General features: G+C 44.5%; 106 protein-coding genes, 3 tRNA genes, 1 rRNA gene and 2 pseudogenes (1 of these 112 only partly in view). 18 read left to right on the top strand and 94 right to left on the bottom strand.

Going from position 1 to position 115,343, the window contains the following annotated elements; all coding sequences use genetic code 11:
* A protein-coding gene (locus QMA13_RS13975) for a chromate resistance protein ChrB domain-containing protein (RefSeq protein ID WP_282942115.1) crosses the window boundary here: on the top strand, positions 1-341 show its 3' portion. 103 nt of this gene lie to the left of the window's left edge; the window shows 341 of its 444 coding nt (coding positions 104-444); its start codon lies off the left edge, out of view; the stop codon is at positions 339-341.
* Here the strand turns inward: QMA13_RS13975 and QMA13_RS13970 are convergent.
* From QMA13_RS13970 to QMA13_RS13895, 16 genes are all read right to left on the bottom strand, one after another.
* Positions 338-832, bottom strand: a complete 495-nt coding sequence (locus QMA13_RS13970) for a Chromate resistance protein ChrB (protein ID WP_282942114.1) — start codon at positions 830-832, stop codon at positions 338-340. The genes QMA13_RS13975 and QMA13_RS13970 overlap by 4 nt on opposite strands.
* A gap of 96 nt (positions 833-928) precedes the next feature.
* Positions 929-1,138, bottom strand: coding sequence for a hypothetical protein (locus QMA13_RS13965; RefSeq protein WP_282942113.1), 210 nt, complete (start codon positions 1,136-1,138; stop codon positions 929-931).
* Positions 1,098-1,871 carry a COG4280 domain-containing protein gene (locus QMA13_RS13960; RefSeq protein WP_282942112.1) on the bottom strand — a complete coding sequence of 258 codons (774 nt, stop codon included), beginning with the start codon at positions 1,869-1,871 and terminating at the stop codon, positions 1,098-1,100. Before QMA13_RS13960 ends, QMA13_RS13965 begins: the two co-directional genes overlap by 41 nt.
* A gap of 128 nt (positions 1,872-1,999) precedes the next feature.
* Positions 2,000-3,070: a glycosyltransferase family 4 protein gene (locus QMA13_RS13955; protein WP_282942111.1), complete on the bottom strand. Its 1,071-nt coding sequence runs from the start codon at positions 3,068-3,070 to the stop codon at positions 2,000-2,002.
* Positions 3,071-3,198: 128 nt separating this feature from the next.
* Positions 3,199-4,518, bottom strand: coding sequence for an ABC transporter substrate-binding protein (locus QMA13_RS13950; protein ID WP_282942110.1), 1,320 nt, complete (start codon positions 4,516-4,518; stop codon positions 3,199-3,201).
* 235 nt (positions 4,519-4,753) lie between these two features.
* Complete coding sequence (locus QMA13_RS13945) at positions 4,754-5,293, bottom strand: hypothetical protein (RefSeq protein WP_282942109.1); 540 nt, start codon at positions 5,291-5,293, stop codon at positions 4,754-4,756.
* 208 nt (positions 5,294-5,501) lie between these two features.
* Positions 5,502-6,692 carry an oligogalacturonate lyase family protein gene (locus QMA13_RS13940; RefSeq protein ID WP_282942108.1) on the bottom strand — a complete coding sequence of 397 codons (1,191 nt, stop codon included), beginning with the start codon at positions 6,690-6,692 and terminating at the stop codon, positions 5,502-5,504.
* A gap of 191 nt (positions 6,693-6,883) precedes the next feature.
* Complete coding sequence (locus QMA13_RS13935; RefSeq protein WP_282942107.1) at positions 6,884-8,206, bottom strand: ABC transporter substrate-binding protein; 1,323 nt, start codon at positions 8,204-8,206, stop codon at positions 6,884-6,886.
* Positions 8,207-8,288: 82 nt separating this feature from the next.
* On the bottom strand, positions 8,289-9,776 hold the full coding sequence (locus QMA13_RS13930; RefSeq protein ID WP_282942106.1) for a DUF5060 domain-containing protein: 1,488 nt from the start codon (positions 9,774-9,776) through the stop codon (positions 8,289-8,291).
* 360 nt (positions 9,777-10,136) lie between these two features.
* Positions 10,137-11,042: a polysaccharide deacetylase family protein gene (locus QMA13_RS13925; protein WP_282942105.1), complete on the bottom strand. Its 906-nt coding sequence runs from the start codon at positions 11,040-11,042 to the stop codon at positions 10,137-10,139.
* A 329-nt stretch (positions 11,043-11,371) separates the two neighbouring features.
* Positions 11,372-13,033, bottom strand: a complete 1,662-nt coding sequence (locus tag QMA13_RS13920; RefSeq protein WP_282942104.1) for an extracellular solute-binding protein — start codon at positions 13,031-13,033, stop codon at positions 11,372-11,374.
* Positions 13,034-13,170: 137 nt separating this feature from the next.
* Positions 13,171-14,046, bottom strand: coding sequence for a carbohydrate ABC transporter permease (locus tag QMA13_RS13915; RefSeq protein WP_282942103.1), 876 nt, complete (start codon positions 14,044-14,046; stop codon positions 13,171-13,173).
* A 35-nt stretch (positions 14,047-14,081) separates the two neighbouring features.
* Positions 14,082-15,050 carry an ABC transporter permease gene (locus tag QMA13_RS13910; RefSeq protein ID WP_282942102.1) on the bottom strand — a complete coding sequence of 323 codons (969 nt, stop codon included), beginning with the start codon at positions 15,048-15,050 and terminating at the stop codon, positions 14,082-14,084.
* A gap of 249 nt (positions 15,051-15,299) precedes the next feature.
* Positions 15,300-17,606 carry a helix-turn-helix domain-containing protein gene (locus tag QMA13_RS13905; protein WP_282942101.1) on the bottom strand — a complete coding sequence of 769 codons (2,307 nt, stop codon included), beginning with the start codon at positions 17,604-17,606 and terminating at the stop codon, positions 15,300-15,302.
* Between the two features lie 173 nt (positions 17,607-17,779).
* Entirely contained in the window at positions 17,780-19,303 is a 1,524-nt protein-coding gene (locus QMA13_RS13900) for an endonuclease/exonuclease/phosphatase family protein (RefSeq protein ID WP_282942100.1), read from the bottom strand.
* A 226-nt stretch (positions 19,304-19,529) separates the two neighbouring features.
* Positions 19,530-20,738 (bottom strand): MFS transporter, encoded by a 1,209-nt coding sequence (locus tag QMA13_RS13895; RefSeq protein WP_282942099.1) that lies wholly within the window; start codon positions 20,736-20,738, stop codon positions 19,530-19,532.
* A 141-nt stretch (positions 20,739-20,879) separates the two neighbouring features.
* Here QMA13_RS13895 and QMA13_RS13890 point away from each other — a divergent pair, with 141 nt between their 5' ends.
* Together QMA13_RS13890 and QMA13_RS13885 are read left to right on the top strand one after the other, a co-directional pair.
* Positions 20,880-21,761, top strand: a complete 882-nt coding sequence (locus QMA13_RS13890) for a LysR family transcriptional regulator (protein WP_282942098.1) — start codon at positions 20,880-20,882, stop codon at positions 21,759-21,761.
* An 83-nt stretch (positions 21,762-21,844) separates the two neighbouring features.
* The gene (locus QMA13_RS13885; RefSeq protein ID WP_282942097.1) at positions 21,845-22,597 is read left to right on the top strand and encodes a GTP pyrophosphokinase; all 753 of its coding nucleotides are present in this window, start codon (positions 21,845-21,847) and stop codon (positions 22,595-22,597) included.
* A gap of 355 nt (positions 22,598-22,952) precedes the next feature.
* Here QMA13_RS13885 and QMA13_RS13880 read toward each other — a convergent pair whose 3' ends face one another.
* The gene (locus tag QMA13_RS13880) at positions 22,953-23,231 is read right to left on the bottom strand and encodes an NUDIX domain-containing protein (RefSeq protein ID WP_282942096.1); all 279 of its coding nucleotides are present in this window, start codon (positions 23,229-23,231) and stop codon (positions 22,953-22,955) included.
* Between the two features lie 55 nt (positions 23,232-23,286).
* Positions 23,287-24,175: pseudogene (locus QMA13_RS13875) on the bottom strand (aminoglycoside 6-adenylyltransferase).
* A 222-nt stretch (positions 24,176-24,397) separates the two neighbouring features.
* On the opposite strand from QMA13_RS13875, the gene QMA13_RS13870 reads away from it, so the two are divergent.
* On the top strand, positions 24,398-25,264 hold the full coding sequence (locus QMA13_RS13870; protein ID WP_282942095.1) for a pentapeptide repeat-containing protein: 867 nt from the start codon (positions 24,398-24,400) through the stop codon (positions 25,262-25,264).
* Here QMA13_RS13870 and QMA13_RS13865 read toward each other — a convergent pair.
* Both QMA13_RS13865 and QMA13_RS13860 read right to left on the bottom strand, forming a co-directional pair.
* Complete coding sequence (locus QMA13_RS13865) at positions 25,251-26,951, bottom strand: DUF4179 domain-containing protein (protein ID WP_282942094.1); 1,701 nt, start codon at positions 26,949-26,951, stop codon at positions 25,251-25,253. The genes QMA13_RS13870 and QMA13_RS13865 overlap by 14 nt on opposite strands.
* The gene (locus tag QMA13_RS13860) at positions 26,929-27,501 is read right to left on the bottom strand and encodes an RNA polymerase sigma factor (protein WP_282942093.1); all 573 of its coding nucleotides are present in this window, start codon (positions 27,499-27,501) and stop codon (positions 26,929-26,931) included. Before QMA13_RS13860 ends, QMA13_RS13865 begins: the two co-directional genes overlap by 23 nt.
* A 195-nt stretch (positions 27,502-27,696) precedes the next feature.
* Between QMA13_RS13860 and QMA13_RS13855 the strand changes: the two genes are divergently transcribed.
* Positions 27,697-28,800, top strand: coding sequence for a GerAB/ArcD/ProY family transporter (locus QMA13_RS13855; RefSeq protein ID WP_282942092.1), 1,104 nt, complete (start codon positions 27,697-27,699; stop codon positions 28,798-28,800).
* A 27-nt stretch (positions 28,801-28,827) separates the two neighbouring features.
* On the opposite strand, the gene QMA13_RS13850 is transcribed toward QMA13_RS13855, so the two are convergent.
* The 7 genes from QMA13_RS13850 to infC form a co-directional block, all read right to left on the bottom strand.
* Positions 28,828-30,030 carry an MFS transporter gene (locus QMA13_RS13850; protein ID WP_282942091.1) on the bottom strand — a complete coding sequence of 401 codons (1,203 nt, stop codon included), beginning with the start codon at positions 30,028-30,030 and terminating at the stop codon, positions 28,828-28,830.
* 198 nt (positions 30,031-30,228) lie between these two features.
* Positions 30,229-30,387, bottom strand: coding sequence for a hypothetical protein (locus tag QMA13_RS13845; protein WP_282942090.1), 159 nt, complete (start codon positions 30,385-30,387; stop codon positions 30,229-30,231).
* A 158-nt stretch (positions 30,388-30,545) separates the two neighbouring features.
* On the bottom strand, positions 30,546-31,772 hold the full coding sequence (locus QMA13_RS13840) for an MFS transporter (protein WP_282942089.1): 1,227 nt from the start codon (positions 31,770-31,772) through the stop codon (positions 30,546-30,548).
* 102 nt (positions 31,773-31,874) lie between these two features.
* Positions 31,875-32,582 (bottom strand): FadR/GntR family transcriptional regulator, encoded by a 708-nt coding sequence (locus tag QMA13_RS13835; RefSeq protein ID WP_282942088.1) that lies wholly within the window; start codon positions 32,580-32,582, stop codon positions 31,875-31,877.
* 73 nt (positions 32,583-32,655) lie between these two features.
* The gene (lepB, locus tag QMA13_RS13830; protein ID WP_282942087.1) at positions 32,656-33,309 is read right to left on the bottom strand and encodes a signal peptidase I; all 654 of its coding nucleotides are present in this window, start codon (positions 33,307-33,309) and stop codon (positions 32,656-32,658) included.
* Positions 33,310-33,435: 126 nt separating this feature from the next.
* On the bottom strand, positions 33,436-33,783 hold the full coding sequence (locus tag QMA13_RS13825) for a hypothetical protein (RefSeq protein WP_282942086.1): 348 nt from the start codon (positions 33,781-33,783) through the stop codon (positions 33,436-33,438).
* A 93-nt stretch (positions 33,784-33,876) separates the two neighbouring features.
* On the bottom strand, positions 33,877-34,353 hold the full coding sequence (gene infC, locus QMA13_RS13820; protein ID WP_282942085.1) for a translation initiation factor IF-3: 477 nt from the start codon (positions 34,351-34,353) through the stop codon (positions 33,877-33,879).
* A gap of 64 nt (positions 34,354-34,417) precedes the next feature.
* On the opposite strand from infC, the gene QMA13_RS13815 reads away from it, so the two are divergent.
* Positions 34,418-34,714, top strand: coding sequence for a hypothetical protein (locus QMA13_RS13815; protein WP_282942084.1), 297 nt, complete (start codon positions 34,418-34,420; stop codon positions 34,712-34,714).
* A 34-nt stretch (positions 34,715-34,748) separates the two neighbouring features.
* Here QMA13_RS13815 and QMA13_RS13810 read toward each other — a convergent pair whose 3' ends face one another.
* Both QMA13_RS13810 and QMA13_RS13805 read right to left on the bottom strand, forming a co-directional pair.
* Positions 34,749-35,099, bottom strand: a complete 351-nt coding sequence (locus QMA13_RS13810; RefSeq protein WP_282942083.1) for a hypothetical protein — start codon at positions 35,097-35,099, stop codon at positions 34,749-34,751.
* Positions 35,100-35,125: 26 nt separating this feature from the next.
* Positions 35,126-35,377 carry a DUF7667 family protein gene (locus QMA13_RS13805; protein WP_282942082.1) on the bottom strand — a complete coding sequence of 84 codons (252 nt, stop codon included), beginning with the start codon at positions 35,375-35,377 and terminating at the stop codon, positions 35,126-35,128.
* Positions 35,378-35,555: 178 nt separating this feature from the next.
* On the opposite strand from QMA13_RS13805, the gene QMA13_RS13800 reads away from it, so the two are divergent.
* Entirely contained in the window at positions 35,556-36,251 is a 696-nt protein-coding gene (locus tag QMA13_RS13800) for a YjgB family protein (protein WP_282942081.1), read from the top strand.
* Positions 36,252-36,301: 50 nt separating this feature from the next.
* Here the strand turns inward: QMA13_RS13800 and QMA13_RS13795 are convergent, their stop codons facing one another.
* The 4 genes from QMA13_RS13795 to QMA13_RS13780 form a co-directional block, all read right to left on the bottom strand.
* The gene (locus tag QMA13_RS13795) at positions 36,302-36,760 is read right to left on the bottom strand and encodes a c-type cytochrome (protein ID WP_282942080.1); all 459 of its coding nucleotides are present in this window, start codon (positions 36,758-36,760) and stop codon (positions 36,302-36,304) included.
* 159 nt (positions 36,761-36,919) lie between these two features.
* Positions 36,920-37,597, bottom strand: a complete 678-nt coding sequence (locus QMA13_RS13790) for an adenylate kinase (RefSeq protein ID WP_282943393.1) — start codon at positions 37,595-37,597, stop codon at positions 36,920-36,922.
* 64 nt (positions 37,598-37,661) lie between these two features.
* Complete coding sequence (locus QMA13_RS13785) at positions 37,662-38,237, bottom strand: HAD-IA family hydrolase (protein ID WP_282942079.1); 576 nt, start codon at positions 38,235-38,237, stop codon at positions 37,662-37,664.
* Between the two features lie 390 nt (positions 38,238-38,627).
* A complete protein-coding gene (locus QMA13_RS13780; RefSeq protein WP_282942078.1) occupies positions 38,628-38,837 on the bottom strand; it encodes an ROK family protein in 210 nt (69 codons plus the stop codon).
* Positions 38,838-39,030: 193 nt separating this feature from the next.
* Between QMA13_RS13780 and QMA13_RS13775 the strand changes: the two genes are divergently transcribed.
* On the top strand, positions 39,031-39,486 hold the full coding sequence (locus QMA13_RS13775; RefSeq protein WP_282942077.1) for a DinB family protein: 456 nt from the start codon (positions 39,031-39,033) through the stop codon (positions 39,484-39,486).
* A gap of 421 nt (positions 39,487-39,907) precedes the next feature.
* On the opposite strand, the gene QMA13_RS13770 is transcribed toward QMA13_RS13775, so the two are convergent.
* Genes QMA13_RS13770 through QMA13_RS13760 form a run of 3 tightly spaced genes read right to left on the bottom strand, consistent with a single transcriptional unit; the run spans position 39,908 to position 42,485 of the window.
* A complete protein-coding gene (locus tag QMA13_RS13770; RefSeq protein ID WP_282942076.1) occupies positions 39,908-41,323 on the bottom strand; it encodes an ArnT family glycosyltransferase in 1,416 nt (471 codons plus the stop codon).
* A gap of 29 nt (positions 41,324-41,352) precedes the next feature.
* On the bottom strand, positions 41,353-41,715 hold the full coding sequence (locus tag QMA13_RS13765; RefSeq protein ID WP_282942075.1) for an EamA family transporter: 363 nt from the start codon (positions 41,713-41,715) through the stop codon (positions 41,353-41,355).
* Positions 41,712-42,485, bottom strand: a complete 774-nt coding sequence (locus QMA13_RS13760) for a glycosyltransferase (RefSeq protein WP_282942074.1) — start codon at positions 42,483-42,485, stop codon at positions 41,712-41,714. Before QMA13_RS13760 ends, QMA13_RS13765 begins: the two co-directional genes overlap by 4 nt.
* Before the next feature lie 184 nt (positions 42,486-42,669).
* Here QMA13_RS13760 and QMA13_RS13755 point away from each other — a divergent pair, with 184 nt between their 5' ends.
* Positions 42,670-42,837 carry a hypothetical protein gene (locus tag QMA13_RS13755; protein WP_282942073.1) on the top strand — a complete coding sequence of 56 codons (168 nt, stop codon included), beginning with the start codon at positions 42,670-42,672 and terminating at the stop codon, positions 42,835-42,837.
* Between the two features lie 30 nt (positions 42,838-42,867).
* On the opposite strand, the gene QMA13_RS13750 is transcribed toward QMA13_RS13755, so the two are convergent.
* The 5 genes from QMA13_RS13750 to QMA13_RS13730 form a co-directional block, all read right to left on the bottom strand.
* A complete protein-coding gene (locus tag QMA13_RS13750) occupies positions 42,868-43,434 on the bottom strand; it encodes a GNAT family N-acetyltransferase (protein ID WP_282942072.1) in 567 nt (188 codons plus the stop codon).
* A gap of 247 nt (positions 43,435-43,681) precedes the next feature.
* A complete protein-coding gene (locus tag QMA13_RS13745; protein WP_282942071.1) occupies positions 43,682-45,415 on the bottom strand; it encodes a hypothetical protein in 1,734 nt (577 codons plus the stop codon).
* Positions 45,416-45,442: 27 nt separating this feature from the next.
* On the bottom strand, positions 45,443-46,690 hold the full coding sequence (locus QMA13_RS13740) for an efflux RND transporter periplasmic adaptor subunit (RefSeq protein WP_282942070.1): 1,248 nt from the start codon (positions 46,688-46,690) through the stop codon (positions 45,443-45,445).
* Between the two features lie 53 nt (positions 46,691-46,743).
* Positions 46,744-49,860, bottom strand: coding sequence for an efflux RND transporter permease subunit (locus tag QMA13_RS13735; protein WP_282942069.1), 3,117 nt, complete (start codon positions 49,858-49,860; stop codon positions 46,744-46,746).
* A gap of 44 nt (positions 49,861-49,904) precedes the next feature.
* Positions 49,905-50,423, bottom strand: a complete 519-nt coding sequence (locus QMA13_RS13730; protein ID WP_282942068.1) for a GbsR/MarR family transcriptional regulator — start codon at positions 50,421-50,423, stop codon at positions 49,905-49,907.
* A 255-nt stretch (positions 50,424-50,678) separates the two neighbouring features.
* Here QMA13_RS13730 and QMA13_RS13725 point away from each other — a divergent pair, with 255 nt between their 5' ends.
* Positions 50,679-51,563 carry a TetR/AcrR family transcriptional regulator gene (locus QMA13_RS13725; protein ID WP_282942067.1) on the top strand — a complete coding sequence of 295 codons (885 nt, stop codon included), beginning with the start codon at positions 50,679-50,681 and terminating at the stop codon, positions 51,561-51,563.
* A gap of 67 nt (positions 51,564-51,630) precedes the next feature.
* On the opposite strand, the gene QMA13_RS13720 is transcribed toward QMA13_RS13725, so the two are convergent.
* From QMA13_RS13720 to QMA13_RS13690, 7 genes are all read right to left on the bottom strand, one after another.
* A complete protein-coding gene (locus QMA13_RS13720) occupies positions 51,631-52,851 on the bottom strand; it encodes an MFS transporter (RefSeq protein ID WP_282942066.1) in 1,221 nt (406 codons plus the stop codon).
* Positions 52,852-53,004: 153 nt separating this feature from the next.
* Complete coding sequence (locus QMA13_RS13715; RefSeq protein WP_282942065.1) at positions 53,005-53,598, bottom strand: TetR/AcrR family transcriptional regulator; 594 nt, start codon at positions 53,596-53,598, stop codon at positions 53,005-53,007.
* A 118-nt stretch (positions 53,599-53,716) separates the two neighbouring features.
* Positions 53,717-54,565 (bottom strand): alpha/beta hydrolase, encoded by an 849-nt coding sequence (locus tag QMA13_RS13710; protein ID WP_282942064.1) that lies wholly within the window; start codon positions 54,563-54,565, stop codon positions 53,717-53,719.
* A 135-nt stretch (positions 54,566-54,700) separates the two neighbouring features.
* On the bottom strand, positions 54,701-54,955 hold the full coding sequence (locus QMA13_RS13705; RefSeq protein WP_282942063.1) for an HPr family phosphocarrier protein: 255 nt from the start codon (positions 54,953-54,955) through the stop codon (positions 54,701-54,703).
* Between the two features lie 189 nt (positions 54,956-55,144).
* On the bottom strand, positions 55,145-56,587 hold the full coding sequence (locus QMA13_RS13700; RefSeq protein ID WP_282942062.1) for a nicotinate phosphoribosyltransferase: 1,443 nt from the start codon (positions 56,585-56,587) through the stop codon (positions 55,145-55,147).
* A gap of 71 nt (positions 56,588-56,658) precedes the next feature.
* Positions 56,659-57,192 (bottom strand): cysteine hydrolase family protein, encoded by a 534-nt coding sequence (locus QMA13_RS13695; RefSeq protein ID WP_282942061.1) that lies wholly within the window; start codon positions 57,190-57,192, stop codon positions 56,659-56,661.
* Positions 57,193-57,219: 27 nt separating this feature from the next.
* Positions 57,220-57,990 (bottom strand): NUDIX domain-containing protein, encoded by a 771-nt coding sequence (locus QMA13_RS13690; protein ID WP_282942060.1) that lies wholly within the window; start codon positions 57,988-57,990, stop codon positions 57,220-57,222.
* A gap of 192 nt (positions 57,991-58,182) precedes the next feature.
* Here QMA13_RS13690 and QMA13_RS13685 point away from each other — a divergent pair, with 192 nt between their 5' ends.
* Positions 58,183-59,076: an AraC family transcriptional regulator gene (locus QMA13_RS13685; RefSeq protein ID WP_481858170.1), complete on the top strand. Its 894-nt coding sequence runs from the start codon at positions 58,183-58,185 to the stop codon at positions 59,074-59,076.
* 28 nt (positions 59,077-59,104) lie between these two features.
* Here QMA13_RS13685 and QMA13_RS13680 read toward each other — a convergent pair whose 3' ends face one another.
* The 15 genes from QMA13_RS13680 to QMA13_RS13610 form a co-directional block, all read right to left on the bottom strand.
* Positions 59,105-60,349 (bottom strand): serine hydrolase domain-containing protein, encoded by a 1,245-nt coding sequence (locus QMA13_RS13680; RefSeq protein ID WP_282942059.1) that lies wholly within the window; start codon positions 60,347-60,349, stop codon positions 59,105-59,107.
* Positions 60,350-60,356: 7 nt separating this feature from the next.
* Positions 60,357-60,569, bottom strand: coding sequence for a hypothetical protein (locus QMA13_RS13675; RefSeq protein ID WP_282942058.1), 213 nt, complete (start codon positions 60,567-60,569; stop codon positions 60,357-60,359).
* 107 nt (positions 60,570-60,676) lie between these two features.
* Entirely contained in the window at positions 60,677-61,591 is a 915-nt protein-coding gene (locus QMA13_RS13670) for an aminoglycoside phosphotransferase family protein (protein ID WP_282942057.1), read from the bottom strand.
* Between the two features lie 6 nt (positions 61,592-61,597).
* Positions 61,598-62,029 carry an NUDIX hydrolase gene (locus QMA13_RS13665; protein ID WP_282942056.1) on the bottom strand — a complete coding sequence of 144 codons (432 nt, stop codon included), beginning with the start codon at positions 62,027-62,029 and terminating at the stop codon, positions 61,598-61,600.
* A gap of 55 nt (positions 62,030-62,084) precedes the next feature.
* The gene (locus QMA13_RS13660) at positions 62,085-62,435 is read right to left on the bottom strand and encodes a hypothetical protein (RefSeq protein ID WP_282942055.1); all 351 of its coding nucleotides are present in this window, start codon (positions 62,433-62,435) and stop codon (positions 62,085-62,087) included.
* A 57-nt stretch (positions 62,436-62,492) separates the two neighbouring features.
* Entirely contained in the window at positions 62,493-62,702 is a 210-nt protein-coding gene (locus QMA13_RS13655; protein WP_282942054.1) for a hypothetical protein, read from the bottom strand.
* 230 nt (positions 62,703-62,932) lie between these two features.
* Complete coding sequence (gene lplA, locus QMA13_RS13650) at positions 62,933-63,919, bottom strand: lipoate--protein ligase (protein WP_282942053.1); 987 nt, start codon at positions 63,917-63,919, stop codon at positions 62,933-62,935.
* Between the two features lie 358 nt (positions 63,920-64,277).
* Positions 64,278-65,804 (bottom strand): glycoside hydrolase family 43 protein, encoded by a 1,527-nt coding sequence (locus QMA13_RS13645; RefSeq protein ID WP_282942052.1) that lies wholly within the window; start codon positions 65,802-65,804, stop codon positions 64,278-64,280.
* 17 nt (positions 65,805-65,821) lie between these two features.
* Positions 65,822-66,952, bottom strand: a complete 1,131-nt coding sequence (locus QMA13_RS13640; protein WP_282942051.1) for a prenyltransferase/squalene oxidase repeat-containing protein — start codon at positions 66,950-66,952, stop codon at positions 65,822-65,824.
* A 16-nt stretch (positions 66,953-66,968) separates the two neighbouring features.
* Positions 66,969-68,543 (bottom strand): glycoside hydrolase family 43 protein, encoded by a 1,575-nt coding sequence (locus QMA13_RS13635; protein ID WP_282942050.1) that lies wholly within the window; start codon positions 68,541-68,543, stop codon positions 66,969-66,971.
* A 226-nt stretch (positions 68,544-68,769) separates the two neighbouring features.
* Positions 68,770-69,852: a VanZ family protein gene (locus QMA13_RS13630; protein WP_282942049.1), complete on the bottom strand. Its 1,083-nt coding sequence runs from the start codon at positions 69,850-69,852 to the stop codon at positions 68,770-68,772.
* Positions 69,853-70,026: 174 nt separating this feature from the next.
* Positions 70,027-71,208, bottom strand: a complete 1,182-nt coding sequence (locus QMA13_RS13625) for a UxaA family hydrolase (protein ID WP_282942048.1) — start codon at positions 71,206-71,208, stop codon at positions 70,027-70,029.
* The gene (locus QMA13_RS13620) at positions 71,195-71,494 is read right to left on the bottom strand and encodes a UxaA family hydrolase (RefSeq protein WP_481858169.1); all 300 of its coding nucleotides are present in this window, start codon (positions 71,492-71,494) and stop codon (positions 71,195-71,197) included. The genes QMA13_RS13625 and QMA13_RS13620 overlap by 14 nt, the downstream gene beginning before the upstream one ends.
* A 253-nt stretch (positions 71,495-71,747) precedes the next feature.
* Positions 71,748-72,782, bottom strand: coding sequence for a glycoside hydrolase family protein (locus QMA13_RS13615; protein ID WP_282942047.1), 1,035 nt, complete (start codon positions 72,780-72,782; stop codon positions 71,748-71,750).
* 22 nt (positions 72,783-72,804) lie between these two features.
* The gene (locus tag QMA13_RS13610; RefSeq protein ID WP_282942046.1) at positions 72,805-74,127 is read right to left on the bottom strand and encodes an ABC transporter substrate-binding protein; all 1,323 of its coding nucleotides are present in this window, start codon (positions 74,125-74,127) and stop codon (positions 72,805-72,807) included.
* 245 nt (positions 74,128-74,372) lie between these two features.
* On the opposite strand from QMA13_RS13610, the gene QMA13_RS13605 reads away from it, so the two are divergent.
* Complete coding sequence (locus tag QMA13_RS13605) at positions 74,373-75,245, top strand: helix-turn-helix domain-containing protein (RefSeq protein WP_282942045.1); 873 nt, start codon at positions 74,373-74,375, stop codon at positions 75,243-75,245.
* A gap of 64 nt (positions 75,246-75,309) precedes the next feature.
* Here the strand turns inward: QMA13_RS13605 and QMA13_RS13600 are convergent, their stop codons facing one another.
* From QMA13_RS13600 to QMA13_RS13560, 9 genes and pseudogenes are all read right to left on the bottom strand, one after another.
* Positions 75,310-76,104, bottom strand: a complete 795-nt coding sequence (locus QMA13_RS13600) for an ABC transporter ATP-binding protein (RefSeq protein WP_282942044.1) — start codon at positions 76,102-76,104, stop codon at positions 75,310-75,312.
* On the bottom strand, positions 76,104-76,988 hold the full coding sequence (locus QMA13_RS13595; protein ID WP_282942043.1) for an ABC transporter permease: 885 nt from the start codon (positions 76,986-76,988) through the stop codon (positions 76,104-76,106). Before QMA13_RS13595 ends, QMA13_RS13600 begins: the two co-directional genes overlap by 1 nt.
* A gap of 70 nt (positions 76,989-77,058) precedes the next feature.
* Positions 77,059-78,105 (bottom strand): ABC transporter substrate-binding protein, encoded by a 1,047-nt coding sequence (locus QMA13_RS13590; RefSeq protein ID WP_282942042.1) that lies wholly within the window; start codon positions 78,103-78,105, stop codon positions 77,059-77,061.
* A 132-nt stretch (positions 78,106-78,237) separates the two neighbouring features.
* Complete coding sequence (locus QMA13_RS13585; protein WP_481858218.1) at positions 78,238-79,674, bottom strand: aldehyde dehydrogenase family protein; 1,437 nt, start codon at positions 79,672-79,674, stop codon at positions 78,238-78,240.
* A 95-nt stretch (positions 79,675-79,769) separates the two neighbouring features.
* Positions 79,770-80,429, bottom strand: a complete 660-nt coding sequence (locus QMA13_RS13580) for a YdeI/OmpD-associated family protein (protein WP_282942040.1) — start codon at positions 80,427-80,429, stop codon at positions 79,770-79,772.
* 106 nt (positions 80,430-80,535) lie between these two features.
* The gene (locus tag QMA13_RS13575) at positions 80,536-81,879 is read right to left on the bottom strand and encodes a sulfatase-like hydrolase/transferase (protein ID WP_282942039.1); all 1,344 of its coding nucleotides are present in this window, start codon (positions 81,877-81,879) and stop codon (positions 80,536-80,538) included.
* A 25-nt stretch (positions 81,880-81,904) separates the two neighbouring features.
* Positions 81,905-82,315, bottom strand: a complete 411-nt coding sequence (locus QMA13_RS13570) for a hypothetical protein (RefSeq protein WP_282942038.1) — start codon at positions 82,313-82,315, stop codon at positions 81,905-81,907.
* Positions 82,316-82,420: 105 nt separating this feature from the next.
* Positions 82,421-82,867, bottom strand: coding sequence for an NUDIX hydrolase (locus tag QMA13_RS13565; protein WP_282942037.1), 447 nt, complete (start codon positions 82,865-82,867; stop codon positions 82,421-82,423).
* Between the two features lie 80 nt (positions 82,868-82,947).
* Positions 82,948-84,749: pseudogene (locus tag QMA13_RS13560) on the bottom strand (2-oxoacid:acceptor oxidoreductase subunit alpha).
* A 220-nt stretch (positions 84,750-84,969) separates the two neighbouring features.
* On the opposite strand from QMA13_RS13560, the gene QMA13_RS13555 reads away from it, so the two are divergent.
* Both QMA13_RS13555 and QMA13_RS13550 read left to right on the top strand, forming a co-directional pair.
* Positions 84,970-85,953 carry a hypothetical protein gene (locus QMA13_RS13555; RefSeq protein WP_282942036.1) on the top strand — a complete coding sequence of 328 codons (984 nt, stop codon included), beginning with the start codon at positions 84,970-84,972 and terminating at the stop codon, positions 85,951-85,953.
* Positions 85,953-86,219 (top strand): GntR family transcriptional regulator, encoded by a 267-nt coding sequence (locus QMA13_RS13550; protein WP_282942035.1) that lies wholly within the window; start codon positions 85,953-85,955, stop codon positions 86,217-86,219. Before QMA13_RS13555 ends, QMA13_RS13550 begins: the two co-directional genes overlap by 1 nt.
* A gap of 116 nt (positions 86,220-86,335) precedes the next feature.
* Here the strand turns inward: QMA13_RS13550 and QMA13_RS13545 are convergent, their stop codons facing one another.
* The 9 genes from QMA13_RS13545 to rocD all read right to left on the bottom strand — a co-directional run bounded on the left by QMA13_RS13545 (position 86,336) and on the right by rocD (position 97,092).
* Positions 86,336-86,821: an NUDIX domain-containing protein gene (locus QMA13_RS13545; RefSeq protein ID WP_282942034.1), complete on the bottom strand. Its 486-nt coding sequence runs from the start codon at positions 86,819-86,821 to the stop codon at positions 86,336-86,338.
* A gap of 19 nt (positions 86,822-86,840) precedes the next feature.
* Positions 86,841-87,734 (bottom strand): phosphotransferase family protein, encoded by an 894-nt coding sequence (locus QMA13_RS13540; RefSeq protein ID WP_282942033.1) that lies wholly within the window; start codon positions 87,732-87,734, stop codon positions 86,841-86,843.
* 29 nt (positions 87,735-87,763) lie between these two features.
* Complete coding sequence (locus tag QMA13_RS13535; protein WP_282942031.1) at positions 87,764-89,569, bottom strand: ABC transporter ATP-binding protein; 1,806 nt, start codon at positions 89,567-89,569, stop codon at positions 87,764-87,766.
* A 24-nt stretch (positions 89,570-89,593) separates the two neighbouring features.
* Positions 89,594-91,336, bottom strand: a complete 1,743-nt coding sequence (locus QMA13_RS13530) for an ABC transporter ATP-binding protein (RefSeq protein WP_282942030.1) — start codon at positions 91,334-91,336, stop codon at positions 89,594-89,596.
* A 203-nt stretch (positions 91,337-91,539) separates the two neighbouring features.
* Positions 91,540-92,331: an aminoglycoside adenylyltransferase domain-containing protein gene (locus QMA13_RS13525; RefSeq protein ID WP_282942028.1), complete on the bottom strand. Its 792-nt coding sequence runs from the start codon at positions 92,329-92,331 to the stop codon at positions 91,540-91,542.
* 107 nt (positions 92,332-92,438) lie between these two features.
* Positions 92,439-93,353, bottom strand: coding sequence for an arginase (rocF, locus tag QMA13_RS13520; protein ID WP_282943390.1), 915 nt, complete (start codon positions 93,351-93,353; stop codon positions 92,439-92,441).
* 23 nt (positions 93,354-93,376) lie between these two features.
* Positions 93,377-94,306 (bottom strand): proline dehydrogenase family protein, encoded by a 930-nt coding sequence (locus QMA13_RS13515; protein WP_282942026.1) that lies wholly within the window; start codon positions 94,304-94,306, stop codon positions 93,377-93,379.
* Between the two features lie 18 nt (positions 94,307-94,324).
* On the bottom strand, positions 94,325-95,875 hold the full coding sequence (gene pruA / locus QMA13_RS13510; protein WP_282942025.1) for an L-glutamate gamma-semialdehyde dehydrogenase: 1,551 nt from the start codon (positions 95,873-95,875) through the stop codon (positions 94,325-94,327).
* Positions 95,876-95,898: 23 nt separating this feature from the next.
* On the bottom strand, positions 95,899-97,092 hold the full coding sequence (gene rocD, locus QMA13_RS13505) for an ornithine--oxo-acid transaminase (RefSeq protein ID WP_282942024.1): 1,194 nt from the start codon (positions 97,090-97,092) through the stop codon (positions 95,899-95,901).
* Between the two features lie 665 nt (positions 97,093-97,757).
* Between rocD and QMA13_RS13500 the strand changes: the two genes are divergently transcribed.
* Positions 97,758-98,018, top strand: coding sequence for a DUF2533 family protein (locus tag QMA13_RS13500; RefSeq protein ID WP_282942022.1), 261 nt, complete (start codon positions 97,758-97,760; stop codon positions 98,016-98,018).
* Positions 98,019-98,104: 86 nt separating this feature from the next.
* On the opposite strand, the gene QMA13_RS13495 is transcribed toward QMA13_RS13500, so the two are convergent.
* The 3 genes from QMA13_RS13495 to QMA13_RS13485 all read right to left on the bottom strand — a co-directional run bounded on the left by QMA13_RS13495 (position 98,105) and on the right by QMA13_RS13485 (position 101,905).
* The gene (locus QMA13_RS13495; RefSeq protein WP_282942021.1) at positions 98,105-98,737 is read right to left on the bottom strand and encodes an NUDIX hydrolase; all 633 of its coding nucleotides are present in this window, start codon (positions 98,735-98,737) and stop codon (positions 98,105-98,107) included.
* A gap of 78 nt (positions 98,738-98,815) precedes the next feature.
* Entirely contained in the window at positions 98,816-99,481 is a 666-nt protein-coding gene (locus tag QMA13_RS13490) for a rhamnogalacturonan acetylesterase (protein ID WP_282942020.1), read from the bottom strand.
* 57 nt (positions 99,482-99,538) lie between these two features.
* Complete coding sequence (locus tag QMA13_RS13485) at positions 99,539-101,905, bottom strand: glycoside hydrolase family 95 protein (protein WP_282942018.1); 2,367 nt, start codon at positions 101,903-101,905, stop codon at positions 99,539-99,541.
* A gap of 182 nt (positions 101,906-102,087) precedes the next feature.
* Between QMA13_RS13485 and QMA13_RS13480 the strand changes: the two genes are divergently transcribed.
* A complete protein-coding gene (locus QMA13_RS13480; protein WP_282942016.1) occupies positions 102,088-102,909 on the top strand; it encodes an AraC family transcriptional regulator in 822 nt (273 codons plus the stop codon).
* 79 nt (positions 102,910-102,988) lie between these two features.
* Here the strand turns inward: QMA13_RS13480 and fumC are convergent, their stop codons facing one another.
* The 6 genes from fumC to QMA13_RS13450 all read right to left on the bottom strand — a co-directional run bounded on the left by fumC (position 102,989) and on the right by QMA13_RS13450 (position 111,029).
* Positions 102,989-104,377 (bottom strand): class II fumarate hydratase, encoded by a 1,389-nt coding sequence (gene fumC / locus QMA13_RS13475; protein ID WP_282942014.1) that lies wholly within the window; start codon positions 104,375-104,377, stop codon positions 102,989-102,991.
* A gap of 55 nt (positions 104,378-104,432) precedes the next feature.
* Positions 104,433-105,926 (bottom strand): N-acetylglucosamine-specific PTS transporter subunit IIBC, encoded by a 1,494-nt coding sequence (gene nagE, locus QMA13_RS13470; protein WP_282942013.1) that lies wholly within the window; start codon positions 105,924-105,926, stop codon positions 104,433-104,435.
* A 48-nt stretch (positions 105,927-105,974) separates the two neighbouring features.
* Positions 105,975-106,478 carry a PTS sugar transporter subunit IIA gene (locus QMA13_RS13465; protein ID WP_282942012.1) on the bottom strand — a complete coding sequence of 168 codons (504 nt, stop codon included), beginning with the start codon at positions 106,476-106,478 and terminating at the stop codon, positions 105,975-105,977.
* Between the two features lie 30 nt (positions 106,479-106,508).
* Positions 106,509-107,366 carry a PRD domain-containing protein gene (locus QMA13_RS13460; protein ID WP_282942009.1) on the bottom strand — a complete coding sequence of 286 codons (858 nt, stop codon included), beginning with the start codon at positions 107,364-107,366 and terminating at the stop codon, positions 106,509-106,511.
* Between the two features lie 494 nt (positions 107,367-107,860).
* Positions 107,861-108,790, bottom strand: a complete 930-nt coding sequence (locus tag QMA13_RS13455; protein WP_282942007.1) for an aldo/keto reductase — start codon at positions 108,788-108,790, stop codon at positions 107,861-107,863.
* 70 nt (positions 108,791-108,860) lie between these two features.
* Positions 108,861-111,029, bottom strand: coding sequence for a PAS domain S-box protein (locus tag QMA13_RS13450; protein WP_282942006.1), 2,169 nt, complete (start codon positions 111,027-111,029; stop codon positions 108,861-108,863).
* A 263-nt stretch (positions 111,030-111,292) separates the two neighbouring features.
* Between QMA13_RS13450 and QMA13_RS13445 the strand changes: the two genes are divergently transcribed.
* Both QMA13_RS13445 and QMA13_RS13440 read left to right on the top strand, forming a co-directional pair.
* A complete protein-coding gene (locus QMA13_RS13445; RefSeq protein WP_282942004.1) occupies positions 111,293-111,472 on the top strand; it encodes a hypothetical protein in 180 nt (59 codons plus the stop codon).
* Between the two features lie 97 nt (positions 111,473-111,569).
* Positions 111,570-111,752: a hypothetical protein gene (locus QMA13_RS13440; protein WP_282942002.1), complete on the top strand. Its 183-nt coding sequence runs from the start codon at positions 111,570-111,572 to the stop codon at positions 111,750-111,752.
* An 88-nt stretch (positions 111,753-111,840) separates the two neighbouring features.
* Here the strand turns inward: QMA13_RS13440 and QMA13_RS13435 are convergent.
* The 4 genes from QMA13_RS13435 to QMA13_RS13420 all read right to left on the bottom strand — a co-directional run bounded on the left by QMA13_RS13435 (position 111,841) and on the right by QMA13_RS13420 (position 115,142).
* Positions 111,841-111,917 (bottom strand) — tRNA-Arg (locus tag QMA13_RS13435).
* A gap of 7 nt (positions 111,918-111,924) precedes the next feature.
* Positions 111,925-112,008, bottom strand: a tRNA-Leu gene (locus QMA13_RS13430).
* A gap of 8 nt (positions 112,009-112,016) precedes the next feature.
* A tRNA-Leu gene (locus QMA13_RS13425) sits at positions 112,017-112,102 on the bottom strand.
* A gap of 117 nt (positions 112,103-112,219) precedes the next feature.
* Positions 112,220-115,142 (bottom strand): 23S ribosomal RNA (locus QMA13_RS13420).
* Positions 115,143-115,343 lie beyond the last annotated feature (201 nt).

Below are 115,343 nucleotides of genomic sequence, written 5' to 3'. Positions count from 1 at the left end.
ATGATACGAATCCTTTAACGATAACTGAGGGTATCCCGTATGATATGAAGGGAGTGGAGCTTGGACATCATGGAGGAAAGTGCAGCTTTGAGACGATGCTTTCCAAATATGAGCTAGAGCACGACTCTGCCCTCGTGTTTATGGGGTCTATTATTCACGGAGCGGATATTCCTATTGATATGGATATTACGCCCGAATCAGCGGGTTTACGCGCAATTGCTTTCGGATTCCACTATTTAGGCGTGGACGATCACGAGAAGATAAAGCTTCAGATGCCTATGTACGATGCATTGTATGCTTGGTGTCAACGTAAAACAGGTGTATCTAGGGAATTCATTTAATAGGTCTGCAGCTTTTTCCGGAAACGGTCCATTTGAAGTCTAACGGTACGACCTAGTTCTGCATCAAAATAATCCCGTGCTTCAATGCTTTGGAACTGTCGGACACATTTCTTGAATTCTTCCCTGATCTTCTCCAGCTGTTCATCATCAAATTCCCAGGCTTCCTCTTCTTCGAGGTAGCTTTGAAGTCGTTCGATGGCCGGAATGATCTCTTGGTATTCCTCGTTTCGTGCCTGATTAAACTGAGCCATCATTTCTTGATCTTTATCCTCAGAGAACGTCGTAGAAAGAAACGTATATTCCTGGCCGCCAAACTCCTGCACTTTTTCTGCAAGTGAGCCTATAAATAGATGTACGTCATCGGTATCCGGCAGCAAGCTGACCCCATCCTGCAAATAAATGGAACCGTACCTCTTCAGCTCTCTCCATATGGAGGCTCTATATTTTGTTGGATTCGAAGGAACTTTATAAATAAAAACAATCCATTTCATACTCACCGTAACTCCCTTTGTTCATTTAACCCATATGATACCATATAAAAAGAACAGCAGCATCCTTACAGTATCGGATACGCTGTTCTTCCGTCTTCAAGAAGTCTGTTTTTTCTTGCGGTATTCAACGGAGAGGCTCAGGAACAATGTGAGGATTAGAAATAAAGTCAATAGCCATCCTGTGATAGCATCGGACAGTTCCATCCTAATTAAACCAGCCGTTATTAGAATGGACATAATAATACCGATTCCCATCCACCAATCATCAATAAGAAGACCCAGTATGGTTTGAAACAGAGCTTTCATTAGCCAACCTCCTGTTCTGGAGCTTACGCAGCACCCCTACTCCTACTCCCGAAGCTATTACCAAGAGGACGATGATGACAAGGATAGATACATCCTGCTGCCACCACTCTACCCCAATGCCTTCTCCAACCCAGAAAATCCCGAAGCCACTAAGCATTAATCCAACAATGAATTTCATTGTATTCTCAGAAATCATCGTAAGCGGCTTTCTTAACAAGATTCCAGCCGCCACGACAAGCAGAATGCCAATCAAGCTGCCCAAAATAGCAGATGACATAGAGCTGGTTGCCAAGCCCAAGGTTAGCACGATAAAAATAGCCTCAATTCCTTCCAGCAGTACGATATTAAAAGAAGTAGCGAAGCCGAACCAGTCCATTCTTGTTCCAATCGTGCCTTCTTTACGCTGTCTCTCCAACTCCTCCTGATAAGCTTTATCTTCCAGATGTAACGCTTTCAGGCCTGCATAACGCAGAATAGCCTTTCGCAACCACCTCATTCCGAACATCAGCATGAAAACCCCGATAATGAGCTGGAACATACTGACCTGGACTAATGCCATGAGAGGAATACCAAATAACGCTACCAAAGCAGTTAACAATAAAATTGCTGCTGTCATTCCTAACAACGAGCTTTTCCAGCCTCTTACTACCCCTACTGCTAAAACAATCGTTAACGCCTCAATAAATTCAACCGCGGTTCCTAGAAAGCTTGCAGAAATAACGTAAAAATTCATTCATGCACCTCCATAAAATATAACCACTGTTATTTTGTAACAATGGTTATATTTTATTTCAATATCTATTTTTTGTAAATAGCTTTCGCTTGTTCTAGAGTTAAAAAAAGAAAAAACAGCCGATAACGTTATCGGGCTGCTCTATAAATAGCTATTAATTTGGAAGCTGTTTGCAGCCAGCTGAACCGGTTCACCGCATCTTGTCTGGCCTGCCTCGCTAATTTTGCAGACAGCTCTTTATTTTGTGCCACTCTCAAAATGTATTTGGCATGTTCATCCGGGCTGTGATAACTACTAACAAGAAAGCCGTTCTCCCGGTGCTTTACGATCTCTCCTATTCCGCCAATATCCGATGCAATAACCGGAAGGCCTGAAGCCATAGCTTCTACATTGACTAAACCGAACGCCTCATGCTTTTGAGAAGGACATGCGAAGCAATGTGCTCTCTTGTACAAAGAGTGGATTTTGCTATGCGGAATTTTTCCGGTGAATTGCGCCGGAACACCACGACTGCGAGCAAGCGACTTGAGCGTGCTCACATAATGAGACTTACCGCCCCCTACAATGGTTAGCTTGATATCCGATCTATGTCTACGCGCGATGCTTATCGCTTTAATCAGTACCGAAACCCCTTTGCGAGGAATGACCCTTCCGGCGAACAATACATGGAAGGACCCTGACTTCTTACCACGGGCTGCTGGCCTGAACCGATCTACATCCACTCCCAAATGCACCATACGAATTTTATCGGCTATCGAAGGAAACATCCGAGATAGGTTACTTTTTAAGGAGTGACTGTTAGCAATAATCAGATCGGCTCTAGAGATGCTGGCAGCCACGCTCTTTGTCCGTGGAACAAAGGTTAGCGAATGAAGGAACAGCGAAACAGGCGTGCTCGGAAAAGCTTTCTTCACTTGCGCCATGTAGTGAGGACGATTGTCCACCTGGATGATATCGTAATGTTTGCCCCGGATATAATGAAGTACTGATGAGATGTACTTACGTGAACTGCCCGAAGGCACTCTGACAATGGTGAGATTACCATAGCGACTTACCTTCGGGAGTCCTGAGCTTAAGCGACTCACGATAGTGACCTGATGATGTTTCGCGAATTGCTTAGCTATGGAAAACATACAAATTTCCACAGACCCGTTCCCAGGTACCGGAATTTGCTCCGTCGCTACCATGAGGATTTTCAACAGTGATCCCTCCACTAATTTTTCATCATACTTTTACGATATGTATTAGTGAGGATTATGTACTAGTTATGTGTAAGCATCGCTTGATAAATGGATGGAGACCCATTGAGGTCATTAGCAGCCGTTCGTTATTTGCCACCTTTTTGAGAAACCAATTGCTGTATCGCTATGTTCGATTCTTCCTCCACAGAACGTATGGCACTGTTCACATCCATGCTGTTTTTATAGATGTTGTCAAATATTTTGCTTGTATTTACACTGTAATACACAAGTCCTTGTGCTCTAGGAGCAGCTGGCTGCGCATTTTTACTGTAGTAAACCGCACCTGTATTTTTGCCTTTGAGCTGCGGCAGGTTTTGACCATATAGATCGTGAATAGCTTTGCTTTTCAAGGGGGTAACTATGCCTTGTTTGGACAGTTCGGATTGGACTTCATCGGAAAGCAGGTACTGGATGATTTGAAAGGCTTGATCTTTATACTTGGAGCTTTTAGTGACGAACAATGAATAGGTATTCGGCAGCATGCCAGTATTAGGCAAATCCTTGAAGGAAGGAGGAGAAGCAAGGTCGAACTTCAAATCTTTATTCGCATTGTACCAACTGGTTACTTTCTCAGCTACATGGATGCCTATGGCCATTTGACCTTTAGGATAGTCATCAATATTGGTGTATTCATTGCCTGGAATATCATAAAACCGCTTATAGTTTTCAATTAACGTTTTCCATTTGTCCGTATTAATGGCTGCTTTGTTCTCTTTTAGATCCAATGGCGTCAAAGATAGTTGATTGTAGTTCATCATAACTCCTGGATGCATAGATAGTCCTTTATAAGAGACACCTTCAACCGACCGGGTCATCTTCTTAGCGAGGTCGTATACTTCATCCCACGTCATTCCATCTTTAGGATAAGGAACTCCAAACTTGTCGAACAAATCTTTATTGTAGAACATGACGATGTTACTAAGTGTAAAAGGCAAGCCCCATAATTGCCCATCCGGGTTCGCGTTCCTCACTTGAGCAACTGCAGCCTCGTCCATTCTGGAGAGGTCAAAGTTATGCTTTTTTATGAGATCGGCCATGTCGTTAGCAAAATCAAATTCTTTTATTTTGGAAATAATGTTACCGCTAGATTCCAGTACGATATCCGGTATGGTTCCTGCTGCTACCAGATCGCCATAGTCTTGTCCAGTGGCTTTGTGTATGTGCTTAATGGTAACGTTAGGGAACTTCCGCTTAATGTATTGACCAATCTCATTATCGAAACCGCTTTCATCTGCGTATACAGAATTTTGAGCTGTAAAAAAAGTGAGGGTAATTGGATCATTGCTCACCTTGCTTTCCTGTTCACTTGTCTTACTACTTGTTTCTTTTGCCGCATTACACCCACTTGCCACCATAGCTAAAGCTAAGGATAACGAAACCATTTTGAAAGTTAACTTTCTCTCCATTCATTGTTCCCCTCTTTCCAGATAAATGAATTGTAATGGCTTTACTTATGTATGCAAGGATTGGAAGTAGTTCTATCATATATGGATTTGGTCTGCATATTGGATGTCCAATACTAATGGATTGTTGTACGAAACTAATATTTTGCAAGAAACTTTGATTTGGGCAAAAAAAACCACCTGAATTCGCAGAAAAACTGCAAAGCAGGTGGTTGCCAATAACTTACTCTATTTGGGGTTACGGTGATGAGGTCCCTGTTAGGCTAATAGGAGCGGAAAGGTCAAACTTCCGATTGTCATTCACGATAACCTTTTCGTTCACGCCTGCCGTATTGACCCAGCCTGAGGCCAGCAAGGAAGCTTGTCCGGAATTAACTGCGATCTCGCCTAAATAAATACGCTCGCTGCAACGCTTGTGATTGCCAAAGTTAATATGGTATAACCCTGTAGCATGGGCTTGTAAATTCATGGATTTACCCGGCATGATATCGGACTCAATCTCACGGTAGGCGGTGCCTTCTTCATTAAATTCTGTTCCATCCTGCTTAAAAAAACGCAACGTGATATTTGCCGCCGAATCAGACGCATTGGACAATTGGAATGAGAAGTCCAGCGAATTCTCGTTACTGCAGTAATTATTCATCGGGATTTGAAACGACATTTTAGGAGGTTCTACGAGCTGTTGACGTTCGGACGCTGATGGCTCCACGGCTGCTGCAGGCAATAAAAACATGACGCTGAGCGCAACGACAGGAATCATAATTCTTTGTAATTTCACGTGAGGCTCTCCTCTCCCATCAGCACATGGCATGAACGTGGGAATCTATTCTTCATATCGATTGTATAGTTTACCTCTGAATGAAGGAGAAGATCAATAGGCTATTAGACTTATTCGTAAAATAATGCTTTATCTAGCTTGATTCTCCTTGAGGTTTATAATCAAAGTAAAAAGGCTGCCATTAAGCAGCCTGCATTGTACTTCTGTGTTACGGCTGCTTAGGCAGCGACTCAAACTCAGGCACATCTACCAAGTACAGGTTTCCATAACCGGACATATCGCTTGTAAATAATACTTTGCTTCCATCCGGGCTGAATCTTGGATGGACATGGAGCTTTTGCGCTTGGAAGCTGCCGCGATGCCGACACAAAATACGCGGTCCCTCCAACCTGCCATCGGTATTTTTCCACAAACAAACTGTATCTTGGAATTGATCTCCATGATAAGCGCTAGTTTGTTGTCCGTCACCGACGATCAAGCTGGAATCATTCGAATGGATGTGCATGTTCTGGAACGGGAATGCCTTCTCTTGGCTGTTCGTATTATCATATTTGACCGAACCGATAAACTTGCCATCTTTATTGGACAATGACTCTGTATAGCCGTGATAGCCAATGGTTATGCCATCGGCATGCCAATATTCATGTCCAACAAAGACATTGTCTTCCGACGGACGAATTTTCCACACCTCACCTGAATCCATATTAAGACACCAGATACGGTGATCGACGAGATCCCACGGCCCCTCATGGCAAAAGCTAAGCAGGTGCGGCTGAGTTGGAGAAGTATTCACATGCCCTATCCATACTTTTTCCTCATGTATAACAGAAGCTTCTCCACCTGCAACAGGAATTTTAACAATTTTACAGTGAGGCTTCGCCCTTGCCGTTTCCTCGAAGCCGATGTACCCAGCACCTAATGATGTTTGGATCCGATCCGATAAATCCTCTTTGATACAAGTACACAGCCATTCTCCATCCGAAGTACAGCTCATATTGCCCAAGTTGAACTTTTCCGGAGCCTCATAAATGACTTTCTCTTCAAACGTTTGCAGGTTGATGGAGATAATTTGATTATTTCTGCTGAAGTAAGCCTCGTGCTCTTTTGGATTGATGTAGGTTTGTTGAAAATTCGCAGGAGCCCCTTCTCGATAGTCTGTTAGCTGAGTGATTTCACCCGTGGTCAAGTCCATACTGTATAAATTCGTAGCATTAAATCTATCGGAACCGAATAGCAGTTTATTCCCCTTATCGTACCAACCGTCGTTAGTAAAGTAGAGATGAAAGCTGTGCGCAAGATGATTCGTCAATTGCCGCATCGGAATTCCTGTGATTAAATCCTTCGTTATTTTCCACTCTGCTGGCCACACTTTGCCTTTTCCTTGTCCATTAGCAATCATTACATCCACCCCATTATCATAAAGTCTGCTGCTACATGTAACAGCCTAAACGATACTTGGTTTTCGGACAACGGCACTTTTTTGTTAGGACTGAATAATCGATAGTACTTTCTTTCGCAGTTTGTACTTTCTTGTCTAGAGTGCATTTATGAACTCGTTTATGCTTCGACAGAAGCTATTTCATGTGAGAACTAATTCTTTAATTTTTCTTGGGTTATTACTTTATTAGCTTCTTCTTCCGCAATCCGCAATGCAGTATTCGTATCGATTTTGCCAAGTGATAGATCAACCTGTGGTTTTGTATATGCTTTCTCCACAGCGCTGTCATATTTGCTTTTTGGTGAGATGGGAGCCATTTTATTATAAAATATGGCCTTTAAATTTTTATCTTTGAATTCCGTGCTTTGTCCTAGTGCATTTTGTACTGCTGGATTTTTTAACACGGGGATAGTTGCCTTCTTCGCTGCCATGGTCTGATATTCTTCAGAGATTAAGTATTTTAACACTTCCATCGACGCATCTTTATTGACGGTTTGATTGGTGATACTCATAAAAGTCGGGTATGCTTGAGAGCCCGTCGCGGGAAGCTCTTTGAAAGTCGGCATGGAGACAATATCCCAATCCAAACCTGACATTTCCTTGGATAAAATCGATTGCAGGTCCGATAAGTAAACAAACATAGCCAGATTCTGATCCTTGAGGAAATCGTCCTTGTACGGCAGCTTATTGTTCAGAGCTGTAATCCTGTCTTTGTAGCCTTGATCCTGAGCGGGAATCGTATAGTAAGCCTCATACATCCTCTTCCATAAATCGGTGTTGATAGTAGACATCTCTGTTTTCGAATCTACATAAGGCTGTGAATACTGATTCATTCTAAGTACATGTGTGGGTGAAACAACCAGGCCGAGATATTGCTTTCCTTCGTCATTGCGAGTCATTTTTCGGGCAAGATCATGCATCTCGTCCCATGTCATGCCGTCTTTTGGTGAAGGAATCCCGAATTTTTGAAATAATGCCTTGTTGTAATACGTTACCATAATGTTACTGAAGACGGGTAAACCATATAATTTACCATCCGATACCACTTTCGCCGCGTCGACAAGGGTCGGTTCTATGCTGCTCAAGTCCACTTGATGCTTTTTGGCTAATTCCGTCATGTCCATTTGGAGTCCAGCTTGTATAAACTCGGGGAAAACGCCTATGGAGCCATAATAAAAGTCAATTCTTTTCCCTCCTGTTATCAACTCCAGTAGTCTGTTTTTGGGATCCACAGGTATGTAGGTAAAATCGTAATTCGGGAATTTATTACGCAGCGCCTCTCCAAACCTTGCATCGAAAGCCTCTGTAGTGTCACCGCCTCCGGAATAAAAAAACAATTCCGTTCTTTCGTTCGTATTCGTGCCAATTCCTGTTTGCTCCTGAGGTTGTTTGTTCCCCTCTTTGTTAGTACATGCATTAAGAACAACTCCCGCAGAAAGACAGATTGTGAGCAGAGATATCAAGTGCCGTCGCATGGAATCCCTCCTTCAATAACTACTTATGATAACGTTTCCATATTTTCCGTTTCAGGACTCTTCCTGTCTTATTGCTAAGCCACTAATCATCCTTTTTGGTTGCTATACGCGCCCTTAAGGCAATGTAAGGCTTTCCTGGCAATGCAATTCGAGTCACCCCACTAAATAGCCCCTCCACAGCAGTCACCTGCATATTCCACGTATCGAGAATGTCGATACAGAAGAGTGAATCATCTGGCAGCTTCAGCTCTCGATAAGATGGACGATGAATGCCGAAATATTGCAGATAAAATGAGCCTGCTACACCAATCGTTGGGACATCCCGGAACGAATCTATAGGAACAGCATCCTGTGGCATATTATCCAAGATGTTTTTCAAAAATGTTATCCGTATTGGACTTTCACCGTACAGTTGTCCTCCTTTGGACCACCAGATCACATCCTCCGGATGAAGAAACGTTTCGCCATGCCCCACAAATCCTCCACGTGCAAAACCATCCCAGAAGCGTGCAGTCATTTCTTCTCCCGTTATGTTTCCCCATCGCTGCGGTAAATCCCCTTCATAGCAGCATTCGTCTACCACGACCGGCTTCCGGTACCGGCTGCGCCATGCTGTGACTGGCGACAACTCCCAGTACTGCATGCTGACGTGGGTTACCCAATGCTTGGAGTGATCGTACAAAACAAGCTGACTCGGATCATACATCTTCGTTCCGTTATGGATCGAACGCAAGTGACTGTAAGGATCATTCTCCTGCACGATTCTGAAATAGTGGTCCCAATCGTCTAATTTCTTCTCAGTCATAAAATCAAACTCATTAGCTAACGACCACCAGACGTTACGGAATGCCGCCAATCGGCTGATAACATATCGTAAATAATGAACATCTGTTACTCGGTCCATTCGGTCAAATCCCCAGTGTCCCTTGTCATAAGGATGGAACAAAATTAAATCAGCTTCGATCCCAAGCTTCTGAAGGGCAAGCAATTTTTGCTCCAGTCTTTTAAAATACTCTGGATTAAACCGTTTCAAATCAAAACCTTGTTCTCGAGAGCCCTCAAAAGGAAAATGCTCAGGTTCGTTAATATTAAAGCTGTATCGTTTGGGAAATAAGCACATCCGGATTTTATTGAACGGAGACCCCCCCAAGGTCTTTAACGTCTGATCCTGGAGCGCATCGTCCTGATGTGTCCATGCATAACAAGTCGTTCCAATGGGACGATAAACAGTGCCGTCTTCATAGCAAAACCGATCGGCATCCTTAACACGCACCGGACCATGATTATCTATGGAAGGTGCTGTACAAATAAAATGACCGCTAGCCCCATCTAACTCGGGGAAATCACATCGCACCTCATAACTCCAATTCCCCTCTGAATCAGGCATGAAACGAATTTTGTATACTCCATTCCCATCATAAAAGCCATCAACCGTTACTTTTCGGTTCATATGCTGAAACTGAGCAGTCAACTGCACATCCAAGAATGGATTTCCAAGCCTTGGGCCAGATAATTGAAGCTCGAACAACCCCCAGCGTTCGATCGTTTGCAGATGATTAAGCGGGTCCACTATTTATCACTCCTATTTAATTATTGTTAACTATTTATTCAAATGAGCATTGAAATCCGACCCAACTGCATCTTACTAACTACTTACTTTCATTGGAAGCAACTAAATTAGTTTAGTGAATTTAGTAAAATATAAAACAACAATGGTTCCTTATCCATTTTAAGAATAACTAAATTTTCAAATAATTTCGGTTGCTCAACCCAGATAATACCATCGTTGGCTCAACTGGTCAATTACTTTTTAAAGAGAAATCAACTAAAATTAGCATTATAATAACTAAATTTAAGTTATTATTAAATTAAATTTTAGTTAGAAAATAAAAAAACGGCTGCTTCCGCAGCCGATATTTAGTATTTCATCTTAATAGTACCGATATCTCACTTGCAATATGATATTTTTAAGCAAATCTTCCATTTTCCCTAACAGCGTCGTCTCTTTATTTATTTTATCGACGAGTCCATCGCCCGTTAATGTGGGCACACCTGCCGTTACTCTTTTTATGAGCGTATCGCCCGTTGAGTTTAATCCGTAATCGCCTGTATAGATGTAATGAATACCCGCTTGTGAACTTAAATCTATGAGGGATTGGTTATATCTCCCGTGAGGCAGGCACAGTATCGATAAGGTGTTCCCTAGTTGCTCATGAAGCATCTTTTCTGCTTGAGTCAAATCCTTGACAACTCTATTTTTATACTCGTCTTCCGTCTCCATTCGGTTCTCCGACTCCAGCCAAATCCGATGTGTCAGAGGGGAAACCTGCTTTCCCTTCTCATTCGTATTAAAGCCATGAGAATCAAATGTATGGGAGAAGAAGTCGAATCCATCATTATTCATTTGCTTGATTTCATCCCAAGTCATAAACGGCGTTTCCGCCGTACGGTCTCCAACGGAATTGACAATCAGGAAATTGGTAGAAGTCATACCCTGCTTTTTCAGCTCGGGATAAGCATATTTGTAATAGGATTCATAGCCATCATCGAAGGTTATGACTACCGCGTTCGGTGGTATCGGTTTATTATCCTTCAGAAAGGCAACGAACTCCGAAGTGGAAATGACCTTGTAATTATTGGCCGTTAGCGCCAGTAGATGCTCCCGGAATCGTTCTGGGGATATGGTATACTCGGATTCCTCAGGATCGATGTGGTGATACGTAAGTACTGCTACTTTGTTCTGATAATGATTGGCTCCCCAGTGTACTTGTCCCAAAATCAAAATGATACCAATAACAACAATAAAACCGATGAAGTATAAGATCTTTTTGTTCATAATGGCTCCTTTTCATGCTTCATTCCATTAAATAATAGCAGATAAGGACGCCATAGGAAACTTTGTCTCCAATTGATGGCAATTTCATTCAATAGATAGTGTATCTGTATAAGATACAAGTTTGGTTGCTCGGTTCTTCAAATCAATGGCAATTAATGTTATCATTGGGGATAACATTACGTACGTTTGGCAGGTGCGCCTTGAAAAAAACGATTTGGTACGCTTTCCTGTTCCCTCTTCCGTTCGCAGCAGTTTTCTTCATGAACTCCAAAAGCTGGCTGGAGTGCAGCATTTATTATGTCATCTTTGCTGTAGTGCTGATTATCTCGCTATTCATCCGAAGAAAAAAGCCCAAAAGAAGCGATTATTACGACGACTATATGATCTAGCTTTATCACTACAGGAAAAAGGTCCGATCTGTCTACCAGACCGGACCTTTCGTCATTATTACTTTTTTTACTCTCGGCGTAGGCGTCGTTCATTTCTTTAATGTACTCGGTGCCGCCATTTTTCTTCCACAATTCCATTTCGGCTTTAAAGCCGGCTTCATCTAATTTGCCTACGATAAACTTAACTCTAGCGTCCTCAACTTGTTGATCTAGTTGGGCGCCTTTTTGTGTATACGTAGCTGAGATCAAAGGCTCCCCAGGGTTAGCCATTGCAATTTTCTCATTCGCCGCCTTCACATCATTCGCTTTCGCTCTTAAAGGTGTACCCGCTTTGAATGCAGTATCGAGGACGTTAGGTACCCCAATCAGCATTTGGTTGAAGCTTTTAATGTTGACGTCCGGTGCTTGCGGCATATCCGAGCTCAGAATGGTTACTAGCTTGCCATCCTCTACTTTGTAATGAGTACCCTCAAGACCATAGGTCAACAGGATTTGGAAATCCTTGTCGTCAATTTTGTCAAAGAAATTAAGCACTTTGCGCAGCTCAGCCTCGGTTTTAACCGCAGATTTGGAGATTAAGAAAATACCGCCATAGCCTGTCGTTGCCGGAGTTACAGGACCATTCTTCCCGCTGATAGCTCCGATAACATCCATTTCGCCCTTCACATTTCCGGACTTCATCTTCTCATCAATCTGGTAAGAGCGATCTACTACGTCGACCGCAACGCCTGCTTGCCCATTAATGATCGGATCATTCCATTTGGCGGAATCATATACAGCGAAATCTTGGTTGACCAGCTTCTCATCATACAGCTTTTTGAAATATTTGAGAGCATCCATATATTCGTTCGTTAGATGAGCAGGGACCAGCTTCCCGTCTTTATCCACGCCCCACTTGTTCGGAGCTCCAAACCAAGTCTGCATAATATCCCATGGGCCGGAGTACTTGGTCACGACCATACCATACGTATCATCTTTGCCGTTCTTATCCGGGTCCTTCTCCTTGAACGCCTTTAACATATTATAAAAATCATCAGCGGTTTTCGGCTCAGGTAATCCGACATTTTGCAGCCAGTCTTTGCGATATGAAATAGCGTAGCGGCCCAGTGGTCTTGCTGTGTACAGACCATACGTTTTACCATTGACGGAAATATTGTTCAATATCGTTGCATTCATCTGTTTTAAGTTTGGATAATCTTTGAGATAAGGGCCGATTTCCCAGAAAGCTCCCCCTTTGATCGCGTTAACAATCGATGGAGTCTTCGCGCTTGCAGTAAAAATAACCGATGGCATCGTGCCTGAGGCAAGCGTAATATTCAGCTTGTCGTTGTATGCAGCATCTGGCGTAAATAATACTTCCAAGCTCGTATTCGTAGCTTCTTCAACCTTTTTCCATATTTTGCTCTCTGAAGTAATAGCGTCATTCTGAAAGCTCTTCATCATAATAGAAAATTTATAGGGTGCTTCTTTTCCTGGCGCAGCTGTTGTACCTCCTTTGCTAGCATCTGGTTTCGGGTCTGAACTACAACCTGCAAAAACGCTTGCAATAAGGGCAATACTCATGGCTGCAGCAGCCGTTCTCTTCCGTTTTACGATTCTCATCTTTCTTTTTCCTCCCTTTTTTAAGTGCAAATGGTTTAGTTTTTTATGATAGTCCTGTACGTATCTCGCAGTTTCAAGCTGTATGCTAGCGACGGAGATATCAGTACCGGGTTATCAGCACGTTGGAATCACTCCTCTTACCCCTTAACAGCTCCTAACATAACTCCCTTGGCAAAATGCTTTTGCAAGAACGGATAAACCAGCAGTATAGGTAGTGTGCCTACCACGATAACCGCCATTTTGATCGATTGGTCCGGCGGCTTGACGTATTGCGGGTCCATCGTTGACATATCCATAGAGCCTGTTGCCAATAAAATGATTTGGCGCAGCAGCACCTGCATAGGCCACTTCTTCGTATCATTTAAATACAGCAGGGCATTGAAGAAATCATTCCAATGACCTACAGCATAGAATAGCGCAAAAGTAGCAATAACTGGCTTGGACAAGGGTAGAACAATACGCCACAACACACCAAGGTCCGTACATCCGTCGATTCGAGCCGATTCCATCAGTTCATTCGGAATCTCTTGAAAGAACGACTTGATAACAATCAAGTTAAATGCGCTGATGGCTGTAGGAATCATGACCGCAAGGTATGAATTCAGAAGTCCCATACTTTTAACAACTAAGAAGGTAGGAATGATTCCGCCGCTGAACAGCATGGAGAAAACAACCATATTCATTACAATATTCCGTCCGACCATATTACGGCGAGATAAAGCATAGGCCATCGTAAAGGTGAAGATCAGATTCACAATGGTACCAGCAACAGTGACAAATACCGATACAAGCAAACTCCGCGGCAGTGCATTGTCTTTAAACACATATTCATAGGCGTTCAGGGTCACCGTCTTCGGGATGATGAAGAAGGCTCTGTTGCTCAGTTCAATCTCTGTAGCGAAGGAACCAGCGACAATATACATGATCGGGAGGATCATCGATAAAGCTACGATGGCAAGGAATATATAGTTGGCGGTATCGAATATTTTTCCGCTTAAGGTGGAATGTCTCAAGGCTGCTGCCTCCTTTGCGTAATGATGAGAACTCTTTAGAAAATACCGGAGTGTCCCGCACGTTTGGCCAAGTAATTGGAGCCCAGCACGAGAATAATCCCGATGACCGATTTGAATAAACCGACAGCTGTACTGTAGCTAAAAGCACCTTGAGTAATACCGATCGTATACACATAAGTGTCGAATACCTCAGCCACATTCCGATTAAGCGCATTGCTCATCAACAACACTTGCTCAAACCCGCGGTCCAGGAAATTGCCCATACGCAGAATGAGAAGAACAATGATTGTGCCTCGAATCGCAGGCAAGGTGATATGCCACAGCTGGCGGAATCGGCTTGCTCCATCTACGATAGCGGCTTCATATTGCTCCTGATCTACCCCAGCCAGAGCGGCTAGGAAGATGATCGTTCCCCATCCCATCTCTTTCCACAAGCTTTGCGTAATAATGAGTGGACGGAACCAGTCCTCACTTGTCAAAAATTCGATCTTAATACCTAGCGTCTGAAACAGCAGCTGGTTAATCACTCCGCCTTCTGTAGTAAGCATGAGGTAAGTAATACTGGCGACAATAACCATTGAAATAAAATGCGGAATATAAATCAGCGTTTGAATAAACCGTTTGTAAAAAGCTTTGCGGACCTCATTAAGCAGTAATGCGAGAATAATCGGTGCGGGGAAGAAAAATACCATGTCATACAAACCGAGCAAAAGCGTATTCTTCATTAAGCGGAAGAAGATCGGATCGTTAAAAAATTGCCTGAAATTATCCATCCCGATCCATTCGCTTTTGAAAAAGCCAACGAACGGCTGATAATTTTTGAAAGCAAGCAGTACTCCCCACATGGGAACGTACTTAAAAATAATGAAGTAAGCTAGTCCGGGTAACAAAAGCATCAATAAGTATTTATCTTGAATGATTCTACTCATTAACGAGCCCCTTTTGCGCGCTCTTGCCGACGGAACGCTTGCCGGGAGCTGCTCGGCTTGCGAAGTTTTGACCATCTTCTCACTCCTCGTAATCATCTTCTGTTTGTAGTAGCCGCTTGGCTAATTTCACCTTATACGGCGGTCTGTTTTCCAGCAACAACACTTTTTTGGAAGCGCTTTTTATGGAATTAGTACTTTTTCTCATCGGTTAATACTTTCTTGAAAAGCTTGATCCACCAGGCCTTAGGGTGCTCCGGCTTGTACTTTTTTGACAAAATTAAAACAAGCTGACGCCTGTTATACAGACATCAGCTTGCTTATGATTTAAGTTTGAATATCCCTGCTCATTTCGCGATAATGACTCGGGGTGACACCGACATGCTTTTTAAATATCCGGTTGAAATAACTATGCTGGTATCCTACCTTCACTGCTACATCGTTAATTTTTTGTTCGGTCTCGCGAAGCAATTCTTTGGCCTTCTCCATTCGCAGCTCGGTCAAATAATCAATGAAGTTTGTTCCTGTAACCTGCTTGAACAATTTGCTAAGCGTTACAGCGTTCACGCCAGTGTGATCGGCACAGCTATCTAAAGAAATATCTTTCATGTAATGATTTTGCAAATAGATCATGGCACTTTCAACAACCTTCTTCAGCTGAACGTCCGATCGTGATTCCAGCTCTCGAATGAAAGGTTGAATAATTTTTTGCTCAAACCAGTTTAGCATTTTCCGGGGCTCTCGAATTTGTGCCAACTGTTCATACAAATTAGCGGAACGGAATACACGGTTCGGGTCCATACCCAAATGGCGAATGGCATGAAGAATGCTCCCAAGCAGCTGCAGCATCCCCTGTTGAACGTCAATTTCCTTGGCTCCCCGCTCCAATAGCGCCTCCAAAAATGACTTAATCAAGTACATTGCATCCTTCTGCTGGCCGGTCCGGATCATCTGAATAATTTCCCTTTCAAGCACGAACGGGTAGTGATGCTCCGTCGTTTCTTCCTCCAGATTCAACGAATCCAGATTCATAATTTGATTCTCGTTCTCGAATTTACGGTAGCTTAATGCTTGCTTGGCTTCTTCATAATACGAAGGGATTTGAACAATCGTCGTCGAAGGCTTCCCTATACTGATCGATACTTGAAGCTTCAGAATTCGATTGATGGCTTGAATAATTTCGTCACTTAATTCATGCAGCTCTATCTTATATGACGGATTGGATGGCAGCATAATTAAAAGTCCCATGGATAAATCATGGAAATTGATGACATCAACCTGCTCCAAACGGTTCTGTGACAGCTCTTCAATGATATTAGCTGCGGCAAATGTAATCAGACCTTCGTCACCTTGAGCAAATCGCCCTTCCAGATTCGTAAAACCGGTCAAATGGATGTGCATCACGACAAACTGCCGGTCATCCACCACCCATCCGAAATTGCGCATCCGTTCACGCAAATCCTCTTCTGAGTAGGCATAGAGGAAGCCTTGCACCAACTGCAGCAAAAAGCCTTCTTTTACATGTGACAGCTGCTGTTCGAGCTTATTTTGCAGCGTTGTACTCTCTCTCCATAAATGCAGCCATTCTTTCTCAATCAGCTTAAATTCGTCGTGCTGCTCACCAATGCTTCCCGTCAATGGTCTGCTTCCTGTTAATATGGTGACTAGACGATCAATAGGTGAATAAATTCTACGCGAAGCAAACCATGACAGGACAATTGCCAGTAACAGCGCAGCAAAGCTGACGGACAAAATAAGCTTGGAAATAAAATCTACAGGCTTGGTTATGACGCTGATTGGCGATGCCGATACATAAGACCATTCTGTACCGACCCGCTGGAATGTTCCGTACGATACGGTATACATGCTTTTATTGCTTTCATACAGAAAAGACCCTGATTTCCCTCCTCGGTGGAGCACTTCACTTTTTAGAGCCTCGTCAAAAGCAATGGACTGGGGCTCCTTGGAGCTTGACAGCAGCACATCTCCGCCACTCTGCATGACGAATGTTTCTCCAACATTATAGGGTGTTAATGTTTTTAGTAAATTGGTTGCCTTCTCCTCATTGAGGCGAATGAACAACGCTCCAAATGGATGCATGTCCACGCCAGGAATTTTGTGCACCAAGGTCAGGTCCTTTTTATCGGGGGAATTCAGATCGGAAGCAAATGTTGTCCAGAACACCAGATTGTCTTGATCCAGAAATTGACTATACGATTCGATCGTTTGCGCGTTGGTGATAACGTCATATTCAGGATAAAACCGAATCGTCTGCGTTCCCTTTAAATAGAGTTCCACCTGCTTCGCGAGGGGTGTGGAGCCTAGCATGATGTTCAACGTCTTCGTAATGTCACGGGCAATTTCAAAATCCCGATAAAAATTTGTCTCATATAAATTGCTGTTGAATTTGGGATCGAAAGCCCAATGGGCTAGGGAGGTTTCCATATAGGAGAATTGATCGTCAATATTGGCCGCTCTCTGCAAAATCTGGTTTTTGTGCAGCTGCAGCAGCGCGTTTTCCAACCATCCTCCGGTCATTCCATATATAATCCCCCCGACGATAATACCCGGGATACTTGAGATGACTAGAATTAAGATAAGACTATTACGGAAAAATCTCCCTTTAACCATCATTTCACCCACCATCAGCTGATTGTCATTATGAATCCCGCCTATCTCTATATAATAAGTTCGATAAAAGGATATTAAAGCCCTTCCAACCCATAAAAAAACAGTTATCCCAGAGATAACTGTTTGTCAGCTTGTAAAGAAACCAAATAAAACTTGACCCAGGTTACTCCAGAGGCTCACAGTTTCTCCCGATGAGAACTGTTTTGAACAAGCTTACCAGGAGTGGCATGCTGATGATTAGCCTGTTTCTCCATAATGCTGATGAAAGGACTTGGAATAGTATAGGTGATCGATTCATTAGTCTGAACGTCCAAGATTCCTTGGTTATATTGAATTCCTGCCTGCTGAGCACCATCCGGTGACATAATCGCTAAGGAACGCCCTGTCGTAGCGGTACCGTTAAGCCCTTGATTCTCACCAGGTGTAAACACCGCTAGCAGCTGATCCTCCTTCAAATCATCCGCCAACAATGAATAATTTTGCCTGAAGCTATCGATTCCCAGGTTATAGCAGCAAGGCTGCTTTTTAATCCAAATCACCTTTGCTTCCCCGGGCTTTACCATAGTGTTAGTACTGTATGTATCCTTCTGAATGACCCATTTGTTAGCTTTCGCTTTATCAAAAGGAAGGGCTGGATCGTAAAAATAATAGAGCTTGTACCCATCCAAGTCGATATCACGATCACTGTTATTGATCACTTCAACATAGTTGTAATTGCCCTTAGTCGAGTTAGGTACGACCTCGCTGACGAGTAAAGCAGGTTTGGCCGGTTGCTTGACCATCGTTTCCTCTGTCGACTTACTTGCCTTCTGAAGGACCAGATCCACCATCACGGGATAATGATCGCTTGGATACTGCCCCTCCTGATGATAAGTAACCGTCTCTCCTCTTATGACATTGACTTTGCCGCGGGTTAAGATCCAGTCTATTCGCTTAGTGCTCCCGCCACCCGAAGGATCCTTATAATTATGAAAAGTCCCTAAGTCATCATTGACTTTATTATGAGCGTTCAGAAAAGCATCCTTCATTTGTCCATCATGGATAAAGGTTGGGTATACAGCTCCATTAGGAGTAGTATTGAAGTCACCCGTCAGAACGATGGGTACATCTGGATCGAATGATTTCATGGTATCTACTATGAGCTGTGCACTTTTTTGACGAGCGGCTTCCGACTCATGATCCAGATGCGTATTGACCATATAAAAGGTTTTGTGATTTTGGAGGTCTTGAAACCTCACCCAAGTCACCATACGCGGAATTCGGTTCCCCCAACCGGTGGAACTAATCAGTTTGGGGCTATCAGATAACCAGAAATGATCCTTCTCCAGAGGCTTCAGCCGCTGCTTATTATAGAAAATAGCCATGTACTCGCCCAGATTGCCGCCTTCCCTGCCAACTCCTATCCATTCATAACCAGGCAAATCTACTTCCAAATCCTTAATTTGCTTGTCAATTCCCTCTTGTGTCCCGATGATGTCCGGCTGATAGTCTTCAATGAGCTGCTTCATTACTGGACGCCGCTTCTCCCATGGTTGATCGTCAGCAGCACTGGCTGTTCGCAGGTTCGATGTCATTATTCTCAGTGGACCTGAGGACAGTTCCTCATCTGCCGACACGGAAGTTTGGTTACCCGTAAGTACCAGACCAACTGCAGTGAGCAAAACTGCAAATGCGGTTACTCGAATACGAGATTTGCTCATTTTTCCGCCTCCTTATTTGCTTCTTCAATAACTTCCATTTGATCATACTTTAACTGTTAAGCATAGCCAATTTACATTTTTATAGATTATTGCCCATTATTTATGAACTTGTCAGATAAAGGCTTGCCTTACTCATGATCAAAAAAAGACGCACCGCCGTTCCTCATCAATCTGAATGGTTCTCATCATGATGATTCACTAGGTACGTCTTCATACAGAACATTTTTTAGCTGGCCTCAACCTTGATTTGACCTGCCGTTTTAACAGGTGCTTTATCCTTTTTGTTACCGATTTTCAGTTGGAGCACCAGCATGATTACTATTAATATCGCCAAACCACCAAAAGCAAGCTCGAAGCCACCCCATGCATCATGCGCCCAGCCTACGAACAGCGGCCCAAGAGAACCGACAATATATCCACCGGATTGATTCATAGCGGACCATGCGCTCGCTGCCTCTGCACTATCGGTTTCTTCGATAGGAAGCATAAGTGCCATCGGGAATAGACCTCCCGCTCCAAGTCCTAACATGATCACAATAAACCAAGGACTTGCATGGACCATAAACAGGATCATCCCGATAAGCTCCAGCGCTGCACACCCGAGCAGCCAATACATTCTTTTGGGGAAGCGCGCAATCAACATCGGCAGAAAAAAGCTAACAGGAATTTGAATAACCGTAAATAAGGTAAGCATTCCTCCGGCAAATCCCTTATCATACCCCATACTGACAATAGCGGGCGCCAACCAAGCTGTCATCGAGTAAAACATCACCGCCATCAGCCCGAAAAAGGCGGTTAATAGCCAAGCTCTTTTATTTTGTAATGGAAGCCTGGAATCCTTAGTATGAATCATTGCACCGTTACTTTTTACTGCTTTCTCCCGACGGGCTAATTGCCACCAAATCGGAAGCGCAATTAAGGCAAACAATGCCCAAACCGCAAGAGAACCACGCCAAGAGCCGTGCATCATCGTTTGGAATGGTACTGACAATCCCGCGCTCAACGCTGCGCCAAGCACCAATGCCATGGAATACATCCCGACAATGGACGCAGCTCGGCTCGCAAAATATTTCTTAATGAAACCAGACAGCAGCGGTCCGCAAATGGCTATTCCCAGTCCGCTCAAAAACGCCGTAATCAGGAGTAATGCGGAGGAATCCGCAAACAGCCTAATAACCGTGCCTAATCCGATAACGACAAGAGAATAGGTTAATACCCTCTCAAGCCCCCAACGAGTACTCAGCTTAACGGCGAACGGTGAAAAGACTCCCATACATAATACGGGGATAGAGGTTAACAAGCTTGCTGTAGAGCCGCTCATCCCTAATTCGTTACGAATGGTCTCCAATAATGGAGAAATTGAAGAAATGGCCGGGCGTAAATTAATTGAGGCCAAGAATAACGCGCATAATAAATAACCAAAACGGTATTTCATTTGATCCCACTCCTACTTACTTTCTATTTTCAAGTCATTTGCATCTGATGTAGTAAGTGTAAGAGCAAGTCAATAATTGATCAATATAATTATTTCTATTATTATCATTGGTATATCCAATGATAATAAAGGAGGCCCGATATGGAGCTTCGACAGCTTGAATATTTCATCGCCGTATGTGACGAGATGCATTTCACTAGAGCCGCAGAGAAAATAGGAATTTCACAGCCTACCTTAAGCCAGCAGGTCCGCGCCTTGGAAGATGAATTAAACACTCCTTTATTCGACCGTGTAGGAAAAAAAATTGCCATAACCGAAGCTGGACTCATTCTGCTTGAACAGAGCAAGCAGATCATTCGAAGTCTGCAAAACGTTAAAGACTCCATACATGAGCTTCAGCATGTGCAAAGAGGAACCTTAAGCGTAGGAACATTACCCTCTGATTTGGATTATCGCATCTCAAGATTGTTGGTGGATTATCACTATGAATACCCTAATATACATCTAAGCATCTTCTCTTCTGTTGAGATTGAAGAACAAGTGCTAACGAATGAAGTCGATCTTGGGATATGCGTCATGCCGTTCTTCGATGACCGCTTAATTCAAATTCCTCTGTGCCAGGAAGAATATGTGCTTGTCGTCTCAGAGCAACATCCTTTAGCAGCTCGCGACTGGATTGCTATTGATGAGCTAGCACATATTGAAACGGTCATGTATCCGGTAGGACTTGTCGGTCGGGAGCTTGTTGAACGATTTTGCCGCAGCCGCGGCTTTAAGCTTAACACCATTATGGAAACGACCTCGGTCCTTTCACTTATCAATATCGTAAAAGCAAATATAGGGGCAACCATTCAGCCGCTTCAGCTTATACAGTCTATGAAGGAGCCCACGCTTCGCTGCATCCCATTTAAGGATGTGGCGCCAACCCGTGATCTTGTTATTATTTATCGGAGAGATCGATTTTTGGGCAGAGCGGCACAAGCTTTTATTCATAAGTTAACCACTGACTTTAATGCTAATTGAGCAACATTTGCTTTGTACCTCATTCTTCGTATATGCTTTCATCATGAACCCATTTTATTGAACGGTTATGGAAAGGAGAAATTATGTTGAACACACTTCCAGTAGAACAATTCCGCAAATTCAAAAACGATATCACGCGGTTTCTGATGGCATATAAATTTGCTCTAGATGCATTCGAGACTAAAATTGACATTTTGACGGAAGAATTTCAATTATTTCATGATTACAATCCTATTGAACACACCAAGTCGAGGTTGAAATCACCTGAAAGTATTTTAAAAAAGCTGCATAAAAAAGGTCACGATATTTCGCTGCCGAGCATTAAAACACACATTACCGACATTGCCGGGATACGTATCACATGTTCCTTCATAGCGGATATTTACCGTATTAGCGAAATGCTGCAAAGTCAAAGTGATTTAAAAATCATCGAAATTGAGGACTACATACAGCATCCGAAACCTAACGGTTACCGCAGTCTTCATATGCTCATCGAAATTCCGATTTATATGTCAGATAGGAAAGAAAATGTATGTGTTGAAGTACAGATACGCACGATCGCTATGGACTTCTGGGCGAGTCTCGAGCACAAAATTTACTACAAATACAATCGAACCGTACCACCGAAGCTGCTTCTTGAATTAAAGGAAGCCTCTGACTCCGCGGCAGCACTGGATCAAAAGATGGAGCGTCTGCACAACGAAATCACCGAAGTAAAAGAAGCCCAGTCCCAGGAATGGGGAGATGAACTAAAGCGAATCAGTATCAGCAACCAGCAGTTTCAATTGCCTGAAGCGCTGTTGAGATTAATCGGTGACGGGCCTGACGAGATTTAATAGCTTAATGTAAAGCAAGACCAATAGAAAAGCCTGATGCGCAATCTTGCGCCAGGCTTTTTGGTGCTGCCCCTACCAACGATCGTTGTTGATAACCGATATCCCTGTGGATGGTCTTATTCTGTACATCAGTATCTCCACTCATACAATATGGACTCTGTTAATCCAACACCAGAGAGCTGCTTCTCTTGTAATGCTCAATAATTTGAAGATGAGTTTCAGCTATATACAATGAGTTGTCTTGGGAAAAATCTACAAATCTCAGCTCTATAGATTCGTCACTGCATCTCAGTTGCTCGAATGGCTCCACTTGGACCTTGTAGGCAATGGTAATAATCCGTTTGATATTACCGTCTCAAAAGGCGGCGACTCTGGAAGGATCGGAAAAAGTACCAAACAGATCATAGCTGCAAATGCTAAGCCCCGTTTCTTCCATTACTTCCCTATAGAGCCCGTCCAGCAATGATTCATCAGATTTGATAGCACCGCCGATGAGCGCCCATCTATTAGAATCGGTTCTTCTCTCCAGCAGCAGCTTATTTTCCTTCTCTATTAAGGCTACTACCCCAATGCTCGTTGGTTGATTTGGTATCGGAGTATTCCTATGCTTGTAATAAAACTTGGCTTCTGGCATAAAGCATGTCCCCCTTATCTTATAGAGATCAGTAAATTAAGGTCATATCACACCATTAATCTTCAAATATTTCCTTGGCATCAGCCGGTAAATTTCTTACGTGTTTGAGATACTCTGTCATATTCGTATCGTCTTCAATGGGATAAGTAAACTGACAATGCGCCGCTACATCTTTACCTAACTCCCTAAATAATTCACCAGCGATAAATATGGAATCCCAGAAACTAGTATAGTCGCTGCCAGAAAACGTTCCTTTATACAGCTCCCAGTAAGCGTCAGGCAGATAGTTTTTATAATATTTGCCCATCTTACCTGCGGAAACTTGAAAGTCATGCTGAGTGCCAATCCACCACTGGATCATCTCATCCAAAGAAGCTCTTGTGGTTTCTTCAAACATTTGCTTTGCGTAGGGCAGCTCGTCTCGCCATATTCCTTTTGCAACGTTTTGCAAACACCACCAGAAGTCGTTAGTACAGCTTTCAAAATGCGGTTCCGTTGGTTTTTTTTACATGGTAATCGATATCTGTAGGTGGTGGGATTGGTGGTAGGCACTGGTCCTTATCTAATAACGGAATGGTTAGATTATTGCTGACATACCCTGTCATCATAGATTCTATGGTCTCAATGCTGAGATCTATACGATTCCCATCTCTAAAAAGCATTAAGTAGACATAAGATCGATCGAAATTCGCTTTCCTTCCGATACCTTGGTCTAATTTATTTGGCTCCTGAATCATGATTAAATCTCCAAAAATACGAATCCATTCTCTATCTTGTAAAAAAGAGGCCGTTTCTGTGACGACATAAACCATATCATAATCCTGAAAAATATCTTTGGGGGCATGAGGATTGGTTCTTGAGCCGTTCATATAAACAGCCCGAATTCGTTCATCTTGCCGGGCTACACCAAGTATTAAATCAAACATTTGCTGCTCGGTTCTCAATCCTTATCACCTCATCTATGTATTTATGCTACGATATATATTTTTTAGTATATCACCCTTAAATTTACAATTAAATCAATCCAATATTTGATAAATTCATATGTATATCATTCACAATAAAAAATAGTTCACAAAAGAAAAATATCTATGATTCTAACAAATCCTGTCTTAAGATGATGAAGAATATCATGTGAAACAGAACATTCGAAAGGAGCTCGCTTCATGTTTGAGAATCGCAATGTGCAGGAACTTTTCTCGACTTTAAAGTCAGATTGTGAACGCTGCTTTGGCTTGTGCTGTGTCGCACTGCCCTTCGCAGCTTCTGCCGACTTTGCCATAAACAAGGAAGCCGGGCGGCCGTGTGAAAACTTGCAACCGGACTTCCGCTGCGGTGTTCACAATAGCCTTAGGCAGTGCGGCTTTCGCGGATGTACGGTATTCGACTGCTTCGGCGCGGGCCAGAAGGTATCCCAAGTCACGTTCAGCGGAAGCGACTGGCGGCAAGTACCAGAATCTGCGAAGCTAATGTTCGAGGCGTTCCCGATCATGCGTCAGCTTCATGAGCTGCTCTGGTACCTGAACGAAGCCCTATCACTGCAACCTGCTCATCCGATCCACGATGATATCCGCTTATCGCTCGATGAAACCAATCGCCTTACCTACCTCAGTCCGGATAATCTCTCCGACCTAGACATTGCCGCTCACCGAGCAGCTATCAATCCTCTACTCCTCAGAACAAGTGAGCTCGTACGAGATGAAGCCCGTCAACAGTATAAATGGCCCCTTGGGCAACAAAAGAAGCAAGGACGAGGAGTAGACCTCATTGGAGCCAAACTCAGAGGAGCAGATCTCAAATGTGCCAACTTGAGAGGGGCTTATCTTATTGCCGCTGATCTAAGAGATGCCGACCTTAGAGCGGCTGACTTCATAGGTGCTGATTTCCGGGATGCGGATCTTAGCGGAGCCGACCTTAGAGGGAGTATTTTTCTTACCCAGGCCCAGATCAACTCAGCAAAGGGCGATGTTAATACAAAGCTGCCTCCTTCCATCATTCACCCACCCCATTGGAAGAAGCTTAATGATTCATGATGACCGTCCAATTGACATTCGTATGCACTCTATCTACCACTGTGCGTATGAGTGTCAATCGCTCTGGGATAATATTGATCTCCGGTGTTCTGAACTGATAAAACTCATCTGGCCTCCCACCGCTCATCTCCACAAAACCATCTTTGAAGCCGTAACCTCCTCCGCCTCTGACTTCATAAGAATATCCCTGTTCATCTTCGATTCTCCATTTGTTATTCATAGCTTCATTGAATAACATACCCGATATATGCAGGGTTCCCTCTTCACGATGGACATCAGGATTACGATTCGGCTCAATGGTAAACTTTCGCAAAATCAGGTTGTCCTCCATTGAATGAAACTCCACTGGCTGCTCTAATAATTTCCTAGGGTTGAAATCCACCTTCGAGCCATCGTTTTCCGCAATAAAGTACCCGTCGAACACGAACCGGAACGGAGTGTCCGTCGGCAAATATTTGAACGTATAGCTCCAATGCATGAGGCCCAGCTTATCCCCTGGAATGAACGATTTGGTCATCAAGCTGTCATTATGCGGAAACCTCCTTGTATTGACACTGTGTATTTCCTCCCCCTCCATGGTCTCAAAATGAAACTTAAGTCCCTGCTGCTTCCACAATTCATCAGGAGAACGAAGTAGCGCATCGGACGACAGCTCTGTGTCCATCTCTAACCGAACCCCCTGGACCATTTGTGTCAACCGCTTCAAGCGTATGGTCATTCCATCCGGTGTTATATACTCTCCTTGCAGAGGAAAGACTTTTGTCTTAGCTTTAGCTTCCTTCATGTCAATCGAGAAATCAAAATTCCATGTTCCGGTACTGAAAGGGATTTTCTCTAATTCATTGCCTAATCGGGACAACCGTCCTTCTATTGTAATTTTGTCCGTTTGTATGGGTTCCGGGAAGAAGGCAACCAAATAATAAAAGTCATTCGTCATCCCCATGTCATATAATTCATCAATCTTCACACCATGCTCATCCTTGATCGTTATCGCATTGGGACCATTCAACACTAGCCGTTCACGATCGTGTTTACCGTCAGGACCGAACAATTGAAGTGCTACAACTACTCGAGTAGGGTCAGCCACAGCCTCGTCTATCCGTACCGTGTAGCCGTTATTCTTCACTCGTATCCCAGGATGCTGAACCAGTCCGAACTCCTGCGCATTTAGCAAACCTATATCTACACTATCGCCTTTGAATAATGAGCGAACCAACTGAGCCAGTACAGGTGAAGCTGCTGCTAACGCCCCAGCGACTAGTAAGATTGCCATAGCTACAGCGGCTAGTCTCCATTTACCCCATTTTCTACGGTGAACATGAGCTAACCTATAAGGCTTGGGCAGGTCCTCTGCCGACAAATTGCTTAAAGCTTCGTCATTTCCATTCTCATTATCAGAACACTCGGTAGCAATTAACCCTTGTAATGGTTGCAGCCCCTTTGGAGCTTCAAACGAATTCGAATCCAATTCTATGGATTCCAACCTGTTCATGATTTGCTCTGTAAAATCGTCAGGGAGCGCTTCCGCATACAGTTCTATTTCCAGATCCTTTTGTTCTTGTATTAGCACTAATTGCAATCTGCTGCATCGGGGACATCCGGCGATATGAGCTTGCACCGAATCATGATTTTCCCTGTCTATTCCTGCCAAAAACATATCCAGCTCACGTTCGGTCAAGCATTTCATATCCCGCCACCTCCTCCGCTGCAATTAACTTCCTCATTCTCTGCTTGGCACGATGCAGATCGTTCTGAACCTTCCTTACGGGTACATCAAGAATTGTACCGATTTCTTCATAACTAAGATCATTGGTGTAGCGAAGCAGCAGAACGAGACGATAGTTATCAGGCAGCAGCTTGAGGCTTTCTCTGATATCCATTCGATACTGCGCTTGAATCACAGTATCTTCTGCACTCTTCTCAACGACCGGTTCCGTGGGGTCGGGCTGTTGACCTGCCATCGGCTTTCGACGTTTCCATAGATCTTTTAATAAATTTGCGGCGATCGTATATAACCAAGAAGCAAAGCTGCGAGAGATATCATGTCCTGACAAGCTTCGATAAGCTTTCAGAAATGCTTCTTGTGTGATGTCCTGAGCATCCTGTGGGTCCGCCCCCATTCCGCGAAGCAGGCCAAATACTTTGTTCTTGTATCGGTTTACTAGGAAGGCATAAGCTTCTTTATTGCCCTCTAACACAGCACTAACCCATTCGCTGTCGTGCACCTCTTGTTCCATTGTAGCCTCCGCTTGATTTTGGATTCATACTGTATGGACGACGTTAGCAACCTATTTCTCTCACACAATTCTCAACTATTTATCGCCCTGTACAATAAACCGGGCTATCTGATTCATAAGGTTTATCTCCCTTATATTCCGTCAACAATGAGATCATAGGAATCTGCGTACTACTAGCAAAGGAGATCACACCGAATGATTGACAAAGGGAAGATTTCCGCACTGCAGTTGGGAATGCTTATGTATTTAATGATTGGGGCCACCAGCACCCTTATCATCCCGGCTATTACTGCCAGACAAGCAGAGCGAGATATGTGGCTTTCTCCTATCTGGGGATCTTTGAGCGGATTTATTATAGTTATCATCACATGGTATTTACATAAAATGTATCCTAACGAGTCTATTATTCAATATGGTGGAAAAATTGTCGGTCGTTATCTCAGCAAAATCGCCAGTTTTTTTATCCTCTTTTTTCTGCTGCATTCCACGGGGATGATTTTAAGAGAATACGGTGATTTTGTCATCGGGGCCTTCCTCTCAAGAACACCGCTGATTACAATCACTTCAAGTCTAATCCTTGTATGTGCATTTGCTGTGCGATCGGGAATCGAAGTTTTGGCCCACTGTACGCAGTTATTTCTTCCTTTTATCGCCATTATCTTCGTCTGTATTTTCTCTATGCTTATACCCGATATGGATGTCCAAAAAATGCTGCCTATTATGGAGTATGGAATACTTCCGTCCTTAAAAGGCTCAGTCGTACCTCACACTTGGTTTGTTGAATTTTTCTTCATTACATTTTTATTTCCAGTCGTTAATGAGAACGATCGTGGGTTAAAAGCCGGTATGTTATCCGTAATGTGTATGATGGTCATTATGGTATCTACGAATTTTGCAAGCTTGTTCGTGTTCGGAGAAACTACTGGAAAACTCAGCTTTCCCGTCTATTACGCGGCTTCCTATATCAGCTTCGGCAATTTCATTGAACATCTGGATGCGATCGTTATGGTCACGTGGATCTTAGGCGGTTTTGTTCAAATCTCCTTATGGTACTATTCACTCGTTATCGGCACTGCTCAATGGCTCGGTTTAGCCAATTACCGTTTTCTTGTGTTTCCCATTGGTTTGCTTTGCGGTGTTGTTAGTATTTGGGTGGCCCCAGGACTACAGGAGTTAATTTACTTTTTTTCAACGACAGCACCTTTCTATTCGTTTACCATCCTGCTCATTTACCCTTTGGCTTTAGTCTTGGTCGCATGGATGCGCAATGCTAAGAACAATAAAAACAGCTCACTCTGATTAGAATGAGCTGTCTCTTTATCTTCGTTACTCCATCGTAGTGGTTGAACCTGCACTTTGCAGCGGTTTGGACTTACGTTCCTTGAATAAACCGAAGTATTGACAAGTCCCATAAAATAGTATGGTTGAGGCAGCAGCAATAACAGCTAATAAAATAAATGAATTATGAAATCCGAATTTAGCAGCATAAAGACCACCCAGCATGCCGCCGATAATTTTACCGACACTTAATTGAATAACCGAGTTTAGCATCTGCCCCGTTGCCTTCAACTCCTTGACAACATGCCTGTTCACGTACTCAGCCAGACACATATAGAACATGATGTAGGTCCCTCCGTGCAAAACCCAGCTAAGCAAATAGGTGAATGGCGTTAAAGCAAAGGAATATAGGCACCATCTTAATAGGTGAATTCCCCCCGAGAACAGCAATATATTGCGAATCCCGAACCGATCGTACACTTTTTGGAAAAAGATCATGAATGGAAATTGTGTAAATGAGCCGATAGCGAGACCAATACCGATCACTTCCATGCTAATCCCCTGCTCCTTGCTATAAATAGCTTGAAACGCCCACAAGAAACCCATCGTTGTGGAGAGGATTAGCGTATATCCATACAGAACCATCAACGGCTTGCTTTTAAAAATTTCAGCCAGCTTCACTTTCTTTTTACCACTTTGATGGCCCGCAACTTGAGGAATTCCCAAAGATAAGGCAAAGCACCCCAACATAATGAAGGAGGTAACCATAAAGATGGTGTCGATATGGCGAGCAAACAACCATCCTGCTGCAATAGAAATGATCGCGTAGCCTACAGAACCGAAAGTACGAATCGTCGAAAATCGGACGACCCCCTTCGAAGATAACTCAAGAGTAATGGCGTCACTCAGCGGATTGATGGCAATTTGGAACACGCTAAAAAGCGCCATGGCGAATAACAAAGGCCAAAACATGGATCCCGCCCACGGGACCAGCCATACCGTCAAGCCGGACAATAGGGTACATACTATTAAAATTTTATTCTTGGTTCGTGATCTGTCTCCCGCCAATCCCCACAAAGGCTGTGCGAATAAACCAACAACAGCTCCAATAGAGGTGAGAATCCCAATCTCGGTATGTCCAATACCCTGTTCTGTAAAATAAACGCCAATATACGATGAAAACGATCCTGTGCTCATATAAATGAAAGCATAAAAAATCGCAAGGATAACAACATTTTTATTACGTATCATGAAGGCAGCTTCTTTCTACTATTCTTTCTATCGATTTTCATTATAAACTACTTCTTCCGGATAGAATACCTCCAAAATGTAAAAACCGCAGCAGACATGTATGTTTCCATGTCAACCGCGGCTTAAGCAGAAGGTGTTGTACACATTATCCATGTATTCACCGATTTCAATGATTTTATACGCCACTTCAGCAATTATCTACTCATCCTTCTTATGATCCACGAATTCTTCCTCAATCTCATCCATCATCTCTTCCACCGCATCACTGATCAGGTCTGTTGAAGCTATATCGTGTTGGTATAGAGGAGCGTTGATGCCAACTGGCATCTCATTATTTTCTTTGTTTTTTTCACTCATAGTCATAGAACCTCCTTTGGCAAACAATTGTTCATAGCGTATGTAAAAACTGGATTTCTATTCAATCAATCAGGAGACAATTCAGATGAACAAGGTGGAGTTAGGCTTTTCGTTTGTCATTTTTCTTACCCTGGAATTACAGTAATGAATCTGGAATGTTAGTGATGTTTCGGCTCCGCTCCTGCCAGCTTGGCATCCGAAGGCAGCATAATCGCCAGAAGGCCAAGAAGTGGCAGAAATGCGCTTATTTGAATAACAATGTCAAGCCCCGCAGAGTCAGCCAAATATCCTAGAAGCGCTGAGCCAATTCCTCCTAAGCCAAACGCCAGACCGAAAAATAGACCGGCAATCGTCCCCACTTTCCCCGGCAGCAGCTCTTGAGCATATACGACAATAACTGAAAAGCCAGACAGCAGGATGAGACCGATGCATACGCACAGAACCATGGACCATATTGGGCTAGCAAATGGGAGCAGGATAGAAAAAGGAGCGGTTCCCAGAATGGAGAACCAAATGGTATTTCGTCTCCCGAAACGGTCCGCCATCGGTCCCCCGAGCAATGTCCCCAACATACCCGCGATAAGAAGCGCGAACAAATAGTATTGTGCATTTTGTACCGTCATATGGAATCGATCCATTAAGAAAAATGCGTAATACCCTGTCATACTAGCCATGTATACAAATTTGGAAAACAATAAAGTAATAAGTACCGTCATCGCAATAGCAATGGTCCCTTTAGACAAATCTACTCTTCGCTCTTCTCGAGAAGCCGTAGTCTTGTTCTGCCGGGTACTTTGCAAGTGGCTGCCATACCAGCGTGATACATATAACTGAACAATAATTGCGGCGCCAGCTGCTAATGTAAACCACAAGATGCTTTTTTGGCCTAATGGAATAAAAATAAGTGCTGCCATAACTGGAGCAAGCGCCTGTCCTGTATTTCCACCAACTTGAAATATGGATTGAGCCAGTCCTTTGCGATTTCCACCTGCAAGATGAGCCACTCTGGAGGATTCCGGATGAAGAACGGCGGAACCTATGCCGATAAGGACTACAAAAACGAGGAGCAGTGTAAATGACGGTGCATAGGCTAACCCAATCACACCTGTTAACGAGAACAGCATTCCGATGGGCAGCAAGTAAGGCTTAGGCCGCGAGTCCGTATACAAACCTATGGCTGGTTGAATCACGGATGCCGTCATATTAAGCGTAAAGCCAATCCATCCGATCTGCGCAAAACTTAAACTCAACGAATCCCTTAATATAGGAAACATTGCCGGTATAAAGGATTGGATGGCATCGTTCAAAAAATGCACGAAGCTAATTGCAAATAAAACGGAAAAAATAGTGGTTGAAGGTTGACGTAGTACAGCTTGTTGACTCATAAACTTTCTCACTCCTATCCTGCTCTTTATAAATCAGCATATCATCCGATGTTTAAACACAGACCTATACATCTTATCATCTGATGTTTGTATTTAAAAAAATTAGCTTTTTATATGCTCTTCAAGCTCTATTTTTGTTCCATCCAAATGCTGCATGCTGTAAAACTCCGCTGACTGCACGTCTTTGTCTCGGATCGCTTCGTATATTTTCTCATGCTGCTCCGTGAAATAATGGTTATATTCCGGATGGTTAACCAGATTCTCCAAGGAATACCGAATCACTTCCGAAAAAGTACGATAGAGATCTGCCAGAACAGCGTTTTTGGTGGCTGCTGCAACAGCAATATGATAAGCTACATCCACGTCTAAGTATTCTTTAATATTGCCTGCATCGATAGCGATTTGGCGGCGGTCAAGCAAGTCCCTCATGATTCGCAAATCCTCGTCATCTCGCCTTACAGCAGCTAAACGGGCTGCCTCCAATTCCATCATGCGGCGAACTTCATACACCTCCAGAATTTCCGCTCGGCGAAGTCTGTAGTCCAGCGGCTCTTGACTTGACTTTTGCTCGCATACGAAAGTGCCATGACCCTGTCTTTTATCCAGAAGCCCAGCTGATACGAGCACCCGAACAGCCTCGCGAATAGTGGACCTGCCTACGCCGAATTGATTCATCAATTCCGGCTCGGTTGGAATCTGCATGCCCGGTGACAGCTCTCCAAGAGAAATTTTCCTTTGAAGCTGCTCCACGACATCATCGACGATCTGTTTGCGCTTCACTGTTTGAAAAGATAACGAACCTTTATTCATCTGATCATCTCCTGTTGCTTATCTTATTATGAATTATTGAATGAAGCAATCAGAATATATGTTCTGTGGGCGTTCATTCTGATGTGATACCTACAACCTTACCCAGAATGTTATCCTTGGCAATTGTACCGAAGTGTCTGCTATCCGCACTGCGAAACCAATCATCGCCGATTATATAATATTGGTCATTGGGAACCTTTTTTTCTGTCCTGTTCGTGTCCTTGCCGAGCAAAATTTCTTCGGCATTCATTTTCATGGATTGCCGAACATTATCGGATACGTCAGATTGATTTGAGAGCTTTTGCAGTTGTTCAACATCCATCCCAAGTCGATGTGCTTTTCCGTAAAACGTATCGAGCTGCTTTCCATTAATATAGATTTGTCCTTTTTCCATGTGAATAGTTTCTCCTGGTAAAGCAACAACCCTAGAGATTTCAAACTCACTTAAATGGAGAGTTGGATTGTCCAACTTTGGGTTTCGGTAATAAACAATATCTCCTCTCTGAATCGGGGCAGCTTCATAATAAGCAGGGTCCACAACAATAGGCACTCCATCCAATTCATGATGTCCTCGGTCCATATTATCATACTGGTGATCGTACACCTGCATGCCTTCCATGTCCTTTATCTTGACAATTTCCTGCTTCGTTATATTATCTTGTATAATCCCTTCGGAACATCCCGCCAAGAGTAAAGCAATCATTACAATACTAACGCTTATTCGCATAGGTCCACCTCAAAGTTCAAGCATGTGCGATGCTGCTTTCAAAGAACAAAAATAGTGTAAACTGCAGCCAGTTTACACTCCATTGAAGTCAGATCTTATATAAGGAAAGATTAACCTATTTTTCTATTATACCACAATACTATACACCCCGACGACCAGAACCACCATCGAAATGGAACAGCACACATACGTATGCAAGCCACCTTTTCGTTGTTTCCAAGCCAGGAGCAATTGACGTACTGCAAAATACATTCCCGCTCCGTTAATAATAAGCAGTGCTACCGTGAACAGGATCATTTGAAGAGAAGAAGCGCCACCCATACCATGCTGATGCTCGTGCATTTCCATAGCACCCATCATAATAGGAGCAGATAGCCAATGAATGAGGTGAAGGATAAGAACAAGAAATACAGAAAATCCGGATAGGATAGCATATTTCATCTCCATACCCAGAGCTCTTAATTTTTGCAGCACATCATTTCACTCCTTTAAGTCAGACATCCTTACGCACTACGTCCTCTCTTCATCTGTATGACACTGACCTTGTACTTTATGAGTAACCCCGCTTTAGACCGGATCAATTTGAACCGTTGCCTGCTTGCCGCTGAGCTGAATCCCCGTCTTTTTGCTTCCTAATGGCTTTAAGTCCTTGATTAGCGCTTCCAGCAATGCTTTGACTTGAGCTCCTTCTTTCCCTTGAATACGGACGGTAAACAGTACTGCGTCACCGGATTTCAGAATCCTTTCCGCTTGCTGCTTCTTCGTATCATAATCATGCTCTTCTATGTGAGGTGTAAGCCTAATTTCTTTTAGCTTTGCTACTTTCCCTTCCTTCTTCTTGGCCTGTTGGGCTTCTTGCTTGGCTGCTCCGGCTCCTACGAGCTTGCAAGGCGGAGGGCTGCTCATGAGAGACGTGCACACCAAATCGACTTTAAGCTTTTTGGCCATGGCCAACGCTTCGGAAGTAGGAACAACCCCCAGATCCTCCCCCTCAATGCCAGTTAGTTGAACTTCAGACGCTTTAATTTTTTCATTCATAATCATTGTGATTCCACCTGAACTTTCGTTATAATGAAACCTATATTACCGACAATGGGGAGATTTTTCAATGAGCCGCAAAGAATTAGAAGAGCAAATTATCCGCAATTATCAACAGGATGAACAAATGATGATCCTTGTTTTCGCCCAATGGTGTGTTAATCACGATCTGGACCCTGCCGCGCTGTACCTCCGTGCGTATCCGGATCAAGCAGCCAATCCATCGCTTATGCAAGCGATTGAATTAACAGTACCCAAGAATGAAGCAGGCGAACTCGCGGATGGGACCGTACTGAACGTATTATCTTTGTTTGGCAACGAGGAGCTCGCTTTCGTCGTCACGGAAGAAATTTCGAAAAGAGGCTAAAAGCATCTTTATAATCAAAAGGGTGGGAGTTCTTTTACGAACCTCCACCCTTTTTTAAGGACTGACGTATTCTATTAAATATCAGTTTAAATAAAGCAAAGAGAACCATGCCGCTCAATAGCAGCATACCAACTTCAGCCGTACCGCTCCAAGAGCTGGAAGCAGCTCCGAACGAAATGCTGCTCTGTAGTACGGTCGACGATGAGTAGGATTCAACTATAGCTGGCACATACATCATTGTTTGATACATGCCTATCCCCATTTGTACTGCATAATAAGCTACCGTGAACAGTACAGAGAACAATGCAGCTTGTATGAGCGATCCTTTCATCTCGCCTTCCCCTCCATACAATGCATGATAGATCGTAATGGTAATATTCTCCACAAGTATGATGTATCCTTCTAAACTGCCTAAAATTTCATTTCCGACGATGCCCCGCCCTGATTTTGCAGCTTTTCTATCGCTTGACATATTTCATGCTGCCATGCGGTATCGTTAATCATAGATGCAGCAAGTGACAGATTATACAGTCCTGAAAGCTTCCTTGCATAGATCGCATTATAGTGAAGGCAAGCATTCACTTCGGATTCTTCTTCCTCGGTTAGTCCTCTCTGTTTTTGCAGTGTCCAAAGCTCTGCTAATCTCCAGTGTACGGATAGCAAATCCAATCCCCCTGACCGTGTCTGTATTATCGTGGTTGTTAATATTATGGGCAAGGAAAATCCTGTTTAGACGCTATAAGCCCGTCCCTATTTCATGCTTTTTTGCAACTTAACTTTGATTCACTCCGTCTATTAGGGTGTAATAGAGAGTGATAAAGATATAGACAGGAGAAACCTTATGCGTAAATCACCAAAACATCTTTTTAGTTTGACCCTATCTGCTACTGTATTGGCCATTGCATTAACCGCGTGCAGTTCATCTGAGAAGCCCTCCGCAGCTCCACAGGAGCCGGTTATTCAGACACCAACCCCAACGCCATCACCAAATTCAAATACAACGACAGCTCCTCCAGCATCTACTGCTCCTGGAACTGACAATAAGGGAACGACGCAAGCGCCTTCGAATTCATCCAGCAGCGATAAATCCACGCAATCCGATGAACAGAAAACCTATATACTTCAAATAATGGATCAAGCCAAGAAAGGAAAAGTTCCTGGCAACGACTACACTGCTCATAAAAGCTTGATTGATGAGGTTGAGAAGGATTGGGGAAAACCCGACACGAAGGATTCGGCTGGAAAGGGTATTTATTCAACCTATGACAAACATAAAGCAGCATTCGGTTTTAATAAAGGGAGCCTCATATTCGATGTTCGGTCATTTGACGCCAAGCTTCATACACTAAGTTTTGCGCAAATTAAGTCAGTTCTTGGTCAACCCTCCGATACTATCGACAATAAAACCGAAACCATATACGTGTACACGGCTAACGATCAGTATCAGCTAAAATTCATTATTCCCTCCTCCAGTGGCAAAGTGGATCACATCTCGGTCTACAGTCCTCAGGATGCGAAGAACTTAATGGCTGGTTAAGAAAATAAAAGGCGGCTCTGCTTCTTACTGGAAGAGAGTCGCCTTTCTGTTTATTTCTTTGCCTCAAGCCATGCAGCTATTGCTACAATTTCTTCTTCCTTCAGCTTCCCCTTAAAGCCAGGCATTCCGCCCCCGCCATTCGTGATCTGATTCACAATTTGTTCTTTATTCATTCTCGCGCCGATCTTTTGAAGATTTTTCTTGTCGCTGCCTTTGCCATCTAATGTATCCCCATGGCACGCAATACAAGTCTGCTTAACTACAGCTTCTGCGTTTATCGCTGTTGCTGGAGTCGCTTTACTGTCACTACCGGCAGCACCTTGTGTTTGACCTGGGGTTGGAGTTGGCGTTGGGCTCGTTTGAGCTGTAGAGCCTTGGGGCTGCGCCCCTTGATTCGAGCTTTGAACAGGTGCAGACTGCTGCCCTTCATTGCTTGGTTTCGTGCTGCACCCAGATAAGGCAAGTGCGGTAGATAAGACGGCTGCCATGGCTGCATATTGAACTTTCATCAACCCAACCTCCAATAATAAATGTTATAGAATATAACACTACATATTGTAGTGTTTAGGATGATAGGGTGTCAAGCTGGATTATTGGCTTTTTTTAGATAATTTAAAAAAGCACCGAACCCAAAGGTCCGTGCTCTTCTATCGATGAGCCAGGGTTCGTCAATCCTGATTTACCGAATTCTCTATAGAATCGCTGTTTCCTAACATTTTCTTAATCTCACTCGTAACATTAACTATTGGCTGCATTCCATCAACAATTCTTAGCTTATCCTCAGCATGATAAAAATCACATAATAGCTCTGTCTGCTCTTTGTTTACCTTCAGACGTTTTTTCACCGTCTCCTCGGTATCGTCCTCCCGCTGGACTAACGGATTTGAGCATGTATCGCAAATTCCTGGTTGAATCGGAGGATGGTTCAATATATGATAAGTTTCCCCACATCCACTGCAAACCCTTCTCCCAGTTAATCTATCTAACAACAGCTCATCAGAGACTTCCACATAAATAACATAATCTATGATCGATGATTTACTGCTCAAATACTTTCTTAAAGCAACAGCCTGTTCAACATTTCTAGGAAATCCATCCAAAAGAAATCCTCGTTTACAATCCGTCTGTTCCAATCTGTTCAATGCAATTCCTATGGTTATATCATCGGGAACTAGCACACCTTTGCTCATGTATTCTTGTGCCGATAGGCCCAGCTTCGTCTGGTCTTGAACGGCTTTTCTAAACAGATCTCCTGTTGAAATATGCGGTATGTTCTGGCTTTCAACAATGATCTTCGCCTGCGTTCCTTTGCCTGCACCAGGAAGCCCTAATAATATGACATTCATGCTATTCCTCCTCAACGTGACCTTCGAGTTTCCAGCTGCGTATTGGTCTACTGCCCACCGAATATCATGGTTTCCTTTCATTGAATAAATGATTGTAAAGCTCTTCATAATGGCTCACATAAAAATCGGCACCAGGCGCATCACTTTGAAATAAACAGGTCCTGACTCCTATGCTTTTCCCTGGGATAATATCTATCTCTCGATCTCCAATAACCCAATCTATCTTATATTTGTCGTGCAAATAAACATAGGACTCTGAGTTCGGTTTGCTAGGATATCCGTCACCGCCAGCGACCATCTCTACAAAGTAATGCATCCATCCGTAATGCTCCAGAATAGGTAAGACTTCTTTTCGCGGCTTATGCGTCATGATCACATTGATATCTGCCCGCTTCAATATATTTTCCACGTAAGGAAATGGCATGGTTTTGCTAGGATGCAAGCTTTGTTCTTTAATAAAAATCTGCTTCAAATGATGTTCTCCCAAAGCATAATGCTTGACAGTGTGAGAGAACGAGATCTTTAAATTCGATAGGATTTCGTCTCGAGGTACCCTTTCTTCCATTACTTCATACATAATATCCGTATAGGCTGGATATGTATTAAACAAGGTCCCATCAAAGTCCCACAAAATATTCAAATCGGATCCTCCTCGCTCAGCACCGTGTGTTACAAGAGTTAGATAAAGCCTAGAATTCTTATTTAATATATCATATATTCAGGATATTATTGTAAGTAATTATAAAATAAGGTTAGAGATTCAGGCATCAATTTCGAGTAGAATAACTGCGGTATTAGACTGAAACCTTATGGTGGATCTGGGAACGAAGATGAACTACGATTCAGGTCGTTCCCAGATCCAGCTCTCTAATTTGGCTGATTTACTTATATATAAAAAAAACCGTCTTTGTGTAAACTGCGCCTCCAAATGCAGTTCATAGCCAGACGGTTCTTATTATTAGTAAGGCTTAACTATACCCCCATACCTGCAATCCGGCGCCGAGCATACCGCTCAGATTTCCCCTTCCTGTCAAAGCTCTAACACCCGCCTGGCATCCAGTTGTACAACGGGTTCGCTGGCCGCTTCCTTCGATAGCATCAAGCGCATCCGATTCGCGATTCCTGTACCAGTTGCATACTGCTCGAGGCATCCGATACCTCCACATACGCAGGGGAGCCCGTTGAAGCCCACCGACATATGCCCAATTCTCCAGCGCCACCCCATGCACCAATCGTCCATCCGATATGATGGCTCCTCCTACACCTGTACCTAGTGCCAGACAAAGTTAAGTTGCACACATTGCGACCGGCTCCAAGCTTCTTCTCCGTTAGTGCAAGTACATTATTGAGAACATATGTTCTTTACAGGTTAGCTCTCGTTAAAGTATAATAATTCCAGAATCTAAATTTTAAATATGGTGGAGAAGAGTCAAATGAGCTTGAAAGCAATTATTAGTTATCAGGACACAACTAAAGAAATAGCATTGTTAAAAGAAATTGAAGTCCATAAAATGCTTAACCCTATTAAAGAAGGGAAATGGTCAATTAGGGAAATAATTGGACACCTACACTATTGGGATAAATTTATTTTAGAACAACATATCCCTTTCATGGCGCAAGGAGCAAATCTAATTGCATTCCCATATCATGATTCCCACAATAATGAAGGGATTCAGTATATCAGTAGCTTCAAGAATGTGGTTTCTTTAATTGATGAGTTTGTATATACACGTAACCAATTATTTGAGGCTATCAATAGTATCGAAGGCGATCTACGATTCACTATTGGTTCGGGTAAACGACAGTTTACTATTGATAGTTACATTACTATCTTTTCAAAGCATGATATTCATCATTTAGATCAAATCAGGAATAAACTTTCACATTAACTGCTAGACCCTTAAATATGAAGTTAGACTCTTGTTTCGTGATTAATGTTATTTTGCTGGGAAAATGACTTGTAATTAGTTGCAGAATCCGTACATAACACAGCGTCTTCATGAAGAAGATTCCCCATTACATCATTAATTTGAGATGCTGTAGCTCGTCCATGCCCGGCTAATTGTGAAAAAGAAGGCTCCCACTATAAATGCAAGCTAAACCGTTTCGAAAGCGTGATTCTCGAATGCCTTTATATAAGCCTACGGGCTTTTTAGGTTCAGAGGACACATCATTCTTTATCGCTTCAAAATTCAAAATGTTATAAGTATTTTATGACTCCTATGTCAATAATTTAAACCCTTATCAAGTTGTTTCATAAGCAAAAAAGGCTCCTTCGCCAACCAAAGCGTTCAGAGCCTATCTTTAATTTTATTGCAGCTTGTAAATAAAATAACCGTCCTTAACATCAATGAGTGTATACCGATCCTTTACATATTGCTGCAAGCTCCCGTCGTCGCCATCGATATGCCCTCTAAGCGGAACAAAGTACTTTGCGCCCATTTTCACAAAATATTGAAGCTCCGCGATAGGATCCTGCGGCATCGTATTGCCTACTCTCCACCCCTTACGATGACTGGCGTTAAGCAATGAAGGATCGTCCGTTCCCACTACTATCAGATCATTAGTCGAAGTATAGGCCTGAACCACCTCGGCTTGTCTCAGTAAAACGGTATGCTGTTCCCTAAGCAGTGGTGAGGTCAGCTGGTAGCTCTGCCAGGCAATTAGAACTATAGCAATAACCGTAACCACCTTCCCGGGAAGCTTGTTCCAAATAGAGCCGAGCGTTACTCCCCCGAGCAAAGCGACCAACGGGCCGATCAATATCAAGTAATAATCAAACTTAATCGTAGCTACTACAGTAACCAATTCGACTAGCATCGCCAAAGTCCAAATTCCTATCGGATACTCTTTTTTCCAATGAATTGTAAGCAGCCCTGCAATGAATAACACGATTCCATACCATGTAAATGCATTTGGTACTTGCTCTGCAAAAAAATGAAGCGCCTCTGGGGAAGCGATGCTGGTGAATAGACTTGGGAGAATATGCTTGGTCGCAATGCCAGTAACGAATGGAAATTCAGCAATTGTGCTTAACCATTGGAAATACAAATAAGGTGGCAGCAGTGACATGAGGGCAAATAGCCAAAGCTCCCACCTCACAAGGCTCCTAAGCCTGTATTCCTTCAAGGCCATCCCCATCATAGGTATCCCAACGAATACAGTTGGTATTTTTTGCGAGATGGCAAGAGCTGTGAAAACTCCCGCTGCTATAAGTACCCAGAACCGCTTGTGATCTATCCATTGAACAAACAAGTAAAAGGCTCCAAGCATAAAGAATAGAGCTGCCGATTCAGGCATGATAGCTCTTGAATACAAAATAGAAAGGGGTAAAATCCCGTACAAAAGCGTCGTAATCCACGCAGTCTGAACCGAATAATAACGTTTGGCAATGAGATATAAAAAATACGCCGAACCAATAAAAAAGCTTAAAGGGACTATTCTGGCCAACATATAGTGATAACCGAATAAATTGTACAGTACGGCAATAATCCCTGTCGTAATCTGAAACTCTAATTGCACATAATTCGGCATAGGACCATCGTAGTTCAGTTGCGGATACAATAGGTTAAAATGATTTTCCAAAAAATTAATGGCTATAGATTCTGTATCCGACTGTCTCCAGGAATCATATTCATAAGGGGAATTTGCCAAAGTCGGTACACGTAGCACAGCTATGAAAATAAGAATGAGCACAATCAAATACCCATTACGAGGTTTCTTCATATTCAAAATGTAAAAAGTACCTCCCCTTCCTATTTATTTATAAACCACACCCCTGCGACAATGATTACTATGCCCATTAATTTGTTCCAACTGAAGGACTCATCTAACAAAAAATAAGAGAGAATGACAACTAGAATATAGCCGATACTTACCATTGGGTAGGCGTAGCTTAATTCAGAACGGGATAGTACTTTAATCCACAATAAGAAGCTTGTTCCAAACAAAATCAATCCGATCACAATTTCAGGAGTTTTAAGCAGCCTTATAATGCTGGTAGCTAATGTGGGTAACGACAGAGAGACTGCTCCTAATTTATTGGAGCCAAGCTTTAAAATAACCTGGCCCAGTGCCCCCAAGACGACTGAAATGAGAATTAGCCATATCGTTTTCATAGTGCATGTTCCTTGCTCCACTTTTTGTCGACCTTTACCTTTTTCAATAGCTTAAAATAACCTATTATGGTTCTCCATATGTTCATTTTGCTTTTGGTTTCTTTTAGATGATATTCGAGAATAAGTGGATATTCCCCTGCCCGAACTCCCATTCGGCTGAATCTCGCCATAATCTCCGCCATGCATTCAAATCCGCTGCTCGTAACAAGTGGGCCATTATAATAAGTCATCGCTTTGAGTAGGGTACTGATTCGATAACATCTGAAGCCACTTGAATAATCATTGACATTGGCAATAGGAAAAAATAGCTTAAAAAACCATCTGGCTCCGCGACTAAACAGCTTTCGATACCAAGCCAAACCAAGTTCCTTTCCGCCATCTGCATATCTCGAAGCAATAACCATGTCCAATGCCTCCAGCCTAAGCTTTTTAACCAAATGAGGAATAGTGGCTGGGTTATGGGTATTGTCGGCATCCAAAGTGATGAGAATATCATCAAAATCAAAATGGTTGACTACATGGTCAAACATCGTATTCATGGCTTCCCCAAGCCCCCGATTATGTGAATGAGTAAGTACTCTCATATCTGGATGAATAGCCGTATATTCCCGCAAAATAGCTGCCGTATCATCTGTGCTGCCATCATCAACGACAATAATATGTAAGCGTTCATCCATCTGGCGCCTTAACAATTCCAGTTTCAAAAGAAGAATAGGAAGCACATTGCCTTCGTTGTAAGCAGGTAGACCGATAATCACCTTCGATTTCATCTGACACCTCTCTTTCCGACACCTTCCTATTCATAATTTATTCAGATTGTCTCCATTCAAGTACTTAGCTTTCTTACATCACAAAAAAGACCGCTCCTAATGGACCGGCCTAAAAACGATAATTCAACTCGAATGGTATGATATCAGCATTCAGTTTATCCTGAGATAAGGGGCTATACTCACTATGAGGTTCGTAACCAAAACCAGAATCGACTATCTGCAAACCTTGCTTCGCTTCATTGAGGACGAAGACAAGCAAAAAGAGGCATTACATATTCTCGATTCCATAACACGCGACATCAATGAAAATTATGCCGAGATTGAAAAGCCGATTCGTCTATACGAGAAATAAAGTTACAGTGTTACAGTGACTTTCGTGCTTCTAATAAAGAGCCTCATTAATGATTGCGTACATTTTAGCGTCCTGATACTCACCCTTGGTATATATATGCTTTCGCAATGTTCCTTCAAATTGCATTCCTGACTTCTCCATCACTCGAGCAGATCCAATATTATCAGGATGACATCTTGCTTCCATTCGTACCAGCTTCATTTCGTTAAAGCCAAATTCCACAATCCGTTTCATGATTTCCGTCATATAGCCTAGATTCCAAAAATCACGGGATAATGCATATCCAATCTCCGCCCGAGCATGAACCACATTCCAGCTGACAAAGCCTACAGTGCCGATCATGAGCTTCGTTTGCTTGTCCTCTATGCCCCAAGGTGCAATCTTATGTTCTTCGTAAGCGTTCATTACTGCTTCAATAAATCTCCGTGTATCCTCAAGCGATTGATGAGTGGGCCATGTCGTGTATTTGGATACTTCTTCATTGGAGCCGTATCGAAACATATCCTCGGCATCTTTGAACTGGAGCTTTCTGAGTATCGTCCTCTCCGTCTCCAGAACAGGAAGCTTACTAAAAATCATTTCCCTCGTTATCGTCATTGAATCCACCCACCTTCTTAATTTGAATCAGTATACATGGAATTCTCTATAGAAACAACCAAAAATTAGAAAAAAGGTCATCTGAAACGATCTGTCGAAAGCCCCCTAATGCAATTGTCCTACGCTCCACTGTTAAGCGAGTGGAGATCCATCGTCTCTGATAAACAAGCTTCTCAAAGTTAACATTGAGAGTAAAAAAGCCAAGAGAAGAAATTCTTCCCTTGGCTTTCTTGTTTACTCTAACAGCTTATTGAGTCAATTCAGTAACCAGACGCTTCGCGTCTCCAGTCGCTGTAGTGTATACTTCAAACACTTTCAGTGTCAATGGTGAATCAAATTGCTGAGAAGTACCTTTGAACGCAATGTTGTTCTCACCGGTTACTAAACGGCTAGGACCGATAAACGAATTAAGGCTGGTTCCAACCAATCGTCCTGCTGCATCATAAAGCTCAAACTGCAATTTGGAGAAATTGGAATCAACTTGTACATTAGGTTCCCGTTCGATATCCATTAGGAATTTCCCTTTGTAAGTATACTCAAATGTTTGTGCATTGAACTGGAATGAAACATCCCAATGTGAAATATCGAATTTGAACGGATAGACGTCAAATTTCGTTTCATTATCTTTTTCGGTTTGCAGCGCTAAGCTGTACGTACCGATGGTTGTTTTGTACGGAGCCGCCGTTTTAGCGTCCTCCACCTTCAAGGCCATGCCTTGACCTGACTCCGATACCGGCAGCGAGTACGAATAATTGACCGTGATTCCAGCATTCGGTAGGATCGGCGATTCTGTAATGGTTTGACGCTTGCCGCTATATTCGTAGCCTTCCGAGCTGATGAGATTCGTATCAAATGCAGGTACGGAAATCGGACGATCGCTCTTATTGTACAGCTTGAATTTAGCGGTCACTTTTTTATTGCCTTCTTCTTCGTCATCATACATATGGAACTCCACCACCGAAACTTGGATATCCGGGTGAATCAGCTCACTGCGTGAATCGAATTTCATCGTGTTGCCCAAAGCATAGGCCTCATATTGGTTACCTAAGGTTTGTGTTGGTAGCAAAATATTGAGACGACCCACATTATATTGAACCTGAGAAGGTGCTGCGCCTGCAGCTGCTGGAGCTTGAGTAAAGCTCTCGTTGGTCAACAGGTTCAAGCTGGACAGCACGGTATCCTGATCGGTAGGAATGACAAAGTGTACATATTTCTCTTCTTTGCCATCCAATACAAGCGAGCCTTCTTCAACTCGTTTACCGGAGAACACTTTCGCACCCGTTTTACCATCAATACTAAAATTCGGTACCGTCTCACGTTTGTCAGTCGGGTTGAAAGCTAATAGCTGTACCACATAGACTGTACCCTTATCTGTGGTCTGCTTATTAACATTAACCGGTGTATACTGAATTGGCGAAATCAAGGACGGTATTTTGAAAGAGTCAGACCATTTCTTGACGGCTGCGGAATCCGTGATCTGCATATCACTTCCCTGCCAAGGCTGTACCGTAATCGGAACAGCCAATACCAGTGTTTGTTTCTTAGGATATACGTAATAATCTACGTCAGTCCAATTCACTTCAGCTAACGAAACATCATCTGTACGATCAATCACGGCCATATAGCTTAATTCCGTGTTTGCCTTAGACTGGATAGTTTTAGCATTGGATGCGCTCGGTTGTAATGTATATTCAATGCCTTCGCTTGTTTTGACACGCAGCTCATAATCCGGCACTCTTGTAAAGTCTGTAAAGTTATTTTTCATGCGAACCACAACGCCGATGCGAGTTCCTTCCGAAACGTGCTCGTTCAATATACTTTTCACTTCAACTTCAAGCTTATCAGTTAAAGGATATACGATTGCTGCTTGATTTTGAACGGCTGTCGGAGTCGTCTCTTCTGCAAAAGCCGAATATCCCGTACTCATAAGCGATGCTGAAATAATCATGACGGCTGCGGTTTTCTTCAACTTGTTGTTCAATTGCTTCTCCTCCTCTTGGTACCTCTATTATTTGGCCAACTGAACCTTTTCTTTGTCCTTCAACTGATGCTGACCGGAAGTAATAAGCTGTTCGCCTTCCTTCAGCCCGGAGAGTACCTCTTGATACGTTTCGTTCAGTCGGCCCATTTCTACCTTCCGCTTCTCGGCTTGATCCCCGGTAAGCACGAAGACGAATGTATCTCCACCTTCGCGAACGACACTTAATGTAGGAATAGCTACGACAACCTGATCCTGACTTTCTGTCAGAAGCACTTGCGCTTTCATGCCAGGCTTGAGCTTACGGTCAGCGTTAGGCACTTCCAGCTCCAACGAATACGATTTGGACTGTGCACTCATAACATCCGCGAGGTAGGCAACTTTAGCCGAGATTTTATCCGTAGTCCCCGGTACATAGAGCGTCAACTCCTGCTTGCCACGGATCAAATTGGCGGAGCTTTCCGTCAGTTCCGCTTTCACCTTGATCGGATCGAGCTGCTGAAGTTGGGCTGCTTTGAAGCCTGCCGGCAGCGTCATTCCGATTTCAATTGGCCAGTCTGTTATAACACCGCTGGCAGGAGCTGTAACCTCCATATGCTGCAACGTACGGTCAGCTTCTCGGATAGAAACATCCGCCGTTTGTAGGGCTTGATCCAGCTGGGCTAAAGAGTTCGTGTTCTCTAAGGTTTTCAGCTTGTTGCGGCTATTCTCCAGATCAAGCCGCTGGTTATTCAGCTGACTCTCTGTTTGCTCTAGCTGAAATTTGGTTACTAGACCTTGATCGTAATCATTGCGCATCTTGCTGTAATTTTTCTCAGCATCCTTCAATGCCGTGTCTTGTTTGGTTATGCCATTTTTTAGCTCCAGCTTGGAATCTTCCAGATCCTGCTTTGCTTTAGTGAGCTGCTGCTGTGTTCCGGATAACGCGATTTGCGCCTTTTCCTTACTGATATTCACATCCGTTGGATCAAGCCGAAAAAGCACTTCTCCTTTTTCCACGGAATCCCCACGCTTTTTCAGCATCTCCAGCACATCGCCGCCGGTTTTCGTGATCACATCCATCTGCAGTGAGGATACAACGTCCGCTACCTGCTCTAATGGATCTCCGATTTTTTGCTTTTGTACCTTTTCCACTTTTACCGTCTTGATCTGCGCTTCTGTGCTTGCAGGAGCAGCTTCCGGTTTGGCTGTGCAGCCGCTGAAAAGTGCCGTACTAATAACGAGAGCTCCTACGATGCTCAAGTTTTTATTGACTGAGTTTGCCTTTGTCAGTTTCATGGAACGATTCTCCTTTTCCCCTGTCGATCTAATTGAGTCCAGCTTTTATCGGATTAATGGGTTATGTTCGCAGCCTTGGAATTAGTATTCATTTTGCTCTTCTTCTTAAACAGTCGACTTACGCGAACCTTCATCGCATCAATAACTTCATAAACTACCGGAACGACGACCAACGTCAGAACGGTGGATGTAGTCAAACCACCGATAACTACTACGGCCAAGCCTTTGGATATCAGCGATCCTTCCGACAATCCGATTCCGAGAGGCAGCAAAGAAATGACCGTTGCACCCGCCGTCATAATGATAGGACGCAGTCGAGTCAGACCCGCTTTAACTAATGCTTCACGGACAGGAACGCCCTCCTCGCGAAGCTGCTGCACACGGTCGATTAACACGATCGCATTCGTAACAACGACACCGATGAGCATAAGGAATCCGATCAAAGAAGTAATATTAATCGATTCTCCGGCTATCAACAAGCCCAGGAACCCTCCGATTGCCGCCAGAGGCAAGGAGAATAAAATAACGAACGGCGCGCTCGCATTACCGAAGGCAATAACCATAACAAGGTACACAATAAGTATTGCCGCAACCATAGCTACAGCCATTTGCCCGAAGCTTTCTTGAATATCATCGCTTACGCCTTGCGCTTGGGCTCTAACCCCATTCGGCAGCTCGACTTTCTTAAGCTCTTCAGCTACTTTGGTACTGATACCGCCTTTGTCTTTACTGTCGATCTTAGCCGTAATCTTCACGTATTGCTCCTGCATTTCACGAGAAATGGCTGCTGGAGCTTCAACTTGCTTAATTTTGGCGATTTCGTTCAAGTTCACTACAACACCTGTTGGTGTCGTAATCTGGAACAGTCCGATCTTGTCAACCGAGTTTTTAAAATCGTCCTGGATCATCATCTGCGTTTTGAAAGTCACATTATCAAATTTCAATTCGCCGATGTCCACTTTACCTAACCAAACCCTTACACTCTCCAGAATTTGAGCCGAGGACAAACCGTACGTTCTTGCTTTGTTCTGATCGACGGTTACTTCCACCTGCATTTTTTTCTCGCTCAGGTTATCTTTGACCTCTTGAAGCTCAGGGAAATCTTTCATTTTTTCTTTGACCAGCTCGGCGCCAGTCATTAATTGAGTTAAGTCATCCCCTTTAAGCAGGTAAGCGAAATCGTCACCGGATCCCGACATAGAAGCAGTCATTAGATTGCCTTCCACTTCAGATCCTTTCGGAACCATGGTTAAAATCTTATCCGCATATTCTTTGGACATTTTCTTGGCATCCGAAGCTTTGGACATCGATCCGATAATCATTGCTTTATACGAAACTCTCTCACCGCTTGTATTGTTCTGATCGTAACCGACCATCGATTCAAAGTATTCGAAAGCAGGTTCTCCAATTGGGTCCTTCTCTTCCTTCAACATGGTCTCGATTTCTTTCACTTTGAGATCCATGGACTCGATAGATGTTTCACGAGGCAGTTTCAACGTAAACGATACTTGCTTATCCGTCGCGCTGTCAGGCATGAATGCCGCCGGCAAGAACGGTACCGTTCCACCAAGAGACACTACGAACACAAGGAAGGCAACCAGAATCGTCTTCTTGGGATTGTCAAGGGACCATTCGAGAAACTTCTTATATTTGCTTGAGAATTTACCCAGCTTCTCTTCATCATGATGCTTGATGTTATTACTATTCAGCACCATCAGCTTAGCCAACATCGGTATGACTGTTAGTGCAACAATAAGTGAAGTCATCAGCGCTACGACCAAGGTAATTGCGAACGGACGGAAGATATCGCCCAAAATACCGCCGACAAACGAAATCGGTAAAAATACGCCTGCCGTTGTTATCGTCGAAGAAGTAATCGCTGAGGAAACTCTTGCGGTTGCCATTTTAATAACCGATTCATTACGCTCATTAGCCTTCTGAAGTTCACTGAAAATGTTCTCAATAACAACGATACTATCATCCACGACACGCCCGACGGCAATCGTAAGACCACCCAAAGTCATAATGTTCAGCGTTATGCCAAGTGGGGCCATAATGGAAAGCGTTGTAAGGATCGATAGAGGTATCGAGACTAAAACGATCAATGTCATCCGAACGTTTCTTAAGAACAGCAAAATCATGACAGAAGCTAGAATCGCCCCCGATATCCCTTCCTTCAGCATCCCATGAATGGATTTCTCTACATCGTTCGCGGAATTATATACGGTGGTGAAATGGATGTTCGGAAATTCCTTCTCCCAACCAGCAATCAGTTTCTTCACATCGTTGGAAAATTCAACTGTATTGGCGTCCTTACTTTTATACAGTGTAAGCCCAATGGCTGGGCTGCCGTTTAATCTATCGATATATTCCGAATCCGATATCGCTTCTACTTTGGAGATTTGTTTTAGTAGAACCGTTTGTCCGGATGACGTAGTCAGCTTCATATTTTCCAGATTGTAGATGGTGTTCAAATCGCTTTGAATACGAACCATCTGCTCATTGCCGTTAAAATCAGCCGTTCCTGCCGGACTTGTCAGCAATGCAGCTTGTATGCTCTGCTGCACTTGCGAAGGCGTCATGCCGTAATTGCTTAACGCATTAATATCGAGCTTCAGCTTCAAGGTCGCTTCCTGCTGCCCTACCGAGTCAACATGGTCGATACCTTTCATTGCACTTAGTGTAGGCTCAATTGTATCTTTGTAAATCCGGTTTAACTCCTCTTGGTTCATGCCGTTATCGCCATTGACCGCTCCGAAAAATACAGGAAAATCACTGCTGCCGAACTTGGATACTTTCGGCTTGGATGCGGTAGCTGGAAGCTTCACATCCGCAATGGCGCTCTCAATATCTCTCTTGGCATCATCCGGCTTGCGGCCGTTAACCAGCTCTACCGTAATGGCAGAAAATCCGTCATTCGAGGTTGAAGTTACTTTCTTCAAACCCTCGATACCGACTATCCGCTTCTCTAGCTTTTTGGTGACATCCTCCATTACATCTTTGGGCGGTGCCGGATAAACCGAGCTGACAAACACGACCGGCAAAGAAATATCCGGCATGCTTTCCTGCTTAAGCTGACTCGCTGAAAATCCACCCGCAATGAACAAGAGTATGCTGATCATGATGATGGCCGCAGCGTTTTTCAAGGAAAAATTGGTTAACTTGTTCATCTCTCTACTCCTCCATTCCTACTGCTGACGTCTCTTATCTTTCTCTACTTATTTACCAACTGCTGTTTAATAGACTTCCATTTCCCTTCCAATTCATCCAACTGAGACATAATTAAATCGCTCAGAGCCGAGAACGCAGTAAACCTTTCCTTTAACAGTGCATAGGTCTCTTGTTCATTGGGTTCTACGTCCTTAATGACATCGTAAGAACTAAGTGCCGTTGCTACCATCTGTTGAGTGATTATCATTCTCTCTTTAAATGAGCGGATCGAGGACAGATCGATATCATCGGATATGTAATAATAATTTTTGCGGTCATTGCTCGTTGCAACTTTATGGCATAGCCCAATTCGTTCCATAGAACGGATATGTACGCTGACCGCTGCTCTTGTCACTTTAAGCTGTTCAGCAATTTCCTGAAGGCTTATCGGCTCTGTAGCGAATAACAGTAAGGCTAGAATCCTACCAACTAATGGACTGTGCCCCTCGCATTCAAGCTGCAGAGACATCTGATTACTGACGAATTGTTTTAATTCTAGGAAGCTTCGCGGGGCATGCTGCATAGTCATCTCCTCTTCGTTTTCTCTCTTTAAGACCCATGTTGTAAGCATAACATCGTTAACAACTACGTTAACGCACAATACTGACTGGTCATCCATAAAGTACTATATACAAAAAAGCCAATATTTACAACACTTTTTTCCCGCAAGTAATGTGGCTAAAATAAAAAATGACCAATCGGTCACAATCTTGACTAAAGATTGCTGTGCGTTTACAATCTTTAAGAAAGACTATGAACATTCAGGAAGTGATCCTTGTTGAAAGATAAAAAACAGCAGATCATCCAGTCTGCTATTAAACTGTTTGGGGAAAGAGACTACCATACGACATCCATACAAGAGATAGTCAGCTTGGCGGGCGTGTCCAAGGGAGCCTTTTATCTGCACTTTCATTCCAAGGAAGAGCTGCTTATTTCTATTTACACTTATTTTTTCGAGCTTTGCTTTAAAGGCTTGGAGCAAGTAGCTTCAGACACGACTTCTTCTCCCGAAACGATCCTGCGTAAAGTGATTTTACAGCAATTGAAAATCATTATAGAGAACAAAGAATTTTTGACCATGATGCAAAATAACGGCGCTGCGTTCATTCAGAACGACACGATTAAACAGATGATCTATGAAACGAACCTGCAATTCATGGCCTGGTTTCAAAAACGGATTGAAGAAGTGTACGGCAGCCCCATCGAGAGACACTCTCTGGACTGTGCAGTCATGCTGAACAGCTTACTCAAAGATTACCTGTTTTACTGCTTGAGTTATAATATTTCAATAAAGCACGAAGAGCTAGCCTCTTTCTTATACGAACGTCTGGACGATTTGGTTACAGGGATTATTCGCAAGAAAACGGCTCCCATTCTGTCCTCGATCGATATGCTTCAGCAAAACGGTCTATGCGGTGAGGGAAGCACATGGCTGCTGAAGGTTGAACAGTGCAAGCAGTGGATTGAAACGACGATCGAAGATCCACGGACATCGGATACGTTGATTCAATCGCTTCATGCGGTGATTAATGAATTGAAGAAAGAGGAACCGAATGAAATCATCATTCAGGGAATGTACAATTACTTAGTAACCTTGAGCAAGGACAATCCGTCATTGCTTGTACAATTGGAGCAATTATTCGCTTGGAGACTTGGGAAATAAGCCTCCCGTATTGAAAAAGCCGCAGCTCAGGGATTCCCCTGCTCTGCGGCTTTCCTATTTTTTCCAATTAAACAGCATGACCTCGTACCGTCTCATCCTTAGGCAGCAAGACAGCCAAAATGCCTAAGAGCGGCAAATAAGCGCACAGCTTCATAATGAAGGCTATGCTTGTCGCATCCGCAATGGAGCCAAGAACGGCAGAACCAAGACCACCAAGTCCGAAAGCAAGACCAAAGAACAGCCCGGACACAAGTCCGACTTTCCCAGGGAGCAGCTCCTGAGCGTACACCACAATGATGGAGAAGGCGGACGATAATACAAAGCCTGCGCATACGCACATTACACCTGACCAGAATAAATTGGAATAAGGCAGTAAGATAGAGAATGGCGCGGTTCCCAATATGGACAACCAAATAATATTTCGTCTGCCGTAGCGATCTGCCAGCGGTCCTCCAAAGAACGTACCTGCGGCGGATGCTACCAGGAAGGCAAACAAGAACATTTGTGCGCGTTCCACTGTCAAACCATAATCATTAATGAGATAAAAAGAATAGAAGCTAGTAATACTCGACATGTAAACATGCTTGGAAAATACAAGAAAGACTAGAATCACTATAGCGGCTGTGACCTGCTTCTGAGTTAACAAACTGGTGCGACCCTCAGAACTCTTGGCTTTGGCAGAGCGCCTAGGCTGTATGTTCTGTCGGCTGTACCAGCCCGCTACATAATATTGAATCGCAATAGCTGCGACAGCAGCAAAAGTAAACCAAATGACGCCAAATTGACCCAAAGGAACGAAAATCAGCGCCGTCATGATCGGACCGAGCGAGCTGCCGATATTTCCTCCTACTTGAAAAATCGACTGTGCCAGTCCCCTCTGTCCACCTGCTGCGAGGTAAGCGACACGGGACGATTCCGGGTGGAACACAGCTGAGCCAACTCCCATCGCAATAACGGAGAGCAAAATAACTAGGAAATTAGGGGCTATGGCCAAAGTGACGACTCCTACCAGCGTAAAGCAAACGCCGATGGGTAAAATGTAAGGACGCGGACGTATATCTGCGTACAAACCTACGACAGGCTGAAGGAAGGACGCCGTAATGTTCATAGCAAAGGCTATTAGTCCGATTTGCGTATAGGACAGCTGCAAAGTATCCTTCAATATCGGAAACAAAGCCGATATTGTCGATTGCATAGAGTCGTTCAATAAGTGGACGATACTAATTGCAAAAATGATTGGAAATACAGTTAAGTTCACAGGCGCTGCTGTTGCAGCAGACTTCTCCACGGTTCATCTCTCTCCATTCTGTTTCTAAATTGGGGTTAAGCTCTCCTCCACTATTTCGCTATTCAGCGATTATAGCACGGCTCTCGAGCAAGTCAACCACTAATTTGAAACCTAGAGCGAAATTCCCTGCCCTCCCTTTAGCTTGCTTCTACCTTAATTCTTGGGCTGAAGCGAATTCATCATCAAGGTAGAAAAATCGGAAGCTTGAAATGACTTAGCATCGGATGAGACAAAACCACGCATGCGGAACCCGAACGATAATAAGACGAATAAGTCAGCTGTCTTATCCGCATCCACTGCCAGTGGAATAACACCGTGCTCTTGGCCGGCAAGAATCCATTTCTTCGACATCTCCAGCATAAGCTCATAAAAACGCCGAATTTCCAATATGGCTGATTCATCGCTTTTTCCCAGTAAGTACATAAACACCTGATTCGTAATATCCTGTGAATTCTCCAGCATTGGAAGTACATTAATAATCTGGCTCAGTGGCCCTGATATCTCATGGTTCGATTGGATAACCTCCTCGAAAAAACGGCTGTTCGTCTCTTCAAGTCCCTGCTGGAGCACCATAGCCAACAGCTCGTCCTTGCTTTTCACATAATGAAAAATGGCGCCTTTCGACAATCCCGAACGTTCCATAATGTCACTAAAGGTTGTTTTCGTACAGCCTTTTTCAAGAATCAGCTCCTTGGTCGTATCCAAAAGAAGCTGCTGCGTCTGCTGACGTTTTAATTCACGTTTCATAGTCTCCTCCGAATGCAGTTCATATAGCGGTAGTATACGCTTAATGTTTACATTATACAAACCGACTAACGGTTTGTAAAGTAATCGCCATATTAATTCATTCGTCATTTCTACACAATCAACCGGAGACTTTCAGATTGTTATCGAGAAATCGCAAAATAACAGGTCTTAAATCTACATTAGAAGTGCCGCTATCCTCTCCTGTTGTGCTTCCAGCGGCAACAAATTGACGTGCTAAGTTTGTCTCTTTCAGCTGTTCCATAAAATCTTCTGAGATGTCCACATCATCCGTTTCACTATCTTGATTGCCATGTACAATGAGCATAGGAGACACATCTCCACTGGGTCCCGTGGTATCTGTTAATGAAACATAATCTATCTCTTCCCTTTGGTGAGCCTGTTCAGAAGCGGTAGTGCCAAGTGGAATGCCTTCATAGCTCTGATGTTTCCATGAAAGCAAATCTGTAATGCCGTACAAGTTAACGACACATTTTACTTCCGAGGAATATTCTTTATATAACCCTCCCTGGTTCATAACCGGATGCTTAGCGGTAAAAGCGGCCAACAGCGCAAGATGACCTCCGATGATACCAATTCGCTCCGGATCGATAGGATACGTCCCCGCCAACTTCTTGGCATAACGGACCGCTGTCTTACAATCATACAAATTATTAGGCCATCCCGGCACGACCAAGCCTTCATTCCAATTCGCTACGCTATGAAGCGCGGCTGCCGTTTCGGCGAGCATGGTGACATATCCATTAGCAACTAAACTCGTAGCGATCTCTGCCTTCTTATTCCTATGACGGCTGCCTCCTCGACCGTCAGTATGAAAAATGATAATACAAGGAAAGCGCTCTCCTTCTGCGCCAGCAGGCAAATACACATCCATCTGCTCTTTTCTATCCGGTCCAAGATATAATACGCCCCTCACGATTGTACAGGGTTCGTTTGCCACATGTTCCATCCTAGTTCCTCCATCTCATCAACTGGGATAACGCTTACCTATGTATGGAGACAAGAAAGACCGCTTAAACTGTCAGCGGCCCATCATCTCAGCAGATATTGAATTGAACGTTATGGCAGCCGGCAGATGACATACCTAGTGTTTATCCAATAAAAAGCTCATCGCTTCGATGGCTTCTTCCTCATCACTGCCTTTAGTTTGGATCGTAATTTTCGTGCCTTGCCGAATCGGAAGAAGCATCATACCGAGAATACTTTTGGCATCCAATTGTATGTTTTCCTTCTCAAACTTAATTTTGATGTCCGAGCTGAAGTGGCTCGCCTTTTGCACGATCATTTGCAAATATTGTGGCTGGAAATCGGTGGCAATGGTCATTTCATGAACCCTCATTACGTTTCCTCCGATCCTTATGTTAAGTTCTTCCTGTGCTTCCAACACAAGTTGATGTCATTATACTATAAAACCTTCCAATAGGTAAGCGTTATCAACACAAATATTAATATTTTGCAGCCAATGAAAAAAAAGCTTGAAATCCCAAGAACCATGCGGGTTCCTGGAGTTTCAAGCAATGTGATCGGCCTACGATTTGTACTGGTGAATCAAATCCATTTTTAATTGATACGCTTTAGGGCTCAAGTTAACCGAGAACTCCGCAGGATTCAGCTTCCGCAAGTTTTCCGGCCAGAACAACTTCAATTGTTGCTGATGATGCTTGCGAATTTGATCCAACGTTGGAAGCTCATACACCTGCTTGCCATCTACAAAAATAGGTGTCAATAGAGGCTGAGTCTCGTAGTTATCCACAAATTTGTAAATGTACGGATGCACTTTATCGAACAACTTGAGCTTTTGTCCTTCCACCACATCGGTCTCCCCTTCAAGGGTGACATAGTCGGCAATCGCCCTACCGGTTTCCTTGCTAATGATTCGGTGTACATCTTTTTTTCCAGGAGTCGAAACTTTCTCAGGGTTTCCCGAAATTTTAATTACAGGCACGAGCTCTCCTTCCTTCTCGCGGGCAACCAGCTTATAGACTCCCCCCAATGCCGGCTGATCCGCCGCGGTTATCAATTGGGTTCCAACTCCCCAGCTATCGATTCTAGCTCCTTGGGCCTTCAAGTTGAACATAATGTTCTCATCCAGATCATTTGATGCCACAATCATGACATAAGGCAATCCTGCATCATCCAGCATCGATCTGGCTGCTTTCGACAAGTACGCCAAATCTCCACTGTCCAATCGAATACCACCCATTCTTTTTCCTTGACGTTCCATTTGCTTAGCAATTTTAATGGCATTCGGAACACCGCTTTGCAGTGTATCGTAAGTGTCAACAAGCAAAGTAACTTGATTAGGTAAAGCGGCTGCATAACGTTCGAATGCAATCTCCTCCGAATCGTTAGCCTGCACCCAGGCATGTGCGTGAGTTCCTTTGCTTGGAATGCCGAAGAGCATTCCTGCTCTCATATTCGAGGTGGCATCGAATCCCGCAATATATGCTGCACGAGCTCCCCAAATAGCGGCATCTGCTTCTTGTGCTCTTCTAGTACCAAACTCCATTAATACATCGTCAGGAGCAACCTGCCGAATTCGCGATGCTTTGGTAGCTATGAGCGTTTGAAAGTTCATGAAGTTAAGTAATGCGGTCTCCAGCAATTGTGCTTCGAATATCGTCGCCTCTACCCGGATAAGCGGCTCATTGGGGAACACGATGGTCCCTTCCGTAGCGCTGCTAATATTTCCGTTAAAACGAAACTGCCGCAGCATCTCCAAAAACGCCGGGTCGTACTGCTCCTCTTGTTCCTTCAAAAAGCGAATGACTTCATCATCGAAATTCAAGCTTTTCACATACTCCACTATACGTTCCAATCCTGCAAATACTGCATAGCCATTGCCAAATGGCAGCTTGCGGAAAAACACTTCAAAAACCGCTTTCTGATTTAAGGTTCCATGTATCCAGTGAGCGTACATCATATTAATTTGGTATTTATCTGTATGCAAAGTTAAATTATCGTAATTCATGTTGATCCTCTCCATCCAACCGTCAATTTTACCTTAATTCTTATTGTTTCCATGCTACTGTAGTTAAAACTTTATACTATCGTTGCGCCTAGCGTATGTTCAAAATGACTCAGCGCCCACTCATGACCCGATTCATTAAAACTTGCCACCGCATCCCGATGTACGTAGACCTTAAAGCCTTTATTATAAGCATCCACTGCCGTATGCAGTACGCAAATGTCCGTGCACACACCTACCAGATGAATCTCCTCAATATGACGCGCTCGAAGCTGAAGCTCCAAGTCCGTACCGCAAAAAGCACTGTATCTCGTCTTATCCATCCAGTAAATCCGATCCCGGTCCGCTTCATACTCGTCTTGAAGCTTTCCGTACAGCTCCCTTCCCTCCGTACCGCGAATATTATGAGGTGGGAACAGCTTATGCTCGGGATGATTGGTATCCATTTCATCATGCAGATCGACCGCCATGACTACCCAGTCTCCATTTTGCACGAAATTGTTCGTCAATTCGACGATTCGATCTTCAATGTCAATCGCAGGCTGACCGCAGGGAAGCTTACCGATAACAAAATCCACCGTATAATCAATAACCACTAAAGCTTTCATAGGGCACCATCCTTTTCTTAATTGGCATTAAGTGTATATGGACAATTGAGGGATAAAATCGGTAAAGCAATAGAGCTGTGCGGAACGCTGCGAGTACTTATTCGATTGAAGTGCATTTCCTTTGTCGTCCTTGACCTCCTCTATGATACCTTTCCTGCTCTGTGTGGAAGTAATTTTGCGTATAAAATTTTGCTCTTCGAAATCAGGACATACGGTCTGGATTACTTGGTACAGCTCGCTGATGGTAAACTGCTCTGGCAAAAATTCCTTGGCGATCGTCGTGGTCAGCATTTTTTCGCGAATTTTGTTCAATGCGTCCTGCAAAATGATCCGATGATCGAAAGCAAGTTCCATTTTCAACGCTTCTTCGACGTTAAACAACCGGACATCCGCAGCATCATCAGCCGCTCGACGCTTCTCCAGTAATGTCTCATTCACCAGGGCAAAGAAAGCGTGAGAGATAATCCATCCTCTAGGGTCTCTTTGCGGGGTACTATACACGTTGAAGTATTCAATATGGACACCGTCCACTCCCGTCTCTTCCTTCAATTCCCGCCGTGCACTCTCCTCAATCGTTTCTGTTTCATGAGAGAAGCCACCTGGTAGAGCCCACTGACCTGCGAAGGGCCACGATTTGCGTTGGATAAGCAAAACCTGCAGTTCACGAATCGGAAGCGACTTCTTGACTCCATGGCGTTCAGTCGAGGTGATTGTGAAGATTACAATGTCCGCAGGCGCCCCATCCGGGGTTCGATATTTGCTGGCACTATAGTTGGATTCATTGTCAACGGAACTCATAATATCACCTGTCTTAATTCATATTATCAATTTGATATTATCATTATGACATATATATAGTTTTTGTCAACCCCTTTATTTACCTTTTCTCAGCGTTAACAAAACCTGGGGAAATGATACAAATACAGGCTGTCCACCACAAGCCAATCAATGATAGAATGGATGTATACTTCGCTAAAGGAGGAACCTCGATTGCCGGACATTTTCGGACCCAAATATTATATCGAGAATGACTCTTTTTCTATCCAGTACATGTATCGAAAAGGGTTTTCGACGATGTCGACACCACATTTTCATCCTTTTTACGAGATCTATTATTTACTGCAGGGCGAACGCACCTATTTCATTAACGGTAATATTTATACAGCTCGTAGAGGAGATATGATTCTCGTCAATCCTTACGATGTGCATAGGACAACCAGCTCGGACGTGCAAGAATTTGAACGCGTTTTGATTAATTTTTCTGAACCGTTCATTCCTGCCAACAGTGTTCCTTCCGGCCCGCAATTTCTTCCGTTTGTTCAGGGGTCCCGTTTAATTCGATTCTCCATGAAGGACCAGCCGGGCGTAGAGCATATGATCAGAGAGATGCTGACGGAATGCGAGAATCAGTCGGATGGCTATGTGGATTACGTGAAATCGCTGATGCATCAACTGCTGATTAAAGTATATCGGCACAGCACGGACGGCAAACAAGAACCTCTTAAATTCGCTCATCCTATGCACCAGAAAATTTCTGAGATTGCTACCCATCTGAATGATCATTTTCAAGAAAACGTGACACTCGAACAAATTGCCAAGCAATTTTACATAAGCACTTCCTACCTAAGCAGAGTGTTCAAAAAAATTACCGGGTTTCACTTCCGCGAATATCTTCAATTGATTCGGGTGAAGGAAGCACAGCGATTATTAAGAGAGACGCACGAAAAGGTGTTAACTATTGCTGAAAAAACGGGATTCGAGCATGTTGCCCATTTCAACACAACCTTCAAGAAGATAACTGGAGTTACACCGCTTCGTTATCGTAAGCAAAACAAGACATCAGCTGTAGAAGCCGTCGAGCACGAACGGGATCATTCCATGTAAAGATCATAATGGTAAAAAAGCCGGAAGACTATGGGTTTCCCCTTAGTTCCGGCTTTTCCTCGTCCTTCTCAACTTTATCCGCATGAGTGCCTGTGATTTCAAAATTCGCTTTGTTTAGAGAAACATTCATCGCACAGTGAAGCTCTAACTTCTCCTCTATAAATTTCAGCGTATAAGTAACTATATAGGGAGTTTCAATGTAAACCAATGTTAGTTTTAAAGTTCGTTCGTCTTCCCAACCAGCATAGCTGACCACCTCTTGAAGATGAAGTGAGAGATCTTTTACAAAACGATCTTGGAAGATCACAGGCTCCTTACAATCAAATAAGAGCCGTTTATGGTCTCCATTCTCATAATGGATATGAAGCTCTGAGCCCGAGCCCAGTGGACTGAATTCAATGCAGCGGATACCTTGGGGGTTACCATTCATCCGATAGCTTCGATAATTGGGTGTCTGACATAGATCGTTACCGAATGGATGAATTGGAATCCCATCGGTCATTTTAGAGAGTTGCTGTTGCAGCAGGTCCCTCTCATCCAAGTTCGGAACAATCTCCTCTTTCGACTTATGAATCAAATGTTCATAGACGAGATCCAATAGAACTTGAAGCTCATTCCCGCTGGACAAGCTGGAGGTCGCTGCTATAACTATGCGCTGCTCGGGAGAAACAAAACAGAGCTGTCCAAACGCCCCACCTCCACGAAAGCAACCTTGACGGCATAAGAAAAACTGATAGCCATAACCCTGCGCAGAGTCTGCTCGAACCTCATCTCGGCGGTTATCGCTTTGCTCTTGTGTTGCCAATTCAATATAAGCTTCAGATACGATGCGTCGACCACCGTACTTGCCTTTTTCCAAAAGCATCTGTCCGAATCGGGCTATTCCCTCCGTCGGTACGCTTAATCCCATTCCACCCGCAGTAATTCCCATAGGACATGTTTCCCACACGGGGCGTGATATGCCTAGAGGCTCAAACAACCGTGGCATTAAAAAATCGACCAAGTTTTGGCCCGTTACTCTTTCCAAGATAGCAGCAAGCATGTAAGTCGAATGAGTGCTGTAACGATAATAACTGCCTGGTTCATGCTGAATCTCCTGAGAGAGGAACGCTTTCACCCAATCCTTTTCACTGGCTACATTGCCATAAATATTATCGTGATGTCCCACGTTCATGGATAACAGATGATGGATGGTCATCTTCTCCAGATGGATGGAAGGAGTCTCTGGCAGCTTGTCCGAAAAAAAAGAAATCACCTTATCCTGCAAATCCAAGTAACCGTTATCCCAAGCGATCCCTACCGCTATGGATGTAAAGCGTTTTACTTAAGGAGAACAATAATTGCTGCGTTCCCTCGCGATAAGGCTTCCGCCAAAACTGAGCTTCAACCTCTCCATCCTGCATTAGGATAAAGCTGTTCACCTTGAGCTCCAGCCGCTCTAATTCTGAAAAAAACAGTCTCATCGACATAGGCGTTAGTTTGTCCTTTGACATTGTGGCTCCTTTTGGGAAATGAATATTTCCCAGGCAACCGCAAAATTCGCGGTCCATCATGTATTTTGACGAACATTGTAGCATGGAGGAGTTAGGCACGCTTCACTTTACTTTACTTCCACAAACCACTTGGGCGCCCCGCACTCGATAAAATCATGAGACTCGATAGTCTGAGAGATTTTATGTATTGTTTCTTTGACTCGTTGGCTTTGAAAGCCTCCGATTAGTGTAGCATGCTGATTTAAAGCAACGAATAAATGATATTTCATCCAAAAATCCTCCGGAATTATACCATCAAAATACCCCATTACTTGTCCCCAGGCGAAGTGTGTACTTATAGCACACGTATATTTGGGCAGTTTAAAAAACTCCTCCCATGGGTCGCCCCAGTCGAATCGGCTAAAGTCAATAACGCCAATAATCTTATGTTCCTGAAAAATCAAATTGGAAGGATGGAAATCATCGTGCTGAAAGCATACCATGCTCTCCTTCAACAAATCGAAATGAGCTTCTATAAACCTTTCGATCTCTTTTTGCCTGTGAAAATTGACCCCTAGCTCGCGAACTTTATTTTTCTTTTGCTCATATTTGACATATCGCTTTTCAGCCCAATTCAAGTCTATTTCCGGCACAATCTTATGGATTTTTCTTAATTGTTGCCCGGACTTATACCCTTGCTCTGTTTGTTGTTCAACCGTAAGATACGGTAGTACGATTTCTCCGCTCTCGCCTTCAATATAAGTAAGCAGAATATAGCACAGTCCCAGCTCTGGTACATAGTCATGATGAATCGGCTTCTGACAGATCACTCCATTGTTATAATGCTGCTGGATGTACTTATATTCTTCTGCGCGACGGAGGTAGGATTCCCCATCATAAACTCTCAGTAAGTATACGGCTTTCCCTGACTGATACAATATATATTTCCGCGCGTTGGAAAAGCCTTTATCGATAAACTCAGCCTGATCAAAGTCATACTGGATTCGGATAAGCTCTAACAGCCGTTCCATCTGGTTTTCCACAGTCCATCACCATCCATGGCTTTCAAACCACATTTGCTTATGTTCTCTTTCGATAGCTTTTCGAATATATGGTATCATGTTATTCGGTAATTCCCGTAAGCTGAACCATCGCAGCTCCTCACATTTATGCGGCTCTACATTCGTAATCGTACCTCGCCATGTGTTTACTAACAGGTAGAAATCGACCCATTCAGAGCTTGTATTTTTTCGATGCATCACGCCGACGACTTTGATCTCGGATGGATCGATGTCTACTCCCGCTTCCTCCTTGGCTTCTCTTATCGCTGCAGAGACGACCTCTTCGTTACCGTCCATTCGACCCGCAACGACACTCCATTTGCCATCCATAAACCCTGTATTTTGCCTCTTCAGAAGCAGAACTTCCTCGTTACGATAAAACAATATATGAACAGATCCATACAAAATGGGTGCTCCCATAGTTACCTCCTACAGCTATTAATAGTTCTCAATTTTGTTTTGATAAGTAAGATCGTCATGCTCTAGCAACATGCTCCAATATCCGCGTTTTTACTTCCTCCGGATTATGAATTTGAAAGACGACATTCTCAAATTCATGATGGTTCAACTTCAGCACAACTACATCATTATGGTTCTCATAAGAGATAAACGACCATCTGTCGGTAAGCAGGAATCGCCCTTCTCGTATGTCAGCAATAGATGTCCCCACCCTGAATTGAAGCAAAGAAACATTGAAATCTTCTATTGTTACACTCTGAATTGCCGAGTACGGAATCTCGACTTGCCGTTTAAGCGCCGCCACACTGGTTAAACCATCCAAATGTAATAGTAAGGAATCTTGAGTAAATTCAACTGTTCTAGCCATCTACAACACTCCTCTCAAATCCGCTATTTTCAAAGAAGTATTCCCTATACCATTATTCTAATTAACATACACAAATCTGCAGGTTTGCCTTACATACTTTGCGTTTTTAATTTTAACGAACAGATCTGTGATTTCATCAATAACACCACTTCCGATTAATTCATCGCCACGAAATACAATAATTGGGGTTCGATTGGTAGCAGCGGTATGAAGATGAATCGCTGTTGTAAGTTCACGAAACCCCTTGTAACGCTTAACATCTTTCATTCTATGAGCTCCTGCTGCGGTATTAGAAACCTTATGAATCATGAGTCAATACCATGCGATTGGTTTAAGTTTTCAATTCAGTGTGTAGTCATTCTTCCACCTAGGCAAGAATGTTCCCTTTTTTAAAAAATAAAGGCCCACAATAAGCATGAGCCTCCGACAATTATGAGAGTTCAACACAATGGATTAACTGTTGATATTAATTGGACCTACTAATTTTTTTCCGTATTTTATAGCAGCAGTTCAAGCCATTCTTCCTTTGTTACTGCACCAAAATAATGAGTAATATCCACTTCTTCTAACAGCTGTCTTAGTGCTTCGGTATCGTATTTCAACCCTATAAGCTTAGCAGAAAACTCCTCTGCGTCTCCCACACCGAAAAAATCGCCATAAATTACGGCGCCGCGAATGTACCCTTCCTTAACGTCCAATCTTACGTCAAACGTACCGGCCGGCAATCGTTTCATTGAATGGACATTAAATTCCGGAGATTGTCCGTAATTCCAATCCCAACTGCGGTATCGTCCATCGGCAAGCTTATGAACGGCGGCCCAATCTTCTGAAGACAGCTTGTACTCTGTAGGTTCTGCTCCTTCAAAAATGGAATTCAGCAGGTACCCTCTAAATTCGGTGATCGTCATAGGTTTGCTGAGAAACTCCGAAATGTTAGCGACCCTGCTGCGAACCGATTTGAAGCCTTTGGACTGGATTTTTAATGGATTCACATTTAAAGCCGCTACGACATTCTCGATTTGGGAGTTTAACATCAAGGTACCGTGAGTAAACATGCGGCCTCTAGTCGAAAACTGGGCATTTCCCGAAACCTTGCGTTCCCTTACTTGAATATCATTGCGTCCGGACAGCTCCGCTTGAACCCCAAGCTGGTGCAGAGCCTGGACAACTGGCTCGGTAAATTTGCGATAATTGCTGAATGATTTCCCATCATCCCGGGTAATGAAGCTGAAATTCAGATTTCCAAGATCATGGTATACCGCGCCGCCACCAGATAGCCTACGAACGACATGAACCCCATTGGCTTCAACATAATCGCGATTTACTTCCTCCGCTGTATTTTGATTTTTCCCGATGATGATCGAGGGCTCATTAATATAGAACAGCAAATAGTCGTTCTCTATCGGAAGGTTTCTTAAGGCATATTCCTCCAGAGCCAGATTAAGCGCCGGGTCTGTGATGTTCTGATTGTTAATAAACAGCATAGTCCAAATCCTTTCTTTGACTCTCTGAAGAGACTAAATTTATACTATAAGCATATCACAGCGCAGCTACATTTGCTTTAATTGAGTCACTTATAGCTAGCTGGAGTCTATACAGTAAATCATTTTGAAATAATGAGGCAATAGGTTGAGAAGAAGAAGAGAGTCGGTTTTATCTTCTTTGTTGATTTTTTTGGAGAAATACTAAAAAACTCCGAGTCAGTCCCGATAATATAGAGGGTCATTATTATATTAACAACAAAGAATTTGAGCAGCAAATTCGAGAACTATCGAACATAAACCATAATAAAAAACGAAAAAAAAGACAGCGTTGATAGCTGTCCCTTTCCTTCATCTTCCGTTATTTTTCAAATTCATACCTAAACCAGTCTACATCCGCTGCAATTCTTCTGTCGGAGCTACCACTGCTAGTATAAAAGCCTACCATCGTTCCTGTAAAAGCTTTTTTCTCCATGGTCCCCTCATCACTAAGGAAAACAGCATCCGGAATGGTCCCGAGCAGCCCCCACGTCCTACCATCCCTACTGTAATAAAAGGATCTAGCTTCACGTTGAACAGCCACCTTCAAATACAGCTCTTCTCCGTCGGCAAGGTCAGCCTCTTTCAGATCCTTGGTGATGGAAGCGCGGCGCTCGATCAACTTGATCTTTATGCCATTGTCATACATCACACAGAGCTTAACAAAGCATCGAGTGTCATAATAGCACACAAGACCTGCCTGTTCGCCGTCAACCTCTGGATGAAACTCCAGCTTCATACTGGCTTCATACACATGATGCTGCTCTCTGCGAACCATAACATTTTGGGCTGCGATACTATCAATGTCCGAAGCACCGCTCCATAACCTCAGGTAACCTGGCCGCTCGATCAAAGACCAACCGGTGGGATCCGGGTTTCTTACAAACTGCCAATGCAGGGGGAGCTTATCATCGTTAAAATCATCAAATCCTGCAAATGGATAAGGATGCTCCTCTAACAAAGGTGCGGTTTGCACATTGCTTGGACCCTTTCCTTCATTTACCCTAAACCATCCATCCGCAGTCCATTGAACCGGTTCCAAACAGGTTTCTCTGCCGAGCACACTATAATTTCCGCCAACAGGCCTCCCGGCTAGATGAACCATCCACCATTCGCCATGCTGAGTTTGCACTAGCTTGCCATGACCAGCCCTCTGGATCGGAGCCGTCGGATCGGATTGAGTATGTACCGGATTATGTGGACAAGATTCATAAGGTCCTGTTAGCGTTCTGGAGCGTGCAACCGTTACGCAATGACCGTATTCGGTACCGCCCTCCGCCAAGATGATGTAATAATATCCGTCCTTTTTCAATATATGAGGCCCTTCAGGAGAAGCTTTTCCCGTTCCTGGCCACAGGAATACGGGCTCTCCTTCTGCCGCGGTCATAGGCTCATTCAATTTCTGCAGCTTTGCACCCCCGCCTCCATAGATCATGTAGCGGCTGCCGTCATCATCTATAAACAGCGAAGGATCTAACCCTTCCTCATTAATAATAACTGGTTTGGAGTAAGGTCCTTCCGGCTTATCCGAAGTCATTACTATGTTATGTCGGCCAGAACCGTGCAATCGTAACGTAGCCATAATAGTAAAAGTACCGTCATGATAAGAGATATCAGGTGCCCATATTCCGTAGGAATCCGGCAAATCAAATAAGGGAATGTCTTCACTGTTTGTAATGGCATGTCCAATATACTCCCAATTCACAAGATCCCGTGAATGAGAAATAACGATCGCTGGGAAATATTGAAAGGTCGAATTAACCATATAATAGTCTTCACCAACGCGCACTATGGAAGGATCTGGATGAAATCCGGGCAGTACAGGGTTTGAATACGTTCTAGCTGTCACTTTTACCGACTCCTTTTTTAGTAATGAGCTTGTATCGTTTGTATGAAAGTGTCGGTTAACGGATGAAGCGGTTGGTGTTCTACGCCTGCCAGCTTGTGACAAAACTCACGTATTAAGAGAGCCTGCGTCCCAGCATTCATATCGCCTTCAATCCTTCCCTTTCCGATAGGAACTGGAATTGGCATATAGGGATAAAATTCCCCTTCCTTCACTTGGGCTACGTTAGGGGCAGGCGGTGATTGATGAATTTCTCTTGAAAATCCACCGTCAGCACGAAGCAGCTTGCGCATATTGGCAATCGTGATCTGGATGATCTCTGCCAACTCCTCCTGAGGAATAGTCAGTACATGACCAAAAGTCCCTAGCAAATCGATCGGATTGCGGATCCAGCACATATCTCTGGCTTCATCCTCACGCAGACATTGCAGTATCGTTTCATAAATTCGTTCCACATTCGGTAATGGTACCTCGAAATGCGTATAGAACGCGCTTAGCTTAAATGTACCCGAGATGCGGATATAGCGGTTTCCTTCGCCCCAAAAGCCCGTTTCCGGATCTTGGATAGAGGCAAAATAAGCCTGGCCAGCTGCAATGAACTGCTTACGTTCTGCCTCCTCCATCTTGGCAATATGATGATTGGGTGTCCCCATAAAATCGCAGCCTCTCCAGCTATTGCGCAGATCGACATCTTGCAACCAGGCCACATAGGTTTCCGGCGTCTTTAAGTAATCTGGGCGTGCTTGCGATTCATGCGGCAGCGGGTATTGCGGAGCCGATCCTAATCTGCGAAGGGAGCCGGTACTGTAGCCAAGCCCTCTCATGACCATAACCTCGTCCTTGCGCATATTTGGATCCGCATCATAGAAGTAGCCAGTCACAGGATCCTGTTTCTTCTGGAAAAACGTCACGATCTCCTGCTTCATCGGTTCCGGCAAGCTGTTCGATAGGCCAGAACGAGCCAATATGTTGAGAGCTTGTGCCGTCGATTCGATATCAGGAATGAAGTTCTCTATTTCGAACGAGCTTTGCGCGTAATAGAACCCGCCGGATGCTGGATCATATTGCCCTGCCAGCCAACTATAAAAATCTGTGAATAACGTATCCATTTCGGTTAATAGCTCTTGAATCTGTTGCTGTGAAGTTGTCATTGCCATTTCCCCTTTTCTAGTCGTTTATTGGACTATACTCAAACCAATCGAAATCCGCATGATTCGCGCTCGTGTCTCCCTCACTGCTCGCATATAAGCCCATATAAGCACCAATAAATCCGCCTGCAACATCAGAGCTTAACAGAGTTCCATCTACGTTCTCTGCCAATGTAGTCCATTGCTCATAAGTGGTTCCATAATAAAAATGATAGGCTTGTCCGATCGCCTCAACCTTCAAGTACAGCTTGGTAGCATCAACAGCTTGCGCCGCCAACACGATTTCTTCTCCGTCTTTGCGTTGAATTAATCTTATGATCGGACTAGACTCCCCAAGAGCATATTCCATCCTGAAATGGTAGTCCTGATTTTGCAGCAAAACCACCCCTGCCACTTCTTTCTTTGTTCGAGGAACGAATTCCATCACCGTTCGCGCGGTAAAGCTCATGTGCTGCTGACGCCGACCTACAAAGCTTGGATTTACACATTCTGATAATTGTTCCGGCTTCAGCTTTAAGCGTAGATGACCCGGACGTTCCTTAAGCGACCAGAATTCTCCACGTGGTGTGCGTATAAAGTTCCACTCCATTCCGAGTGTGGAAGCTTCAAAATGGTCGCACGCTGCTGCGGAAGGCCATCTTGTTTCCGGTAAGCAAGGCCGTGGCATTTCCATTTCGACAATGCCTTTACCCGGATTAATAACGGGCCAGCCTTTTTCCCATATGAATGGAACGAGAAAGGCTTCTCTGCCTAGGTTTCTGTAATCTCCACCGTATGGGCGCGAAGCAAGACAGACCATCCACCATTCCCCTTCCTGAGTTTCCACGATATCCGCGTGTCCTACATTGACGATAGGATAACTTCTTCCAAGATGGCGATGGGTTAAAATCGGGTTGGACTTGCATCCTTCGTAAGGTCCTGTAATCGTCTCACTTCTAGCTATGGTGACCGAATGAGTAAACCCGGTTCCGCCTTCGGCAATGATCAAATAGTAATAACCATTGATTTTATATAAATGAGGACCTTCCTGCGCATGGATTTGCTTAAGTGCCCCATCCCACAAACTGAATTTCGGTCCAACCAGCTGCTTCGTTTCCAAATCGAGCTCTTGAAGCCATATTTCCATATGTTTTGGGTACTGCTGTCCAGCAGGCGGCTGACGATTTGCCATCACATACGCTTTTCCATCCTCATCAAAAAACAAGGAAGGATCGATACCCGGGGCATCAGGCAGCCAGTATGGATCAGACCAAGGTCCAGCAGGATCTTCTGCCGTTACAAAAAAGTTTCTGCGTGCTCCTGTAGCGCTAACGACAAAGGTGGTAATCATGTAGAAAATCCCTTTATGATAACGAATCGTCGCTGCATAGATGCCTTTGGAGGTTGGAGTACCGTCCAAATCAAGCTGAGAGGGACGGTCAAGCACGTGGCCGATTTGCCTCCAATTCACGAGATCCTTGCTATGAAAAATAGGTACACCTGGAAAATACTCAAAAGAAGAAGTTACTAAATAATAATCTTCCCCTACTCTGCAAATAGATGGATCCGGATAAAATCCGGGTAATATGGGATTACGAAATGTCGTCGTGTTCATCTAGCACGATCTCCTTTTGAAGTTGGACCTGTATTAGGCGCGTATTGTCGAATATAATCGCAATTCTATTTCCATTCTAGTACACCAATCCAATAGATTCTATACAATTTAATGTTTAAACAGCCTTAAAGTTTATTATTTTTGTCTTCCATAAAATCCCTGATGATTCAACAAAAAAACAAGACCAGGCCTCCATTCCCCCCAGTCTTGCTTCTAAATGCTATTGTTATTTGATCTCATGATAAGTACCGCTCCGCGTTTCATAGAACAAACCTTTATCCCGTCGATACACTCGAATCAGCAGATGAACAACGAACATAATATCCATACCGATCAGAGCTAGCAGAAGCGGAATCAGGAGCAGTGGTTCCAACTGCTGGATTACGGCAAAAGCTATCAAGCCATGCGCTCCACCGATAACAAAATAGAGCAAGCCGTACCGTATTAGCAGCTCATTCAGCTTAATATCTTCTCCACGACCTCGTAATCGAATACGAACGAAATATTTGCCTGCCGTAAAGCCATTAGTAAGATAAGGCAGAATGATAAAGTAAGCGAAGATGAGCACGGCGAAATATACCGGTTTCCCTATAAATAATAAAAATAAAGCAAAAGGAACTAGCAGGATCCAATCCATCTGGAATGCGATAAACCTACGCACAAAGCTAACCCGCATCGATTTTAGATCTATATTTTCATCCAGTTGATCCAAACACGGTAAAATTTTGGACAGCCATACGGCTATTGCGCCGCCTAATGCTCCTCCTACAGTATTTAACATCAGATCGTCCACATCGAACAAGCGGTAAGGACAATCATAGATACCGTATAATCCTGTCCACTGAGTCCACTCAAAGAAAAACGATAATCCGAACGCCGCGGCAATGGTCAACAGCCATCTTAAGCGAAAATAGTAACGGAGCACAAAACCGAATGGCACAAGCAGCAATATATTGAAAATGACCTGAAGGAACGCTCTTTCCTTAATGATCCCCACATAGGTTGTCGGATCGCCAAATCGGACATGTGTTTCCTTCATTAAATCTTCTACAAATCGAAATGGCATCCATTGTGTGTACGTATCTCCGGACGCTGTACACGTATGAATCGTATCGGGAAGCGGCAGAATGACCAAATAATACGCCGTCAACAAGTATAATAAAAAGGAGTACAAGACAAACCCTCGATATCCGTTAACATAACCGTACACCCGATATTGAATGATAAGAAACGGAAGTGTAAAGAAAAAAGCAACAATCGGGAATGTCAGCAAAGCATATCGGATGGGAAATAAATAAGATTCGATCATAATAGTCAGCACCTGGTGTAAATGGATTTGCTATGAAATTAGCTCCTCCTAGTTTACGTTGTTGTGCCAAAACTATGAACCGTCTGCAGACTGGCATTATCCCCGACCTAAGTCCTGCTGCTTTCCTGGATCGTAAGCAACGCTGCTAAATAGTAGATACTCAAGCTGATTAACCTAAAATGTTGGACCGATGCGCCAAATGCCGAAGTCATGCTGCTTTAAAATTTCTGATTTGGTCAGCTTCCCAGAACAGACCTCGATAATCTCTTCAAAGATCCGGTCACCAACCGATTCGATTGTTTCTGTACCTTCAATAATCGTTCCTGCATTCACATCAATGTTATCGTTCATTTTTTCAAAAATTGACGTATTCGTTGCAATCTTAATGACTGGAGCGATGGGGGATCCAGTCGGCGTTCCTCTTCCGGTAGTAAATAATACAATTTGCGAGCCTCCTGCTACCATACCTGTCAGCTGCTCAATATCATGACCAGGTGTATCCATCCATACTAGCCCCCGCTGGCTTGGTCTCTCCGCATAATCAATAAGCTCCTGAAGGGGTCTTGTTCCAGACTTGTTGGATGCTCCTAGCGACTTTTCTTCCAGAGAGCTTAATCCGCCTTTAATATTGCCAGGACTTGGATTTCCGGTACGAATGTCTACATTCATGGAAAAGGCTCTTTTCTCCATCGCTTCGATGACTTGATAGACTCGTTTGGCGACATGATCATTCACCGCTCTTCGTGCTAACAAGTGCTCGGCACCGATCAATTCCGTCGTTTCAGCTAGAATCGATGTACCCCCATGATCCACGATCTTATCGCTGCATACCCCTACAGCTGGGTTAGCCGATAAACCAGAGCAGGCATCCGAGCCTCCGCATTCCGTACCGACGATCAGTTCGGCAAAATCGCATTCCACCCTGCGTTCCCTGGAAGCCTCCTGAACCATCTTAACGGCTGCTCGCGCAGCTTCCGCAACAGTGAATAAGGTACCTCCATGATCCTGAATAGAGATAACCTCCACAGGCTTACCGGTTTTGCGTACTTCGGAGGCAACGCTGCGCGCCTGATGTGTCTCACAGCCTAGCCCCAGTACAATCACACCATACACGTTCGGATTGGCAGCCATCCCAACGTACGTCCGGAAGGTCTGTTCATAGTCGATTCCAACTTGTGCGCAACCATGCTGATGAATGAAAGTGACCGTACCTTGGACCATTTCTGTCACCCGTTGTGCAGTCTGAGTAGCACATACGATAGTGGGCAGGATTAGCACATGATTTCGAACACCCACCCTCCCGTCCGGTCTGCGATAGCCCCAAAATGTTCTAGAACTGGCACTAGATTGCGACATGCTGATCCCCTCTTCCCCGTTTTCCTTCCAAGTTATGAACATGGACATGCTCACCGACTTGAATGTCCCTTGTAGCTGCACCAATCACTTCGCCATATTTAAGAATATCGCCTCCGGCTGCAATAGGCTTAACGGTAAACTTGTGACCAAACTCAATGCCCTCAAGCAGAAGTACCTTGAACGTGTGTTCCTGGCATACAATGGTCAGTTCCTCACCTTCCGGAATATTGGCCAAGGCAATGGCCACATTATCGAGCGGTTTCATCATGACGGTATGATACGACACAGGATGTCCCTCCTCCTAGATTGGAAACCTATTTTATTAACGCTTTCATTATTAATTCTAGTCCAGTACAACCTATTCCTACCACAGTTAAAAAAACCTTTTTTATGAATATGGATAAAAATCCGCCTACAGTGGATCCTTGGCTTAGAAGCTGATTCGTTACTTTACGTAGAGCTCCGAAATGAATAACCCTATAGTTGTAAATAAAAAAGCAGCAGGACCCTAACGTCCAACTGCTTTCTCATATATCATCTTACTCACCGATCGGGATACACATATTCCAGGTCTTGGTCGCGTTCTGGAAGCCGCCAGGCCCATTGGCTACCGCAGCAAACAAGTGAGTTGGTTTGCCGTCCTGGAACAGCAGGAAAGGCCGCTCCAGACTGCCCATCGTTTGTACAGTGCCATCCTCCCAGGTAATGGTTCTTGAATATGCTTTAGGGCTGTCGCTGAATGCCCATTCTTTACCGTCTTTGGAGAAGGCGTGAACGCCGCCATGCTTCTCTCCACCGATATTTCCGTCCATGTCCTTCGCAATCAATTCATAGCCTGAATCCGTCTTCCAAATGAATGGATCTTCAATGTGGAATTTCTCAGGAGAGAACAACGGCTCATCTAGACTGCGCTCATAGGGTCCAGTGAAATGGTCGGCATAGGCAACGCCGATCGTCATTTTCCCATGTACGTTTCCTTCATAACGTCTCGCTTTATAAACCAGTACTACGGAACCATCCGGATGTACGCAAGGGGCAGGGTTCGAAGTCAAGAAGCTGTCAAACCTGCCTGGGCGAGTCGGAAGCAGTGGAGCCTCCGGGCGTTCCCAAGGACCGAAGACGCTTTTGGATACAGCCAAGCCCACTCTTTTATTCGCGCGGCCCACGATACAGCGAGGATCGTCAAGTCCAATTTGCTCTCCTGGAACCGGCTCCGGCAGCGGGTGTGTCGAACCCATGTAATACAACAAATACGTATCCCCACATTTCGTAATGTGCGGGTTATGCGTGCTGCGCCCATCCCAATATTGAGCTCCTCTTGCCGGCAGTACAACCTCTTGGAATTCATAAGGACCTTCCGGCGTATCGGAAACGGCACGTACGACCTCAGAGCCCATAATCCATCCTGGATGCATAGGCAGCGTTTGCGGCCAACGAGAAGCGAACATATGAAAGCGTCCGTCTTCTCCTTTGACTACGGAACCGCACCATACCCAATAACCCTCCATCCGGAAACCACCGTTTAGTGGAGCTGGCTGCAATTTTTCACTTAAATTTTCAATTGTTAAAGACATACGATTTCTCTCCCTTTACTATCTATTTTATATTTTTTAGCTGAGTCTCGATATGTTTATTTAATAGCTCATCTGCTTCCCGCAAAGCGGTATTAACATCTTTTTCCTTATTGATGACAGCTTGGAACGCATTAGTTGTAATCTTGTCGATTTCGCCTTCATTCAAATATTTAATCTGTGAAATAACTGCCATTTTGGGTTTGGTCAGTGCAATCAGGTTTTTTCCGTTGAATTCGGGAATTCCTTTGCCGAACTCATCCTTAACCTTCTGGGAAGTCAGCACGGTCATTCTGCCGTTGCGAACCATATCGGTCTGAACTTCGTCGCTTAGAATCGTTTCAAGCACTTGGAAAGCAGCATCCTTGTTGGGACTTTGCGATGTAATGGCAAGCACGGGACTGTCAACACGATGTGCAACACCAGGAGCCTTCTTGTTCGAAGGATAAGTGACAACATCCCATTTAACATCCGGTGCTTTCCTCAGTGCGTTCAGCGTATTGCTGTAGCCCGCTAGCATTGCCAATTCGCCTTTAATGAAGGCTTGCTCATTTTTACCGTAATTAAGTGCTTTGTAATCTCCTGCTGTCATACCTGGAATATCATACATGCTGGCCCAGAGCTGGAACAATTCTTTCCATGGATCGGTATTCAGCAACGACTTATTAGTCTGAAAATCGGCATACGGCAAGGATAGCTGACGTGCTCCTCTGTACAAGAAATCAGGATACAACCCACGATACTGGATGCCATTATCAAGCCGTGTAATCTTCACCGACAGCTCCTTCAGATCATCCCAAGTCATGTTATCCTTCGGATACGGGATACCCATTCGGTCGAACACATCTTTATTATAAAAGAGACCGAAAGGATTGTGGTATGCTGCAAATCCTACAATGTAGCTTTGGTTGCTGGCAATCTTTACCGTCTCCAATACCTCTGGAGCAATACGACTCGTATCAAACCGATGCTTTTTAATCAAATCCTCTATGTTGAATGTAAGGTTCAGATCATTAATATTGGATAAATTACCCGGGTAGTAGCCGACAATATCCGGTACCGTTCCTGCCGCGATAAGATCTGTAACACTGCTTCCCTTTTCCGATGTGTTGATCCGTTCTACCGTAATATGAGGATATTTTTTCTTCACTGGCTCAGACACGTACTTCGCAAAGTCTTCTTCTGTAAACATATTGTTACTAACGGCGATTTTTATCGTTGCGGGATCGTTCTTGATTGCCTCCTCTCCTTTCCCCTTATCGACCGGTGCCGTGTTGGTGGAGCTGCATCCGGATGCGATAGATACGATTAGTAACGATGTCAGCCACAACTTTGAAAATTTTGCCAATATCTCCACCCACCTATTCCTAAGTATAAAAGTTCAATGATCCATAAAAGACATTTACTTTTTCATTTAAGCACATGGACATTTCCAAGCCTATAGAAAATCCCGATACTTATAAGCACAAAATCAGTGTTCAATATTTTCTCGCAACCATCTCATACATTGATTTTATTGGAATAATAGGGGTACAATAGATGGATATACGTAATATTATACGCTTTCATTTTATACTGTTAAGGTGATGAATCATGGACTGTCTGGAGCTGCAAATCCCGCATATGCCCCACTTGATGACCGTAGGCTTTTCCAAGCCTGCCAAAGGATCGCTTCATTACGAGCGAAGCTTTCCTCTATATGACATCCTCATAGTGAAAAAAGGCACTTTCTATATGACCGAAGATGATATTCCTTATGAAATTAATGAAAATGAGCTGCTCGTGCTGGAACCATTCCGAAGGCATTGGGGGCATCTTCCTTCCCCGGAAGGAACCGAGGTCTATTACTTGCATTTAATGCATGCTCCACCGCTTCGCACCGTCTCGGCGGATGACGTTCAATGGACTGCCGTGTCCCCTACTCCGACTTATCGGGACTTGGAGCCGAGTAAGCAGATGATGTATCTCCCTAAATTCGGACACATCGAGATGGCGGAGCTATATCCTATTCTGGATCAAATGCTTGTCTTGAAAAATCGCTTTTCATTAGAAAATCAACTGCCGCTGCAAGCGCTGCTGGGCCAATTTTTCGTTATCCTGCAAAAAAACTTAAGAGCACAAACCAATTCACGCAGCCAAAAGCTTAGCGAGCAAATTATTAACTACCTGTATATGACCAGCGATACGCCTTTCCGACTGGACGATCTGTCCAAGCGATTTAATTTTCACATCGACTATTTATCCAAGTGCTTGAAGAAGCATACTGGCATGACGCCGCTGCAATATGCCAACCGGATCAAGATCGAACGGGCCAAGGCCCTGCTCTACAATACGGATAAGCCTCTGAAAGAAATCGTCTCGCAAGTCGGGTTTACCGACTACAACTATTTTTTGCGAGTATTTAGGCAGCATACAGGCATCTCTCCTGCAAAATACCGCTCCGGTTATGTCAACAATCGCATTTGAACACAAAAAAGCGCACTTCTGATCGGCTGATCAGCTGTGCGCTTTTTCATATGGAGCCATAGCTTTATCCTAAGACAACACGGTCGTCTACGAATTTTTCGCCGCGGATGCGTTCAAATTCTCTGAGCAGCCGTTCCACGGTCAATCCTTTTTTCTCCTCTTCCGGTACGTCGAGAATGATTTTGCCTTTGTCCATCATAATTAAGCGGTTACCGAGGCGTATCGCCTGCTCCATGTTATGCGTAACCATAAGAGTAGTCAGGCGCATCTCCTGCACAATCTGCTGCGTCAATCGCGTGATAAGCTCAGCGCGTGAAGGGTCCAAAGCCGCTGTGTGCTCGTCCAGCAGCAAAATACGCGGCTCTGTGAAGGTTGCCATCAGCAGACTCAACGCCTGGCGTTCCCCACCCGATAGCAGCCCGACCTTGGCGTTCATCCGGTTTTCCAGATTTAGCCCTAGGCGGCTTAATTGCTCTGCAAACATGGTTCTTTTCTTGGCAGTGACGCCAAATCCAAGACCCCTCGTTTTGTTTCTGGTATAAGCGATAGCCATATTTTCTTGAATGGTCATCTTGGGTGCCGTGCCGGCCATAGGATCTTGAAAGACTCGGCCGATCCACTTACTGCGTTTATGCTCAGGTACATTTTCCACAGCTTGACCGGCAATCTTAACTGTGCCTCTATCGGGGATCATAACACCCGAAATGATGTTCATTAACGTCGATTTGCCGGCACCGTTACTTCCGATAACAGTGACAAAGTCGCCTTCCTTCATACTCAGCTGAATATTCGATAGAGCGACTTTCTCATCCGGAGTGCCGGGATTAAACAGCTTCGATACTTGTTCCAGATTCAACATTATCGTCCGTCTCCCTCCAGTTGGCTAGTCCGTTTCCGAATAAGTGCCTTTTGTTTAAATTTATTACGTATCATAGGTAGCGACAGCGCTACTATAACAATCAGTGCCGTCATTAATTTCATGTCTGTTGCTTCCAAACCGACGCGAAGCGCCAACGCTACGATCAGACGGTATAATACTGCTCCGAGGACAACGGATAGTGTCGCCCAAATAACGGTGCGGGCACCAAACAAGGCTTCACCGATAATTACGGACGCCAGTCCGATTACGATCATCCCTACGCCCATCGTAATTTCCGCAAAGGCAGAATACTGAGCTACTAAGGCACCAGCTAGAGCCACGAGTCCATTCGACAAGCTTACGCCAACAATGATCGTTGTATCCGTATTCACGCCAAAGCTGCGGATCATGCGTTGATTATCTCCTGTAGCCCGCAACGACAAACCAAGGTCGGTATGAAGGAACCAGTCGAGAATGAGTTTCACTACAATGACCACGAACGGCATGACATAAAGCACGTTGATCCCCGTAAGCAGCGTATCCTCACCCAATAGAGGAATGTTTGACTTGCCCATGATACGAAGATTGATCGAATACAACGCAATCATCATCAAAATTCCCGCGAGCAAGGAATTGATTTTCGCTTTGGTATGCAGTAAACCGGTGCAAGCACCAGCAAGAATGCCTCCGATAAAAGCCAGAATAGTCGCCAATAGCGGCGATGACCCGCTCGCAATCATGACTGAAGCGATCGCTCCCCCGGTGGTAAAGCTACCGTCTACCGTTAAGTCAGGAAAGTCCAATATCCGGAACGTAATATATACTCCCAGAGCCATGATAGCATAAATTAAACCGAGTTCGACCGAACTCCAGAAAGCATCCATGTTTCCAGCCTCCATAAAAGAATGAAGAGCGACCTTGCAAAAAAACAGCGAAGGTCACTCCAATGCGTAATTATTTCGCGGTACCGTTCAATAAGTTGTTTTTGTCTTGCATTTTATTCTTGATAGCATCTGTAATCTCGACACCTTGCTGCTTAGCTGCAGCTTGGTTGATGATCAAATCCAGCTTGTCCGGGAAGGTCACTTTCATATCGCCCGGTTTCGCCCCGTTTTTCAAAATTTCTACTGCCATTTTACCTGCTTGGTATCCGTGGTCGTAGTATTTAAAGCCGTAAGTGGCAACTGCCCCTTTTTCAACGGTATCACGGTCAGCAGAGAACAATGGAATCTTTTTCTCATTGGCAATTTTAATAATGGACTCAACCGCACTGATAACGGTGTTATCCAAAGTAGTATAGAATGCATCGACACGGCCAGCCAAAGATTCGGCGGCTTGCTTAACTTCGGAGCTGTTCGCAACAGCTGCTTTTATAACCTTGATGTTGTGCTTAGCAAGCTGAGCTTCTGCTGTTTTAAGCATAACAACCGCGTTCGGCTCTCCTTCGTTAATTACAACTCCGACCGTTTTTACTTTGGGGAAGTCGGAAGCGATCAAATCCATCAGTTTTGTAATCGATTCAGGATTCGTATCCGCCGCACCAGTAACGTTGCCGCCCGGTTTGTCTAATGTTTTAACCAGCTTCGCGCCTACCGGATCGGTAATGGCTGCGAACAATACAGGAGCGTCTTTCACGTTTTGAACAACGGCTTGAGCCGATGGAGTAGCGATGGCAAGGACAAGATCCTTTTTGTCCGCTGCGAATTTTTGAGCGATGGTTAAATTAGTCGTCGAATCGCCTTGTGCGTTTTGATAATCCACTTTGATTGTATCCGGGTCTGTATATCCTGCATCCTTCAGAGCGGCAAGGAATCCTTCGCGTGTCGCGTTTAACGACGGATGCTCCACGATTTGGGTAATCCCGATTTTTAACACTTTTTTACTTGGTGTTGAACCCCCACCAGCATTGTCATTAGCCGGTGCAGGAGCTTTGGATCCACAGCCAGCCGCAAAAATTAATGGTACGGCAACGAGCAGAGAAAGAAGCTTTGCTGATTTCATAATTTGACCCTCCTATGTATAGTGAGAAAGCTTTAAAGCGTTAATGCTATCTTATTACGGTAGGACGGGTCCGTCAATGACTTCTCTTTCACTTACATTTATTTACTTGAGATATGGTCTTTAAACTATTCATTATTCGGAATAGTGGATTCCGATAAATTTCATTTCCGTCATTTCTTCCACTGCATATTTAATGCCTTCCTTGCCAGTCCCGCTTAGTTTAACGCCTCCATACGGCTGATTATCCTGACGATAGGTCGATATTTCGTTAATCCAAACGCCACCGGTTTCCAATTGGTCCGCTATACGTAAGGCACGATTAATGTTCGTCGTGAACACTCCGGCTTGCAAACCATAGTCTGAAGCATTTGCCAATCGGATCACCTCCTCTTCTGTATCAAAAGGAATAACAGATACGACCGGAGCGAATATTTCCTTACAAACCACCTTCATCTCCGGGGTCACATCGGTCAAAACCGTCGGCTCAAGCATCGTGCCTGTCCGCTTCCCACCTACAAGGACAACCGCACCCTGATGCTCAGCCTCCCTAATCCACTGCTCAGCACGAATCGCCGCTTCCTCTGTGATCATGGGTCCGAGGTCCGTCTCTTCCATTAGCGGATCGCCTATTACAAGCTGATTCACTAGAGGTATATAAATATCCAAGAATGACTGATACACGGAACGATGAATATAAATCCGCTGGGCGGATATGCATACTTGGCCTGAGAAAGCGAACGCGCCCTTCACCAGGCTTTTTGCCGCCTTAACCAAATTCCCATCATCAAAAATGATATTGGGAGAATTAGAGCCGAGCTCCAATGTCACCTTTTTCAATCCTGCCATTTTCTTGATTCCTAATCCTACAGGCGCGCTGCCTGTGAATGTCACCTTTTGTACGCGCGAATTGGTGACTAATGACGGTACAAGCTCGGCACCACTGCCCTGGATAATATTCAGTGCGCCTGCCGGCAATCCGGCCTCTTCTAACAGCTTGGCCAGCATCACAGCCGAGAAAGGCGTCTTCTCAGACGGCTTCAGCACGACCGTATTTCCAGCTGCGATAGCTGGAGCCAATTTGTGAAGAACTAGATTTAACGGAAAATTAAAAGGTGTTATGGCAGCTACTACCCCTAACGGATAACGACGCACCATTCCTAATCGATTCTCTCCGCCGATTGCCGCGTCCATCGGTACAAGCTCTCCATGCATCGTCTTCGCTTCATCTGAAGCAAATCGAAGCAATTGAACTGCTCGCCCTACTTCCGCACGCCCGTCTCTAATGGGCTTCCCAGCCTCCTGGGCTAGCACACGCGCGTAGTCCTCCCTTCGAGCCTCAAGCAAATCAGATGCTTTGCGTAAAATCTCCGAGCGGCGATATGCCGGCATTGTTTTCATTGTAGATTGAAATACCCGTTCCGCTGTTGCAACAGCTTCCTCGACATCCTCAACCGTCGCATAGTCAACTGTCCCAACGACGGAACCATCATAGGGACTCCGAACATGATGTGCGAGTCCATTTTTTCCTTTAATAATGCTGCCGTTAATGTATGAACCTGCATGATACATCGATTTCATAGTGATCCCGCTCCCTTGTCCTGTAATAGTTAAAAGCTCTTCTTCCGATGCAGTAGCATCTCGGTCGAAGAGCTTTAGTCATAAGTTTAAGGCTTCATAAACGGTGATTTGATCCCCGCTGCAAGCTTCTCCAGCGATTTTTCAATACGGTTGGTACGAGTTTCCTCCCGCTTCGCTTCCGTAATCCAACGGACATATTCTTTGCGGTGCGTATAAGATAAGCCTTCAAAGAACGACTTGATGTCCGGCTTACTATCCAGTACCTTTTGATAGTATTCCGGTATTTCAATAACCCGATCCTTCGGCTCCGTTGTTTCTGTCTTACGGTTGCGCTGGTCTCTGCGTGTACTTGTGCCGCGTACTAATTCTGCCTTGCGAAACCGCATCGCAGACCAAGTACCGTCGATAGAAATGAGAGCAATTCCCTCGAATCCGGCATCATTTATGGTTTCCCAACCCGAGTCCCGATTAAGATCGGTTTTGATTTTGGAGCTTTTTTTCGGATAGGAGATCCACAAGAGCCCATCCTGTTTGATCGCCTTGATCGCCTCCGGCCCTTGCGTATTGAGCTCGTCCACCCCAGTAACAAATAGGTGAACCAAATCATACTCCCCTGATGGTTGCTGATCCATATGCGCTTCTTCAGGCACAGGAGTCACCCGTTCGATATAGCCCTCCGGAGCGTTCATAATAAGAATGCGCTGTCCGTTTTGCATTTTCAACTTTTTGACAAGATCGTTATCCATTGTTATGACGGTCTCCTTTTTATGAAAGATAAATGGACAGTACATAGTATATCACAAGACTTGTCAGAAGCTCTATTTCGCTCATTACAGCTGATTTGTATACCAACTAGACAGTAACCTTCACTCCAAAACCCAGTTCTCCTCTTCTTACCCGAAACTGCCTTATTTGCTCTTCGTACTCAGGGAAAGTCAGATAATTGATGGTCTCATCAGGGTTCCGTTCGAGATCGAATAACACCTCTGGCATATTTTCACCATAATACTGATATTTCAAATGCCCTCGCTTGATCATCAGGTTGGTTCCATTAAACTGAGATACCGACTCATTAACCCAATCTTGAATGTTTCCTTCCATTAATGGAACTACACTTCGGCTATCCAGCCCATCAGCTACCGGAGTCCCAGTCAAGTCACACAGCGTCGCGAACAAGTCGCATAGATTGACATTCGCATCTACTCTACGGCCTTCCTTGAATCTTGCAGGATATCGAATGATTAACGGAACGCGTGCGCTTGCTTCAAAAAACTTCTGCTTCTCCCAAATGCCATGCTGCCCCAGCATCTCTCCATGATCACTTGTATAGACGATAATCCATTCATCCAAATTTTGGCCTGCGTGCTCCAATGCTTCTATAACTCGTCCGTACATGTCATCTATGGTTTCGATCATGCCGTAATATGCGGCGGTGGCCCTACGAATTTCGCGCTCTGATACATCCATCCCTGTCCGAATCTGACGTTGACTTAAGAAAGGGTGATCAAATACGGGTTCATCCACAAAGGGCTGTACTCGATTTAAATAATAGGTAAACTTGTCCTCACTGGTAAAATAAGGATAGTGCGGTTGAAGCAAACTGACCTTAAGTAACAAAGGATGCGTTTGCTCCCGATCATAATAAGGGTTCATAAAATAGTTTTCAATAAAACGTATCGCACCTTCTACCGCATATTCATCGTGAGACAAGATGGGGCCGCGACCAATGCCAGCTCGTGCAATTTCTTTGGCGTCTGACCACTTCAAATCCCCAAAATTTCTTCTGGATTTCTGTGCTCCTTCAGTTAAATAACGAGCATCAATATGCATATCGCCGCTGATCCTTTGGGTCCAACCTTGCATTTGATCGGTCCCCATATGATGCAGCTTCCCGCTAACGACGGTTTCGTATCCATGCTCTGCGAGCTGTCTGGCAAATGTCATATAACCAGGCGCCAAGTCCTGTCCAAACTTTTCACAGTGGCATGTTCGTGGAAATTGTCCCGCCATCATGCTTTGTCTTGCAGGAACACATATCGGTGAAGGAGTATACGCGTTGTCGAATACAACCCCGTTTTCCGCTAAGCGGTCCAAATTTGGAGTTCGTATAATACCATTTCCGGCAAAACCGGATACATCCCATCGATGCTCGTCGCTCATTAAAAACAATATATTCGGCTGCTTATGCTGTGACAATGTTACCACTCCTTATTCCTCATTTTTATTCATTTTCTATCGAATTTAATCGAACTAACAGAGCTTCCTTCAATTTCTTGTTCGTCTCAAGATAGATATAGGATTGCGGTGCAGTAAATTGATAAATACTTCTTAATTGTTGCAACGGAATGGGCGGAATTTCTTGCAAGGATAGGATAGGTACAGCATAGCCAGTTTCCAAGCCGCTCATGTAACTAATGATCCCTTCCCCCCATCCAGACTGCTCCTGCTCGGCTATCATGGCTATATTTTCCACAGAATCGATAATAGGCTTTCCAAATTGAATAACTCCCCGAATCTCCTTGACAGGCGAGCTGACATAAATAAAAGCGGTTACAGCTTCCTTAAGAAAGGCTCTCCGATATTCGTACTTTTTCATTCCATTTAGTATTTCGTTATAAGGTTGTGGCCTCAAACTAAGAATAATGCTCCTATGGATTGATTCTTCTATTAATCCAGATATGATGTATCGCTCCCCATTTTCCTATAATGAACATTAAAAAATAGGAGCAGAGCCAACTTACTCGTGGCCCCGCATTTCCATAATAGAAGTAAGTACCTGCATGACAAATGGTGTCGTTTGCAATGCTTTGGCCTCTTCAAGCTGGAACCATTTAGCTCCGAGCGAGTCTTGTCCATCCCCGCAGGTCTTCAGTTCAAAATTTTGATGATTCAAATGAACATGATAGATCATGCCAATATGATGCAGATGTTCCAATTGGTCCTCCGTATAGGGATAAACCATCGTATAAGATAAGGCAGTTCGAAGGGTGCCATGAATGCCGTCAATCCCTGTCTCTTCTACAAATTCACGTTTGAGTGCAGTATAGGGCTCTTCCCCGAACTCTATCGAGCCGCCCGGTAAATCCCATTTTCCTTTGTGCGGGCCTCTAGCTTTTTGAATCAGCAGGATTTGTTCGTTGCGAATCAGCACGCCGTAAACTCCTATATGCGTATAGTTTATCATAGAGCACCTTACACCTCATCTTTAATTGTCTCATGTGGCCTCATTCTATTAGCTGCTTAGTCCAATGATATCACTGGAATCTAAAGTTTAACATCCCTTGGAAATGCACCTTCCAGATCCTTGTGAATAGCATCTCTACAAAATGTAGTAACTTCGTTTGGAATAAAGGCGGTTCCATCATATTTCATAAGGGAGCCGACTCCCGACTTTCTACCTAAATGCAGACGAATTAAAGATGCCAACTGTCCCGTTGCATTATGTTCGATAATGACGATCTTAGCGGCAGCTGCAAGAAACGGCTGTAGCGTTTCCGTCGGAAAAGGCTGCAGTTGTCTAACCGTAATACGGTTCGATCTAATTCCTTCTGACTCCAATCTTATTCTGACCTCGTCCATGACACCCCGGGTTGACCCCATCCCGATTAAAAGCAAATCCGGAGCAGAATGAGGCGTATCCACCGCTAGAGGATGGTTGGTCGTTATGTGGTTTAACTTTCGCATCCGTTTGTCCATCATCATCCTTCGGTTAGCAGCACTCTCTGATGCCCGCCCATGTTCATCGTGCTCCACCCCGGTTACATGATGGATACCCTGCTTCATCCCTGGCCTCGATCTTGGAGATATTCCGTCCGGAGTGATCTCATAGCGCCGGAAAGAAGCGGTTTCTTTCTTTTGCGTTTCGACGTTTGTTGATTCCTCCGCCATTATCTCATCCATCCAATGCCCCCTATCTATGCTGATTCGTGAATAATCCAATTTCTCCGAAGTCTGCTTTCCCATGGAAAGCTGGAGATCCGTCAGCAAGATCACTGGACATTGATATTTTTCAGCCAGATTAAAAGCTTCGACCGTATCATAGAAGCACTCCTCGACTGTGCTCGGAGCCAGCACAATTTTGGGGATTTCCCCGTGAGTTCCGTGGATCATCGCCAACACATCACTTTGCTCCTGCTTGGTCGGCAGTCCCGTACTAGGTCCACCTCGCTGTGTATCGACTATGACCACAGGGGTTTCTGTCATTCCGGCAAGGCCGATTCCCTCCATCATCAGCGACAGTCCCGGTCCGGCAGAAGCGGTAAAAGCCCTTACTCCTCCATAGTTTGCTCCTATTGCCATCGTAATGGCAGCGATTTCATCTTCCGTTTGAATAACCGTGCCGCCAAACCGCGGCAAATGCTTCATCATATACTCCATGATTTCGGTTGCCGGAGTAATCGGATAAGCAGGCATAAATCGGCAGCCGGCAGCTATTGCCCCCATCCCTATGGCATCGTTGCCAATGAGGAACAGCTTTTCGATGCCATCGGCAGGAGCAAGCTGGAATTGGGATAACGGGCCCCCTGTGAGCGCCAATGCACACTCGGCTCCTTTTTTCGCAGCTTCTATATTTTTCTGTACGACAGCTTCCCCTTTAACAGCAAATTGTCTAGCGATAGCATTGAAGAACAACGACATCGGCAGACCAATGAGAGCCCATGATGCACCGGATGCTGCCATATTTTTAAAAAGGAGGATCCTGCCTCTTCGGCAATCGCTGTCATGGGTATCGGCAATAGACAGGCATCCACACCATTTGGAAGCACAGGCTTCCATAACTCGTCCGCAATAACGATTCCCCCGCGTGTTAATTCCTTTGCATTAAAATCAATAGTCTCCTGATCGAGAGCAACAAGCATATCCAAGTGATCCGCTACCGATCGGATAGGCCTCGTACTAATGCGAATGTTATTGTTCGCATGACCTCCCAAAATACGTGATGAAAAATGACGATAGCTATACAAATAATAACCTAACCGCGCTAATGCGCTGGAAAACACTTTATCCGTACTTTCCATCCCTTGCCCTTGCTGTCCTCCGACCTTCCACGTCAATTGCTCCCTCATTCGCCTGCACTCCTTTAAGGTTTACATTGAATACAGTTCCATTTTATGGAGCAAAGCATGAAAGAAACAGAATCCGTTTTCGATCATTTCGATCTATAATTGATATCGGTTTATACTCAACTGTTCTATTATTGTTATGATTTAATCACGATCTTATTTTTTCATTTTTGGTAACTTATTACATGATTTTCGCGTTTAAGGATACGAGGTGACTTTGCATATGAAAAAAATCGTTCCATTCCTGCTTTTGATCACAATTCTATTCTTTTCTGCAGCCACTCTACGCCCGACCTCCTGCTATGCTTGCTCCTGTGCATTTCCCAAAACTCCTGATGAGGCCTTTGACCGTTCACATACCGTATTTACAGGAAAAGTACTGGATGTAAAACAAAAGTATGCATCCTCAGAAAACTACGGTGCTGGAACCATAGCTTATCGAAACTTGGTCCTGTTTGAGGTCATGGACTCCTATAAAGGGGTAGCTCAAACTCAAATCATCATCGATGCCGGTTTCGGTGAAGACTCCTGCGGATACGACTATACTCTAGGAGAAGCTTATCTTGTGTATGCATCCAATGTTGGAACGAACACTCTCGAGCTTAAAACAGGCTACTGTTCTGGAACCAAGGAACTCGCGATAGATGATAATGACATTCAACAGCTACACAAGGAAAGCCTGCCTTTGAAGCACGTGGATTTGTCTGCACAAATGGCCTCTTCCCCTTTTGACGATATCCTTTACTTTGGGAATCGTTATCTTCACAAGCTGCTGCAGCCTTCCTTGCTTCTTTTCAACAGTATTGCTTTGGTCTGTCTTGCCCTGTTATCACTGGTCGCATTGGTCACTCGACATAAGTTTCCTTATCATAGAATCGGTGTTTACCTTGGCGCTGCCGCAGGTTTGTGGAATATGGCTTTGTTTGTCCAGTTAACCTTCTTCTCTACCTATCCGAAGGAAGCATATATGTATATCGTAGCGATACTTGTCCTGATCTTCTTACCTGCCTGTTTAGCTGTCGCTGCCTCGCTGTTAAAGTTCCGTTCTTTATTCCTAGTTGCGACGATAGGGTCTCTTCCTGGATTGTATATCACAAGCGTCTTCGGTATGGCCCGATGGTTTGCGGCCGGTGTATTCTGCTATGTGCTGGCAGCGATCTGGATGAGTATGCGTGGACATGGTAAAAGCAATACTAAAACCCTTTGATGAAATGGATACAGTGGATACAATGCAGTAAGCATTTGAACGAATTAAATCGGATATACGAGCTAGAGTATTGCAGGGGATGGGCTCTTGGGATCAAGCTTCCTTACAGCCGAGATTTTGCAGTATTTTATCGTTCCAGCGTAAATATAGTGGAAAAAGCTATAGAGGAACTAACATCGAAAGACTTATTGATTCGCGATAATCGTCGAGGAACGTTCGTTGCAACCGGGCTCAGAGCTGAATTCCCTCCCTCTGGATGCCGATAATGGGATTCCGCTTCAATTTAAGCCATTTGAGATTAAAACTGTTAGGTTGAGCTTATAGGGAGGAGCATTGTGCTCCTCCTTTTTATGAATATCTGGTCCGTCGAGCCCTTGCCCTTCTACACTTCACCATTTTTCAAATAAAACAAAATACCGGCACGATCGACACTAGAAAATTGCAGTGGATCTTCAGTCATTTTTTGCCTCAGCTCTTCCACACGAATCCACTGAACGTTGAGAGTATCATCCCCTTGCTCTAGCAGTTGACCTTCTGCCTTGCAGCGAAAATAATACCCTACCGAATCGATAGACCCGATCACGGTCTGATATGCGGCGAAAGGGCGTATACATTCCACCACAAAGTCCGAATTCATATTTCGTGTGTCTATGAATGTATTCTCTCCTTCAATCTCGGTGACCGTGAGCCCGGTTTCTTCTTTAACCTCTCTTCTCAAAGCACTGGTTAGAGATTCGAATGGTTCGATTCGCCCACCCGGAAGCTCCCATCGCTGCGGTTCACCCGATTTGTTGCGAATTTGAACGACGATCTCCGTCCCAGCACCTTCATTTCTCTCAATGATAGCTCTGGAATTAACAAAAAACATAGTTCTGTCTCCTCTCCTATTAAGCGTTCCATCCCGTTTCACGACAGAGTACGGCGACGCTTTCCTCATAGAATCGTCTATTTTTTTCCAGCCCTCTTTTGTTACACCACCCTACGGCACTAAAAGCATCGTAGAACGAATAGAAAGGCAGTACCAAATCAAGGTCAATCATAGGACGAATGCTGGAGTATCCTGCAATATAAGCCTGTTTTATATATGTACTTTCCCGCCATAAATAACGATCGACTTTTGTAAAATCAGCTTCGGAGGACCCACCTCTTGAGCTCTCGAAGTCAATGACACCCTTCAAATGCGATTGATCTACCAGCAGATTACCAGGTCGAAAATCCATATGGATGACACAAGGACCATCCGGTTCAGGGAGCTTTGTAAACACAGAATCGAAATGACTCAGGCATGCCTCAAATAATCCCTCAGGAAGCAGCTCCCTACAAGGAGCTTGGTATTTCTCAAACTGATTGCAGATATATCCCCTCCAATTCTGATGCTCCAAGTATTGAAAACCATTACGGCTATCATCGCCATATCCCGGCATCGGAACGGAGTGCAGCTGCGCATGCAGTACTCCAATATCGTAAGCAAGCCTCGTATCCTTGGTCTTGAAGAGAGGATACCCTTCCAATGCCTCTAGTAATAGCGCTCCGGTGTTATGTTCATCCCCTTCCCATAGATCAAGCACTCGAGGCACAGGAAGGTGATAATCCTTTAATCGGTTCAGCATGATATATTCCCTGTGCAGCTTGTTCCGATTAAACGGAATTTTAAGGTACACAGATTCGCCAGTTCGCAAGATAACCTGAGACACCTCAGAGCTGAATGAATCCGGGACCGGCCGTGTTTCCTGAGGTTCAAGGCCTAATGCCTTTATGGCGCTCTGAATACGATTTAACACGAATAGCCACCTCACTTTCGTTGGTCAGATCAACTGGTTTGATACCACTGTGCTTGTTCCTTGTAAAAAGCCGCATACCTGCCGTTAAGCATCATTAGATGATCGTGCGTACCATCCTCGATTAGGCGCCCTTGGTCTAATACAAGAATGCGGTCCGCATAGCGCGCCCAGCCAAGACGGTGTGAGACGAATAATGCCGTTTTACCTTGTCGTAGCTTACGGAACTGTTCGAACAATTCCACTTCGCTTGCCGGATCAATCGCCGCTGTCGGCTCATCCAGTACAATCAGTTCTCCCTGCCTGTACATCGCTCTTGCTATGGCTAGCCTTTGCCACTGGCCACCTGATAGTTCGAGGCCGCCTTCGCTCAGTTGACCCAGAGGAACATCCAAGCCTTTGTCAGATTGTTCGGCAAGCTTGTGGATTCCACTGTTCTCCAGCGCATGTCGAATCTCATGTTCCTCAGCCTCACGAGACAAGTTTCCCATGGCGACATTCTCGCGCAGAGTGAAGGAATAGGGTTCATGATCTTGAAACACAGCGCTGACGCGCCTCCATAGAGCTTGATGATGTCCACCCATTGCAGATAAATGCTTCCCATTCCAGCTAACATAACCTTCACTTGGTTCATATAAGCCGAGCAGCAGCTTGATAAATGTAGATTTTCCCGAACCATTATCCCCAACGAGTGCAATTGTTTCTCCTGCTCGAATCGTCACATCCAGCTCCTTGAGGACGGGCTTGTTCGAATTAGGATAACAATAGGCTACTTTTTCGAATGAGATTTCCTTCATTGCACCTATTCCTTCAGCTATCGGTTTCGTGTTGGGATCGTCAACTCGTTCTTTCAAAAAAGAGATAAGATCCGCCGCTTTACCTGCCTGCATGACCAGCTTGCTTAACGGCCACGACAGTCTCAACGAAGTTCCTTGTGATTGGAGCACCGTCTGGAATACAACGGCAACCATACCAGGAGTCAGTCCGCCCTGACCCATGAATAGCATCATAATGGCAATTGAAGCGAATGCGCCAGTAATATGTAGGAGGGAAATCCAGAATCCAAACTTGTTCTCTTTACGGCTCATAGCAAATCTGCGGGAACGCTGCTCTAACGTAGTCGTGCTCCATTGATGAATCAAGTACCCCGTTGAGTCAAAGAGCTTCGTTTCTTTTAACGTTCGGGAATCCGTAAGCTGATTCATCAAGTATTGGGATAAACGCCCCTCCGTCGTTAATTGTTTATCTAATTTTCTCTTGGATATTTCTATTTTCGTACGAAAATACAGTGACATACCGTTCATAGCCAGCAGCAGCCAGCCTAAAAGCCAATACCCTTGTGCAACGACGATAGCCATAGCCAATAAGGTTGCAAGTCTTTGAACCGCATCCACACCGTAACGCAGGATGCCTATTAAATCTTGACCTGCGGCCGATTGAGCCCGATGAAGCCGATCATAGAACTCGGTATGCTCGAATCGTTCCAACGTCACAGTCGTTGAAATTTTAAAAATCTGGGATTGCACATAGGCGGAAGCTCGATGGTTCATCAATTCATCCATGATATTTCTTAAGGAGCCCGCCAATACTTGCACGACCAAAGCTCCCACAAAAAGCAAAAGTGAAGGCAGCAGCTGTCCGATTGAAGATGTTCCTTTCACAATTCCATCGACAGCCGTATCAATCATATGCTTTTGAGATAGCATCAAGGGGATAACGAGCATCCCTATTCCCATGGGAACGACAAGCCATACGCTTGTAAGTACGGGCATTTGCTTCCAAATGTAATACAATAAGCGCAGCAGGTCGGTACTTGTACTTTTCATTTCCTTATCCACTGGATAACACTCCTCTCGGTTACGCTACACATACCAGGAAGCTTGGAGCCGATACAATCGCTCGTATTCTCCTTGTGCCGCCATGAGCTCTTGATACGTGCCATGTTCAACCAATCGTCCGTTTTGAAGCACCAATATACGATCGGCCATACGTGCTGCTCCTAAACGATGGGTTACAAGGAAAGCCGTGCGATTTCCAGCGATGTTTAAAAATTGCATGATCGCCAATTTCTCGGCCTGCGGATCTAATGCGGAGGTCGGTTCATCAAAAAACAGCACACTGCCGTTCCGGAGGTATCCTCTTGCGGCAGCTAAGGACTGCCACTGTCCTCCTGACAGCTCGATTCCTCCAAATTCCGGTCCTATTCGTTCGTCGAGACTTAAGCCCCAAGGGTGAGCATTAGCTTGCTTTTGCGCGGTTAAAAGTGCTTGATCATCATTCAGCCGCTCTATGCTTCCCAAAGCAATTTGTTCTCGTACAAGCAGGTTCATTTTGGTAAAATCCTGCAGAACAGCTGTAAACGATCCTCTGGCTTCGGCGGCAGTGAGCCGGTCTCCTTCCTTGGAAAACCACTCGACACTTCCTGAGTTGGGGGCATACAATCCCATGAGCAGCTTGACCAATGTTGATTTACCCGAGCCATTCTCTCCCACGATAGCTATTTTTTCCCCTGCCTCAATACAGAGGGATACCTCTTGAAGTGCTGGTTTTACTCTGCCCTCATAGGCGAATGTTAGCTGCCTAACCCGCACCGAATCAGCAGTAGGTCCATTGGTTGTTTGGTTAGATCCCTTTATCTGTTCATCTGTTAATGTTGGGACATAAACTTCATCCTCCTTAAGAGCTAAGAACCCCCTAAGATCATCCCAACGTAACCCGTGCTGCTTCAAGCTTGCGTGTAAATCCAGAAGCCCAGGCCATAACCCGCCTAGCCTTATAGCAATCTGCAGCAGCAAAGTAATTTCACCCGGTGAATTTCCACGGGAAGCGGCTATCACCATTACAATCGCTGCCATCAAACCACTAATTAAGGTCATCAACAACTCTGATGGAACCAGCAGCTGCTGTTCTTTTATTTTACGCTCCACTGTTTCTTGAGCGTTCTGAGAATGCAAGCGCATCCAATATGTTTGAAAGTAGTTACCCAAATCAAGGAGGCGTATTTCTTTCGCAGGAAGTCTGGAGGTCATCAGTTGGGCGATATACTGAGCGCGTCTGCGCTGCGGAACTTGCTGCTGCTCCAACAGCTCTGTTTTACGTGCTGCATAAGAACGCAGTGGAAGTTGAATAGGCAGTACAATAAGAAACAGGATAATGAAGAACCACTGTCCGAACCAGGCAAGAATTATAAGCAGCAGAACCGTTTGCAATGCTTCGTAGAAGTAACTGTAGCTATTCAGAAACAGAATATCAGGTGAGGCGCGTAACGCGCGAGTACGGAGATCTTTAATCGTTGGTGTTTCGAGAAGGGTTAGGCTTAGCTTGGCTGTTTTTTGGAGGACAGCCCGTTCGACTTCGTAAGCGCCAATTTCATTCAATCGATTGTGTGCCAAAAGAGATGCACGACCGATGATGGCTTGGATTATCATTACGGCGGCAAGCCCTATGGCTGCTACAGTAAATGATTGACCTATCCTTTCGCCATTCCAGCCAGTAAGCAGATCCACTACCCATTTAAGCAGCCACAGCTGTGCAGGCATGAGCAGCAGGTTAACGAAGTCTGCGATTGGCTTTACTTTGACCGGCCGAGCATCGGCCGCTTTCAAAAATAAGCTTGCTTCGCGTAATCGTTGCCTTAAATCACGAAAAATACAATCCACCTCGCAATAGGTTTATTTTTCCAGAGAATATCTATAATACCATGCTTTTGAAAAAGATCAACCGTTTTTTTAATAACCCTTTTTCAAAACAAAACCCACCAATCATGGCGGGTTCTGATTAATTTAAATTTGGTTACTTCGATCCGTCCCTACCCCATTTGGGTCAAACATTGTTCCGACATATACCGGATAAAAGTTTGCGTCTCTACGATTAACTCTCGAGGCGTATACTTAAGAAGCGAATCACCTTTGCACTCCCGAATCCGTATAGCTTCATTTATTATAGAGTGCCACCGTTCCGGCAGTCGTGCAAGCATCGCTTCCGCCCCTGCTTCCTTCGTCACCATTTCCCCCGTCACCAACGTTTCGTACATACGGCAAAGAGACAATACTCCGAATTCCACCATTACATCTAAGTCCAAGCTCTGGAAGTCTTCCGGATTACGCCGAGCCTGTCTCGCCCAATAGCCATGAATGTTCCGTTTAGTGATATCTAGGATATCTTCCCAATCTACGTCAATTGAAAGCGTGGCTGCATCGGGACCGAATAGTGTCAAGCCATAATGCTTCAGCTGGTACCAGGCAATATGATTATTCATATCCTCCCATTGGTACTGCCCATCCGATGTATATCGGTACCATTTCTGCCGTTGTGCTCTAGGGATGTCGCGGAGCTGAGTATACTCCCCTTCAAGCTTATGGGCACTTTCATTTTGCTTAAGTAGCCTTTCATGAACGGCTTGGATTCGTACTAAAGCTTCATCATCCAGCTTGTGAAGTACAGTAAAAAAGTCGATATCGCTGCGTCGAGGATTATGATGACCGAGCGCAGTCGATCCGTATAAATAAACCCCATACACCTGATGGGGCAGTTCTTCATGCAACAGAGCGCAATAGCTGTCCATAACTTCGCGGACCAATGCAGGCAGTTCACTAGACATCCCAATTCCCCCCAATTTCCAACCTATTAAGTTGAATTATACGCTAACATGGAAAGTGATGGGAATATCTGCAAACTGATAATAAGATGATAGTTTTGGAATTTGGTTTAGTCAGCATTCTTCTCCGTCGTCCCCAACAAGCTGCACATCAGCTCTACCGCTGCATGAGCAGTGCGGTTACGTAAATCCAGAGCCGGATTAACTTCTACGAAATCCGCACTAATGAGAGCTCCAGATTCAGCAAGCAGCCTCATACCAAGCTGTGCTTCACGAAGCCGGATACCACCGGATACCGGGGTTCCTACACCGGGCGCATCAGAAGAATCCAGGCCATCCACGTCCAAGCTTAAATGAACGCCATCCGTTTGTTCCGCAGCTAGGGTGATAGCTAGTTTCATAATCTCCCGGATCCCGAGCTGATGAATATCGCGGGCGGAGAACATTTGGATGCCAGTTCGACGAATAAGCTCTTCTTCTCCCGGATCCAGCGAGCGAGTTCCTATCAGAACAACGTGTTCAGGTAACACTTTGGGATGGCTGTTCCCAATACGCGTCAAGGATGGGTGCCCGTAACCAAGAGATGCCGCCAGCGACATGCCATGCACATTGCCGGATGGACTAGTTTGGATCGTGTTCAGGTCCCCATGGGCATCGAACCAAATGACCCCGATTCGCTTATGCTTCGCCGCTCCAGCAATACTGCCAACAGCAATGCTGTGGTCACCCCCTACAACGAGCGGAAATCGGCCATCATGAATCGAGGCAGCCACTCTGCGATGCAAGCGCCGATTCACATAAGCTACATTTTTTAAATATTTTGCTTTAGTACTTCCGATTTCCTCCCTAATCCTACGTGTTCCCGATAAGATAATATCCCCTGTATCCTCCACCTCTCGCCCACTCATACGAAGCTGCTGCACCAACTCCGCGCAACGCAAGGCATCTGGCCCCATACGGCACCCTCTGCAGCCCGCTCCAAGATCAAACGGGACACCAATAACGTCGATCGGTTTGTGCTCCATTGTCATGCAACTTCCTCCTTCCGTCACTTGCGCAGCAGCCCCTTCAGAACGAACAACAAATTGGCCGGTCTTTCTGCTATACGGCGGGTGAAATAGGGGTACCATTGTTTGCCGAACGGGGTATAGACCCGTACACGGTAACCGCGCTTTACTAACTGCAGCTGTAGTTGTGAAGCAATCCCGTATAGCATTTGAAACTCGAATTGATTGCGCGGAATGTGATGCTCCTCCACATAAGCTGTAACCAGATCAATAATTTTAGGATCATGTGTAGCGACAGCTGTATAATACCCTCCGTCGAGATGTGCTTTTACTAAAGACACGTACTGGCTGTCAACATCCTGTTTACTTGGATAAGCTACGTTGGCTGATTCCTTGTATGCTCCCTTCACAATCCTAACGTTTGCCGCATACTGCTCCAAACGGATTAAATCGTCTGGAGATCGGTACAAATACGCTTGGATAACAGTCCCGATGTGATTCGCTCCAAATCGTTTTACTAGCTTTTCAAAGAGTCCCAAAGTAGCTTCCGTAAGAGTGGAATCCTCCATATCCATTCGGACGAAATTACGGTAATACTTGGCGGCGGCAGCAATCCGCTCCATATGCTTTGCACTGACGGCTGGATCCATGCTGCAACCTAACTGACTCAGCTTTACCGAGACATGCGCCTCCAACTGTAGATCATGAATCTGTCTAAGCATCTGCATAATTTGACTAGCCGCTTCATCAGCCAATGCCGGTTCCTCGACACTTTCACCCAAATAATCTAAAGTTACGGCAAGCCCTTGACGATTTAACTCCTTTACTTTCTCCAAGACGCCTTCTAACGACTCCGCAGCAACAAATCGTTGGACCCCCATACGCATTCCGTATTTTCGGAACATCGACTTTACCCGCTCCTGCTCCGCCAGATGAAGCACAGCACGACGAAACCAGGAATCCATCGGCATATAACCCGACCTCCTTCTTCAAAGAAGCTCAGAGCTTACTTTTGACTGGGTGAACAATAGTAAATAGTCAGGTCCGCCCGCTTTTGAATCCGTACCCGACATATTGAATCCCCCGAAAGGATGCACACCTACCACAGCCCCCGTACATTTCCGGTTAATATACAGATTCCCGACATGGAACTGAGCTTTGGCTTTGCCAATATGTTCTCTATTACGTGTATAGACCGAACCTGTCAAACCGTATTCCGTATTGTTGGCAATATCCAAGCCATGATCAAAATCAGAACAAGCGGTAAATGCCACGACAGGGCCGAATATTTCCTCCTGCATAATGCGAGAATCCGGCGCAGCATCCGCAACGATGGTAGGCTCAATGTAGTATCCAGGCAGCTGCAGCGCATGACCACCGGCAACGATTCTGCCTTCTTGCTTCGCAATATCGATGTACTGCATGATCTTCTGAAAGGAGGCCGCATCTATCACTGGTCCCGTATCATTTGAAGCATCCGTCACATCGCCAACTTTTAGCGCTTTGGTTAATTCAATGCATCGGATCAACACTTCATCATATACATCCTGATGCACTATAGCTCGGGAGCATGCGGAGCATTTTTGTCCAGAATAACCGAAGGCTGATACAACAATAGCTTTGGCGGCTGCAACCAAGTCAGCATCACGATCAACAAGAATGGAGTCCTTGCCTCCCAGCTCACCTATAAACCGTTTGAGCCAAATTTGTTTTGGGTTCACCTTGGCGGTAAGCTCCTGAATATGAACCCCGACCTCTCGCGAGCCAGTAAATGAAACAAACCTCGTAAGAGGATGCTCGACCAGTCCATCGCCTATTTCGCTCCCGCTCCCCGGGACAAAGTTAACCACGCCCGACGGCAATCCGCAATCTAGCAGCAGCTCCACGAATTTTGCCGCAATGACAGGCGTTTGGCTAGACGGCTTCAATACAACCGTGTTTCCACACACGATAGCTGCCGTCGTCATGCCGGCCATAATGGCCAACGGGAAATTCCATGGAGGAATAATAACCCCGACACCCAAGGGTATATAGGACAGCTCGTTGCGTTCCTGTACGATAGACACCAATTCTTTGCGGCCACGGGTTGTTAGTTCTATCATTTGACGCGCATAATATTCCATGAAATCGATAGCTTCGGCAGTATCGGCATCTGCCTCTGCCCTGCTTTTGCCTGCCTCAAGCATTAACCACGCATTAAATTCATGCTTGCGCCTGCGTAGTGTCGCAGCTGCTTTGAACAAATAGTCCGCCCGCTCTTCAGCCGTTACCTGGGACCACGCTTTGAACGAATTCGCGGCACATTGTATAGCCTTTTCAGCTAATGCACGGTCAGCCCTGCCTACTTTTCCGATCATTTCACTTATATTGGATGGATTGATAGACTCTAGTACCTTCTCTGAATACAGCTCTGCTGCGCCAATACGAATCGGGTACGTTTGGCCAAGCTGCAGCTTCACTTGTTGCAATGCTTCCAATAGTTTCCGACTTTCTACCGGATCGGTAAAATCCGTTAACGGCTCTGGACGATAGGGAACCATAGTCCTCTTCCTTCCTAATAAACTCAATTTAATACAGCTTTTATTTTGCCTATTGCCCAATCAATCTGCTCTTTGGAAATGATTAACGGAGGTGCTAGACGGAGGGTGAAATGATGCGTTTCTTTGGTCAGCAGTCCCAAATTCATAAGCCGCTCGCAGTAAGGGCGCGCCGCAACCGATAACTCAATGCCAATGAACAGCCCTTTTCCTCGAATGTCTACGACTATGGAAGAGTGGAGCTCTTGTTTGAGCCTCTCTAGAAAATACTCTCCCATTTCACGGGAGCGAGCAATCAAATCTTCCTCCATCAGAACCTTAATCGATGCGATAGCAACAGCGCAGGCAAGCGGGTTTCCACCAAAGGTTGAACCATGCGAACCTGAGTCAAAAACGTCCATAAGCTCGCGGTTGGCGGCAATGCCCGATACAGGGAGCACGCCGCCTCCCAATGCTTTACCCAGTATATACACATCGGGAACGACAGAATCCCAGTCCGCTGCGAACCACTGACCTGAGCGCCCTAATCCCGACTGAATTTCATCTGTTATAAGCAGGATTTGGTGCTTGCTACAAATTGCAGCCGCCTCTTTCAAATACCCGTCATGGGGAATGATAATTCCCGCTTCTCCTTGAATCGGCTCCACCAGGAATGCTGCCGTCCTAGAGCTAATGGCTTGCTCCAAAGCTTCAATATCGTCATAAGGAATAACTATAAATCCAGGTGTAAAAGGTCCGAACCCCCTGCGATACTCTGGCGTGCTGGAGCAAGAAGTCGTCGTAACGGTTCTGCCGTGAAAGTTGTTCTCGCATACGATAATTTCCGCCTCGTCTTCAGGAATCTGCTTCCTACTATATCCATATCTACGCGCCAGCTTGATCGCAGTTTCCACTGCTTCAGCCCCAGTATTCATAGGGAGAAACGCTTCTTTTCCGGTAATACTCGCCAACAGCTCCAATAAATCTCCCATACGCTCATTATGAAACGCTCTAGAGGTTAGCGTCACTTTATCTGCTTGATCCTTCAAGGCTTGAATGATTCTAGGGTGCCGATGCCCTTGATTGAGAGCCGAGTATCCACTAAGCATATCCATATACCGCTTGCCTGCCACATCCCGAACCCATACGCCTTCGGCCTGCTCTATGACGAGGGGCAGCGGATGATAATTATGGGCTCCGAATTTCTCCGTTTTCCGAATCATTTCCTGAGTTCTTCTCATAGGACAAGTTTCCACCTCATTTCGCGGATTCACTTGATCGTTATCGTTTGCCTGCAATCCGTTATTCCAGCTTCGCTTGCACTGAGACCTTGTTTAAATTTTTGAATTTTCAGAAAATAATAGATAGACAGCGTTTGTATACCTATCTTATGTTTAGCCTATGCAGTTGGGTTGGGCACATGCCCAGTTTTATATAATTCGAACAGGCGTCTAGCAGACTGTGGAGCTGCAGCACTAACAGCAGGCTCTATAGATCACTCTATAAAGCCTGCTGTTTTATATAAGGCTCTCTCATCAAAGATGATACGGCTGGGACATACTTTACCCATCAAAACTGAGGTTGGATTCAATGCCTTCCTTCCCGGCTATGTCGCTGCAGGAGCTGGTTTAACTGTAGTTCCCCGTATTTTAGCGGAGAATCTCCATTATGCTTCACTTACCGCTATTCCAATAAGTGATGAAGGATTCGAGCGCGATATAGCATTAGTTATATTGCCTTCTGGTGAGGACAAATGACACTTGCTGCTGCCATTCTTCCCACTCACAAGTAGTTCCTCATTGAATCATAATTAGCTTTTTCTTGCCTGTGGGCACTCTAACGTAGTATCATATCTAGCATCAGAGGACTTCAATTACCTAACCCTGTCATAAAAGGAGCTTTAAACATGAGCGTTCACGAAGCGATAACCGCACATACCCGTAAAATGCATTCCCATTTGGAGCAATTCCAAGTTTTAGACGAGCAGCGTGAAGCTGCTATTGAACAGGCTCTAACTCTTTGTGCTGCAGGACAACCGTTCTCTATCGCAGAGATCAATGCATGCACCGCCAGAATTAATGAGCATGCCAAGCATGGAATCTCCCCTACTCGGCCTTATGTAACGGAGGATATGGTCAGGGACTGTGTCAAACGTTCTGCACAATAAGGCTGCTGCGTCCAACTAAACATAAGAAAAGCTTTGAACTGTCAAAGGAACGATTCCTTATCAGCTCAAAGCTTTTTTACTATTTTTTATCCGGCTTTCTCAATCGCGTTCAAAACCAGTTCAAAATAGGCTGACGAGTGCGGTACAAAGTCACAAGCTTCAAACGTCCGTTCGATGGGCCTAAGTTCACCGTTAGAATCTGGTTCAACCCCAACAGCTTGTATCGGTGACATTATTTGACCTTGAGCTAGTCGCCTAACGTCCGTTAGAGCAATCCGGTACAGCCCTGTAACTTCATCCTCTTGAAGCTGATACCTAAGCAGCGGTCTATCGTCTTTCAGCACAAACACATGACAAAATTCCCTGTCGATCTTGCCTTCGTCAAGAAACTGCTCCTCTTGGTAAATTCCGCAAGGAAACAGTCTGTCAAACGCTGTATGCACACCAAGCTCTTCCTCCAGCTCACGTACGCCATCCTCAACCGTCTCACCTGCAAGCAAATGCCCAGCACACGAAATATCCAGAAGACTCGGAAACGTATCCTTATCCGGATGTCTCATCTGAAATAAAACAAATATGTCCTCTGCCTGCTTGAAAAAAATCCAGCATTGAAACGTCTGGTGCCACAACCCTTGCCCATGTACTTCTCGACGCGTTGCCGTCCCCATGTGATGCATATCCTTATCAAAAATATCAAATGTCTCCACATCCTGCTTCATCAAGAGTACTCCTTGTCCTTACATTATTTGCCTCTTATTTTACCAGAAAAACGCAGGTTGGAGAAAGCTCCGCTTTCATTAGACGTAACTCGACAGCTTCATATTCATTTCCTTAATTCCATCTGCAACCAGCTTAGCAATCACTCGTGCTCCCTTATCGATAAAATGGGTACAATCAGTGCCGTTATGAGATATCATAAATAGCTCTCTGGCGCTTTCATAGCCGATGGTAGTAAAATGTTTCAAACTCATGGTCATTAGATCAAGAAGAGGTACGTGTTCTTCCTCTGCTACTTGTTCCATAGCGGTACAATAATCTTGAAAATCATTCAAGAACTGTCCTTCCTCATAATGCAATCTGCCAACCGGAGTAATCAGTAGAGGAATCGCTTGGCGATCACGAGCTCCATCAATATACATTTTCAAATATTGCTTGTACTCTGAATAAGGCTCGGTATACCTTTCTGGCTTGCTAACCGTAGCGTCGTTATGCCCCATTTGGATAAACAAATAATCATTAGGCTGTATTTCCTCTAAAATAGCGGTTAACCGTCCCTCCACCACGAACGATTTGGAGCTTCTTCCGCCAATCGCTTTATTAATGAAACGAACATCCTCGTTAAAGTAATCCGCTATGTATTGCCCCCAGCCTGCTTGAGGAGCTGAGCTTTCACTGTAAGTTTGAACAGTAGAATCACCGGCTAAATAAATGGTTATATTGTTTTTCTCGCTATTTGCTGTCATCTTGCTTCTTCCTCCCAAGGCTTCAAAGCATGAATTAATCTAACGTCTCTTTTCCGATCAAAAGGTTAAGTGGTATGTTCGACCCGCATCAGCTTCAAAATAAAACTGGCTCTCGTCCAGCTTCACATAATCGATTGATACTCCATCCGATTCAATCTCACAAATTTGTTTTTTGCATCTTAGGGTACAGACACCTCTAACAAACGAACGGATAACTGCATCATTCAGTTCGCTGTTACTCCAGCTTAAATCAACTTCGTAGCCACCGCGTCCGCGTAGTCCTTGAACCGAGCCTTGACTCCATTGCTGAGGCAGCGCCGGAAGCAAGCTCAGCTCCTTGGCATGGCTTTGCAGCAGCATCTCTGCGATTCCGGCCGTTCCGCCGAAATTTCCATCTATTTGGAATGGAGGATGCGCGTCGAACAAATTCGGATAAGTCGAATGCGTTAACAATGTCCTTACATACTGATAGGCAGACTCTGCATCCTCCAATCGAGCGAATACATTAATAATCCAAGCGCAGCTCCAGCCGGTATGTCCTCCGCCATTCTCAAGTCTCCGTCGCAGTGATTTGCGAACCGCCTCTGTTAACTCTGGATGCTGATGAAGAACAATTTGTCTTCCTGGGTAAAAACCAAATAAATGGGAAATATGCCGATGCCCAGGCTCCACCTCTTCAAAATCATGAAACCATTCCTGCAGCTGTCCATGCTTCCCGATGTGCAGAGGATACAATCTACTACGAGCGCTGTACAGCTCTTCTGCAAACTCAGCATCCCACTCCAGTTTCTCCGAAGCTTCCATACAATTTGTAAACAAGTCCCAAATGATGGACATATCCATTGTAGCTGCCTTACTGACTGAAGCGCGTTGACCGTCAGAGGTAATAAACATATTCTCCGGAGAAGTGGATGGACTTGTAACCAGATAGCCCGATTCGTCCTCAACCAGCCAATCTAGGCAGAATAAAGCTGCTTTTTTCATCAGCGGATAGGCATGATCACGCAAGTAATCTTTGTCCTGGGTAAAAGCAAAATGCTCCCATAAGTGACCGCTCAACCAAGCCCCACCCATGGGCCAAAATGCCCATTTCGGATCTCCTCCGTCTTTACCTACCGGATTTGATGATCTCCAAAGATCCACATTATGATTGGCGGTCCAGCCTCTGCAATTGAAGCTGATCGACGCCGTTTGCTCACCGGTTTCTGCAAGTTCATGAATCATCGTTAAAAGCGGTTCGTGGCATTCGCTCAAATTACTTAATTCAGCCGGCCAATAGTTCATTTGCGTATTGATATTTGTTGTATAGTTCGAACTCCAAGGCGGTCGAACCTTATCATTCCAAATCCCTTGAAGATTAGCAGGCTGAGTACCTTGTCTTGAACTGGAGATAAGCAAGTATCTTCCATATTGGAATAACAAAGTGGCCAACTGAGGGTCCTCGCTCCCATTTCGAAACAAATCCAACCGCACGTCCGTAGGGAGTAACTCATTATCTGATGCTCCCAGATCCATTTCCACACGATGCATTAGCTTCTGATGACCGGCGACATGTCTGGCTCTCAGCTTCTCATAACCGATAGAACGAGCCTGACTCAGTCGTTCCATACATTTGTCTCTCATTTGATCATATCGATTCTCATTTGCGACATCCGGAAACGTTGTAGCTGCTGCCAAAAATATAGTAACCTCATGCGCATCCTGTATTTCCAGCTCTAGTTGGTCATTAACCTTTACAATACCTTGATTCGAATGAACCTGTAAATGAGCCTCGAACTCGATACTCGCCCGATCATCATAAATAATGGGGGGTTCGATATGACGCCGATAATTGGGCTCCACATGGCTCGGACATTTCCCTTTTAACACGATATGATTGTCTGCGAATCTTTCGATTCTGAATTGCAGCAAACTAGTCAAACAAGCGGTTAGCTTCATTCCATCACTAGGAATAATAAGTCTTATCGCGATGACCTGATCTACCGCACTAGCGAATATCTCTCGCGTACAGGAAATATGGTCTTGTACATATTCAACGCTTGCCGTTGCATTCCTAAGATCAAGCTGCCGTCTATATTGACTCGTATTACGGACACCATCAATGGCAATCACCAAATCAGCCATCGGTAGATAGGACTGCGTATACTCACCCAAAACCTCTTGACTCAGAATCGTCTGAGCATCGTTGTATTTCTCAGAAGCAATGAGGCTCCTAGCCTCCTTTAAGCTTGGAAACGGCCTATTCTGATACCTGCAATCCGGTGTACCTGACCAGATCGTATCCTCATTCAGCTGAATGATCTCCCGCTCCAGTCCTCCAAATACCATCCCGCCTAACCTGCCGTTTCCGATAGGAAGAGCTTCCTCCCAATGTGCTGCTGGCTTGTCATACCATAATATAAGAGGCTTATTAGTGCTCGTCATTTGCTCCATCCTCTCCAATAATGGAATTCAATTATTAAGAAAACTTTGACGATTACGACTCTCCTTCATAACAAGACACCGGTTTAATCTCACTTTTCTTTTATAGATTAAGGTTTTATAATGGATATAACAATCTTTAATTTTGAACTAATATAAACATCTGAATCTAATGGAGGACAAATGTGAAAAAAACCGTGCTTCCTATTATAACCTCCGAGACTCAGCTCCCCTTTTACGTATATTCCGTTGGCGGAATGGAAAATCAACATCCAGTTAGACGGCTCAGAGGCTATCCTCACTATGTGTGGCTCCACACGATACAAGGAACCGGAAAACTTCTTTTGGATGGTGCTGAGCACACTTTAACGGAAAACTCGGGTCTGCTGCTCTATCCTCAAAGCTCCTATGCATATTCCGCATTGGAGGAACCGTGGGAAACCCATTGGGTAGCCTTCTCAGGGGATGCAGTCGAGAGTTTTCTCCAGTATACCGAGCTCAAAAAATCACAACTATTCAGTCAGCTTAACCTACAAATGCTTGATCGGCTTATTAATGAAATTTACGTTTCGGCCTTATCGAACCATCCTGAAAGCGGTATCATTTCCTCTGGGAAGCTGTATAGCTTTCTTATTGAGTTAAGTCGAAGCGTGAATCAAGAACATTTTCGATCAAACAACTCTACTTATAGCAGACTGCAGCCCGTTCTTTCCCATATCGAAAATAACTTGGCTCATGACATTTCCTTGGACCATTTGGCAGCAATCATTCATGTATCACCCCAATATTTATGCCGCTTGTTCAAGCAATCCTTACAAATGAGTCCGGTTGTGTACTTAATTCGATTGCGTCTGCAAAAGGCAAAAGAATTGCTGCTAGAGCAAGACGAGCTCTCTGTAGCTGAGATTGGTGCGAAAGTGGGCTTCCAAGCGGCAAGCTACTTTTGTTCCGTATTTAAGCACCATGAAGGCATGACGCCTCTTGAATTCCGAAAATCATTCAAGTAAGAAGATTATGCATCAATACAATGATAAATAAGCCCCAATTCCAACAACCGTCGGATTGGAGCTTGTTTTATTTTAATCGTCAGGCTTTAGGTGACACCATTTGTTCCGGTCGAACATATTCATCGAACTGCTCCTCGGTCAAAAACCCGCTTCGGATCGCGGCCTCTTTCAAGGTTAGGTTCTCATGATGGGCGCTCTTCGCGATAACAGCCGCCTTTTCATATCCAATATGCGGATTTAAAGCAGTTACAAGCATGAGAGATTCACGTAAATACCTTTCGATCACATCACGGTTTGGCTCAATACCGACAGCACAATGATCATTGAAGGATAGCATCGTATCCGCCAACAGCTGTGCGGATTGCAGAAAATTATGAATAATCACTGGCTTGAACACATTCAGCTCGAAATTCCCTTGGCTTGCAGCGAATCCGATGACCGCATCGTTACCCATCACCTGGCAAACTACCATGGTCATGGCTTCACTTTGGGTTGGATTCACCTTACCTGGCATAATGGAGCTGCCGGGCTCATTCTCAGGAATGATGATTTCACCGATTCCGCAGCGAGGTCCACTCGCCAACCAACGCACATCATTGGCTATTTTCATTAAGTCTGCCGCCAATGCCTTCATGGCTCCATGAACGAACACTACCTGATCATGGCTCGTTAGCGCATGGAACTTATTCACCGCTGAGATAAATGTTTTACCTGTTTCCCTGCTTATTTCCTCAGCAACCATCGCACCGAACTGTGGATGTGCGTTTAACCCAGTGCCGACGGCAGTTCCACCAATCGCCAGCTCTTTCATTGTCTGGACGCTATCCTTCAGCATCCTTTCTGTGTTGTCAAGCATGGCCCACCAACCGCTAACCTCTTGTCCTAATGTCAATGGAGTTGCATCCTGCAAATGGGTACGGCCAATTTTAATAATATCGGCGAATGCTTCCATTTTGCTTTGAAACGTGTCCTTTAGCTTACCAAGCGCAGGAAGCAATTGATCCTCTACAGCTAAGACTCCGGCTATATGTAATGCGGTGGGGAATGTATCGTTGGAGCTTTGCGATTTATTCACGTCATCGTTTGGATGCACTTGTTTCACATTACCTGCAGCTTCTAGTAATTGATTGGCACGATGAGCGATGACCTCATTTACATTCATATTGGATTGTGTACCACTCCCCGTTTGCCACACGACAAGCGGGAAGTGATCATCCCATTTACCAGCTAATATTTCATCTGCCGCTGCTGCAATCGCATCCGCTTTTTCCTTTTCCAGCTTGCCTAATTGAAGATTCACACGCGCTGCCGATTTCTTCAAAATAGCAAAAGCTTGTATTACCTTTAGAGGCATTCTCTCCGACCCAATCTTGAAATTCTCGCTGCTTCTTTGAGTTTGAGCTCCCCATAGCTTATCGATTGGGACTTGTATTTCTCCCATCGTATCTCGTTCCACTCTATATTTCATAACGAAATGCACCTCCTATATCTACCATGGTATTTTACCCAATTATAAACATATTCTAATCATGATGGGAAGCATACTTCGTTAATTCATTCGATTCCAACAGCCTTTTAAGCTCATCCTTTAACTGATCGGACTGGGTACCGAATATGATTTGCACCGCTCCTTGCCCAAGCCGCATGACACCCGATGCTCCTAACCCTTTGAGCTCTTTATCGTCTACCAGCTTATCATCCATAACAACGAGCCTTAGACGGGTTATGCAGGCGTCTACCCCATCGACATTAGCTGCCCCTCCGATTGCGACCAAAATACGCTGAGCTTTTTCACGTGTACGTTGAATTGGTGAAATGTATCCTTTTGTGGTGGAAGCAGGCTCTTCCTCTTCTCGACCTGGTGTTTTTAAATTAAACTTGTGAATCAATACCCGGAATAACACGTAATAGACGATACTAAAGCACAGTCCTATCGGGATGATCATAAGCGGATGTGTTGCTAACGGATAGTTTAGAACATAATCAATAAGCCCTGCAGAAAAACCGAACCCGAGCTTTATGCCCAGGGATGCCGCGATAGCTCCAGATAGTCCAGTAAGAACAGCATGAATCACATACAGGCCTGGTGCCACGAACATGAAAGCGAATTCAAGAGGCTCCGTAATTCCTGTCAAAAAAGAAGCCAAAGCCGTACCGATAAATACCGAAGAAATCAGCTTTCTTTTTTCAGGCTTAGCACTATGAATGATTGCCAAGGCTCCTGCCGGCAGCGCGAACATCATAATTGGAAAAAAACCCGTCATAAATTGTCCTGCCGTGCGATCCCCATTGAAAAATCGGTATAAATCACCATGAACAACCTGACCCGAGGCATTGGTGTAGTCTCCAATCTGAAACCACGCAATGGAATTGATAACATGATGCAGCCCAAATGGAATCAACAGCCGATTGGCCGTGCCAAAAATAAAAGCTCCGACACCGCCCAGATCTGTAAACCATCTTCCGAAGGAATTCAAACCATGCTGTACAGGTCCCCAAATCAAGCCAAGCGCAATACCTATAAGAACCATCGCAAAGGACGTAATGATAGGAACAAACCGTTTGCCTCCAAAAAATCCAAGCCATTCGGGAAGCTTTATAGTATGGTATTTTTTAAATAAATAGGATGAAATCACTCCGGCAATAATGCCTCCAATAACGCCCATATCAAGCTTCTCATCTTTACCAATGAACTCAGGAAAAGCTACAGGCATTTTCGATAGTACGGTGATCAATACCTGGTAGGCAATGACCGCCGCCAAGGTAGCTGCTGCGTCCCCGATCAGACCTATAGATATTCCAACTGCAAACAGCAGCGGCAAATAATCAAAAATGGCGGAACCTCCAGCTTGAAGAAAAGGAGCTACGTACTGGTTCAAAAATCCGCCGATATTATCTCCTAGGTGAAAATCATTGACATAATCAATAGCGCCAAATCGCCTCAGTAAAGCAGCCGCAGGAAGCGTTGCAACAGGAAGCATGAGTGCTTTTCCGATCTTTTGCAATGAAGCGAGCATCCCAAGTCAACCCCTTTTTTTCCCTAAAACATTAACAAGCAGTCGGTCTTATATAGAGCTCTGCCACACTACTCTCATAATAGCAGGCTCTCCCGCTTGCACGGATTTATAGGAACAAGCGACGTCAGGAGCCATTTCTCCATTTGCTATAACGATTGGCGTGATAGGTTCGTACCCCGCTGTCCTGATGAAGTCCACATCGAAAGTAATCAATTTCTGCCCCGCAGAGACCAAATCACCGGTTTCAATATGTGAATGAAAGCCTTCGCCTTTTAAAGCAACCGTGTTTATCCCAATGTGAATGAGCAGCTGGAGTCCTGATTCATGTTCCAAAATAAGGGCATGCTTCGATTGGATCAAGTATACCACCACACCGTCGAACGGCGCTACCAATATCCCGTCCATGGGATCAATGGCAAGACCTTCCCCCATCTGTTTACTTGCAAATGCTTTATCAGGCACATGATCCAGAGGAACCGATTGACCAGATAGTGGTGAGTTAATGTCCAAAGATTGATATTTCGTCTTGTTGGTAAGCCAATGAGTAAACATGCGGATCCCCCTTGTTGAATAGAACCTACCTCATGATGTGAAAACTTGAAACAACCTGTACAAATGCATAACCAGGAAGCCTACCTCATCCTCCGGTATTTCCGTCTGCAGATGATGCTTCATCACCTCTGCCAGCTCTAGTGCGAGCTTATACTCCTCCTTATACTGCTTCTTCATTTGTTTAAGAAACGGGTTGCTGACGACCTTCTTTTGTGTAACACGCTCTAGAGAAAACCGAAGATGGGTAACAAGCCTTACATAATCCATACTTTCTTTAGGAATACGTATCGACCTATACATCTCAATCGTCTCGACCATTTCATTGATTAGGTTGGAGAACTTGACCAGTTGACCTACAGGCACATTCGTTACGGCAGAATGAACGTGATAGGTAAGAAAGCCTACTTCATCTTCAGGAACATCAATTAGAAATTTATTGCGAATAAGGTCGGCTGCCTTCTTGGCAATGTCATACTCCATAGGAAAAAACATTTTCGTTTCATATAAAAACGGGTTAACGATGTCCATACCGTTACGAAGCCTGTGTATCGCAAACTGAATATGACTGGGCAATGCAAAGTAAACCTTATTGTTAATTGGAGTCGTAAATTGGCTCTGAATTTGCTCGATAATTTGCTCCGAAATCACAATGACTTCCGGATAAACATCCTCCAGAAGAGAACGATACTGCGTCAATTGGTCTCTATCATCCAAACGAAACCGTTTTTCAATTCGAGGATCTTTAGCATCAATGAAACCGGGAGCTTTAGTACCGAAACCTATTCCTTTCCCCAACAGCACATACTCCCTGTCTGAACCTAGCTCCTTGACCAAAATAACGTTATTGCCAATCACTCTTTCGATGCGATGGTTATTCTCTGGCCTCACTGACGAATCACCGCCTATTTTGTCCATATGGATAATATATACAATAAAACAGAAAAGAGCCAAGAAAAGATTTCTATATTCATAGAAATCTCTCCCTGGCTCATGCCCTTGTACAAGGTAACACGCCACGTTATTCACTTATATTCATCTTATAATAAAGAAATGGCTATCGTCAATCAATATTCATAATAAATTCACTTGCATAATATATCGAAACATGATAAGATATCCTAATGTATCATTTCAAGGCAACCTCAAAACGTATTTTCCTCAGTTCGTTTTCGTTGTACCTCCACCCATAAAACATCTCAAATTCCAAACTAACCCTAAGAATTTGTAGTCGTGTTACTGATTCACACTGGCGCGGTCTTCGGAGCCGCAAGGATGAAAGAGAGGTAGGGCTTTCATTGTTTTAGGGCACCACTGTTTATGCTTTGGCAGAAAAACAGGTTGCAAGATAAATGATACATTCAGGAAGAGCTCCGCATCTAATGCTATGCGTCAATGCTAGCAATGACTTTTTTGCTGACGGAATCCAGCGCGTTCAACTCATCCGAGTTCAACTCAATGTCCGCTGCTTCGATATTTTCTTTCATATGCTTAATGCTTTGTGAGCCAACGATAGCTGTCGTCAATGCTTCTTGATGCAGCAGCCAGCTTATAGCAATTTGGGATATGGCTTTCCCTTTCGAGTCAGCAATATCTTTGAGCACCATGATGAGCTCTTCCTCTTTTTCCAAATGATCCGGCAAGAACAACCGTCTTGTACTGCGGAAATCGTTCTCGTCCAATTTTTTTCCGCCCAAATGGAAGGCACCAGTCAATAACCCTTTGGCAATCGAGCTATAGCTCATAATAGCTATGTTATTTTTCTTACAATACGGCACGATATCTTGTTCTATCGATCTGTGCAATAAGCTGTATTCGGGCTGCAGCACATCGATTTGAGCATAAAGAGAAGCTTCCTCCAGTTGTTCTACTGAAAAATTGGATACTCCAATGGCTCGGATTAAGCCCTCTTCCTTCAATTTGTTAAACTCCGTCAAAGTCTCAGATACCGGAACTTCAAAGCTTGGCCAATGGATATAGTAAATATCGATATAGTCGGTCTTCAGCCTCTGCAAGCTCGCTTCAGCAGAACGTCGAACATTAGCAGGTGCAAGATTAGCGCGGCTCACTTTAGTAGTTAAAATGCACTGCTCCCTTTTACCCTGCAGAGCATTGCCGACGATTTCCTCAGAATGTCCGGAACCATAACCTTCTGCCGTGTCGAACGTAGTAATCCCCATATCAAAAGCAGCTTGTACCGCTTTCATATTATTATCGTCACTCGTAAACTCCCACGGTCCACCACCCAGCTCCCAACAGCCGAACGTAACACGCGATACCTGAATGTTGCTTTTTCCTAGTGGTGAAAATTTCAAAATGATTCCTCCTTCAGCATAATGTACCTTTATAGGCATATCACGATTTGAATAATTTATCAAGTATTGCTTATTTAGCCATCACCTTCATATTGCCATCAATGGAGCGGTTCAGCGATATAGGTAGGGTCATATTAACTTCCGTACCTTCATTTAGCTCGCTCTCGATTTGGATTTTTCCTTGATGGGTCTCAATAATCTTATAACACATCATAAGACCAAGACCAGTGCCTTTTTCTTTGGTCGTATAGAAAGGCTCACCCAAGAAAGCCAGTCGTTCCTGCGGAATACCATGACCGTTATCCACGATTCGGATATGGACCTCCTGCTGATCTTGATGAACATCTAGTTGAATCTCACCTCCATTAGGCATAGCTTCAATAGCATTTTTCAATAAGTTGATAAAAACCTGCTTGATTTGAAATTCGGAGCAGCATATCATAATCGGATCCTTTTTCGACATTTGCACCGAAATCTGCACATTGTTCATAGTCGCTTCAGGCTCGATTAATTGAATCACGGTTTGTATAATTTGCTTTAATGATTTCAAATTGAACTCTATAACCTGCGGTTTTGCGATAATCAGAAATTCACTCACAATAAAATTTATCCTATTCAGTTCGCTGCACATAATATCGTAATATCGCTGTTGATTCGGACCCTTCTCATACATCAACTGCAGAAATCCTTTTAACGAAGTAAGCGGATTACGTATTTCATGGGCAAGACCAGCAGCCAATTGACCTACAACAGCGAGTCTGTCCGATTTCCTTAACAGCTCCTCTGTCTTTTTACGCTCCGTAATATCCCTTGATATTCCAGCTATAGCAATCGTCTCTCCATCAGCATCTTTAATCGGTGATATTGTCAAACTAACCTGCAGGACGGTTCCGTCTTTATGGAGACGAATCGTTTCGTAATCCGTTATTTCCTTACCAGATAATAATTGATCCATAATTTCGGTTAATTCATCTTTTCGCTCATCAGGAAGTAGTGGCAGCTGTTGGCCAATAATTTCTTCACCACTCCAGCCATAGATTCTTTCAAACGCATTATTTATTTGGAGTACATGACCTTGCAAATCTATGACATCGATAGCATCCGAAGTATTCGTGATTAGGGATTCCAACATTTCCTTGGTTGCCCGTAAATCCTCCTCCGTACGCTTACGTTCGGTAATATCAATACAGGAAGCAATGACCTCTACAACTTGTCCGTCTCGTTTTATAGGCCTAAGAGATGCTAGATAGGGGACCTCATTGAGCATCCCTTCATACAATACATTCTCTTCTCCAAGCCATGCGCGTTTATAATACTCCTCCTTATTCTGAGCGATCTCCCAAGGTACAACATCACTTAGCTCACTTCCCACAATTTGCTCCGGCGTGTAGCCCAGACGATAAATCAACTCACCGTCACATAATGTGTGAATGAACTTTCCGTCCACCTCTTTGAACTTGAACGTCATTCCCTGCTGCTTTCTTACAACGTCCTGCATATCCTGCTGAAGCAACACAAGCGATTCCTTCGTTTTCTTATGCTCCGTAATATCCCTAGCAATAATATAAAAACCGACAATCTTGCCATCAACGATGATAGGTACATCCTTTGCACCTAAAAATACTTGGTAACCAAGCTTATGAGTTAGCGTTATTTCATGATTGTATTGATCATTCTCCATGACGTTTTGCAAAATAAGGAGATGATCTTCTTCCTCGGCAATTAAAGATTTGAATGATGTATGTAAAAGCTCATGAGCATCGTAACCAATTATTTTTTCCATAGCTGGATTCACTCCGTCGATCTTCCCATCGAGGTCCAATGAAAAAATACCCGCTGGGTTATATTCAATGAGCGAACGGTACTTTTGCTCTAACTGTTTTCTCGAGCTAATATCCTGAATTTGTGCAATCGTATACATAGGCTCTCCTTCAGGACTGCGGACCAACGATACATCCAGTAGAATCCATATTACATTCCCGGTCTTGTGCTTAAAACGTTTCTCTATTTGAAAGCTATCCCATTCACCAGACAGCAGACGCTTCGTATACTCCAGGTTTATTTCTAAATCTTCAGGGTGTGTCAGGCTTTGGAAGTCCGTCAAAAGCAGCTCTTGCTCAGAGTAACCGGTAATTCCGCATAATGCTCTGTTAACCTTATGCCATTTACCATCCAGATCATTAATAGCCATTCCCGTTGCAGCATAATCAAAAGCAATACGGAATAATGCGTCATTCATAGGCAAGGATGTTTTCAGGCAATTCCTGTTTCCAGCTATATTTTCAACTTCCTGCTGCATTTCGCACATGGCAATGTACCTCATATTCGAATTATTTTTTCGACAGTATTACTTATGTTCTTCAAATATTGAGCTTTTCCTTCTTATACAGTCATTTTTAATTCCGTCAAGTATCGACAAGAGAAGTATATATTAATGCTTATGTGACACATTAAACAAGTAATCCTTTAATATGACTTCTCAGAAAGGCAGTGTATGTATGTATGAATAAATCCGTTTCACGACAAAACAATCAGCAAAACCGACAATCTATTGCTAATGCAGCGGGTCAGCAGAAGACGAAAGAGCAATTAAGTGATGTTTACGCTGCTGGAACGAGCGACGGTTTGGTTCAATTAGAAAATGAGACGATCTCTTTGGCTCAAGATAGCAAGGAAAAGTGAAAACTTGAAAAGATTTTTGACTTAGCGTGCGTAAACTTGTATGTACCGCTAAGGTTAGTGGGATACTATCTCTGATAAAGACGAGGAGGTGATCTCGATGGCTGAAAACAATAACAATGCTATTCAAAATGCTATCAATGCCGCACAATCCAATGCGGAAAATGAAGAGCAACAGCAGCAAGTTGAACAATTGTCGTCCATGCTTCAAAGCAATTCAGAGAACGAAGGCGCAACCTCCTCTGCTCTAAATGAGGAAGAATCAGACTCAAGTGAGTACTAGAATGTAAAGAAAAGAAACCTGTGATTATTAAAAATCACAGGTTTCTTAATATAGAGGTTATTAATTTCTAGGTACTAAATCAGTTAAATGGCGTGCCCTGAGAGATTCGAACTCCCGGCCTTTTGATTCGTAGTCAAACGCTCTATCCAGCTGAGCTAAGGGCACAAGAAAATGCAGTCGAGAGGACTCGAACCTCCACGGGGGTTAGCCCACACGGACCTGAACCGTGCGCGTCTGCCAATTCCGCCACGACTGCATGATGTTTGGTGCGGTTGAGAGGACTCGAACCTCCACGAGCGTACGCCCACTACCCCCTCAAGATAGCGTGTCTGCCATTCCACCACAACCGCTTATTCAATTCAAGGTGACTTGCACCCTGAAAACTAGATACGAAATTCATGCGTAAAGTAATAGTATTTGTTAACCGGTTTGTTTCCGGGCTCTGACGATGCTGCACATCGCAGATTTTGGTTAAGCCCTCGACCGATTAGTATTCGTCAGCTCCACACGTTGCCGTGCTTCCACCCCGAACCTATCAACCTCGTCGTCTTCAAGGGGTCTTACATACTGGGAAATCTCATCTTGAGGGGGGCTTCACGCTTAGATGCTTTCAGCGCTTATCCCGTCCGTACGTAGCTATCCAGCCGTGCTCCTGGCGGAACAACTGGTACACCAGCGGTACGTCCATCCCGGTCCTCTCGTACTAAGGACAGCTCCTCTCAAATTTCCTACGCCCACGACAGATAGGGACCGAACTGTCTCACGACGTTCTGAACCCAGCTCGCGTACCGCTTTAATGGGCGAACAGCCCAACCCTTGGGACCTACTTCAGCCCCAGGATGCGATGAGCCGACATCGAGGTGCCAAACCTCCCCGTCGATGTGGACTCTTGGGGGAGATAAGCCTGTTATCCCCAGGGTAGCTTTTATCCGTTGAGCGATGGCCCTTCCATTCGGTACCACCGGATCACTAAGCCCGACTTTCGTCCCTGCTCGACCTGTATGTCTCGCAGTCAAGCTCCCTTATGCCTTTGCACTCTTCGAATGATTTCCAACCATTCTGAGGGAACCTTGGGGCGCCTCCGTTACTTTTTAGGAGGCGACCGCCCCAGTCAAACTGCCCACCTGACACTGTTCCCCGACCAGTTCATGGCCGCGGGTTAGAACTCCGATACGATCAGGGTGGTATCCCAACGTCGCCTCCACACAAGCTGGCGCTCATGCTTCTCAGGCTCCCACCTATCCTGTACAGATCGTACCAAAGTCCAATATCAAGCTGCAGTAAAGCTCCATGGGGTCTTTCCGTCTTGTCGCGGGTAACCTGCATCTTCACAGGTATTAAAATTTCACCGGATCTCTCGTTGAGACAGCGCCCAAGTCGTTACGCCATTCGTGCGGGTCAGAATTTACCTGACAAGGAATTTCGCTACCTTAGGACCGTTATAGTTACGGCCGCCGTTTACTGGGGCTTCGGTTCATAGCTTCGGGATTGCTCCCTAACCACTCCCCTTAACCTTCCAGCACCGGGCAGGCGTCAGCCCGTATACTTCGCCTTGCGGCTTCGCACAGACCTGTGTTTTTGCTAAACAGTCGCTTGGGCCTTTTCACTGCGGCCCCCTCGGGCTATTCACCCTACCGAGGCACCCCTTCTCCCGAAGTTACGGGGTCATTTTGCCGAGTTCCTTAACGAGAGTTCTTCCGCGCGCCTTAGCATGCTCTGCTCGCCTACCTGTGTCGGTTTGCGGTACGGGCACCTTCTCCCTGGCTAGAGGCTTTTCTTGGCAGCCTGAACTCATGACCTTCGCTACTGCAATTTTCGCTCCCCATCACAGACCAGCCTTAACGATGTGCGGATTTGCCTACACATCAGCCTCTCTGCTTGGACGGGCATCCATCAGCCCGCGTCACTATCCTTCTGCGTCACCCCATCGCTCATAACGGTTCACGGTGGTACAGGAATTTCAACCTGTTGTCCTTCGACTACGCCTTTCGGCCTCGCCTTAGGTCCCGACTTACCCTGAGTGGACGAGCCTTCCTCAGGAACCCTTAGGCTTTCGGCGGACAAGATTCTCACTTGTCTTTTCGTTACTCATACCGGCATTCTCACTTGTGTACTGTCCAGCGCTCCTTACGGTACACCTTCAACCTATACACAACGCTCCCCTACCCAAGAACATTACTGTCCTAGCCATAGCTTCGGTGGCGTGTTTAGCCCCGTTACATTTTCGGCGCAGAGTCACTCGACCAGTGAGCTATTACGCACTCTTTCAATGGTGGCTGCTTCTAAGCCAACATCCTGGTTGTCTGTGCAACTCCACATCCTTTCCCACTTAACACACACTGGGGGACCTTAGCTGATGGTCTGGGCTGTTTCCCTCTTGACAATGGATCTTAGCACTCACTGTCTGACTCCCGGGATGAAAGTATGTGGCATTCAGAGTTTGACTGGACTTGGTAACCCTTGGCGGGCCCCGCACCCAATCAGTGCTTTACCTCCACTACTCATCTCCCGAGGCTAGCCCTAAAGCTATTTCGGGGAGAACCAGCTATCTCCAAGTTCGATTGGAATTTCTCCGCTACCCCCACCTCATCCCCGAATTTTTCAACATTCGTGGGTTCGGGCCTCCAGTGCGTGTTACCGCACCTTCACCCTGGACAGGGGTAGATCACATGGTTTCGGGTCTACGCCCACGTACTAAATCGCCCTATTTAGACTCGCTTTCGCTGCGGCTTCGGCTCTTCACCTTAACCTTGCACGGGAACGTAACTCGCCGGTTCATTCTACAAAAGGCACGCCATCACCCATTAACGGGCTCTGACTTCTTGTAAGCACACGGTTTCAGGTTCTATTTCACTCCGCTCCCGCGGTTCTTTTCACCTTTCCCTCACGGTACTGCTTCACTATCGGTCGCTAGGGAGTATTTAGCCTTGGCAGATGGTCCTGCCTGCTTCCCACGAGGTTTCACGTGTCTCGCGGTACTCGGGATCCGTCTAGCGATACGTTCGTTTTTGGCTACAGGACTTTTACCCTCTCTGGTCGGCCTTTCCAGACCGCTTCGCCTAACCAACTTTTCGCACATTGACGTCCCACAACCCCAGAGGGCAAGCCCCCTGGTTTGGGCTATTCCGCTTTCGCTCGCCGCTACTGACGGAATCACTTTTGTTTTCTTCTCCTGAGGGTACTTAGATGTTTCAGTTCTCCTCGTATGCCTCTACACATCCTATGTATTCAGATGCGAGTAACTGAGTATTACCTCAGCTGGGTTCCCCCATTCGGACATCCCCGGATCAAAGCCTGCTTACGGCTCCCCGAGGCCATTTCGTCGTTCGCCACGTCCTTCTTCGGCTCCTAGCGCCTAGGCATCCTCCGTGTGCTCTTATTAGCTTAACCAGCTAATGATTCGATTCATAAAGAATCGTCACTACGTTGTATTGCTCTACGCATTTATTTCGATATCTAGTTTTCAAGGAACAATCTGCAACTGTTACATCAAATTCACGATGTCAGTTGTCAGTGTTGTTGAGATTCACATCGACTCCTAATGGAGTCTTTGTCCTCTCAAAACTGACCAACGAGTGAATGCTATTTTGC

The sequence above is a fragment of the Paenibacillus sp. RC67 genome (assembly GCF_030020805.1).
Taxonomy (GTDB): domain Bacteria; phylum Bacillota; class Bacilli; order Paenibacillales; family NBRC-103111; genus Paenibacillus_S.
This window is presented reverse-complemented; position numbering and strand designations above follow the sequence as displayed.

Excerpts from the sequence above, each read along its gene's own strand:
- QMA13_RS13845 (WP_282942090.1), bottom strand. The coding sequence starts at position 30,387 with ATGAGTGAAAAAAACAAAGAAAATAATGAGATGCCAGTTGGCATCAAC.
- QMA13_RS13565 (WP_282942037.1), bottom strand. The coding sequence starts at position 82,867 with ATGATAAACTATACGCATATAGGAGTTTACGGCGTGCTGATTCGCAAC.
- QMA13_RS13895 (WP_282942099.1), bottom strand. The coding sequence starts at position 20,738 with ATGAAATACCGTTTTGGTTATTTATTATGCGCGTTATTCTTGGCCTCA.
- QMA13_RS13970 (WP_282942114.1), bottom strand. The coding sequence starts at position 832 with ATGAAATGGATTGTTTTTATTTATAAAGTTCCTTCGAATCCAACAAAA.
- QMA13_RS13550 (WP_282942035.1), top strand. The coding sequence starts at position 85,953 with ATGAAATGGATACAGTGGATACAATGCAGTAAGCATTTGAACGAATTA.
- QMA13_RS13590 (WP_282942042.1), bottom strand. The coding sequence starts at position 78,105 with ATGAAATCAGCAAAGCTTCTTTCTCTGCTCGTTGCCGTACCATTAATT.
- QMA13_RS13545 (WP_282942034.1), bottom strand. The coding sequence starts at position 86,821 with ATGTTTTTTGTTAATTCCAGAGCTATCATTGAGAGAAATGAAGGTGCT.
- QMA13_RS13780 (WP_282942078.1), bottom strand. The coding sequence starts at position 38,837 with ATGGACGATTGGTGCATGGGGTGGCGCTGGAGAATTGGGCATATGTCG.
- pruA (WP_282942025.1), bottom strand. The coding sequence starts at position 95,875 with ATGGTTCCCTATCGTCCAGAGCCGTTAACGGATTTTACCGATCCGGTA.
- QMA13_RS13495 (WP_282942021.1), bottom strand. The coding sequence starts at position 98,737 with ATGAAGCAGGATGTGGAGACATTTGATATTTTTGATAAGGATATGCAT.
- QMA13_RS13580 (WP_282942040.1), bottom strand. The coding sequence starts at position 80,429 with ATGGATAACGATCTTGTCAAAAAGTTGAAAATGCAAAACGGACAGCGC.
- QMA13_RS13625 (WP_282942048.1), bottom strand. The coding sequence starts at position 71,208 with ATGTCGCAATCTAGTGCCAGTTCTAGAACATTTTGGGGCTATCGCAGA.
- QMA13_RS13960 (WP_282942112.1), bottom strand. The coding sequence starts at position 1,871 with ATGAATTTTTACGTTATTTCTGCAAGCTTTCTAGGAACCGCGGTTGAA.
- QMA13_RS13935 (WP_282942107.1), bottom strand. The coding sequence starts at position 8,206 with ATGCGACGGCACTTGATATCTCTGCTCACAATCTGTCTTTCTGCGGGA.
- QMA13_RS13515 (WP_282942026.1), bottom strand. The coding sequence starts at position 94,306 with ATGCCGATGGATTCCTGGTTTCGTCGTGCTGTGCTTCATCTGGCGGAG.
- QMA13_RS13640 (WP_282942051.1), bottom strand. The coding sequence starts at position 66,952 with ATGACAACTTCACAGCAACAGATTCAAGAGCTATTAACCGAAATGGAT.
- QMA13_RS13840 (WP_282942089.1), bottom strand. The coding sequence starts at position 31,772 with ATGAGTCAACAAGCTGTACTACGTCAACCTTCAACCACTATTTTTTCC.
- QMA13_RS13870 (WP_282942095.1), top strand. The coding sequence starts at position 24,398 with ATGTTTGAGAATCGCAATGTGCAGGAACTTTTCTCGACTTTAAAGTCA.
- QMA13_RS13490 (WP_282942020.1), bottom strand. The coding sequence starts at position 99,481 with ATGACAGCAAATAGCGAGAAAAACAATATAACCATTTATTTAGCCGGT.
- QMA13_RS13950 (WP_282942110.1), bottom strand. The coding sequence starts at position 4,518 with ATGGAGAGAAAGTTAACTTTCAAAATGGTTTCGTTATCCTTAGCTTTA.
- QMA13_RS13890 (WP_282942098.1), top strand. The coding sequence starts at position 20,880 with ATGGAGCTTCGACAGCTTGAATATTTCATCGCCGTATGTGACGAGATG.
- QMA13_RS13705 (WP_282942063.1), bottom strand. The coding sequence starts at position 54,955 with ATGAGGGTTCATGAAATGACCATTGCCACCGATTTCCAGCCACAATAT.
- nagE (WP_282942013.1), bottom strand. The coding sequence starts at position 105,926 with ATGCTCGCTTCATTGCAAAAGATCGGAAAAGCACTCATGCTTCCTGTT.
- QMA13_RS13730 (WP_282942068.1), bottom strand. The coding sequence starts at position 50,423 with ATGCAGCATGCCCCGCGAAGCTTCCTAGAATTAAAACAATTCGTCAGT.
- QMA13_RS13910 (WP_282942102.1), bottom strand. The coding sequence starts at position 15,050 with ATGGTCAAAACTTCGCAAGCCGAGCAGCTCCCGGCAAGCGTTCCGTCG.
- QMA13_RS13865 (WP_282942094.1), bottom strand. The coding sequence starts at position 26,951 with ATGAAATGCTTGACCGAACGTGAGCTGGATATGTTTTTGGCAGGAATA.
- QMA13_RS13965 (WP_282942113.1), bottom strand. The coding sequence starts at position 1,138 with ATGAAAGCTCTGTTTCAAACCATACTGGGTCTTCTTATTGATGATTGG.
- QMA13_RS13665 (WP_282942056.1), bottom strand. The coding sequence starts at position 62,029 with ATGGGAGCACCCATTTTGTATGGATCTGTTCATATATTGTTTTATCGT.
- QMA13_RS13755 (WP_282942073.1), top strand. The coding sequence starts at position 42,670 with ATGAGGTTCGTAACCAAAACCAGAATCGACTATCTGCAAACCTTGCTT.
- lplA (WP_282942053.1), bottom strand. The coding sequence starts at position 63,919 with ATGCTGTTTATTAACAATCAGAACATCACAGACCCGGCGCTTAATCTG.
- QMA13_RS13925 (WP_282942105.1), bottom strand. The coding sequence starts at position 11,042 with ATGAACAAAAAGATCTTATACTTCATCGGTTTTATTGTTGTTATTGGT.
- QMA13_RS13655 (WP_282942054.1), bottom strand. The coding sequence starts at position 62,702 with ATGAAAGATGTTAAGCGTTACAAGGGGTTTCGTGAACTTACAACAGCG.
- QMA13_RS13880 (WP_282942096.1), bottom strand. The coding sequence starts at position 23,231 with ATGCCAGAAGCCAAGTTTTATTACAAGCATAGGAATACTCCGATACCA.
- QMA13_RS13815 (WP_282942084.1), top strand. The coding sequence starts at position 34,418 with ATGAGCCGCAAAGAATTAGAAGAGCAAATTATCCGCAATTATCAACAG.
- QMA13_RS13465 (WP_282942012.1), bottom strand. The coding sequence starts at position 106,478 with ATGTTTACTCATTGGCTTACCAACAAGACGAAATATCAATCTTTGGAC.
- QMA13_RS13555 (WP_282942036.1), top strand. The coding sequence starts at position 84,970 with ATGAAAAAAATCGTTCCATTCCTGCTTTTGATCACAATTCTATTCTTT.
- QMA13_RS13440 (WP_282942002.1), top strand. The coding sequence starts at position 111,570 with ATGGCTGAAAACAATAACAATGCTATTCAAAATGCTATCAATGCCGCA.
- QMA13_RS13695 (WP_282942061.1), bottom strand. The coding sequence starts at position 57,192 with ATGAAAGCTTTAGTGGTTATTGATTATACGGTGGATTTTGTTATCGGT.
- QMA13_RS13770 (WP_282942076.1), bottom strand. The coding sequence starts at position 41,323 with ATGAAGAAACCTCGTAATGGGTATTTGATTGTGCTCATTCTTATTTTC.
- QMA13_RS13485 (WP_282942018.1), bottom strand. The coding sequence starts at position 101,905 with ATGACGAGCACTAATAAGCCTCTTATATTATGGTATGACAAGCCAGCA.
- QMA13_RS13750 (WP_282942072.1), bottom strand. The coding sequence starts at position 43,434 with ATGACGATAACGAGGGAAATGATTTTTAGTAAGCTTCCTGTTCTGGAG.
- QMA13_RS13710 (WP_282942064.1), bottom strand. The coding sequence starts at position 54,565 with ATGGAACATGTGGCAAACGAACCCTGTACAATCGTGAGGGGCGTATTA.
- QMA13_RS13855 (WP_282942092.1), top strand. The coding sequence starts at position 27,697 with ATGATTGACAAAGGGAAGATTTCCGCACTGCAGTTGGGAATGCTTATG.
- QMA13_RS13765 (WP_282942075.1), bottom strand. The coding sequence starts at position 41,715 with ATGAAAACGATATGGCTAATTCTCATTTCAGTCGTCTTGGGGGCACTG.
- QMA13_RS13450 (WP_282942006.1), bottom strand. The coding sequence starts at position 111,029 with ATGAATGACGCATTATTCCGTATTGCTTTTGATTATGCTGCAACGGGA.
- QMA13_RS13585 (WP_481858218.1), bottom strand. The coding sequence starts at position 79,674 with ATGTATCATGCAGGTTCATACATTAACGGCAGCATTATTAAAGGAAAA.
- QMA13_RS13660 (WP_282942055.1), bottom strand. The coding sequence starts at position 62,435 with ATGGCTAGAACAGTTGAATTTACTCAAGATTCCTTACTATTACATTTG.
- QMA13_RS13760 (WP_282942074.1), bottom strand. The coding sequence starts at position 42,485 with ATGAAATCGAAGGTGATTATCGGTCTACCTGCTTACAACGAAGGCAAT.
- QMA13_RS13445 (WP_282942004.1), top strand. The coding sequence starts at position 111,293 with ATGAATAAATCCGTTTCACGACAAAACAATCAGCAAAACCGACAATCT.
- QMA13_RS13795 (WP_282942080.1), bottom strand. The coding sequence starts at position 36,760 with ATGAAAGTTCAATATGCAGCCATGGCAGCCGTCTTATCTACCGCACTT.
- QMA13_RS13800 (WP_282942081.1), top strand. The coding sequence starts at position 35,556 with ATGCGTAAATCACCAAAACATCTTTTTAGTTTGACCCTATCTGCTACT.
- QMA13_RS13600 (WP_282942044.1), bottom strand. The coding sequence starts at position 76,104 with ATGTTGAATCTGGAACAAGTATCGAAGCTGTTTAATCCCGGCACTCCG.
- QMA13_RS13850 (WP_282942091.1), bottom strand. The coding sequence starts at position 30,030 with ATGATACGTAATAAAAATGTTGTTATCCTTGCGATTTTTTATGCTTTC.
- QMA13_RS13630 (WP_282942049.1), bottom strand. The coding sequence starts at position 69,852 with ATGATCGAATCTTATTTATTTCCCATCCGATATGCTTTGCTGACATTC.
- QMA13_RS13500 (WP_282942022.1), top strand. The coding sequence starts at position 97,758 with ATGAGCGTTCACGAAGCGATAACCGCACATACCCGTAAAATGCATTCC.
- QMA13_RS13740 (WP_282942070.1), bottom strand. The coding sequence starts at position 46,690 with ATGAAACTGACAAAGGCAAACTCAGTCAATAAAAACTTGAGCATCGTA.
- QMA13_RS13900 (WP_282942100.1), bottom strand. The coding sequence starts at position 19,303 with ATGAGCAAATCTCGTATTCGAGTAACCGCATTTGCAGTTTTGCTCACT.
- QMA13_RS13700 (WP_282942062.1), bottom strand. The coding sequence starts at position 56,587 with ATGAATTACGATAATTTAACTTTGCATACAGATAAATACCAAATTAAT.
- QMA13_RS13790 (WP_282943393.1), bottom strand. The coding sequence starts at position 37,597 with ATGAATGTCATATTATTAGGGCTTCCTGGTGCAGGCAAAGGAACGCAG.
- QMA13_RS13905 (WP_282942101.1), bottom strand. The coding sequence starts at position 17,606 with ATGATGGTTAAAGGGAGATTTTTCCGTAATAGTCTTATCTTAATTCTA.
- infC (WP_282942085.1), bottom strand. The coding sequence starts at position 34,353 with ATGATTATGAATGAAAAAATTAAAGCGTCTGAAGTTCAACTAACTGGC.
- QMA13_RS13595 (WP_282942043.1), bottom strand. The coding sequence starts at position 76,988 with ATGGATGCTTTCTGGAGTTCGGTCGAACTCGGTTTAATTTATGCTATC.
- QMA13_RS13920 (WP_282942104.1), bottom strand. The coding sequence starts at position 13,033 with ATGAGAATCGTAAAACGGAAGAGAACGGCTGCTGCAGCCATGAGTATT.
- QMA13_RS13835 (WP_282942088.1), bottom strand. The coding sequence starts at position 32,582 with ATGAATAAAGGTTCGTTATCTTTTCAAACAGTGAAGCGCAAACAGATC.
- fumC (WP_282942014.1), bottom strand. The coding sequence starts at position 104,377 with ATGAAATATAGAGTGGAACGAGATACGATGGGAGAAATACAAGTCCCA.
- rocF (WP_282943390.1), bottom strand. The coding sequence starts at position 93,353 with ATGGAGCACAAACCGATCGACGTTATTGGTGTCCCGTTTGATCTTGGA.
- QMA13_RS13615 (WP_282942047.1), bottom strand. The coding sequence starts at position 72,782 with ATGTCTTTAACAATTGAAAATTTAAGTGAAAAATTGCAGCCAGCTCCA.
- rocD (WP_282942024.1), bottom strand. The coding sequence starts at position 97,092 with ATGAGAAGAACTCAGGAAATGATTCGGAAAACGGAGAAATTCGGAGCC.
- QMA13_RS13635 (WP_282942050.1), bottom strand. The coding sequence starts at position 68,543 with ATGAACACGACGACATTTCGTAATCCCATATTACCCGGATTTTATCCG.
- QMA13_RS13735 (WP_282942069.1), bottom strand. The coding sequence starts at position 49,860 with ATGAACAAGTTAACCAATTTTTCCTTGAAAAACGCTGCGGCCATCATC.
- QMA13_RS13715 (WP_282942065.1), bottom strand. The coding sequence starts at position 53,598 with ATGAAACGTGAATTAAAACGTCAGCAGACGCAGCAGCTTCTTTTGGAT.
- QMA13_RS13940 (WP_282942108.1), bottom strand. The coding sequence starts at position 6,692 with ATGATTGCTAATGGACAAGGAAAAGGCAAAGTGTGGCCAGCAGAGTGG.
- QMA13_RS13860 (WP_282942093.1), bottom strand. The coding sequence starts at position 27,501 with ATGGAACAAGAGGTGCACGACAGCGAATGGGTTAGTGCTGTGTTAGAG.
- QMA13_RS13525 (WP_282942028.1), bottom strand. The coding sequence starts at position 92,331 with ATGTCTAGTGAACTGCCTGCATTGGTCCGCGAAGTTATGGACAGCTAT.
- QMA13_RS13675 (WP_282942058.1), bottom strand. The coding sequence starts at position 60,569 with ATGTCAAAGGACAAACTAACGCCTATGTCGATGAGACTGTTTTTTTCA.
- QMA13_RS13885 (WP_282942097.1), top strand. The coding sequence starts at position 21,845 with ATGTTGAACACACTTCCAGTAGAACAATTCCGCAAATTCAAAAACGAT.
- lepB (WP_282942087.1), bottom strand. The coding sequence starts at position 33,309 with ATGCGAATAAGCGTTAGTATTGTAATGATTGCTTTACTCTTGGCGGGA.
- QMA13_RS13605 (WP_282942045.1), top strand. The coding sequence starts at position 74,373 with ATGGACTGTCTGGAGCTGCAAATCCCGCATATGCCCCACTTGATGACC.
- QMA13_RS13775 (WP_282942077.1), top strand. The coding sequence starts at position 39,031 with ATGAGCTTGAAAGCAATTATTAGTTATCAGGACACAACTAAAGAAATA.
- QMA13_RS13690 (WP_282942060.1), bottom strand. The coding sequence starts at position 57,990 with ATGAGTTCCGTTGACAATGAATCCAACTATAGTGCCAGCAAATATCGA.